The organism is Haladaptatus sp. ZSTT2 (assembly GCF_037081775.1).
Taxonomy (GTDB): Archaea; Halobacteriota; Halobacteria; order Halobacteriales; family Halococcaceae; genus QDMS2.
Genome location: NZ_JBAMHQ010000001.1, coordinates 2,587,536 through 2,697,563, shown reverse-complemented (window position 1 = coordinate 2,697,563; position 110,028 = coordinate 2,587,536). Strand labels below are relative to the sequence as shown.

The following is a 110,028-nucleotide window of genomic DNA, read 5'->3' as shown; positions in this document are numbered from 1 at the left end:
CGCGGATGGTCACGGAGTACCAAGTCGAGAAGCTGCTGTACATGCTGAAACGCGACTTCATCGGCTACGAGCGCATCGACGGCGTCAAACACGACATCAACGTGGAGGACGTGTCGTGTGACGGGTACAACTCGCCCGTCTTCGTCTACCACTCTGACTACGAGCAAATCATCTCGAACATCTTCCACGGCGAGAAAGACCTCGATGATTTCGTCGTCAAACTCGCCCAGCGCTCTGGGAAAGGCATCTCGAAACGCCAGCCACAGGTCGGCGCGACCCTGCCGGACGGTTCGCGTGCCCAGCTCACGCTCGGACGCGAGGTGTCTGACCACGGGACGAACTACACCATCCGACAGTTCAAGGAGGTGCCGTTCACGCCAATCGACCTCATCAACTGGCACACGTTCTCGCTCGATGAGATGGCCTACCTCTGGGTGTGTATCGAAAACAACAAGTCGCTCATCTTCGCTGGTGGGACGGCATCCGGGAAGACGACCAGCCTGAACGCGGTATCGCTGTTCATCCCGTCGAAGTCGAAGATTGTGTCCATCGAAGACACGCGCGAAGTCGAATTGCCACAGCGCAACTGGATTGCCTCCACGACGCGCCCCTCGTTTACGGCTGACGACCAGGGTGACGTAGACGAGTTCGACTTGCTCGCCGCCGCACTCCGTCAACGCCCAGAGTACATCGTCATGGGTGAGATTCGTGGGGAAGAAGGCCGGACGCTGTTCCAGGTCATGTCCACGGGTCACACCACGCTCACCACGTTCCACGCGGACTCGGTGGGTGAGGTCATCAAGCGGTTTACGACCGACCCAATCAACGTCTCGAAGACGATGTTCACGGCGCTCGACTTGGTGAGTATCCAGACCTCAACGCGCGTCCACGGGGACAAAGTGCGCCGCAGCAAGTCCATCACCGAAATCAACCACTACGACCCGGAGAACGACGAAATCAACGTTCAAGACGTGTTCCAGTGGCAAGCAGAGTCCGACGAGTTCCTGCGGATGGGTGAGTCGAACACGCTCGACGAGATTCGCTTCGACCGCGGCTGGTCGTACGACCAGTTGGACGAGGCAATCTACCTGCGGAAAATCGTTCTCGCCTACCTCATCAACAAGGGCTTGAACAGCTACCCACAGGTGGCTGCTGCCTTACAGGGGTTCATGAACGACAACGACACCATCATGTCGCTCATCGCAAACGGCGAGTTAGAAGCACGCCTTGAGGAACTCCGGCAGATGGAGAGCGTCATGATTGACATCGACCCAGAGAAAGAGGCGATGATTCCGCGACCAGATCCGTACGCGGAACTGCGGGCGCAGACGGACGAAATCCTCGCGGAAGCAGAGGAGAATCTCTTTGACCGCTACCTCACCGCTGGGGAGCCAGACCTCGAACCGGCGCTCGCCTCCGGTGCTGACGAGGCGGGAGCCGCCACCGACGGCGGCGACGATACAGATGACGACGATCCGTTCGAGGCGTTCGACTTCGGCGGCTTCGAGCCATTGGAGGACGACGAGTAAATGGCCCCGGAAACGATGAGCGCTAGCAGTAGCTTCGAAGGAAAATCAATCAGCGATTCGTTCTACCCGCTCTACCGTCGGCTGTTCAGCGATGACAGCGGATTCGTCTTAGATGTAGAGGAGAAACTCGGTGCGGCGCGGATGCCCCACACGGTGGAGTTTTTCCTCTCGTGGGCGCTCGCCATCGGGGTCTTACTCGGCCTCATGCTCTGGTTCGCGGGGATTGCCCTCGGGTACCTCATCTTCGTCCTGTTTATCGATGGGACACCGGTGTTACTCGGACTGAACCTCTCGCCCGACGTGCTCGCCATCGTCAACGCCATCAAAATCCCGGCGCTCGTGTTGGTGACGGGCCTCGTCTTTGGTCTGATTGGCTTCGGGATTGGCTTTGGCTCTATCGTCTTTGTGCCCTACTACCGGGCGGGTGAGCGAAAGCGGGAGATAAACATGCTCCTGCCGGACGCCATCTCGTTCATGTACGCGCTCTCGGTCGGCGGGATGAACCAGATAGAGATTCTCCAAGCGATGGCGAAAGCCGAGGACACCTACGGCGAGGTCGCAAAGGAGTTCCAGAGCATCGTCCTCGAGACCGACTACTTCGATACGGACTACCGGTCTGCGATTCGCAATCAGGCGATGCAGTCACCGAGTGACGAACTCGGGCAGTTCCTCACGGACATGCTCTCGATCGTCAACTCCGGTGGTGACATGACGCGCTTCTTGGACGACAAGAAAGAAAAGCACATGCGCACGGCAAAGCAGGAACAGGAACTCACGCTCGAAACCTTAGAGCTGTTCGGTGAGATGTACATGACGCTCTCGCTGTTCCCACTCTTGCTCATCATCATCCTCGTCATCATGAGCATGCTCGGGGAGGCCCAGGACTTCCTGCTGTACGGGACGGTGTACGGCCTCATCCCGATGACGGGCGTTGGCTTCCTCGTGCTCGTCGCGACGGTCAAACAGGACGAACCCGGCGACGGCTTCCTCCGAGATACTGACCCTGACATGCAACAAAACGAGCGTGGCATCTTCAGCCTCGGCATCATCGAGCGCTACACGGGAACGTACGCCATCTTCGACCGCATCAAGAGCAAGGAAGGGACGTTCGTCACGATGGAGCTGCTCAAAAACCCGCACCACTTCTTCCGTGACTACCCGCTGGCAACGCTCGCGCTCACGGTGCCCGCAGCAATCGTGTTGCTCGCGTTCGCCATCCTGTCGGGACTCGCGCCAGCCTCGTTCGAGGGGCTCATCGCGAACCCGATTGGTGGGACGTTCTTCTGGGTGTACATGCCGGTGTACATCACGCTCATTCCGCTCGCGGTGTTCAATGAGTGGAACCTCCGCTCGCGCTGGAAAATCATCAAGAACCTCTCTGATGACCTGCGCAAACTGTCGAGTGCGAACGACACGGGGTTGACCCTGCTCGAATCGCTGAAAGTGGTCTCTGATACGTCACGCGGGAAACTCGCAGAGGAGTTCGAAGCCATCCACGCGAAGGTGAACTACGGCATGAGCCTGAAAGAGGCGCTCGTCGAGTTCAACAACACCTACCACATTCCGCGTCTCGCGCGGACGGTGAAACTCATCAGCAAGGCGCAGGAAACCTCGAGTAACATCACAGCGGTTCTCTCGACGGCCGCACAGGCCTCTGAGAACCAGGACGACATCGACCGCGAGCGGGTTGGCCGCACGCGCATGCAAATCGTCATCATCATCATGACCTACCTGGTGTTGCTCGGCGTCATGGCCATCCTCAAGGTGAAGTTCCTTGACGTGATGGCTGGCCTCTCTGCACAGGCAAGCGGCGACTCTGGAAGCTTCGGTGGCGGTATCGACACGCAGATGCTGTCGATGCTGTTCTTCCACGCCGTGACCTTACAGGCGGTCTTGTCCGGATTCATCGCGGGCTACATGCGCGATGCAAGTCTCATGAGCGGCGTGAAGTACGCAGTCATCCTGCCAACCTTCGCCCTGCTCGTCTTCATGCTAATATGACCGAACGCGCACAAACGTCGATGGACTTTCTGGTGGGGATGAGCATGTTCCTCATCATCGTCATCTTCGTCCTCTCGTTCGTTCCCGGCCTCATCGAGCCGTTCAACGACAGCGTCCAAGAGGACACGGTCACCGTAGACCGCGTGGCCACGCAACTCTCGAAGGGGATGCTTGGGTCGACCGATGAGCCGTTCATTCTGGATGCCCAGTGTACGGAGGCCTTTTTCGGGGATACGGACCCAGGGGACTGTAATTTCGACACGGGAACGCCAGTCGAGGATAGATTCGGGCTTTCGAGCACGCAACAACTGAACGTGACCATCGAGCGTGACACGGATGGTGACGGCGACCGCGAAATCGTCCAGATGGACGGTGCTGGAAACATCGTCGATTCCGGCGGCATCCTCCTCAGAGAGGGGCGGAATCCGCCAACCTCGACGGGGTCTGTGGTCGTTGCCCGACGGGTCGTTTATCTCGACGGACATGACGTGTCACTCATCGTGAGGATGTGGTAATCATGCGAGCACAAGCACACACGCTCGAAGGAATCATCGCATCGTTCTTGCTCATCACTGGACTGGTCTTCGCGCTGCAGGCGACGGCCGTGACGCCGCTGTCTGCGAGTACGTCGAGCCAGCATATCGAGAATCAAGAACGCGCCATCGCAACGGGTGTGTTAGCGAGCGCCCTCGAAAACGAATCGCTCCACGTCACGCCCGTGTACTGGGACACTGCAAACTATCGATTTTACGACACAACGTCGCGCCCGTACTACGTCGATAACGTGCCCTCGGCGTTGACGTTCGGGAATATGCTCGAACGCACGTTCGGGGATTCGGGGATTGCGTATAACGTGAACATCGTCCACCTGACCGCGTCGGGCGACGAGCGCACTCGGCAACTCATCTACCGCGGGGTGCCAAGTGATAATGCCGTCACCGCGACCCGACTCATGACGATTTACGACGACGACGTTCTGTACGATGTAGACGGCAACCCGACCGCCTACACGGTCACACAGGCAGCGAATAACGGTGAGTTCTACATGACCGACGCCGCACCCAACAGCGCGGTGTTCAACGTGGTCAAAATCGAGGTGGTCGTATGGCGGATGTAGGCGACCGTGGCCAGATTATCCTGGTCATCGGCCTCGTCCTTGCCGTGATGTTCGTCGCCCTCTCGCTGGTGTTGAACACGGCCATCTTCACGGAGAACCTCGCAACGCGAAGTAACGACGGCGCGGCAGACGGAGCCATCGAGTTCCACCACGACGCCATCGCAAACACGCAGGACGCGATTGAGTATGCGAACGCGAACGATAACGCGAACTACGGCACGCTCGAAGCGAGCGTCGAAAAGAGCGTCCGCGATTACAATAATCTGAGTTCGATACACAACGCGCGAAACGGGAAAGTGACCGACGCCACGGTCACGTCGCACACCCGTGGCATCCAGGTCGAACAGCGTTCTTCCGCGACGTTCACGAACCGAACGGGAACGCCAAGCTGGACGCTTGCATCGGACGCCGAAGGCGTGCGAAACGTCCGGATGAACGTGGACCCGAACACCTGCACTCAGTTCTCGACGTGCTTTTACGTCGAACTCGAAGACGCAAGCGGTGACACGTGGCGCATGAACGTCGAAGAAGACGCCAGCGGGAACGTCGAAGTCGCCGTCGAAAATGCGACTGGAACGTACACCTGTTCGACCACCAGCGCGACGGCGTGGATTAACGTGACCGCCGGTACGGTTGGTGGCCAGCCGTGTGACGCCTTACAGCCCGGACAGGGGCTCTCCCCGGACTATGATGTCCGATTCGTAAACGGTGACCAGATCGCTGGCACCTACGAACTTGTCATCGGGAGCAGTTCGTTCGATTCGACACAGTACGGCAGTGCCGACGACGGCCCCGATTACGAAGCGGCCATCTACGCGACGACCATCGACATCACCTACAGGCATCCCGATCTCACGTACTCGAACTCGGTCGAAGTAATCCCGGAGGAGTCAGCATGATGGACAACAGAGGGGTTGCCTCGTCGCTCAACTACATCCTCGGGCTTGGAATTGCGACGGTGCTCGTGGTTGGGCTGCTCATCGCTGGTGGCAACCTCATCGAAGACCAGCGAGAGCAGGTCGTCCGCAACGAGTTGTCCGTACTTGGTCAGCAGATGGTGAGCGACATTTCGACGGCAGACCGATTCACCGCAGAGGGAGGGGAGATAACCATCGAACGCGACTTACCGAAGCTGGTCGCTGGTGAGCACTATCGTATCACGGTAGTCCAAGATGCACCAAACGAGTACTCGCTGCTGCTCAGGACTTCTCGCACCGATATTACGGTGCAGATAGCGTTCAGAGCTGAATCGTCCATCACCGAGTCGTCGGTCGATGGCGGGTCGGTGTCCATCGTGGGCGACGGGAGCACCGTGGAGGTGCAAAATGGATAATCGTGCCGTGAGCGACGTGCTCGGGTTTATCCTCATCTTCTCGCTCATCTCGGTCACCATCGGCATCATCTACGTCTCTGGCATCGGTGGCCTCGACGACACGCGCGATGCAGAGCGCGTCAACAACGCAGAGCGCGCCTTTGACGTGATGGCGCACAACATCGGAGACATCACGCAACACGGCGTGCCGAGTCGGGCAACCGAAGTGCGACTGGACGACGCCCAACTCTCCGTAAACAAGGAGGTGTATGTCGAGTACAACTTCATAAACGCGAGTGGCATGAGCGAGTACGCCTACAACGTCTCTATCAAACCGATTGTCTACTCGTCGCACACGGGCACGGACATCGTCTACGAGGGTGGTGCGGTGATTCGCGCGCAACCCGACACCTCGCGGATGGTGAACGAACCGGCGTTCATCTTAGATGGCGACCAGCCGTTGGTGCTGCTCGTTCGGACGTGGACGCCGACCAACGAAGACGTGGGCGGGTCGAAGACGGTGCGCGTGCGAGCGATTCACGACGCGACGACGCTCGACAAGACTGGCGACAAAGACCCCTACCAGATGTGGCTGAACGTCACGAGTCCACGCAGCGAGGCGTGGGAGTCGTACTTCAGCGAGGACGGAAGCTGCGATGAACTCGTGGTCGACGGTAACCACGTCTCGTGTCGGCTGGATGGTGTACAAAAAGGTGCTGTCACGACGGTGCGGACGACAATCGAAATAGAGTAACGCGGCTCAGCGTAGTCGGACCGCAATTTCGTTTTCTGTGATGTGGAGGAAGGTAATGAACCGCGAGTCAGTGGTCACTTCGTAGTCGAGTGTGCCACCGGAGTTGCCGGTGTCGACCCGAGTCGATTGGCTCCCCTTCCCCTTGCCCGGCCCTTCGTGGACGGTGAGTTCGAACTCCGGGCTCATCAGCGAGAAGTAGTGGTTGGTGAGGAAATCGAGTGACTCTTTGCTCACATCCTTCGTGTAGGTTGGGTCGTCCTCGCCTGCCTCGCAGAGGCCGTTGTCGTCGGTGTCACAGTCTGCGATGTGTCCGGTTGCCGTCGCAGAGGCATTCACATTGCGGCTCGTAATCTCGGGGCCGTAGTGCCACTTGTTGTCGCTCCCTTGGGTGTCAATGTCGCCGTAGGTGAGCGAGGTTGTGCTCGTGAAGTTCATCGTGAGCACTTCTGCCGTGCAATCGACGTTGAAGTTCGGGTCGGTTGCCGGGTCAATCGACATGTTTTGCCACTCGTGGTGGACCCCTGAGCTGGCGTTGTAGTAATAGATGCTCACGTCAAGATTGCCCGCACCCCCACCACACAGCGGCTTTTGTGAGCCGACGTGTAACTCATACTCGACGTCGGCCGTGTCTTCGGTGTAAAACGACCAGTGGAGCTGGTTGAAGTCGTTTTTCTCAGACGAGAGGTGAATTGTGAAGTTGTTGATTTTGTGATTCGAGGCCATCGCGGGCACTGAGACGGAGCCATCGCGTTCTGGCATCTGGAAGTCTTGGAGCGCATCGCCGGTCGATTCGAGTTGGAGGGTCACGATATTGTTGTCGTGGTCTGCGTACACCGTCCCCGTCGTGTGCGTGCGGAAATACTCCTCCCAGCCCTCCGAGTAGGGGCCTTTCACGGTGACGTTGATGGTGCCGTTTTTGAGCGGGTTCTGATAGTCGCTTTCCGTGCCGTTGTACGGTGCGCCGATTTCCGTTCCGTCTGCCGCCTGTGCGCGCGCGGTCGTGTTCGGGAAGATGGCGTGTCCGCTCTCGGCCTGGTCGATGGAGATGCTGGTCGCACCGGAGGCAGACCCAGACCCGAGAGTGCGAATCACCGGCAAGGTGAGTGTCGCATCCCGATAGTGGAACTCCGGTGGGGAGATCATGCGTGCGGGACCGCCACCGTCTCTGCGCCAGACGCCGCCGCCTTGGTAGGCAATCTCCGCGTCCCCATTGGTGAAGACGACCGCGCCGAGACTTCGGTTGTAAATCGTCTCTTCTGCTCCCGCCCCGTCGTAATCGTTGTGCGTAATCCGAATCCAACCGAGGTCTTCGCGCACCTCAAACTGCCCGTCGCCGTTCGGGAACTCGATTGTTTGTTGGTTCGACGAGCCAAGTGCGACCAGCGCGGCGCGCGAATCGAACAGCGTCATCGACTGCTCTGCGCGTTCGAGTTCTGATTGTTGGCGGGTGTCCTCGATAACGACTGCGCCTAAGGCAGCGACGGCGGTCGTCCCAAGTAACACTATAATGAGAAGAAGGACAGTGCCGATGGGCGCTGATTGTCCACGAGCGTCACGAGTGAGAGAGCGCGAGATGAATGCTCGCAGCCCGGATGGCCCAGTCATTAGTACAACCATAGTCTATCAGACAATAAAATAATCTGGTAATTGATTAAATAATAACATTTTGATGTGTCAGAATTATAACCAGCAAGAAGGCTATATCGTTCCCACGCGACAGTATCAGTAGCCGAGATGTACGACAAAATTCTGTTTCCAACTGATGGGAGTCTCGGGATGGCGAACGTACTCACCCAATGTCTCTATCAGGCGATACAAAGCGGCGCGACGGTGCACGTCGTCTACATCGTCGATGTACGGTCGTACATCATTCTCCCCGAGGAAACCCAACAACGCATCATCGACCTGCTCATCGAAGAGGGCCAACGCGCGCTGGCCACGGTCGAATCGCGCATCGAAGCGGAGGGCGAGGACGTTCCAACCATCTACGAACTGCTCCAAGGCGTCCCACACGAGGCGATTCTCGAATACGCAGACGAAGAGGATATCGACCTCATCGTGATGGGGACCCACGGGCGGACGGGGGAGCACAAGCGCATCCTTGGCAGTGTCGCAGAAGAAGTCGTCAGAAATGCAGACGCACCCGTCTTGACAGTGCGGATTCGAGAAGACGACGTAGAGCGGATGCGCGAGGAGCGTGCAAACGCAGAGGCGGCCGACGACACGGAAGAATCGCCGCGCTACATCGAGTGAGCAGCCGTTTTCCGCCCCGTCAACTCCGCCACGTCGAGGGCGTACATCGAGAACACGAGTTCGTCGCGTGGCGTGTCGAAGATATCGAGCAGCGGCAGGTCTGCTTGGCGAAGCGCGCGGACGACTTCGAGGTTCAATTCGTCGTCTGAAATCTCGCGCAGCGTTCCGGCCGCAATGACGCTGTTCCACTCCTCGTCTACGTTCTCGTACACGACAAGTCTCGCTGTCTGGGTGTGTTCGACGTAGCCGCGTTTTTCGCTCTCTTTGCCGTAGCCAAGGCGAAAGTAGAATCGAGTCGAACCGGGGTCGAAGCCGTAGGAAATTGGAATCGCGTAGGCATCTCCGTTCCTTGCAAGCGAAAGCACACCCGAGCCACCGTGGTCGAGCAGTTCGTGAATCTCGTCCGCTGTCATCCTCGCAGGGTGCGTGTTGTTCATGTCTAGACAGACGCGCTGACAGTCCAAAAAGCTAGGTTCAATTACAGGTCGCTCACTGTTGGTGGGTGAACAACAGCACGTCGTCGTCGTGCGTCGAGACACAGAGGTCGAGCAACCGACTCAGTTCGAGGCTGTTGTACTCGTCTTCGCAGACGACGAGGTCGTCGAACGGTTTGTCGCAGGCAGGACACGCGATGCGCACCGTGTTCCGGTAGGTCGTCACGCCACCGGCGGCTTCGTGGGGCGTCAGCGACTGAATGAGGTCGTCATAGGTGTCTGAATCCATCGCTAGAGTGCTCATCGCCCTCCGTGATAATTCTAGGTGCGACGGACGCGGTGTTTTCTGTTACCGGTCGGTTCGACTGACGCTCGTGACCATGCCCGTTGTATCTATCGTCGCCGTCAGTGTTTCGGCGTCTATCGTAATTGCAATCGTCACGCCGGAGTCGTCTGTAGTGATTTCCAGTTCGTCTGACCCAAACAATCGCCACGTTGGCGTTTCCTTTGGGCCGATTCCGCGGTCGTAGAGGAAGCCTTGGAGCGCAGGGTGGAAGAACACAGGCGACGACACCTCCGCAATGGCGATGTCACCACACCGTTCACACCGCCACTCGAATCGGGGTGGGTCGTTGGCAGCGTCAAGCGAACCCGAGAGCCGGCCAGCACAGTTCACACAAAATCCCGCAGTAATGTGGTAGAAGAGGACGCGAATCCAGCGGTCGAACGCTGCGGGAAGTTCGGCCCGGTCGTACTGACTGAGCGTCCCTGGTGGAAACGAGTACTGGTTGTGAAACTCGTCACAGGCGGTACAGGTGACGTGGGCATGTTCGTCATTGTAGGTAACGACAACCGAGCGAGTCCCACATTTTGGGCACGGGTCATCGAGTTCGATTGGGTCGAGCGTTGCGGTCGCCGTGTAGGTTCCGGCGATGAGCGCCCCGACGACCTGCATGCCCGCGATGGTGAGTTCATACCCCTCGTCCCCCTGTTTGATGAACGTGCCCGCGAGCTTCTGGAGGTGGTAGTTGAACTGCCCAGAGTCGCGCAGCCCGACTCTGTCGTAGAGTTCAGAGAACGGCAGTGGCCCGTCTGCGGCGGCAAGCACCCGAAGAATTTCGATGCGTGTATCGTTCGAGAGCAGTGCAAAGACGGCCTCTGCAGGCTGGGTTTCGACGGTGAGTCCCTCCTCGCTCATTGGCTACACCACGTTTCGCTGACGTGATGAACGTAGTGGATATCTCGGCCGAATGCAGTGTTACTGTTCAGTTGGTCTTGCGAATATTACTGGGCAAGGGCGCTGGATGAGCCGTCAGCTCAGGCTTCCAGGAGGAAGAATGAGTACGGCCAGTGCACCGATAATGGCGATAAACGCGAGAAGGAACACGACGCCGAACACGAGGCCGAGCACGACCGACTTTCGCGCGAGCGACCCGTTCATCCGGTGGAGCTTCCTGAGTCCCTGTACCTGCAACGAGAGGCCATAGAGGCCAACGACGAGGTTGATGGCGGGAATCCACGCGAACGTTAGCAGCAACACGGTTGGATACGCCATCGCCTCAACGGTCTTGTGAAAGCCGTGTGCGCCGAACACGGCCGCGGCAACGTGCGTCCCGAGCGCATGGCTGAGGAAGGCGAGATAGCCGAGCGCGGCAAACACGAGGATTCGAGCCGGTAGGCTTCGGAGGGTGTCCGTGAGCAATTCCACTTCGAACACGAGGCTCAACCCCCCAAACACAATCCCACCAATCAACGCTGATGCGGCAGCGTAAATCAGGGGGAATCGGTAGCTTCCGGACGGTTCGAGACCCGCATAGAACGTCTCCGGCGACCGGATTACAGATTGGGCGACCTTCACCCCTGCCATTCTCTGCTTCATGACAACCCGACTACGAATAGTCCGGTGTTAGTTATACGATAGATAGCAGACGTGTCACCAGTGTAACTCAAAGCTACTTACTTGGGTGAGATAAACGGCAGTTCGTCGCTGAATATTTCGCAACTCAACTCAAAACCGTACTACGTTAGTCCCGCTCAGCCTCGCGTTATTTTCTGAAACACTGTGCTACTCGGTTTTGCGAAGGTACTAATTTATCAGTTGATGGTCAGAAATGGTGTATAGAACTAGATGAGTTATAGTACAGACTGGTTTGCTTACTGTGCGAGTATGTGGTAGTTATTATCGCCACGTTTGTCAAGTTCTGTAATATCATAGCCGTACTCCTCTAGAAGTGTATAAATTTCGGAAATTTCGGCGGAGTGTGAGCCTGCAAGCGACACATCTGGGCTGTGTAACTCAATAATGAGTGTTGGTTTTGCACGTAGTAGGTTTGGCGCCGTCACGAGTGCTTTGTATTCCCACCCTTCAATATCCATCTTCACTACATCAGGTGTTGGATACTCATCAAGGAGTATCTCAGTTCCAACTGCTCCTGCAGTCGCAGTTACAGAAAGGTCGGATCGCTCCGCAGATTCCTCAATATGTCTAACGCGCTCTTCATCGATTTCAAACGCGTAAACGTCCGTGTCAAGGGTGCTAATTGCAAGTGCGAAATATCCCCACGCAGAACCAACATCAAACACGGTATCACCCGGAGAAATATGGTTGACTAGCAGGTCTAGTACTTCAGGTTCTAACTCCCCCCGCATCCGCTTCCGCTGGAATGCACCGTTTCCAGGTAGCCAAAGTTGAAATTCTTGTATTTTGGGATTGATTGGAGATATCTGATAGTAGCCTTCTGTCCGCAATCGTTTTGCAGTCCAAATATCGAGAATAGGACTGAAGAGATTCTCGTACAAGCGACGCTTCACCGACATTCTATTCATCGTTACAGAACGACTGCTAAAGAAGTCTTGTATTTTTTATAGTGATAAGGCCGGTGAAAAAGGCAATGCCTGATTTTTACCTTGCAAGAGTCGAAATATCCCAAAATATCAGAAGTAGTTGTTGGAAATACAACTAAATAATATTTAATATCCCTGGTGTATTTTGTTGAACAAGAACTTCACGTGGGCGACTTTACAAGAATCATACAAGATCTCAACAAACACTCACACCTCCTTACAGCCATATTAACCGCCAGTCTTGGCAGCTTTCTTGTCCTCTTGATTTGGTATCAAACACTGTTTCTTCCAATTAGAATACCACGCGATACTGGGGCCTTTCTCACAATCGCAAACGGCATCTTACAAGGATCCCTCCCATACGCTAATCTCGTTGATCACAAACCCCCAGGAATTTACTACACGATTGCTGCTGCGTTGGCTATTGAAAAATCAATTTATCCGGCTCGACTCCTCCTATATCTGACAAATGCTGCAACAGCAGTGCTTATTGTGCTGGTAGGCAGACGTCTTTCCTCACTCCACGCCGGATTACTTGCCGGTTCATTATATCTCGCTTGCCTAACCGCATATCAAGGTCTCTGGATACTCACCGAACAATTTGTTGCACTTTGGTCAATGGCAACACTCCTGACAGCCACCTACGCAGACCGTGGTCAGTCACGTATCTATTTCATTATTGGTCTAACCGCTGGGATTGCATGTGCATACAAACAAACCGCACTGTTAACTGTTATTGGAGTTCTCGGATATTTCGTTCTTTGTCAAGAAAAACGTCGAAATTTAGCATATATACTCCTCGGAATCTCTGTCCCGGGACTTCTCATCGCAATTTTTTTCTTAGCTCAAGATGCATTTGACGACTTGCTGTTTTGGACAGTTGTAGTGAATAAATCGTATTCAGGAAACTCTCTTCAGACAGCCTTTGAAATCATCCATTTACAAATTAACCCTGTTTCGCTAGTGTGGATCGGAGCTGTTGGTGGGCTCCTCGTAAGTTATTGGAAACGAGATGGGTTCGGGCGTTCGATCACTGGAATACTCTTCGTACTTTCACTCCTCCCTCTCCTCCTTCGACAGTATGGACATTATTTCATCCAGCCACTCCCATTCGCAGTTCTTCTTACAGCACTGTTCCTGGACGATATTGCACATTTTCTCAACCAAGTTACCAGCTATAAAGTCGCCACACCATGGACGAGAACCTGTGTTATTCTTATATTCTTGATTCTATTCACTCCAACTCTGATTGGGGTAACAAATGCTCACCACCAAGCTACTGGCTTCAGTCTAGATGACCAACAAGCAATTGCATCAGACATTAATAGATTATCTCATGGTAGCGAGAATTTACTCGTTGTGACTGCTGAGCCACAATATTACTTCCTGAGCGGTCGGCAACCATTGGGGGAAAATGTATACTACCTTCCAATAAATCGGAATAATTCATTTACGTCTGGAAGCGTAATCCAGGAGCTTGAGACGGAGCAACCCCCTGTGGTTGTTCTCCGAGGGTGTGATCGCTCTCCAAGAATTTGTGACGCTGTTATGAAGGAATACAAGCAGAAAGCGACGTATAATCGAGGAATCTCAATTTGGGTTAGAACTTAAAACTCGTTTGCAATGAAACGACACAAAAAATGTCAGGTCCTCTTCGATGATCGCTGTTTCTCACAACTCTCATAATATATTGTCCATATGACATCAAGGAGCAATTGACTTGCCGAAAGAGAACACGGTCTTTGGAGGTTCGAACTTCGAAGCGGCAGAGTCGCTTAGAGAAATGAACCCGGAGAAAGACGGTTCCCCTCACTTCGTTCGGAGACTGCGTCTTCCAGGGCTTCAAATCCCGGCTGCGTCGTATAGCTATCGACGGCGCAGCGACTCGCTACGCTCGTCGATTTTGCGCCGTCAGAAAACTATGGACTTGCCGGGATTTGAACCCGGGGCCTCTCCCATGCCAAGGGAGTGATCTACCCCTGATCTACAAGCCCGCGCCAGCAATATTCGCTTTCCGGTGGTTGTTCATAAACCCATCGAACCACCCTCGCGTGCCCGGAAAATCCGCATAGAAACCGTTTAGTGGCTCAGGAGGTGAACTACTCGTGGGAACAACACGGCCGCAAATCTGACATCGCCGTGCCATTGCACGGCTCAGGGATTGCGGTAGTGTCCGGCGCGTCCCGCGCCGAAACATCTAGAGCGGTCTGTGCGGTTCCTATCCTCAACTATGGCACGAATGCACACTCGACGCCGCGGCTCGTCCAAATCGGACCGACCCGTGGCTGACGAACCACCGGAGTGGAGCGACGTCGACGCAGACGCAGTCGAAGAACGCGTCGTCGAACTTGCAGAACAGGGTCACACCCCAGCCGTCATCGGACTCAAACTCCGTGACGAGGGCGTTCAGGGCACGCCTGTCCCGAACGTCAAGCTGGCGACGGGCAAGAAGGTCACCGAAATTCTCGACGAGAATGACGCAACCAGTGACCTCCCCGAAGACCTCCGTAACCTCATGGAGCGCGCCGTGCGCCTCCGTGACCACATGGAGGAGAACCCGAACGACCACCAGAACAAGCGCGCGCTCCAGAACACCGAATCGAAAGTACGCCGACTGGTCTCGTACTACCGCGGCAACAAGCTTGCGGCGGACTTCAAGTACGAGTACGAAGACGCCAAAGAGATTCTCGCGTAATCCATGTCCGCAACCGGTCGCACTGGACCAGACGCCCCCGACGCGAGTGAAATCGCTGCTCTCTGCCGCGACGCCGACTTTGTTCGGTTCGTCGCCCACGCAGACGGTGATGCGCTCGCCGCGACGGGCCTCATCGCCCGCGCGTTGAGCGATGCGGGCGTCCCATTCCAAGCGAGCGTCGCCCGCTCTGGGAACCTCGCGCGACCGGACAACACGGACGACGTCACCACACTCCTCGTCGGCGGGACTCACCCGTCGTACGACGGTGCCATCGCCGCCAGCACGGAGCCAGCAAGCGTTCTTGCAGAGGCCGCGGCCCGCGAACTCGCTGCAGATCCCGACCCGGTACTCGCCCTCGCGGGCGTCGTCGCCGCAGAGGGACATCCAAGCGAGTATGCGGAGGTCCTCGATCGCGCACAGTCGCGCGACCTCGTGACCCAGCGACCCGGCGTCGGAATTCCGACCGCCGACCTCGCAAACGGCCTCGCACACACGACGCTCGCTCACGCCTCGTTCTCCGGGAACGAAGGAGCCGTGACCGCGTCGCTTGCTGACCTTGAGTTACCTGTTGACCTCGACACGCGCGCACAGCGACGCCTCGCCTCGTTGCTCGCCCTCGAAACCGTCTCGGCTGACGGGGCGACGCCACGAGCCGCAGAGGCAGTCGAACGCGCGCTGCACCCCCACGCGACCGATGGCCCGTTTACCACGGTCGAGGGGTTCGCAGACGTCCTCGATGTGGTCGCCCGCGAAGCGCCCGGCACGGCGCTCGCGCTCGCTCTCGGACACGATGTGAAAACGCCCGCCTTGGACGCGTGGCGCGCCCACGCAAAACGGGCGCACACCGCACTTCGCGGGGCGACGACTGGCCGGTACGACGGCTTGTTCGTTGCACGCATCGAATCCGCAGAGGGTGAGCCGGCACCCGTCCGCACGACGGCCCGCCTGCTTCGGGACTTCCGCTCGCCGGAACCCGTGGCGCTGGTCGTCTCGGAAGGGAAAGCCGCCGCGTGCGCGACCGAAGAACAGGGACAGATTGGCGAACAGATGGCAACCGCCGCGACCGCCGTCTCCGGAACCGGCGGCGGCCGCGACAGACAGGGCTACGCCGAGTTCGAAGCCGACGTGTCGGCTTCGGAGTTCGTCACGGCGTTCCGGGAGGCACAATGAAGCGCGCTACCATCCGGACGACGCACGAGCACGCCGCACAGGTTGCGGCGGCGCTCGCGCCGGACAACACGCCAGAGATGCGCATGACGGTCACCGATGATACCATCGAGATGACCGTCGAGCGCGAGACAACCGGCGGCCTGCAGTCGACCGTTGACGACTACGTGGTGAACCTCACGGTGGCAGCACAGCTTACGAACAACCCGAAAACAGAATCCAACAATGAGTGAACGATCCGTTTCTCGACGAAAACAGCAGAAGCGTTGGTACAAGGTGCTCGCACCTGAGCAGTTCGACCGCGCAGAGCTCGGTCAGACGCCTGCTGACGAACCCGAGAAGGTCTACGACCGAACCATCGAAACGACGCTTGGCGAACTTACGAACGACGCCAGCAAGAACAACACCAAACTCACCTTCAAGGTGAACGACGTCGGCAGCGACGCCGCGTACACCGAGTTCGTCAAACACGAACTCACCCGTGACTACCTGCGCAGCCTCGTCCGCCGCGGTGCCTCGAAAATCGACGCGAACATCACGGCCATCACGAAAGATGGCTACCGCGTCGAGATTCAGCCACTCGCGCTCACGACCAAGCGCGCAGACCACAGTCAGGAACACGCAATCCGCAAGCAGATGATCACGATGGTCGAAGAGACCATCGAGGACCACACCTACGAGCAGATTGTCGACAGCATCGTAGACGGTCGCATCTCCTCTGCAATCTACGCAGAGGCGAAGACCATCTACCCACTGCGCCGCGTCGAAATCCAGAAGTTCACCCTCGAAGCCCACCCAGACGAGGTTGAGGCCGAGGAAGAAGCCTCTGTCAGCGTTGACGAAGACGACGTTGCAGAAGAAGTCGCAGCGGACGACGACGAAGAAACCGAAGAGTAAGCCGTACTCTTTCTTTTGTGGACTCGGCGTGCCGACAGTGTTACTCAGTGACGACGAACGTCGCAATCATGCCGCCGGGTTCGTGGGGGACACAGAAGTAGGTGTACTCGCCCGGCACTTCCGGGGTGTACTCGAAGGTTTCGCCCGGTGCAATCGAGCCGCCGAGGTCGCCCATCCACGCGTCGCGAGCTTCCTGCTCTGACTCGAAGGCGCCGGAGGCGAAGTAGGCTGCGCCCTCGGGAATGTCGGCATCGTAGGCCGTCACGGTGTGGGTCCGCCCACCGGTGTTCTTCCACACAATTGGCTCGCCCACGGGCACCTCGTAGGGGTCGTTCGGGTGCTCAAACCGGTTTGCTGACATACCGATGTCGAAGTCAGTGTTCTCGTCTGGCTGGCCCGAACTCGTACAGCCAGCCACAGAAAGGGTCAGTGCGGTTGCGGCGGTTGAGAGGAACGCACGCCGGTGCATACCAGAGGCTCACCGCCGGAACAATATATGCTCGCTGATTGGTCGTGTCCGAACATAAAGAGGTAAGGCCGAACCTCTCTACCGCCAGAGTATGCAGCCCCGTTTCGTCGGGCGGTTGGGTCTCGCAGACGTGGTCACGGTTTCCAACGCGGCGCTCGGCTTTCTCGCCGCGGCCGTGGCGATGGTAGACCCCGCACTCGCCGCGCGACTGATACTGCTCGCCGCCGTTGCCGACGGCTTAGACGGCGTTATCGCCCGCAAGATGGGCGGAACACCTGTCGGTGACTATCTCGACTCGCTCGCGGACGTGGCCTCCTTTGGCGTCGCACCCGCACTGTTCGTCGTGAGCGTCGCCAACGCCCAGTGGGGGCTCGTCCTCGGTGACCTCTCGCCACGAGGTATCGCCGCACTCGCCCTTCCCGCACTGTTCGTCGCCGCCGCGGTCATCCGCCTCGGCCTCTACACCGCCTACGACGTGGCTAAAAACACCACCGAAGGCGTCCAATCGACGCTTGCCGGGACGATTCTCGCAGTCGTGTATCTCGCGGGCTTCCAGCACGCGACGCTGCTCGTCGCGCTCGCGGGGCTGTTCGCCTACCTGATGGTGACGACGATTCAGTATCCGGAACTGTACGCCCGTGACGCGATTGCGATGGGTGTGATTCAGGCACTCGCCATTCTTGCCCCCCTCACACTCGACCGCATTTTCCCGAAAGCCCTGTTGGTGGCCGCGGTGGCCTACCTCGTGTTGGCCCCGCGCTTTTACTGGCGATAAGCCCGAAGGGAAACGCTCTTAGGTTGACCTGCCGGAAGTTCACGTATATGAGCAACGGGGACGAGGAACCAGAGACCCCCGCGGAGGACGCACCCGCCGTAACACCCGAGTCGTTCGAGGAACGCCTCACCGAGGCCGAAGAATCCCTCGACGCGGCCGAAACCGAGTCGGACTTAGACGACGTCGAGGCGACGCTCGACGCCATCGAAGCCGACCTCGAAGCCGCAGACCTCCCAGAACCGGAGGACGACGAGGACGACCCCCGCGAGGAACTGGAATCGACACTGAGCGACCTGCGCGACGCGCTCGAAGACGCTCGCGGCCCGTACGCAGAAGACGTCGTGAGCGACATCGAAGAGGCAAAGACCAAAATCGAAGACGGCGAGTGGACCGAGCAAGGTGAAGACGAAGTCGTCGAAGCCACCGAGTCCTACGCCGACGCGATGGGCGAGATTCTCGACGCCTCCTTTAGCGTCAAAAGCCCCTCGCACTTCGACGTGCTCAGCACGCTCGACGACATCGCGGAAGCCGTTTCGAGCGCTGGCCTCGACGCAGATGAGGACGCAGAGACCATCGCCGCGCTCGTCGAAGCGACCGAGGCGTTCAAACAGGACTTAGCGGACGCCCAAGAGTGGGACGACCTCACCGTCGTCGAAAAGCTCGATGCACAGGGCTTCTACGACGTTCTCACGCCGAAAAACCGCAAAGACTACCCGCCGGAACTCACCGCGGTCCGCATCTACGAGCAGGGGAACAACCCGGAGATGATTCTCCTCGCGCTCGACATGCTCGAATCGAACTTCATGCAGGAACGGTGCATCGAGGCGCTAAAGCGCCTGGGCTCGCCGGAGGCCTACGAGGCCATGCTCGGCCCGGCCCAGAAGCGCAAGAAGCCACAGATTGAGGTGCTCGGGAAGATTGGCAACCCAGACGCCCTCGACACGCTGCTCGAGTACGTCGAAGCCGACAACGACCCGCAGCTCCAGAAGGTCACGATGAAGGCGCTTGGCGAGATTGGCGACGAAGAAGCCACCCAGGTCATCGCCAACAACCTCGTCGCTGAGAACGAAGGCGTCCGCAGTCAGGCCGCCCGCGCGCTCGGCCTGCTCGGAGACACTCGTGCCGTCTCCCCGCTCGGCGACGTGCTCGACGACGACGAATCGGACAACGTCCGCGCGAGTGCCGCGTGGGCGCTCAACCAGATTGGAACGGAAGCCGCCTTAGAGGAAGTCGCCCGCTACAACGAAGACAAGTCCTACATCGTGCAGGTCGAAGCCGAGAAGGCGGACGACGCGCTCGCAGTCCAGAGCGAACCCGCGGCCTAACCAGCCGAACCTTTTTGAACGAAGCCGGGGCCACTCCGGGGCGTGTTCGCCCGCGTGGTTCTCGTATTCGTACTCGTTCTCACAGCCGTCCCAGCCACGGCTGTGGCGAGTAGCGACTCGCCCAGCTTCGTCGCGGTCTACCCGAATCCAGTCGCCGACGACGATGCAGGCGAGTTCGTCGTCATCTCATTTCCCGACCATATCTCCGGCAACTGGACGCTCGCTGACGGCGAAGACACCGTTTCGCTGCCCACCGAGAACCTACACGGAACCGTCGCCCTGACGGCGCATCCCGACCGCGCCTCGAATCTCACCGACCATCGAATTTTCGCGCTCCCTCGCGCGCTCGAACTCGCAAACGGCGGCGAGACGCTCACGCTACGAAAAAACGGAAACCGCGTCGCACAGGTGAGCTACCAAAACGCTCCAGAGAGCGAACGCTGGGTGCGAACCGAACGTGGCTGGACGTGGGAACCGCTCGGAGCAACCGATTTCTCGCCCGTCTCCGTGCAGAACACCGCCGTCACGACGTTCGTGCTGCCGGACGCGCCGAACACCACACTCGACTCCATCCACACAGCAAACCACAGAATTCTCCTCGCGGGGTACACCTTCTCGTCGCCCCGAATCACCGACGCGCTCATCGCCGCGAAACAGCGCGGCGTCACGGTTCGCGTGTTGCTCGACCGCGAACCCGTGGGCGGGATAACGGTCAACCAACGCGACGAACTCGACCGACTCGTCGGTGCAGGTATTCCAGTAAAACTCATCGGCGGCAACCGCGCCCGCTACTCCTTTCACCACGCGAAGTACGCCTTCGTCGATTCGCAGGCGCTCGTTCTCACCGAAAACTGGAAACCGGCGGGCGTTGGTGGCAACGCGAGTCGCGGCTGGGGCGTCGAAGTCAGAAATGCCACGCTCGCAGCGGCGCTTGCAGACACGTTCGCTGCGGACAGTGGGTGGCGGGCCACCACGCCGTGGTCAGCGGTTCGAGACAGCCGCGAGTTCGTCACCGCGCCGCGGGCAAACGGCTCGTACCCCTCTCAGTTTTCACCCGCTGACATGCACGCAGAGCGCGTCGAACTGCTCGTCACGCCTGACAACGCAGAACCGCAATTGGTCGCCCACATCGACAACGCGACGGACTCGCTTCTGGTAGAGCAGGTCACCATCGGGAGTCGTGACCACGCGCTGCTCCGCGCCGCGGTTCGCGCCGCAGAACGCGGTGTCGAGGTTCGTATCCTGCTAAGCTGTGCGTGGTACGTCCATGAGGAGAACCGCGAACTTGTGCGGTGGCTCAACCAGCGCGCCACCAGAGATGGGCTGTCGCTCGAAGCACGGGTCGCAGAACCGCGCGGACGCTTCGAGAAGATTCACGCGAAAGACGTCGTCATCGACGGCGACACCGTCGTCCTCGGAAGTTTGAACTGGAACGACCACGCGCTGCGCGAGAATCGAGAGGTCGTCGTTGTCCTCCACGGAAGCGACGTTGGCGCGTATTACTCGGACGTATTCGACGCAGACTGGCGCGGCGGTTCGTGGCGACTCTCGGGTGGTATGGTTGCAGCGGTTACCCTGTCGGCACTCGGCGCGGGAGCAGCGGGGAGAAAAATCCGCTTCGAGGCTTAGTCGTGGGTAGCGACGGTGCTGCGGAGTTCTTCGTCGATTTCCGCGGCTGCCATCTTCTCGACGAGCGCGTCGAGCACTTCTTCGCGCATGCCTTTGACGAACTTGATCGAACCGACGACGAGGTGGCCGCCACCGCTGACGCCGCCGCCTTTGACCTCCGTTTGGAGTTCTTGGACCATGTTCGGGATGTCGAGACGGACACCGTCAGAGCGGAGCACGGAGAAGTCGGGCCCGTAGCCGATGGTGATGACCGACTCGCCCGTCTCTTTGACCTTGCGGTCGTGGATTTCGCCCGTGGTCTTCCCGGGTGCCGGGTAGGTAAAGCGGTGGGCGTGGCGCTCTAAGTCGATGCGGTAGAGGTGGGCATCGTTGTCGAGCACTTCGTGTTCGACGTGTGGCATCACCGAGTCGAGTTGCTTCTCTACGTCGCGCTCTGCGCGCGAGGAGAGGAACGAGACGAGTTTCCGGTGGCGCTCTTCGTCGTCGCAATCGACGTTGAGGATGTCGTTGATGAGGTCACGACCGTCGTTGTACTTGAGCCAGTAAGCCTCGTAGTCGAGGGCTTCACCGATGTCCCAGAGGTCTTCCTCGGAGTAGCCTTCTGCCTCGGCGAGGGCGATGTACTGGTCCATCACCTCGGCTTTCGAGCGGTCGGTGAGACCGGCGACAGCAGGAACGTGATTGAGTTCGTCTTTGATGCCCGGGTAAATCATCCGGGCGAGTTCGACACACATCATGCCCGTCGTGATGCGGTAGTCCTCGTCGTGCATGTATGGGTTGACGTGCTCCTCGACGAGCGGTTCGACCGCTTCAGGGTCGGGGTGGTGGTGGTCAACGACGACGATTGGGATGTCGTAGTGGGCGAGGTTCTGGTAGGCCGGGATGTCCTCCTCGGTGCTGCCGTTGTCGAGCATGAGCAGGAGGGGGAGCTTCTGACCGTGGCGCGCGCGGTCTTCGAGCGAGAAGTTCAGGTCGCGCACGACGTCTTCCATCTCGTAGAACGGCGCCTTGCTCGGCAGACGCTTGAGCAGGTGGCGGGCGGCCGATGGGTCTTGGTGGGTTTCCTCGATGAACCGTTCGATGGCCAACTGGACGGGCACGCTTGCGCACATGCCGTCGCCGTCTGCGTGGTGGCGCATCTTGATGGGGCGGCCTTCGAGCACCGTCCGGCGGAGCAGCGACGCCACGCGCTTTAAGTCGGGGCGAAGCTTCTCGAATGCGGGCCAGTCGATGAGCGGTTCGACGTCTTCGACCTGCGAGCGCTCGTCGAGCGCGGCGTCGAGACGGGCGGTGACCTCCGCTGCTTCCTCGCCGTCGAGGTGGTCGATGTTGGAGGCTTCAACCTGCACGGCGTCGTCGCGCGAGTCGACGACACCCGTGACGCGAACGACGTCGCCGACTTCGATGTCGGGATAGGCGCGAACGCCGGCTTCCTCGAACGCGGCACACGGCACGACGGCCGTCTCGTCGCGAACCTGGAAGATAGTTGGGCCGCCGGTCTGTTTGATTTGGACGACTTCGCCTTCTAAATGAACCGTGTCGGTCGAAGACGGCGAGAGCGAGTCAGCGTCAGAAATCTCGTAGTCGTGGGCGACGGTGACCGTTTCGTACTCTGGAAGGTCGCCAACGGTGAAACTCAGGTCGCCGTTCTCACGGATTTCGGTGAGGTAGACGACGAGTTCGTCGCCGACCTGGTACGTTGCGTTGAGCTGTGATTCGTGGACGAGGCCGGACACGTCGTCTGAAATATCGACGAAGATGCCGTAATCGACGACCCCGTTTACGGTTGCGTGGTAGTACTCCTCGGCGGTGACGTCTGAAAGCGTACATTCCGCGGCGAGGTCATAGACAACAACCCGGTCAGAAGAACCTGTTCCGGCAGAATCGCCGGCGTCGGGTGGTGATGACATTCTTATTTTCCGTTTGGCTTTGCTCCGTTTAACGCTTTGCAAACGGTCTCTCTCGCACGCGGGGCTAGGCGAGTGGGCTACTACACTGAATCGTACACCGCTGTCGCAAGCGCGTCGCGGTGACCTTCGTTCGGCCCGCCGGCGATTGTGAGGAGTTTTGCGTCCCTGAGATACCGTTCTACGTGACACTCTGTGGTGTAGCCGAGGCCGCCGTGCAGCTGCATCGCTTCGTTCGCGTTTTCGACGGCGGTTTCGGTGGCGTGGATTTTCGCCATGTGCATCGCGCCGTTGAGTGGGTCGCCGCGGTCGGCGCGGGCTGCCGCGCGAAGCGTCAACAGGCGGGCAGTGTCCACGCGGGTGGCCATCTCACCGACGCGCCAGCGGAGTCCTTGGAAGTCGCTGAGCGGGCCGCCAAACTGCTCGCGGCCGCTCGTGTAGGCGACCGTCTTTTCGAGGGCGGCGCGGGCGATTCCAACCCCACGAGCAGGGACGTTGACGCCGGTGTTGACCGTCTTTCGCTGGATGTAGGCCATGCCAACGTCACCAACCCGGCGGCTGTCGGGGACGCGAACCGCGTCGAGCGTGACCTTCGGGGAAGGGACGCTTCGCGCGCCGAGGGTGTCCCAGACGGTTTCGACCTCAAACTCGTCAGTCGGAATCAGGAAGGCACTGATGTTTTCGGGAGCCGCCTCTTCGGGGCCGGTTTTCGCGTAGGTGAGCACGTAGTCGGCTTCGAAGAAGTTCGTCACCCACTGTTTGTGCCCGGAGATGACCCACTCGTCGCCGTCTCGTGTCGCCTCCGTCTCCATCGCCAGTTTGTCGCTTCCGGCGTTCGCTTCGCTGAGGCCGAGCGCGCAGACCGTCTCGAAGCGTGCCATCTTGGGCAGGAGGTCGTCTTTGAGCGCATCGCTCCCGAAGCGTTCGATGACTGTGGCTACCCCGAGGTGGAGGGCAAGCGCGCTCGCAACGGGCATCATCGCCGCGGCGAGTTCTTCGACCACGAGACAGAGTTCGACGAGTCCCTCGCCTCGACCGCCGTACTGCTCTGGGAGCGTCAGGCCAGTCAGTCGTTGGTCACCAAGCGCAGCGAGAATGTCGGCGGGATACTCATCCCGTTGGTCTAACTCACGAGCACGCGGTTCGATTTCCTCTGTGGCGAACGCGCGGACGGTGTCGCGGAGCGAACGTTGGTCTGCAGTGAGTCGAAAGTCCATGTGTGGTACTTTCGCACACGACCCGATAGGTGTACGGCACTCGGCAACGGCCTGCGCACCCCTTCCGGAACGCTTAGAAGGCGCGCTCTCGGAGTGAACGTCATGCGGCTATTCCGTTCGAGTGAGGTTCTCGGTATCGCCGAGGAGACGCTCGAATTCGTGCTCGAAGCGTCGAGAGAGACGCACCCGAACGAGTACATGGGCCTCCTGCGGGGTGAACGCGCGGCCGACCTCGGGCTGGACGACGAAGGCGTCGTCATCACCGACGTACTCGTCATCCCCGGCACCAAATCGAACTCCGTGAGCGCGACTGTTCGGACGAGCATGATTCCGAACGACATGCGATCCATCGGGTCGGTTCACTCACACCCGAACGGCGTCATTAAGCCGAGTGACGCGGACCTCGCAACCTTCGGAAATGGCCAGGCACACATCATCGTCGGCGCGCCATACGGGCGCGACGACTGGAAAGCGTTCGACCGCGAGGGCAACCGCCGCGACCTCCCGGTGTTGGACGTTTCTCTCCCCGACGAATCGTTCTTCGACTTCACACAGGAAGACATCGACAAGGAACTCAAATGACGACGGTAATTGCACAGGGTACGTTCGATATTCTCCACCCCGGCCACCTCCACTACTTGCAGGAAGCGGCGGCCATGGGTGACGAACTCTACGTCATCATCGCCCGCCGGGCGAACGTGACGCACAAACAGAAACCCATTCTCCCCGACGAACAGCGCCGCGACATGATTGCCGCACTCAACTGCGTCGACCACGCCGTCCTCGGGCACTTAGAGGACATCTTCGTCCCAATCGAGGAGATTCAACCGGACATCATCGTCCTCGGCCACGACCAACACCACGACGAGGCGGCGATTGCAGACGCCCTCGCCGGTCGCGGCATCGACTGTGAGGTGCGCCGGGCGACGATTCGAGACACAAAATTCGAGGGCGAGTTGCTCTCAACCGGGCGAATCATCGAGAAAATCTGTAACGAACGGTGCTAGTTCGTCCGAACTTTCTGTTCCTATTCGACCACACCCAAATACGACGTTGCGAATCGCTCGAAGCCAAGATTTTGAGCCAGTGCAACCGACCACGGCCACTCGTCGAGTGTGCGGTACTGTGGGATGAGTCCCGCAGCAAGCGCCTGTTCGGTGGCTCGTGAAACGACTGCGCGCCCATTGCCTGCGTTTCGGTGCTCAGGGTGCGTCACGACTGAAATGTGGGCGATGCAGTCGTCCCACACGTTGTATCCGGCCACAGCGACGAGCGTGTCGTCCTCGAACAGGCCAACAGTGGTTCCGAGAGCGAACGGTGTCCTACCCGCGTCCCACTCGTCTTCTGGAATGCTCGCACGAAACGCCTCGTAGGCGGCTTCGTCAGTCGATTCGAGGAGTCGAGCAGCCGAGTTCACAGTAGCGAAGCCTTCGCTGTCCGTGTAGCCGTAGAATGCGGGAGCGAGGAGTTCTTCGAGGGAGACAAAGCCGTCGAACCAATCGCTGATGGCGTCTCGGGAGTCGAAATAGAGAGCGGCGAGTGCCGACACGTTGTGTTCGACCGCTTCCAGATGAGGCGACGGCGCGGTGACAACCAACGCCTCTCCGTGGCGAAACAGGTGGACTCCGCGTTCTTCAGCGGTTCCAATGGCGAGGCCAGCTTTTTCGAATGCGCTCACCGGGACGCCGAGTCGCTCCGCCCAATATCGACGGAGTGTGTTGCCTGTTTGCGGGGAGAAACCCATGACGAAACTGCCAACAGTTATCCGCGTAACGTGATATAACCAGCCATGGACGAACAGTTCGATTGGCTCACCGTAGACGAGGGCGAGGAGATTCTCTGGGCGGACACGCCCCACCCCTACAGCCTCGTTCCCGCGTTCATCGTCGGCATCCCGCTTATGCTCGTCTTGGTCGGGATTCCAATCGTCATCGGCGCGTATCTCACGCACACAAACACGCACTTCGTGGTGACGAATCGCGCCCTGTACAAGAAAACCGGCGTACTCTCACGGAGCGTCCAGCGCATCGAGTTCGATAAAGTGCAGGACACCTCGTACCGCCAGACGTTCTTCGGGTCGCAGTTCGGCTACGGTGCGGTGGACATTTCGACGGCCGGTGGGGCAGGCGTCGAACTCAGCTTCCAGAACGTCGCAGAACCCCAACAGCTCCAGTCGCTCATCAACGAGCGCATCAACCGACGCGAAGGCCGGGGCGGCGAGGCAGACGACAAAGCCGCCGTGCTCGATGAAATCCTCACAGAGCTTCGGGCCATGCGGCAGGCGATGGAGACGAACTCCCCGCAGAATCGCCCATGAGCGACGACGAGTGGCTCGTGCTCGACGCAGGCGAAGACGTGCTGTGGTCGGGCCACCCCCGCCTGACGACGGTGCTTCCAGCGCTCATTCTCGCGGCGGTGTTCGTCGGTGGCCTCGTCGCCGCTGCGATTGCGTTCGACCAACCGCTCATCGTCGTGCCCTCGCTCCTCGGGGTGGCGCTCGCGGGCACTGCGTACCTCGCGGTCGTGAACACCCGGTACGTCGTGACGAACACCGCGCTGTATCGCAAAACGGGCATTCTCTCGCGGAACGTTCGGCGCGTCTCGATGTCACGGGTGCAAAACAGCGCCTTCTCTCAGGGCGTGTTGGGGTCGCTGTTCGGGTACGGCTCGGTCGGCGTCGAAGCCGCCGGTGGCGGTGCGATTCGGTTCTCGAACATCGAAAATCCGCGCGACGTTCGGGCGCTCGTGGACAAACATGCGACCGTCGATGAGATTCCGGGCAGCCTCTCGCAGTGGCAAGCCGTGCTAGCCGAAGTGAAGGCACTGCGAGCGGCGTTCGAGACGACCCGATAACCGCGGTTTTGCCAGTCAGTATTACTGAGCAGTACTAGTGGAAAGCACACCGCATTTCCGGTGAAAATCAGGAGGCGGAACGAGCGTCGTTAGAGGTAGCCCGCTCCGACGAGGCGGTCTACGGCCTCTTGCAGGCGCTCTTTGCTGTTGGCGTAGGAGATACGCGCGTAGCCCGGTGCGTTGAACGCGCTGCCGGGGACGGTGGCGACGTGCGCCTCTTCGATTGCGCCTTCACACCACGCCGAATCGTCGTCGTCGACGGGGAGCATCATGTAGAACGCGCCGTCAGGGACTGCCACGTCGACGCCGTGGTCTGCGAGCAAGTCCACGAGGAAATCACGGCGCTCTTCGAACGCGGCGCGCATCTCTTCTACGACTTCGTCGGTGTTGGCGAGTGCTTCGACGCCGGCGTACTGGACGAAGTGGGTCGCAGAGGACACCGAGTGGGAGTGGAGTTTGCCAGCCTCGGAAATGAGGGCTTTCGGCGCGGCGAGGTAGCCAAGCCGCCAGCCAGTCATCGAGTAGGCCTTCGAGAAGCCGTTGATGGTGACCGTGCGGTCTGCCATGCCATCAAGGGTGCCGAGACTCGTCTGGGTGACGCCGCCGTAGGTGATTTCGTCGTAAATCTCGTCTGAGATGACCGTAATGTCGTGTTCGACGGCGAGGTCGCGAACGCCTTCGAGGGCGGCGTCGGAGTACACCGCACCGGTCGGGTTGCTCGGGGAGTTGACGATGAGCAGGTCGGTGTCGTCTGTGACGGCTTCCGCGAGGTCAGAGAGGCCCGCCTCAAGCTGGAAGTCGTGTGGGGCGAGGTCGACGCGTTTGAGGTCGCCACCGGCGAGTTTAACCATCGCTTCGTAGCTGACCCACGCTGGGTCTAAGAGGACGACTTCATCGCCGTCTTGAATGAGCGTCTGGACGGTCTCGTAGAGCGCCTGTTTCGCGCCGGGCGTGACGATGATTTCGTCCTCGGCGTAGTCGAGGCCGTCTGCGTCGAGTTTCTGCTTGATTCTGGCTTTGAGCTGGGGAATTCCGTTGCTTGGGGCGTAGCCGGTGTGACCCGCATCCATCGCGTCCTTGCCCGCCTGAATCACGTTTTCGGGGGTTGGGAAGTCGGGTTCACCGACGCTCAGGTTTACGACGTCCACGCCGTCTGCCTCCAACTCGGAAGCGAGGTTGGAGATGGCGAGGGTCGCGCTCGGTTCAACACGTCTTACTCTGTCTGCGAATTTCATTGTAGTTCCTCCACGAGGTCTATGGCACCCGTGACGGCGTGGGCACCCATGTCGGTACGTGCTCGGGCTTGGTCTGCTGACATACCCGGCCCCGCAATGCCGAGGGTGACGGGCGTGTCGCGCGCGATGCTCACGTCGGTGAGCTTTCGGGCGGCGGCGTTGCCAATGACTTCGTCGTGGCTCGTTTCGCCGGTGATGATACACCCGAGAACCGCGACTGCGTCGATGTCGTCGCGGCGGGCGAGGCGGTCTGCGGCGAGGGGCGTGTCGTACGCACCCGGTACCGCGAGGGTGTCTGCGATTTCCGCGCCGCGGTCTGCGGCGGCCTCGCGCGCCAACTCCTCCATCTGCTCGGTGATTGCGCGGTTGAACTGCGCGACCACCAACCCAAGCGTTACCATGTGTTCGCGGTGGAGTAGGGCATTAAAAGAAGTACCGTTCCCGGTATCGCCTGCGAGTCGATAGGTGAAATGCGCGCTTGACAAACAGAAGGATTCTAACCCCTTCGTGCGCTCTGATGGGGCAATGGCAACGGTTGACGACTCTCGCCCTCGATCTGACGGCCGCAGAAGACTCCTCTTTGCGGTCGTCGCCATCGCCGCCGTCGCACTCGTCGCGCGTCTCATCTTCCTCGGTGACCGCGTCGCCCACTGGGACGAAGGCCGCGTCGCTTATTGGACACTCCGCTACGCAGAAACCGGCGTTTGGGAGTATCGCGCCATCGTTCACGGGCCGTTTCTGTTTCACGTGAACAAGTACATGTTTGCGCTGCTCGGCCCGTCTGACTTCTCGATGCGCCTCATCGTCGCGCTCATCGGCGGGATACTCCCGCTTTCGGCGTGGAACTTCCGCGAACACCTCCGCGACCTCGAAGTCGCCGTGTTAGCCGGCATTCTCGCGTTGAACCCACTGCTGCTCTACTACTCGCGGTTCATGCGCAACGACCTCCTCGTCGCCGCGTTCATGCTCATGGCGCTCAGCTTCTTCGTCCGCGCGTACGACACAGGTCGCCACCGCTACTTCTACGTCGGCGTCCTCGCGTTCACCCTCGGCTTTACGGCCAAAGAAAGTGCGATTCTCTACCCTGTCTGCTGGGCTGGGGCGGCCGTCTTGCTCCTCGACCACCGCCTGTTTCGAGCACGTGACCGCCTCCCCCACTCGTGGAAACAGGAACTTGTGGACTACGGCTTCTGGTTCCGTGACGTGCTTCGCGCGTGGGCCATCCCGCTCGCCGTAGGCCTGCTCGAATTCATCGTCATCATCGTCGTGTTCTACGCCCCGCGCGCCGGCGGCACGGGCGTTGGCTTCGACACCATGTTCTCGAATCCGACGCTCCTCCCCGCCGTCGTCGAACAGGCGACGGTCGGCTCGTGGCAGGAGTTCTACGGCCTCTGGGTTGCTGGGGGCCATCAGGACCACGCCTATATCCCGTTCCTCGGTGATTTCGCAGAAACGCTGCTCTACGGCGCGGGGCCGCTCGTTGCGTTCGCCATCATTGGCTTCATCGCAGACCGCTACGCGAAAGACGGTCCCCGAGACCTCGTCGCACTCGGCGCGTACTGGGGGTTCGTTTCCGTCCTCGGCTACCCTATCGTGACCGACATCATGGCACCGTGGGCGACCGTGAACGCGATTGTCCCGCTCGCCATCCCCGCCGCGGTTGGCGTCTCGCTCATCATCCGCTGGGGCCGGGAAGCGTTCGAAGACGAGGACAACGTGAGCGTCGCCATGACCGCCATCATCATCCTCTTTGTCGCCGGATTTAGCGTCGGGACGGCCGTTGACGTGTCCTACATCAACTCGGCAAACGAGGAGAACAAAGAACTCCTCCAGTGGGCCCAACCGCACAACGACCTTCGTGAGAGCCTCGATAAGATTGCGGTCGTCGCAGATACCCACGAAGAGGGCGCTGACGTGCTCTTTTACGGCACGAGACCGTCGGGGAGCACAGAGACGCGCTTCTACGTCGAAAACGAATCGAGTACGCTGTCTCCACCACCGGGCGGTCCGGCGTGGCACACTCGCCTGCCCTTACCGTGGTATCTCGAAGCCGATGGCGCGGAAGTGACGAGCACGAAGCCAGGCACCGATCCCGGTGAAATCGAGGAGATGCCACCCGTCGTCATCGCTTACGAGTGGGATAAAGAGGAGCTCGAACCGCACCTCGACGGCTACACCGCCCACGAACACGAGTTCCGCCTCTGGGCGGACACTATCGTCATCTTCATCGACGACTCGTATCTCAACTAACCACTCGCAGCGCAAGTCGAGCGACCGTCTCCCCACTTGCGACCCAAGGTGACAACGCTTATTCTACCTCCATCGAAAACGCCGGATAACTGATGAAACTCACGTCACCCGGCCCGACGCTCGGCATCGTCGGCGGTGGGCAGCTCGGGCGCATGATTGGCGAGGCGGCGGCTCCACTCGGCATCGAAGTCATCGTCTCCGACCCGACCCCAGACCCCCCGGCGGCCCCAACCGTCCGCGACACGCTCGTTGGTGACTTTGACGATCCCGAAGCGATGCGCGAACTCGCCCGCCGCGCCGACGTGCTCACCTTCGAAATCGAACTCGCAGACCCGGACGTGCTAGACGACGTGCGAGAGGAGTTCGACATTCCGGTGCATCCGACACCGGACACCCTGCGCGTGATTCAGGACAAGTTCGTCCAGAACACCCGGCTCGCAGACCACGGCGTTCCGGTGCCCGATTTCAAAGCCGTCGCGGACGCAGACGAACTCCGCGAGGCGTGCGAGGAGTTCGGGTATCCGGCGATGGTGAAAGCCCGGGAAGGCGGCTACGACGGCCGCGGAAACCTGCCCGTCGAATCGGCCGACCACGCAGCGGAAGTGCTCGACGAAGTCGGCGGCGACGCGCTCGTAGAGGAGATGGTCGAGTTCGTCCGCGAGATCTCCGTGATTGCCGTGAAAGGCACAGACGAAGTGGCGACCTACACCGCCGGAGAGAACGTCCACGAAGAGGAGATTCTCCGCGAAACCGTCGTCCCAGCACGCGCTTCCGACGCCGTATTGGCGCGAGCGCACGACGTGGCCGAATCCGTCCTTGAAATTCTCGAAGGACGTGGCGTCTACGGCATCGAACTGTTCGAGACCGCAGACGGCGAGATTCTCGTAAACGAAATCGCCCCACGCCCGCACAACTCCGGCCACTGGACCATCGAGGGCGCGGTGACCTCACAGTTCGAACAGCACGCCCGCGCTGTGGTCGGCCTGCCGCTTGGCTCTACAGAACTGCGCTGTCCGACCGTCTCTGCGAACATCCTCGGGGATGTTGCAGAACCAGAACGCGCAGCACTCTCAGGGGTCGAAACCGCGCTCGCAGAACCCGGCGTCAGCCTCCACTGGTACGGGAAACGTGAGGTGCGCCCGCTCCGGAAGATGGGACACCTCACCTTGATTGGCAACGAGAACGAAGCTGGCGACGACCTGTTAGCCCACATCAGAACCATCCGCGACCACCTCACCTTCACCCAATGACCGTCGACGCAGTCCAAGACCTCATCGACCAGTTCGAACGCGAAGCACAGCTCGACCAAGCAAACACGCCCGACGTGGGCATCATCATGGGGTCTGACTCGGACCTCGACGTAATGGCTGGCGCACACGAAGCGCTCACTGGCCTCGGCTTTGCCGAAGTCACCGATTACGAGAAGCCGCCGGAGGCGGAGTTCACCTTCGAAACGTATGTGATTTCGGCCCACCGGACGCCCGAGTTGATGTACGCGTACGCCCAGACCGCACGCGAACGCGGGCTCGACGTGATTATCGCCGGGGCAGGCGGGAAATCTGCGGACCTCCCGAACATGACGGCGTCGCTCGCCTACCCGATTCCGGTGATCGGCGTCCCCGTCCAAGAGAAGTCGGTGGACTCGGTGATTGGGATGCCAACGGGCGCGCCCATCGTCGCGGTCGATGCCGGGAAGTCGTTCAACGCTGGGCTGTCTGCGGCCCAACTGCTCGCCCGGTCGTCGCCCGAGTTAGAACAGAAACTTATCGAGTATCACGACAATCTCCAGACCGATGTGGCCGCCGTCTCGCGGAAATTGCACGATCAGGGAACACCGGCGTTCAGGGCGGCTCGCGACACTGAGTAAGCGAACCGGCAATTCCGGTCACTGAGCACTGTTTTTTCGGGGAGAACGGCAAGAATCAACCCTTATATGGGTGCGTTCCCAACCGCCGAACGATAGGAGATAACGGTATGAGCAATCCATGGATAGCGATCGGCGCACTTGCGGTGGTCGGGGTCGGCATCCCTCTCGGTATGATGGCAGTGTCGAGCCTGCTCCGCCCAAGTGTGCCTGAGCAAGGAAAACGCGCCGTCTACGAGAGCGGCGAGATCCCGACGGGGAACACACGCATCCGGTTTAACATTCAGTACTACATGGTTGCGTTGCTGTTCGTCGTTTTCGACATCGAGACTGTCCTCATCTTCCCTTGGACGGTCATCTACCGTGACGCCGTCGCCAACGCCGGGTTGGCAAAGGCGCTCGCGCCGATGCTTGTCTTCATCGGGGTCCTCGTCGTCGGCCTCGCGTGGGCGTGGCGCAAGGGCGCAGTGCAGTGGGTCAAAAGCCCACGGGCTGAACAATCGCGGGTGGACCACTAATGAGTAATCAGCCACAGAACACGGCGACAGGTACAGAGATGCAAACAACCCAGGAGGCCCGTATGGGCGACGGCGTCGACGCTCGCTTCAACTCTACCCTTCGAGAAGCGTTCGGCTCGACCCCGTTCATCCTCACCAAGTTCGACAAGTTCATGAACTGGGTTCGGGGCTCCTCGATGTTCATGCTGCAGTTCGGTATCGCCTGCTGCAGCATCGAGATGATGCACACGTACGCAATCAAGCACGACCTTGACCGCTTCGGTGCGGGTGTGCCGCGTGCGTCGCCGCGTCAGGCGGACGTGATTATCGTCCCCGGTACCATCGTCTCGAAGTTCGCCCCCCGGATGAAGCGCGTCTACGACCAGATGCCAGAACCGAAGTTCGTCGTCGGCATGGGGTCGTGCACCATCTCCGGTGGACCGTTCCAAGAGGGCTACAACGTCATCAAGGGCGCAGAAGAGGTCATCCCGGTGGACATCCACGTCCCCGGCTGCCCACCGCGTCCCGAGGCGCTCATCTACGGCATCGCAAAGCTCCAAGAGCGCATCGCAAACGGCGAAACCAGCCCGGTCACGGTCAAGCCGTACGAACTCGAACAGTTCGGCGACTTAGAGCGTGACGAAATCGTAGACAAGCTTTCAGAACAAATCGACGAAGACCAGCTCGTCATGCGCTACAACTGGGCCGATTCACCATGAGTTTGGAGGAACCAACTCCGGACGTCGGTGAACTGCCCGGTGGCGCTGTCGATTACGACGCGCTCGAAGATCTGCTCGGTGAGAAAGTCCTTCGGCGCGAAGAGCATCTCAACGCAACCGCCTTCGTCGTCCGTCCGGACGCCGTCGAAGAGACGCTTCAGACGCTCCGCGTCGAGGCTGGCTTCGACCACTGCTCGTGTGTCACCGCACAGGAGTACGAAGACCGCTTCGAGAGCATCTACCACCTCCGCAAGTACGACGCCCCGATGCAGGAAGTCGGTGTCGTCGTCCCGACGGCCCGCGACAACCCCGTGAGCCAAACTGGTAGCGCGGCGTATCGCACGGCCGACTGGCACGAGCGCGAGGCGTACGACCTCGTCGGCATCAACTACGAGGGCCACCCGGATATGCGGCGTATTCTGCTGCCTGAGACCTGGCAAGGTCACCCACTTGGGCTCGACTACAACCAGGAAAAACCCCAGATTGTCACCCTCGACAAGCACAAAAATCCACTCGAACCGGACAACGCACAGGGTGAGTCGGACACGATGTTCCTCAACATCGGACCACACCACCCGGCGACCCACGGTGTGCTCCACCTGAAAACCGTCCTCGACGGCGAGCAGGTCGCTGACGTCGAACCAGACATTGGCTATCTCCACCGCTGTGAGGAGCAAATCTGCCAGAACGGCACCTACCGTCACCAGATTATGCCGTACCCAGACCGCTGGGACTACATTTCTGCTGGCCTCTTAAACGAGTGGGCCTACGCGCGCGCTGCAGAGGATTTAGCTGACTTAGACGTGCCAGAGTATGCGCAAGTCATCCGGACGATGGGCGCAGAACTCTGTCGCATCGCCTCGCACATGCTCGCGCTCGGGACGTTCGCACTCGACGTGTACGGCGACTTCACGGCCATCTTCCAATACGCATTCCGCGACCGTGAAATCGTCCAGAACATCTTAGAAGACCTCACCGGTCAGCGGCTGATGTTCAACTACTTCCGCCTCGGCGGCGTCGCGTGGGACCTTCCAGAGCCACGCGAGGAGTTCCTCGACAAGATTCGTGACTTCCTCGATGAACTCCCAGAGAAGGTCGAGGAGTACCACGACCTACTCACCTCGAACGAGATTTTCCAGCTGCGGTGTGTCAACACCGGCATCCTCGAACCTGAGGTTGCAAAGCAGTACGGCGTGACCGGTCCGGTCGCCCGTGGCTCCGGTATCGACTACGACCTGCGTCGTGACGACCCGTACGGCTACTACGACAAACTCGACTGGGACGTCGTGACGATGGACGGCTGTGACAACTACGCTCGCGTCCTTGTCCGCATGGGCGAGGTCGAACAGTCTGCACGCATCATCGACCAGTGTGTCGAACTCTTAGCAGACTGGCCAGAAGACGACCGCGAAATTCAGAGCAACGTGCCACGCACTCTGCGTCCCGACGAAGACGCGGAGATTTACCGCACCGTCGAAGGCGCGAAGGGCGAACTCGGCATCTATATGCGGTCTGACGGCACCGACAAACCAGCCCGGTTCAAGATTCGCAGTCCGTGCTTCTCGAACCTACAGGCGCTGCCCGAGATGTCCAACGGGGAGTACATCCCTGACCTGATTGCGACGCTTGGCAGCCTCGACATCGTGCTTGGCGAGGTGGACCGGTAATGTATCTGCTGCAGACTCTGCCAGATACCGTTGGTCAACTCCTCGGCTTCGGCTCGGAGATGGGTCCCGGACAGGACTTCATCGCCTCGCTGCTCGCCGCGTTCCTCATCGGGAACATCATGCTCGGCATGACGGCACTCGCAGGGCCGTGGGCGAAACGGAAGATTACGGCCGCGTTCACCGACCGCATTGCAGTCAACCGTGTGGGGCCGTTTGGCCTGCTCATCATCGTGGCAGACGCCGTGCGCCTGCTCTCGAAAGAGCTCATCGTCCCCGAGGGCGTAGACCGTCCAGCGTGGGACCTTGCGCCCATCATCATGGCGTCTTCTGCGCTGCTCGGCTTCGCGGTCATCCCAATGGGAAGCGGCATTCAACTCGCAGACCCCGAAACGGGGCTTGCGTACGTGTTTGCGGTTTCCTCGCTCGCGTCGCTCGGCCTCGTCATGGCCGGCTACGCGTCTAACAACAAGTACTCCCTGCTCGGTGGCCTCCGCGCCGTCGCGCAGAACCTCGCCTACGAGATTCCGCTCGTCGTGACGGCAGCCTCCGTCGTTATCTTCGCAGGCACGCTCCAGATGAGCGGCATCGTCGCCGCCCAACAGGAGACGCTCGTCACCATCGGCGGCTTCGCAATTCCCGCGTGGTTCGCCTTCCTCAACCCGTTCGCATTCGTGTTGTTCATCGTGGCGAACCTCGCAGAAGTCGGACGGAACCCGTTCGACACGCCAGAGGCACCGACCGAGATCGTCGCAGGCTACCAGACTGAGTACTCCAGCGTGTACTTCGTGCTGATGTACCTCGGTGAGTTCCTGCACATCTTCCTCGGCGGCGCAATCATCGCGACGCTCTTCCTCGGCGGCCCAGCAGGCCCCGGCCCAGACAGTCTCGGGTTCATCTGGTTCGTCGTGAAGATTTGGGCTGTGTTCTTGCTCACCCAGTGGTTCCGCGCCGCGATTCCGCGTGTCCGTATCGACCAGATGATTGAAATCGGCTGGAAAGGGATGCTCGTGCTTTCGTTCGCGAACCTCGTCCTGACCGCCGTCATTGTGGGTGTGATTGCATGATTGGCTTACTCAAATCGATGGCAGCAACGATGAAACACGCCCTGGACGGCTCGACGTTCACGGTCGAATACCCCGACGTCGAACCCGAAGTGAGCCCACGATTCCGTGGTGTTCACAAGTTCAGCCAGGAGCGCTGTATCTGGTGTCGCCAGTGTGAGAACGTCTGTCCGAACGACACGATTCAGATTGTCACGGACGACAAGCGCAACGGCGAACAGTACAACCTCCACATCGGCCAGTGTATCTACTGCCGACTCTGTGAGGAAGTCTGCCCCGTTGACGCCATCATCCTCACCCAGAACTTCGAGTTCACGGGTGACACGAAAGACGACCTGGCGTACAACATGGAACAGCTGAAAAACGTCCCGTGGTACAAGGACATCGACCCCCTCAAGTCCCGCGAACCAGACCGCGGCGTCTGGATTGGCGAGGGCGAGGGCGAAGTCGACTACCAGTAAACCACACCTCGCGTCCGGGTGGCTAACGGACGCAACACGCACAACAAATCAATGGCAATCTACGAGACACTCGCGTTCGCGCTGTTCGCCCTCATCACCGTGGGCAGCAGCCTCGGCGTTGTCCTCGCGCGGGACGTGTGGCATTCTGCACTCCTGCTCGGGATGGCGCTGTTGAGCGTGGCGGTCCATTACGTGATGCTGCAGGCGGAGTTCCTCGCAGCGATGCAAATCCTCGTCTACGTCGGCGGGGTTCTCATCCTCATCACGTTCGCCGTCATGCTCACGCGCGCACAGCAAACGGAGGTGAGTAACGCATGACAAGCAAACCCCGCTTTAAGCTCGGTTCACACCTTGCTCCGGGGCTGGCTGCCGTCGCGCTCTTTGGCGTGATGGCTGCCGTTTTCTTGACCGCATCCTTCCCAGAGCCAACCGGCTTTGGTGACGGTTCGATTACGGCGTCTATCGGTTACGCCATGTTCGACCTCGTCGACCTCGCATCCCACGACAGTGAGAGCTTCCTCGTGGCGTTCGAGATTATCGACTTGGCGCTCGTGGCGGCGCTCGTTGGCGCGGTCATGCTCGGACGCCGCGACGAAGGTGAGGCCTTCGGACGCGCGTTCAAGCCCGGCGGCAAACAGACAGAACAGGAGGCTGACGACTGATGGTTCCGGCCCAGTACTACCTCCTGCTTTCGGCCGCCGTGTTCTGTATCGGTCTGTTCGGCATCCTCACCCGACGGAACGCACTTGTGTTCCTCATGTCGATCGAGCTGATGCTGAACGCCGCGAACATCAATTTCGTCGCGTTCTCGGCGCAGTGGGGGAACGTTACGGGGCAGGTGTTTAGCCTGTTCACGATCGCCATCGCCGCCGCGGAAGTGGCGGTCGGCATCGGCATCATCCTGGTGCTCTACCGTAACTTCCGCGACGTCGACGTGACCAAAGCGACGACGATGAGGTGGTAATTATGGCAGGTGTATTCGAATTTGCTCCGGCAATTGCGGCACTCCCGTTCGCATCGTTCCTCGTAGCACTGTTCTTTGGCAAGTACATGCCAAAGCGCGGCGCGCTCGCAGGAATCTTTGCGACCGCGGGGTCGCTGCTGCTGTCGCTGTGGGTGTTCCTCACGGTGGCAGGCGGCGAAGCGTTCAACGAAAATCTCTACACGTTCGTCGCGGGACAGGACACCTTTAGCCTGCACCTCGGCTTGCTGCTCGACCCACTGTCTGCGATGATGCTCGTCATCGTGTCGCTGGTGGCGTTCTTGGTCCACATCTTCAGTCTGGGCTACATGAACGACGAGGGCGAGACGGGACTCCCACGCTACTACGCCGGCCTCGGCCTGTTCACGGCGTCCATGCTTGGGTTCGTGTTTGCGAACAACCTGCTCATGGCGTTCATGTTCTTCGAGCTGGTCGGGCTGTGTTCGTACCTGCTCATTGGCTTCTGGTTCCGCGAAGACGGGCCACCATCCGCCGCGAAGAAGGCGTTCCTCGTCACCCGCTTTGGTGACTACTTCTTCCTCATTGGCGTGGTCGCCATCTTCGCGACCTTCGGCACGGCCGCGTTCGCCGGTTCCGAGAGCTTCCCGCACATCGCAGAGCAGGTGCTCCTCGGTGAGGAGACGGTCGAAACGTTCGGCTTCTCGCCTGAGATGTGGTTCACCATCCTCGGCCTGCTCGTCCTCGGTGGCGTGATGGGCAAGTCCGCGCAGTTCCCGTTCCACACGTGGCTGCCGGACGCGATGGAAGGCCCAACGCCCGTTTCCGCACTCATTCACGCGGCGACGATGGTCGCAGCCGGTGTGTACCTCGTTGCCCGGATGTACGGCTTCTACGCGCTCTCGCCAACGGCACTCGCCGTCATCGCGCTCGTCGGTGGCTTCACCGCACTGTTCGCGGCGACGATGGGCGTCGTAAAGCGCGAAATCAAGCAGGTGCTCGCGTACTCCACCATCTCCCAGTACGGCTACATCATGCTCGGACTGGGTGCCGGTGGCTACGTCGCCGGTGTCTTCCACCTGCTCACCCACGCCTTCTTCAAGGCACTGCTGTTCCTCGGCGCTGGTGCGGTCATCATCGCGATGCACCACAACGAGAACATGTGGGACATGGGTGGCCTGAAAGACAAAATGCCAGTCACCTACTGGACGTTCCTTTCAGGGTCGCTCGCCCTCGCGGGCATCGTCCCGTTCGCCGGGTTTTGGTCGAAAGACGAGGTGCTCTACGAGGCGCTCATTCACGGCCTGAACAGCCCGGTGTTGCTCCTCGCGTACGCGATGGGGCTCATCGCGGTGTTCTTCACCGGCTTCTACACCTTCCGCATGGTGTTCCTCACCTTCCACGGTGAGCCGCGGTCTGACCTCGCCCGCGACCCACACGGCATCCACTGGAACGTCAAGTTCCCGCTCGTCGTGCTCGGGATTCTCGCAGCGACCATCGGGCTCGTCAACATGACACCGGTGGCAGACCTCACTGGCCTGCACATCGAGTTCCTCCACAGTTGGCTCGACTTAGAGGAAGGCTTCGCAAGCGGGCTCAGCGCACACCACTACGGTGAGTTGCTCCACGACTTCGCTGGCTACAGCGCGGCGGAGATTCCGTCCATCGCGGCTGGCGCAGTCTCGCTCGCCCTCGCCCTCGCGGGCGCAGGACTGGCATACTCGCTCTACAACGTGCCCGTCCCAGTCGAGCACACCGACAAACTCGGGAGCATCAAGACGCTCCTGTACAACAACTACTACCAGGACGAATACCAGGTCTGGCTCGCAACGGGACTCACCCTCCCGCTCGCTCGCGCCGCCGACAAGTTCGACAACGGCGTCGTCGATGGCGTCGTCAACGGCGTCTCCAGCGTGAGTCTGTTTTCCGGCAACCGCGTCCGCCGGGTGCAGACGGGTGTGGTCAGCAACTACGCGACCTTGCTCACGGTTGGGCTGGTCGCCCTGCTGGTCGTCCTCGGCATCACAGGAGGTTGGTTCTAGATGATGATTGAATTGCTACTCGGCGTAACGCTCGTCGGCGCGCTCCTGACGTTCCTCGCGCCGGATAAGGTCGCAGGAAAGCTGGCGTTCGCCGTCAGTCTGCTCCCTGTGGTCGGCAGTCTCTGGATGTATTTGAACTTCGATGGCTCGGGCAACGCACTGCTCGGCGGGACGCTCGCGTATGAGACGAACGCCCAGTGGGTTTCCCTCGGCCCGTGGGACCTGACGTGGCACGTCGGCTTAGACGGCATCAGTATGCCGCTGTTCGTGCTCACGACAGTGCTCACGACGCTCGCAATCGTGAGCGCGTGGACGCCAATCGACGAACGTCAGTCACAGTTCTACGGCCTGATGTTGCTCATGGAAGCGAGCCTCATCGGCGTGTTCGCGGCACTGGACTTCTTCGTCTGGTTCATCTTCTGGGAAGCCGTCCTCATCCCGATGTACTTCCTCATCGGTGTCTGGGGCGGCCCACGCCGGAAGTACGCCGCAATCAAGTTCTTCGTCTACACCAACGTCGCCTCGCTGGTGATGTTCATCGGCTTCATGGCGCTAGTGTTCGGCCTCGGTGACTCCGTCACCACCCTCGGCCTGCCGGAAGTCGCACAGGCGCTTCGCGCCGGTGAACTCGGCTCGGTCGGTGGCATCGCGCCGGGCACGCTGAAGGCGCTCGCCTTCTTCGCCATGTTCGCTGGCTTCGCGGTGAAGGTGCCGGTCGTCCCGGTCCACACGTGGCTGCCCGACGCTCACGTCGAGGCCCCCACGCCCGTCTCAGTCATGCTGGCTGGCGTCCTCCTGAAGATGGGGACGTACGCCCTGCTCCGATTCAACTTCACCATGCTCGCTGACGTGGCTCGCGGCGCGGCGTCGATTATCGCCGTGTTTGCGGTTGTCAGCGTCATCTACGGCGCGATGCTCGCGCTTGCCCAACAAGACCTGAAGCGCATCGTTGCGTACTCTTCGGTGTCTTCGATGGGCTACGTCATCCTCGGACTCGTTGCCTACACCGTCTACGGTGTCGGCGGCGCGACGTTCCAGATGATTGCACACGGCCTCATCTCGGGGCTGATGTTCATGGCGGTCGGTGTCATCTACAACACCACCCACACCCGGATGGTCGCAGACATGTCCGGGCTCGCAGACCGGATGCCGTGGACGGTTGGCATCCTCGTCGCCGCCGCGTTCGCCTACATGGGCCTGCCGCTGATGGCTGGCTTCGCGGGCGAACTGTTCATCTTCCTCGGCGCGTTCAACGCGTTCCCGGGGTCGCCAATCTTCACCTCGCTTGCGATGTTCGGTATCGTCATCGTCGCAGGCTACCTGCTGTTTGCGATGCAGCGTACCCTGTTCGGGTCGTTCCGGCTCGAAACGGATTATGAGGTCACGCCAGCGCCGTTCCACGACGTTGCGCCGCTCGCCGTGCTCCTCATCCTCATCATCGCACTCGGTGTCGCACCAGACATCTTCATGCAGATGATTCAAGACGCAATTCGTCCGATTCTCGTCGTCGGAGGGGGTGCCTAAATGGCGGTCTCTACCGCACTGGCGCTCTCGCCGGTGGTCATCCTCGGCGTCGCCGCGACGCTGTTGTTCCTGTTCGACAGCCTGACGCCGGACAAAGCTGATGACGGTCGCCTCGCAGGCATCGCGACGGCTGGCGCGCTGTTGTCGCTCGCCGGAACGGGCTACCTGTTCACGGCGACGGACATCGTGACCCAGCCGCTGTCGCTCTACGGTGACCAGCTCGTTATCGACGGGATGAGCCTGTTCTTCGGGTTCATCTTCACGAGCGTCGCCGCGATGGTCTCGCTCGCCAGCTACGACTACCTCCGTGGCCACAAAAATCAGGCCGAGTACTACATCCTCGTCCTGCTGGCCGCGATGGGCATGTCGCTCATGGCGTCTGCGAACAGCCTCGCGACGGCGTTCGTCGCGCTCGAACTCGCCAGCCTGCCATCGTACGCGCTCGTCTCGTTCTTGAAAAAGAACCGTGGCAGCGTCGAAGCAGGCCTCAAGTACTTCCTCATCGGCGCGCTGTCGTCTGCGGTGTTCGCCTACGGTATCAGCCTCGTCTACGCGGCGACCGGCGCACTGCAGTTCGGCGCAATCGCTGAGGCAGCCGCAAACACGGAGTTCGTTGGCATCCTCGGCCTCGGTGTGCTGATGGTGCTCGGCGGCTTCGCGTTCAAGACCGCGAGCGTCCCGTTCCACTTCTGGGCGCCGGAGGCATACGAGGGCGCACCTGCGCCAATCTCGGGCTTCCTCTCGTCGGCCTCGAAGGCCGCCGGGTTCGTGGTCGCCTTCCGCGTGTTCGTCGAAGCCTTCCCGCTGGAAACGGTGCCCGTCGATTGGGTGCTCGCCTTCCAGATTCTCGCTATCGTCACGATGACGCTCGGGAACTTCGCCGCCGCGGTCCAGGAGAACGTCAAACGGATGCTCGCGTACTCCTCGATTGGCCACGCAGGCTACGTCCTCATCGGGCTCGCCGCCCTTACAAGCGGCGGGCAAAACGACCTCGTTCTCGGGGCGTCGATGATGCACTTGCTCGTCTACGGCTTCATGAACACGGGCGCGTTCCTGTTCATCGCCATGACCGAGCACTGGGGCATTGGTCGCAAATTCGAGGACTTCAACGGTCTCGGCAAGCAGGCACCACTCGCCTGCGCCGCGATGACCGTGTTCCTGTTCAGCCTCGCTGGCCTCCCAATCGGCGCAGGCTTCCTCTCTAAGTACGTGCTGTTCGCCGCCGCCGTCGGCGCGGGCTTCTGGTGGCTCGCCGCCTTCGGTGCGATAAACAGCGCGCTGTCGCTCTACTACTATTCGCGCGTCGTCAAGGCGATGTGGATAGAAGAGGCGACTGAAGACCGCGAACTGAGCGGCTACCCGGCAGGCCTCTACGCCGCCGTCGTCGGTGCCGCCATCATCACCATCGTCTTGCTCCCGGCGTTCAACCCGGTTGCAAGCACGGCCGTGGACGCCGCGAGCGTCCTCTTTGGCTGAATCGCCTCCACTTTCTTTCGTTTTTCTGCCGCTGAGCAATAGCGTTCGAGAGAATCACTGTTCAGGCGGAGGGTTTTAGACCAATGAAGGGGAACGGTGGCACATGGTTTTCCGGTTGGTGCTCGGCTGTGGCTCGTTCGGCCATTCGTTAGTCGAAACCATCCGCCGCGACTCCGGGCGCTTGCTCGTGCTCACGAACGAAGAACGGCGCGTCGAAACGCTTCGGAGCGATTCGATTAACGCCAAGCTGGCAGACCCCACGAACGCGACGGCGATCGCCGATGCCGCAGAAGGGGTGGATGTCATCGTGGTTGCGAGCGACATTCCCGGACAAAACCTCGCCAGCGCGAAAGCCGCCCGACGCACGTTTCCAAAAGCACAGCTTACCGTGTTTACGGGCGAAGAACCCCGAGCGGAGACACTAACGGCGCTTGAGGAGGTCGCAGACACCCTCATCGACCCGAGTACGGCCGTGACCGACTACATCATCGAGCGTGTGGGCGATACAGGCCTGCGCCTGAGACGGCTCGTCCGGATGCTCAGAGCCCTCTCCGGCAAACTCGCCGTCGTCACCCACGACAACCCTGACCCGGACGCGCTCGCGAGCGCCGTGGCGCTCCAGAAGATTGCACAGGCGGTTGGCTGTTCGGCGGACGTGGTCTATTTTGGTGACATCACCCACCAAGAAAATCGCGCGTTCGTGAATCTGCTCGACCTCGATTTACGGAATCTCCAGCGCGGCGCCGACCTCTCTGAGTACGCCGGGTTCGCGCTCGTCGACCACTCGCGCCCCGGCGTCAACGACCAGTTACCCCCGGATACGAACGTCGACGTGGTCATCGACCACCACCCACCGCGCGCGCCCATCGACGCCCGCTTTGTTGACGTGCGAAGCGACGTTGGGGCGACGAGCACCCTGCTCACGGACTATCTGATGCAACTTGGCTACAAACTGGACACGGCCGTTGCGACGGGACTGCTCTACGGGATTCGCGTCGATACGAAAGACTTCTCGCGTGACATCTCACCGGCGGATTTCGAGGCGGCCGAGTTCCTCGTGCCTCGTGCAGACAGCAGCCTGCTCGCCCAGTTCGAAACCCCGAGTATGAGCGCAGAGACGCTGTCGATTATCGGGCGGGCCATCCACGAACGTGAGATGCGAGGCGACGTGTTGTTGAGCGGGGTTGGCCCCATCTCAGACCGCGATGCGCTTGCCCAGGCCGCAGACCACCTGCTCAACATGGAGGGCATCACGACGACCCTTGTCTACGGCTTCAAAGAGGGCACCGTCTACGTCTCTGCGCGCGCTCGTGGCACCGATCTCGACCTCGGGGAGACGCTGCGCGATGCGTTCGGGCAGATTGGCTCTGCGGGCGGCCACGCGGATATGGCCGGGGCGCAGATTTCACTTGGCTTACTCGGTGACGTAGAAGAGGGGTCTGCTGACTCGTTGCGCCAGATTCTCACCGACGTCATCACAGACCGCTTTTTCGATACGCTCACCTCGCGGCCCGGCCAGCCAGTGGAGTCGGTGTACTCGATTCCCGAGTTCGGCAAACAGTTTTTCGACGGTGAGGAGTGAGCGAGACACTTTTGCGGCGGGCGGCCGTCAGTCGGGGTAATGGAAGACCCTGACTCGGCTGGAACCAAGCCCCGCGTCAAAGACTATATGACTCGTGACGTGGCTACCGTTTCGCCCGATGATACGGTCGAAGCAGTCGCAGTGCGAATCGCAGAGAGTGACGAGCACAGCGGGTTTCCGGTGTGTAGCGGCCGCCGCGTCGAGGGGTTCGTGAGCGCCCGCGACCTGTTGCTCGCAGACGATGACGAACTCATCTTCAAGGTGATGAGCCAAGAACTCATCGTCGCCCACCCGGAGATGGACCTGACCGACGCTGCCCGCGTCATCCTCCGGTCGGGGATTCAGAAACTCCCAGTCGTAGACGACGCCGGCAACCTTGTGGGCATCATCTCGAACGCCGACGTGATTCGCAGTCAAATCGAACGCGCCACCCCCGAGAAGGTGGGGAAACTCATGCGCACCTTAGAGAACATCCACGGCGTCACGGTGAGCGAGGAACGCCGGAAGGTGAAGCTCGCAGAACTCCGGCCCACGCAGGGGCGTGTGTATGCGGACGAACTGGAAGGCCGAAGCTACGAACTCGAACGCGGGCTTGCAGAGCCTCTCGTCGTCATCGACAACGACGGCGACCTGCTGCTCGCAGACGGTCACCACCGCTCTAAAGCCGCAGACCGCCTCGGTATCCCCGAGATGGACGCCTACGTCATCGTCCTCGACACGCCGGTCGACCTCGGGATGGCGAAGACCGCAGAAAAGGAAGGACTCAACACCATCGACGACATCGACGTGGTCGATTACGCTCGCCATCCGCTCATCGAATCGACCAAACGCTTCCAATAGTTTTCATAATCGGCCCGCTGACCCCGGAATCTTAATGAATTTCCGGACAGACCTACGAGTATGTACGACGATGCCGACCTCGAAAAAATTCGTGAGTCGCGCGACCGCTGGGAGGACGACACCTTAGAACCCGTTCTTTCTGCCTACGGCGAGCGCAAAGACCGCTTTGCGACGGTCTCCAACCTCGAAGTAGACCGCCTCTACACCCCGGACGACGTTGCCGACACCGACTTCGACACCGACCTCGGCATGCCGGGAGAGGAGCCGTTCACCCGCGGCGTCTACCCGACGATGTACCGCGGACGGACGTGGACGATGCGCCAGTTCGCCGGATTCGGCACCGCAGAGGAGACGAACGAACGCTTCCACTACCTCATCAAAGAGGGTCAGACTGGCCTTTCGACGGCGTTCGACATGCCGTCGCTGATGGGCCTCGACTCAGACCACCCGATGAGCGACGGCGAGGTCGGTAAAGAGGGCGTGGCCGTGGACACGCTCCGCGACATGGAGATACTGTTCGACGGCATCCGGGTCGATGAGGTGTCTACGAGTTTCACCATCAACCCAAGCGCCGCCGTCATCTACGCGATGTACATCGCGCTCGCGGACAAGCAAGGCGTCCCGCGCGACCAGGTCCGGGGCACCCTGCAAAACGATATGCTCAAAGAGTTCATCGCGCAAAAAGAGTGGGTCATCCCGCCCGCGCCGTCGCTCGATGTCGTGACCGACACCATCGAGTTCGCGGCCGAAGAGACGCCAAAGTGGAAGCCCGTCTCCATCTCGGGCTACCACATCCGTGAGGCCGGTTCGACCGCGGTTCAAGAACTCGCCTTCACGCTCGCAGACGGCTTCGCCTACGTCGAAGACGCGATGGACCGCGGTTTGGATGTGGACGATTTTGCGCCACAGCTCTCCTTTTTCTTCAACTCGCACAACTCGTTTTTCGAGGAGATTGCGAAGTACCGCGCCGCCCGCCGCATCTACGCCCGCGTCATGAGCGAGTGGTACGGCGCGGAGTTGGATGCGAGCAAACAACTCAAGTTCCACACCCAGACGGCAGGCCAGAGTCTCACCGCCCAACAGCCGCTCAACAACATCATCCGCACGACCATCCAAGCGCTCGCGGGGGTCCTCGGGGGCACCCAGAGCCTGCACACCAACAGCTACGACGAGGCGCTTGCCCTGCCCTCTGAAGAGGCCGTTCGCGTCGCGCTGCGTACCCAACAGATCATCGCCGACGAATCGGGTGCTGCGGACATCATCGACCCACTCGGTGGCAGTTTCGCGGTCGAAGCACTCACCGACGAGATGGAGGAGAAAACGATGGAGTACATCACGCACATCAAGGAGATGGGCGACGGCTCGGTGCGCGACGGTGTCCTCGAAGGCATCGACCAGGGCTACTTCCAGCGCGAGATTCAAGAGGCGTCCTACGAGTACCAAAAGCGCGTGGACAAAGGCGAGGAAATCGTCGTCGGCGTGAACAAGTACAAACTCGACGAGGAAGTCGAACCAGAACTGCTCCACGTCTCCGACGAAGTGCAAGAAAAACAGCTCACCCGGCTCGCAGAAGTCAAAGCAGAGCGCGACGACGAGGAAGTCGAAGCCACGCTCTCCGCGCTCGACGAGGCGATTGAAAACGGCGAGAACGTGATGCCAGCCATCATCGACGCGGTGAAAGCCTACGTCACGATGGGTGAGATTATGGACGTGTTCAAACAGCACTACGGCGCGTACTCAGAGAAAATCGGCCTCGCGTAATTCGGGGACGGTCACCCCCTCGTGTGGGCGCTGGTGTGCCGCTTCTTTTCGCTAAACCATCCAATAGTAAACATATTTCTCGGGCGCGATGTGTGAATCGTGATTCGAACGCCGCATGCGGATATTCACAGACTCCTTGAAATTTTCTTCCCAGTTTACGACCATATGTTGGCCGGACGGTAGAACTATGGCACCGTGTACCCAATTTCGGGTGAACGGTGGCACCATATGACGAAGGATTCTTCACAGGCACTTGAGGCACGACTCCGAGAACAGGACTATTTCCGACCGTCTCCGAAGTTCGTCGGGCAGGCAAACCAGACCGACCCCGGCATCTACGACCGATTTGATGAGGAGTACCCCGAGGCATTTTCCGAGTATGCAGACCTGCTCGACTGGGACGAGCCGTGGGACGAGGTGTTCGACGGCAGCAACCCGCCGTTTTTCAAATGGTTCACCGGTGGGAAGCTGAACGCCTCGTACAACTGCATCGACCGGCACTTAGCCGAACGAAAAAATCAGACCGCACTGCTCTGGGAGGGCGAAGACGGCGAGCAGCGAAACATCTCGTATCAAGACCTCTACCGCGAAGTAAACGAGTTTGCGTCCCTCCTGCGAGACGTCGGCGTCAAGGAAGGCGACATCGTCACCCTCCACATGCCGATGGTGCCCGCTCTGCCGATTACGATGCTCGCGCTCGCCCGGATTGGCGCACCACACAGCGAAGTGTTCGGTGGCTTCTCCGCACAGGCACTCGCAGACCGCGTCGATGACGCGAACTCAGACTACGTCGTCACCATTGACGGCTACTATCGCCGTGGCGAGTTGCTCAACCACAAACAGAAGGCCGACGAGGCGATGGAACTCGCAGACCACGACGTCAAGAACGTGCTCGTTTGGACGCGCGAAGACGAGTTGCATCCCGACGTGGAACTCGAAGACGGCCGTGACCTCCGCGTCGAAGAACTCCTCGAAGATCACCGCGGGGCGCGCGTCGACCCCGTCTCCCGTGACGCAGAAGACCCCCTGTTCCTCATGTACACCTCGGGGACGACGGGCCAGCCAAAGGGCTGTCAGCACCGCACCGGCGGGTATCTCGCCTACGCGGCAGGCACCTCGAAGTACGTCCTCGATATCAAGCCCGAAGACACCTACTGGTGTATGGCCGACATCGGCTGGATTACGGGCCACACGTACATCGTCTACGGCCCGCTCGCACTCGGGACGACTTCGGTGATGTACGAAGGCGCACCCGACTTCCCGCACAAAAGCCGGACGTGGGAGATCGCAGAGAAGTACGACGTGGACATCTTCCACACCTCGCCAACCGCCGTGCGCATGTTCATGAAGTGGGGCGAGCAGTACCTCGACGACTACGACTTCTCCTTTAGGCATATGACGACGGTCGGTGAACCAATTCAGCCAGAAGCATGGCTCTGGTACTACAAGTACGTCGGCAAAGAGGAGGCCGTCATCGTGGATACGTGGTGGCAGACTGAGACCGGTGGCCACCTCATCACCAATCTCCCGGCGCTCAAAGACATGAAACCCGGCAGCGCGGGCGTCGGCTGTCCGGGCATCAAACCCGCGCTCGTAGACGATGAGGGCGACCTCTTAGAGCCGGCGACGGGACAGGCTGGCAACCTCGTCATCACTCGGCCATGGCCCGGCATGCTCCAAACGGTGTACGGCGACGACGAGCGCTTCATCAGCACCTACTGGGCTGATTTCTCCGACACCGACTCAGACGACTGGCGCGACTGGCTGTACAAAGCCGGGGACGGCGCGGTTCACGAGCGCGACGGCTACTTCCGCATCCTTGGGCGGTTGGACGACGTGATGAACGTCGCGGGCCACCGCCTCGGGACGATGGAACTCGAAAGCGCCGTCGCAGAAGTCGAAGACGTGGCAGAAGCCGCCGTCGTCTCGCGCAAGGACGAAGCGAAGGGCGAAGTGCCGGACGTGTACGTCATCCTGAGAGAGGGCGTCGAGGCGGGCGACGACGTGCGAAAGCGAATCGTGGGCGCAGTCGAAGAGGAGATTGGGAAGTTCGCCCGCCCGGCAAACGTCCTCTTCGTGGACGACCTGCCGAAAACGCGCTCGGGGAAAATCATGCGTCGCCTACTCGAAAACATCTCGAACGACGAAGAACTCGGGAACACGACGACGCTTCGTGACCCTTCCGTCCCGGAGAAAATCCGCGACCAACTCAAATCAAACTGAGCGAACGTTCACCCTGTCTTTTTCATTGCGTACTCTCACAGACTGGTGCGACGACCACCTGCCGCAGGCGAAAAACCTATGCTTGGTTTGCCCAATTTTATCATGACATATGGAAAATCCGCTACTCGTCACCGAGTTTTTAGATAGGGCACGAACCTATTACGGAGACAAAGAAGGGGTCGTCGCCACTACGGGAGAGCGACTGACCTACGCTGAGATTGGTGACCGGGCAGACGGCTTCTCCGCCGCACTTCAGGCGCGCGGAGTTGAAAAGGGTGACCGGGTAGCCGTCCTTGACCCGAACACGCACTACCACCTCGAAGCGGCCTACGGCATCATGCAACTTGGCGGGGTGCACACGCCGCTCAACTACCGACTCGTCCCTCGCGAGTTCGAGTACATCCTGAACGATGCGGGCGTGAAAGCCATCTACGCAGACCACGCCTACACGGAGCAAATCGAGCAAATCCGCGACGACATCCCCACCGAGATTTTCATCACCAACGACGCGGACGCCGTCGAAGGCGACTGGGAGCAGTTCGACGACGTCATCGCAGAATCGAGCGAGTACGAGCGCCCGGAGATGGCAGAAGACGAGGTCATCACCATCAACTACACCTCGGGAACGACCGGCGACCCGAAGGGCGTGATGCGCACCCATCGCTGTGAGACACTCCACGCCTACCTCATCAGCCACCACCAGCGCATCTCAGACGAGGACGTGTATCTGTGGACGCTGCCGATGTTCCACGCAAACGGCTGGGGACACATCTTTTCCGTCACCGGCAACGGCGCGCGCCAAATCTGTACCCGCGGCATCGACGCCGAGTGGATTTTCGACACCGTCCGCGAGGAGAACGTCTCCTACATGTGCGCCGCCCCGACGGTGCTCAACTTGCTGATGGAGTACTACGACGAAGCAGAGCCGGAGACGGTAGGTGACAACGACGTACGCGTCGCCACCGCCGGCAGCGCGCCGCCAGAGGCGACGCTCCGGGTCGTCGAAGACGAGTTCGGCTGGTATTTGATGCACGTCTACGGCGCGACCGAGACGGGGCCGCTCATCACCACCTCCGACTTCGGGAGCTTTTTCGACGATGACGATGACGCCCGCTTCCGACTCAAGAAGCGGCAGGGAATCGGCTACCTCGGGACCGAAATCCGTGTCGTGGACGCGGACGGTGAGGACGTGCCGTGGGACGACGAAACGCTCGGCGAGGTCGTCGTCCGCGGCAACCAGATTATGGAGGGCTACTGGAACAAGCCCGAAGCCACCGAAGAGGCGTTCACAGACCGCGTCGAGGGCTACTACCACATGGGTGACCTCGCGGTCGTGGACGAACACGGCATGATTTCGATTCAAGACCGCAAGAAGGACATCATCATCTCCGGCGGGGAGAACATCTCTTCGATCGAACTCGAAGACACGTTGTTCGACCACGACGCCATCGCCAACGTGGCCGTGATTCCCGCACCGAGCGATAAGTGGGGCGAGACGCCAAAGGCGTTCATCGTCCCCGCAAACGGTGACACGGAGAATCCGGGCATCACCCTCGAAGAAATCGAGGCGTTCTGCCGCGAACGGCTCGCGGGCTACAAAGTCGTCCACAACGTCGAGTTTGTTGACGCACTTCCGACCACCGCGACCGGGAAGGTGCAAAAATACGAACTGCGCAAGAAGGAGTGGGACGACCAAGATTCGATGGTCGGGCAGGGGTAAACCCTACTCGACGTAGCGGTCTGAAACGTAGATGACCAACCCAAGGAGAACGCCAAGGACGGTCGCGAGCGTCAACGCACCGTAGGCGGCGAGTCCGAGGGGGGTTGCGGGGAACTCGATGAGGCCGAGATATTTTGGTGCGAGCAGTTTTCCTTCGACGAAGGTGCCGAGAATCAGTCCCGTGAGCGCGGCGACTGCCACGACGACGACGTAGATGGTGAGGACGACGCGCCGACCGCCGGTGAACGTCTGCGTCTTTCCCATATTCCGGTTTAGGAATCACCGACGATTAGCCTTTTGACCTCGCGGTGCCAACGCCGAGTATGTCCGACAAAGAGCTGTTGATGCTCATTCTCGGCGCGATAGCCGCGTTGATGTTCCTTGGCGGGTTCGTCCTCGTGATGTTCTAGTACCGGCGTCCAACTACCCGGCGTTTTCTCCCCCTCGCACGCGCTGCTCAGCGGTGTGAATGCGTGAAAAACAAAAACTGCGACCGATGCTTACTCGTCTGCGACTTCGCCGCCGTCGGTTGCGACTTCTTCTTCACCGCCGTCAGCCGCGACAATAGAGCGGTTGACGCGGTTTTCGTGCCAGTGCCATTCGTGGCCGTGCTGATTCGTGTCCTTGAGACTCCATGGGTCGCCGTCTTCGATGACGGGGCCTTCCATCCAGGACATGACGATGTTCCAGACGAAGATGGCCATGCCGATGGCGATGATGAACGCGCCGACGGTTGCGAGCTGGTGGAGCGCCGTAATCGCCTGCATCGGCGTGATTGCCGGGTTGAAGTCGTAGGTGGCGTAGCGCCGCGGCATGCCGAGGTAGCCGAGGATGAGCATGCCAAAGAACGTCAGGTTCGTCCCGACCATGACGAGCCAAAAGTGCCACTTAGCGAGCGTGCGCTGGTACATCCGCCCGGTGTAGATTGGGAACCAGTAGTACACCGCGGCGAACACGCCGAACGCAATGACGCCCATCACGATGTAGTGGAAGTGACCCACGACGTAGTAGGTGTCGTGGAGCACGAGGTCGACCGGAACCGCCGCGAGGAAGACACCGGTGACGCCGCCGATGATGAAGTTCGAGATGAACCCGATACAGAACAGCATCGGGGCGGTCATCCGGAGTTTCCCGTTCCAGAGCGTGGTTATCCAGTTAAAGGTCTTGACCGCACTCGGGATGGCAATCGCCAGTGAGACGGCCATGAACGACGCACGCAGGCGTGGGTCGATACCCGTCGAGAACATGTGGTGGGCCCACACACCGAACGAGAGTACGCCGATGGCGAGCGTCGAGTAGACGACGAACTTGAACCCGAACAGCTTGCGTCCCGCGAACTTCGGCAAGATATAGCTGACCATCCCCATCGGTGGGAGGACGAGGATGTACACTTCTGGGTGGCCGAAGAACCAGAACAGGTGTTGCCAGAGAATCGGTGACCCGCCGCCGACGGTGAAGAACGTCGTGGCGAAGTTACGGTCTAACAACAGCATGATGAGCGCGCTGCCAAGCAGTGGGAACGCGAACAGGATGAGGCCGGACTGGGTCAGAATCGTCCAGGAGAAGATGTCGAGGTTGGCCCAGTTGACCTTGTCATTGCGTTCGGTGAAGATGGTGACGATGAAGTTAATCGCACCCATGGTCGCAGAGACACCAGAAAGGTGCAGCCCGAGGAGCATCAGGTCAACGCCGGGGTTGGCCTGTTCTGCGGACAGCGGGGTGTACATCGTCCAGCTCGTCTGTGCGGCTTGAATCTGTCCACCCGTGAGTGGGTCCAAGAAGAAGCCAGCCCAGATGAGCAGCGCCGCCGGTGGCAGGAGCCAGAACGCGATGGCGTTGATGCGCGGGAACGCCATGTCGTCTGCGCCAATCAGCAGCGGGATGAAGTAGTTCGAGAACGCCGCGATGATGGGCGTTGCGAACAAAAACAGCATCGTGATTCCGTGACTCGTGAGCAGGCCGTTGTACATCGACAGCTCGATGACGTCCTGTGCCGGCGAGGCAAGTTCCACGCGCATGAGCAGGACCGCGAGACCGCCCCAGATGAAGGCAATCGTCCCGTAGAGTCCGTAGAGAATTCCGATGTCTTTGTGGTCAACCGTGGTCAGCCAGCGGATAAGTCCCGCAGGCTTCTCCTCGTGAGCGGTGCCTGTGTCCCTCCTGTAGCCGCCGCCTCCCGATAGCGGAGCATATGAGCGCCAATCTTCGACGCGAGAGAGCCAGGCAGCGACGGCGATGAGGAACACCCCCATCAGCACCGTCAGTGCTAACTGTCCTGTAGCCATGTCCGACCCTCGGAACCACAGGGTAAAGAATGGTTAGGTTCCGCGTCCGCGGGTGACGATTAACCCGGCAAAATACGTCGTAATTTTCGCGTCTGCCGGGCGCTATGGGAAGGCCCAACACGGTGTGGGTTGTGTGCGCACAGCAAGGCAGGAGATGAACGCAATAAGTAGTCGAAACGAACGGGCCTAGTGCGTTTCGTACGGGTTTTCCATGTTCGCGTCGTTCTCAATTTCCTGTTCGCCAAGCGAGATGGCCTTGCCCGCGTAGTATGTGAGCAGGCCCATCGCGGCGAATGGAACGATGAGGAGGGCGTACTGGAGACTTGACTTTTCTAGGTTGAATCCAAACGGATTGAACACGGCGAACCCAATGATGAAAAAGAGGATAATCCCCATCGGAATCATGTTCACCGTGAGGTCGAGCATCGTGTCACGGTCGAAGATGCGCTCGGTCATTGTGGGTTGCTAGGACCACCGGAATAAATAGATTGTTGGTTTTCGGCTTAGAACTGGGCCGGTTCCGCAACCTTCCCGACCACGCCGAGAACCGCGAGAATCACACCAGAGAGGAGAATCGACAGGCCACGGAAGACGAGACCATTCATCTGCGAGATGGCAGTGAGGATGGCGTCGGGCGTGGATGCAGCTGCCTGTGAGAGCACGAGGCCGCCACCGACGGCGAGCAAGACGACGCCGAACCCAGAAAGCAGTGGCCACGGTGACTCGATATAGTCTGATTCCTGTAGGATTCCGGTTACGCTTCCCGCGAACAGCAAGAGGCCACCAACGGCGAGGGGGAACAGCGCCATGACGATACCGACCTCAGACAAAGCGAGGCCGAGGGCGACGAACACCGGCCACGGGCTGGCACGGCTGTACTGGTCGCTCAATCCCGGTTGTTCGTCCATGGCCGGGCGTACGGAGTGGCGATAGAAAGGGGCATCGGAACTCGCCTCAGGCGAAAAGCGAGTAGGCAAATAGGAACCCAAAGTAGAGGAACACGAGCGCGGCGAGTGCCTTCAGTCGGAATGTCTTGAGGTCTGCAACCTCTTGCTCGCGAGCCGCAGAGACGGCTTCGCGCTCTGCGTCGGTTAACACGTCGTCGTGGTCGAGGCCAAGATGCAACGCCTGCCACTGTTCGCGGGCGAATCGCTGGTCACAGTACGGACACGGGAAGGGTGCGTCGTCGGTCATAGGAATGGAGGGGTGAGGTCTGGTTCTGCGACAATCCAGAGGCTGACCATGGTGTAGAACATCATCACGGCGATGTAGGGGTACTGGCTCCTGATGGCTTGCAGCCGGGAGGGAAACAGGTCGTAGGCAGTCGCGTGAGCCACCCAAATTGCGACAAGATGGCCGAGCAAGACGAAGGTGAGATTGAGGCCGCCAAACCACGATGGAAGCGGAATGACGGGGACGTTCGCCGGTGGGGTAAGTGGCGAGAACGCAACGGTCACGAGCGCGGGCGACAGTGAGATGAAGTAACCAAGGAAGTGCGCGAGGTGGTAGCCAGCGGCGATGGCGAGAAGCGACGGGGCAAATCGCGTGGCGAGGGTTTTTGCCGGGAGGTACGTTTCCGCGAAGCCAATGCTTCGACGCGTGGCCGCACGGTATGCACCGAGGAAGAGGCCGAACCCGGCGAGCAATGCGACGGAGTAGAGCACGAGCGCGGGCACGCCGAGATTCACGAGCCACGTCGCGAGGTCCGTCCACGCGGGCGTGGTGACGAATCCATCGTAGGTCGTGACCCAGAGCAGTGCGATGACGAACGCGACCTCGTCCGGGCCGTCTACGAATCGCGTGTCTTCGAGCGCCGAGCCGGGAAGCCGGAGTTTGAGGCCATCCGCGGTGCGTCTGAGTGGGGCGACTCGGCCGTAGTAGGTGAACACGCGCGAGACGGGGTCAACCGTCGAAAACCACTTGTCCGGCGTGTAGAAAACGGCACCCGCGAGTGTGACGATGGTGTACCCAAGAACGACGGTGGAGAGGAGGTCGGCTTGGTCTGCGAGCGGGCTCACGACTTCGAGCCAGACGAGTGCGAGCAGGCCGCCAACGCTTGGCCACGCACCGAGGCGGTCAGGGTAGGTCGCGCCAACTGTGGGGAGCACCTCTGCAATCGTCCGCCACGGATTGAGCGTCTCCCACGTGTTTCCGATGAGATACACGGAGATGGTGTAGCCCGCCCACCACCCCACCCAGACCGTGAGGATGGCGAGGTTGCCAAGCGGGAACTGTGGCCCGAAAAATCCCACGACGAGTACGGCGAGAAGACCTAGTACGCCAACGAGTTTGAGCGCACCCGCGGCCAAGGCTGCTCGTGGGACTGAGAGCCGTCGGTGCCAGTCGTGAATCGAGCGAATGAACGCGCGGTTCGTGACGAAACTCGCGAGCAAGAACGACGCCCCGATCACGCCGCTCCCGGTCAGCAAGAAGAGCCACGTCGGAATGGCCAGTTGTTCGGGCGTGGCAGCACGGAGGCTCCCACCGTGGGCGAGTGCCCGACCCACGAAGAGCGTGAGGGTGAGGAGGGTTAGGGTACCCGCCCGGAGCCAACTGCGACCTCCGTTCGGGGTGCGGTCGCTCATTTACCGGCGGTAGTCTGGGCACGAACGTGTATGTTCCGAAAACAGTTACCGGCGGATGCGGTTGGGAGGGTTTTTGGTATTCCACTGTAAACGTCCGACCATGAGCGTAGAAGACGCATCGGATGACCATGGTGGTCACCACCACCTCCCCGCGGTCGAGGACTGGCCACGCGGGTTCGGTGAGGCGAGCTGGTGGCCGTTTATCACCGCCCTTGGCGGGGCTGGATTGTACGTTGGCGCGGCCCTGTTCGTGCTCGCCCGGGGCGAGAATGCACTCGTTGACCCGATGGCTGGACCGGGCGTGTTCGTCGCGAGCACGTTCCTCTTCCTTGCCGGACTGTACGGCTGGCTGTATCACGCCTTCGTCGTCAACTTCTGGGACGGCGACGGCCACAGCAAAGGACTGCGTCTCGGGATGGTATCGTTCCTCGGAACAGAAGTCGCAACCTTCGGCGCAGGGTTCGTTTACTACTTCTTTATCCGCGCAGGTGCGTGGCCACCGGAGCACATCCCACACGGATTCCTCGGGTCGCTCGTCATCATCAACACCGCATTGCTGATCGTGAGCAGTGTCACCCTCCACTACGCGCACGTCGCGCTTCGGAAGGGGAACCGCACGCGGTTCATCCAACTGCTCGCCGCAACCCTCCTGCTCGGGGTCGTGTTCCTCGGCGGGCAGGTGTACGAGTACTACGAGTTCATCATCGTCGAAGGGTTCACGCTCACCGAAGGCGTGTTTGCGAGCGCCTTCTTCGGCTTGACTGGCCTCCACGGGCTTCACGTTTCGCTCGGTGCCGTCCTCCTCGGCATCGTGTTCATCCGGTCGCTCAAAGGCCAGTACGACGCAGAGCGACACACCTCCGTGTCGACGGTCTCGATGTACTGGCACTTCGTTGACGCAGTGTGGGTCTTCCTCGTCGTCGTGCTGTACGTCGGCGCGGTGTACTCACTGTAACCTGCGTCTCACCTTTTCACCGCTTCGCCCGCGAGCACTTGCCCTATTCTCGACCCAGCAATCGTTGCATCACACCTTCCACACGGGAGCGCGTGTGTCGCAGCATGTCGCGTCTGGGCATTGTGAATCGTCTCTGAGTCGCTGGGACGGACGACCGAGAACGCGCCGCCACCCACCGACTGAACGCGAAGTAGACTCACTGCCGTGCGGAGCAGGGCCGTCGTCATACGTACACATGAGCGCACAGGAGCGATGGAGAACGGTCACTGAACGCCCACAAGGAGAGACACAATGCAACGGCGACAGCGCTACCATCCACGCCAGTGGCTGTGCCCCCGACCCGGCGAGTCACTCGGAAACCCCCACTCACTGCAGGTACTCACGGGCGCATCACAGCGTCGTGTAGGTACCTTGGCGACAGGAGGGTGAGGGTCCGGTCAATTGCCTAAAAACGGATGAGAGAACCAGTCAGCGCGGCTGGGGCGCGGTACGTCGTGACCGACACGAGATGACGCACAAGAGCGCCGTCGCTCACCAGTGTGATAAACAGAGAAGAACGGAGATTATGCCGCGAGTTTCGCGGTGGTGTTGTTGCTGGCCGTCGCGTTGTTGCCACCAGCGGTGGTGTTGTTGCCACCGGATTCAGATTCGGCGGCCGCCTGCTGGTTCTCAATCCATTGGTCGTAAGTTGCGCCGTCGGTGACGTTGACCTCACCGAGCATTCCGGAGTGGCCAACCCCACAGTACTCTGCACAGTAGAGCTGGTAGGTGCCCTCGCCGGATGGGTTCACCTTCGTTTTGATGGTGTGAGTTTCACCGGGGAAGGCGTCCTGCTTGAGACCGAGTTCTGGCACGTGGAAGGCGTGGAGCCAATCTGTCGAGGTTATCTTGAGATACACCGGCCGGTCGGATGGGATGACCATCGTGTCGGAGGCGTTCACGTCGTGTTGTGGATAGTGGAACGTCCAGAAGTACTTCTGGGCGGTGACCTCAACGACGACGGCGTTCTCTTCTTGAATGTTGTTTACTTGGTCCTCCGGTGTGGTGACGAACTCGTTGCCGAGCACCTGATAGGAGGCGACGCCGACGAACAGGAGGATAATCGCGGTGGCGACGGTCCACGTGATTTCGAGGCGGCGGTTCTCCTGGGTTGGCTTCGGCTCTTCCGTTTTACGGAATTTGTAAACGGTGTAAATGAGGATTCCTTCGGTGAGAATCGTAATCGGAATCGCGACGAACAGGAGTTTGCTGTTCAACCCATCGATAAGCCCCCGTGTGACCGACGTTGCCTCTTGTGCTGCCACTGGTTCGACAGCCAACGCAAGAAGCGCCACGGAGAGCAGGGTCCCGAACCCGATGCGCTTGTAATTCATCCTTGGTTGGGCTTAGAAAGAGGGGCATAAATACCTAACTTTCCCCTCTGCGTGCGCTGAAAGCGCGGGGAATAAATAGGCTCGCATGGAAGAGACGGATAAGAGGTTACGTTATCGTGGCCGACTCCACCGTTCCCAAGTTTACGACGCTGCTCACCGGCGCAGCGATGGGTGTCTACTTGCTGGTGGTCGTCGGCGCGACCGCGTCGCTCACCGATGCGGCCGCCGCGTGCTCCGGTTGGCCTGTCTGTGGCGGCCCGCTCGACTTTTCTGACCCCGCCCTTCTCGTCGCCCTCACCCACCGCCTCGTCGCCGCGCTCGTCGGCCTGCTCGTCTTGCTCGCCGTCGTCCGCGGCCTGCGCGGGGCGGCCTCGCGCCGCGTCAAAGGCGCGCTCGTCGGAGTTCTTGCGCTCTATCCGATACAGGTCGGTATCGGCGCGCTCGTCGCAGACTCCGGTGGCGTCGGAGCACTTCCGACCGCCCACCTCCTCGTCGGCATGGGAATTTTCACCGGCATTGTCGTCGCGCTCGCGTGGACTCTTGAAGAGGAGACCGCCGCGTTCGACAACGAACCACACGACACTGACGAGCCAGAACCAGCGAGGCCACCGGAAGCCGTCACGCCGCTCAAAGACCGTCCGCTCGCCGCCCGCGCGAAGGCGACTATCTGGGCGTACTTCCAACTAATGAAGCCCCGGCTCATGTGGCTGCTCGCGCTCGTCGCCGCTGCGGGCATGGCGCTCGCCTCGGGTCCCGGCCTCAGCATTCAAACGGTCGTGTACACCCTCACCGGTGGCGTGCTCTCGATTGGCGCGAGCGGGACGTTCAACCACGTCTTAGAGCGCGACATCGACCAGAAAATGGAGCGCACCGCAAAACGACCGCTTGCCACCCATCAGGTGCCCGTCCGCAACGCGCTCATCTTTGGCTTCGCACTCACCGGCATCTCGCTGTGGGTGTTCGCACAGGTGAACCTGCTCGTGGCCGCCCTCGGCCTCACGGCAATCCTGTTTTACAGCGTCATCTACACGCTCGTTCTCAAGCCGAACACCGTCCAGAACACGGTACTCGGCGGGGCGGCGGGCGCGCTTCCGGCGCTCATCGGCTGGGCCGCCGTCACCGGCGACATCGGGCTGCCCGGTCTCGCGCTCGCGGGTGTCATCTTCCTCTGGACGCCAGCGCACTTCTACAACCTCGCACTGGCGTACAAGGACGACTACGCGCGCGGCGGCTTCCCGATGATGCCCGTCGTGCGCGGTGACGCACTCACCCGGAAACACATCCTGTGGTACCTCGCGGCCACGCTCATCGGCGCGAGCGTCCTCGGCACCGTGACCACGCTCGGGTGGCTCTACGCGCTCACGACCGTCTCGCTCGGGGGCGTGTTCCTCTGGGCGGTCGTCCGGCTCCACCGCGAGCGCACCACCGGCGCGGCGTTCCGCGCGTTCCACGCCTCGAACGCCTATCTCGGGATGTTGCTGCTCGCCATCATCATAGACGCCCTCGTCCTATGAGTCTCACAAACCGCACCCTCAGCCTGCCGCGCCCGCGCCAATCGACGCTGATGTGGGGCGCGTTGCTCGTCAACACCGAACTGCTCCTCATCGTCGCGTACCTCCAGTTTTCAAACGTTCAGCCAACGCTCGCGTCGGCGAAGTACTACGTCTACCCGTTCGTCTGGATTAACGTCGCGCTCTGGGCGCTCGTCCGCACCAAACCCGCGCCGACGAGTCCCGAGCACAGACGGCTCGCAAAAGCGGTCGCCGTTGGCTACTTCATCGTCCTCGGGGTTGCAGGCGGCATCGTCGGCCCGGCGAGTGGGTTCGAGCCGACTGGCTTGCGCCTCGCCGTCCTGTCGATTCCACCAGGCTGGAGTCCGGCGCTCCTCTACGGCGGCGAAACCCTGCGCTTTGCGCTCATGCCATACAACTTGCTTGGCTACCTCGCGCTCTCCTACCTCGTCTACGCGACGGTCATCGACGCGGCGAGTTCGGCGATTACAGGCCTCCTCGGCCTGCTGTCGTGTGTCTCTTGTTCGTGGCCCATCCTCGCCTCGATTGTGAGCGGCGTTGTGGGCAGTGGCACGGCCATCGCGGGTGCGGTCACGGTGCAGTCCTACGGCCTGTCGACCGTGATTTTCGTGCTCACGGTGGGTCTGCTCTACTGGCGACCGTTCGGGCGGTAAGCCTACCCGTGTGAATCGCAACAGTCGACGTATGACCGACGTTGAAATCGCCTACTGTGTCCCCTGTGGCTATCTCCCGCGCGCAGAGGAGTTGCAACACGCGATACTCACCTCGTTTGAGGGCCATCTCGACAGCCTAACCCTCCGCATGGGCGACCACGGCGTCCTCCGCGTGACGGTTGACGACGAGATTGTCTACGACAAGGCAGACGACGAGTACGACGTGGATGCCATCGTGCGCGCGTGTCGCACGCATATCTTCTGAAACCGAACCCCTTACGACAGGGACGGGAGTGGGTTTACACATGACCGACGTACTCGTCTGCGAGGACGTCCGACGTCGATACGGCGACACGGTCGCTCTCGACGGCGTCTCGCTTTCTGTGGCCGAAGGGGAGGTGTTCGCGCTCATCGGACCGAACGGCGCGGGCAAGACCACCCTCGTACGCGCGCTGACCGGAACCACCGATGCGGAGGGCAGCGTCTCGCTGTTCGGAAGCCCACCCGACGCGGTTGACCGCGCGCGCATCGGCGTGCTCCCCCAGTCGTTCGACCCACCGGAGCGCCTCACGCCGCGTGAACTCCTTGAATACTACGCGGGCCTTTACGACGACGCCAATGACCCCGACGATCTGCTCGCACTGGTCGGCGTTGAGGCCGCGGCCGATACGTGGTACGAAAACCTCTCGGGCGGCCAGCAACGCCGCACCTGCGTCGCCATTTCACTCGTGAACGACCCTGACCTCCTGTTTCTCGACGAGCCGACGACGGGCATCGACCCGGCCGGCCGGCGCGACCTCTGGAGTCTCTTAGAAGACCTCGTCGCCTCGGGAACCACCCTCTTTCTCACGACGCACTACATGGAAGAGGCCCACCGCCTCGCGGACCGGGTCGGCCTGCTTTCGGATGGGAAACTCGTGGAAGTCGGCTCTCCAAGCGCACTCGTCGCAGAACACGGCGGCGAGAGTCGCCTCACCTTCGAAACGAGCGTCGGGTCCTCTGCGCTCTCGGGGTCGGGCTACCGCGTCGAGGCGAGCCAGAACCAACTCACCATCTTCGACGTGCCGCCAGAAGCAATCGGTGACGTGGTGCGCGAACTCGAATCGCGCGGGGTGACCTACGACGCGCTGTCGTGGAGCCAGCCGACGCTCGAAGACGTGTACCTCCGGCTCACCGGCTCTGCGTTCGCGGATGACGACGAAAAAGTGGAGGTGGCCCAATGAGCGCCATTGGCCGCGTCTCGGCCGAGTTCGTCGCGGCGTGGCGCTCGTTTACCCGTCGCCGGACGGCCGTGTTCTTCACGTTCTTCTTCCCCGCGTTGCTCGTGCTCATCTTCGGCGCGCTCGTCCAGACCCAGCCAACCGGCGGCGGCCTGTTCGCAGAGCCAGCGGGCTACTACGTGCCCGCATATCTCGCCGTCGTTGTGCTGTTCACCCCACTCTCGCGGGTCGGCAGCGAAGTCGCCCGCCACCGCGAGGGCAACCGTTTCGAAAAGCTGGCGACGACCCCACTCAGACGCTGGGAGTGGCTTGCTGGCCAGACGCTCGTGAACGTGGTCATCATCGGCATCGCCGCCTTGCTGTTGCTCGGCGTCATCTTGCTCACGACGGGCGCGGACATCGTCCTCTCGCCCATCATCATCCCGTTTCTCGCAGTGGGCGTGGCGCTCTTTTGTGGCCTCGGCGCGATTCTCGGAAGCACTGCCGGCTCCCAAGACGGCGTCATCGCGGCGAGCAACGGGATTGCCCTGCCGCTTCTGTTCCTCTCTGAGACGTTCATCACGCCGGACTTGCTGCCCGCGTGGTTCCGCCCAGTGATGGCCATCTCACCGCTCACGTACTTCGCTCGCGGGGTTCGCGCGGTCACCTACGCACCCGTGAGTGGTGGGCAGACGGCGTGGATAGAACCGTTCGTCATCCTCACCGTGCTCGCCGTCGCCATCTTCGCCGTCGGCGCGGTGCTTATCCCCACCACGGACTGACTCAGGCGACCGAAATCCGACGGGCGGGTTTCGGGCGCGTGCCGAGGGTAATCGACTCGGTGAGGCGTTCGCCGTCTCTGATGATTTCGACGGCGAGCGGTTCGTCCGGGCGCGTTTCGAGAATCAAGTAGCGCATCAACTGCTCGTGTGAGCTAATGGGCTGGCCGTTCACGCCGACGATGATGTCGCCGCCGACGGGCACCTCTTGGCCGCGAATCTCTTTCGTGCCGTGACAGCCGATGAGCGCGCCGCTCGCCGGGCCGAGGCTCACGTCCGCGACGAGGACGCCTTCAGGGTGTGCCAACTCGTTTGCCTCGGCAATTGTCGGTGACACGTCGATGGTGCGAACCTTGAGATACGAATGGCGGTACTCGCCGTTGGTGATGAGTTCGGGGACGACGCGGTTGACGATTTCTGCGGAGATGGCGAAGCCGATGTTGTCGCCGCCGCGCGCCCGGTTCACGCCGACGACTTCGCCCGCGAGCGTGACGAGCGGGCCGCCGCTGTTGCCGGGATTGATGGGGGCGTCGGTCTGGACGGTGTCGGGAATCGAGAAGCCGTCTTGGGTTATCATCGAGCGATTCGCGCCGCTCACGAGCCCGGCGGTAATCGAGCCTTCGAGGCCCATCGGGTTGCCGAGCGCGGCGACAGGCTGGCCAGGGCGTGGGTTTTCATGGGCGATGGGGAGCGGTTTCGCGTACTCAGGCAAGTCCGCGACTTCGACGACGGCAAGGTCGGTGTAGGCGTCTTTGCCGATGACTTTGCCGACGCGCCAGTCGGCATCGCTGAAACGAATATCGACTTCTTCTGCGGTGGTGACGACGTGTTGGTTCGTGACGATGTGGCCAGTGCCGTCGACAACGTCGTAGACGAAGCCGGACCCGGAGCCGTTGTAGCGCCCGCCGTGGAGGACGTACAGCGACACGACGGAGGGAATCGTCTCTCTGTACAGCGTTTCGTAGGTGTGATTCTGCGTCATGGGAGGGACAGCGAGGCGGCGAGCATCGGTGCCTTTACCTGTGGTTAGGGTGGCTGAAAAGATAAGGTGTGCGTGGACGTGTCACGGACGGCGCAGGCCGAGGGTCGGCAGCAAGAACAGCGCGCCGCGGTGGAGCGGTTCCCACGCGTAGATGTGGTTGAGCAGCAGGTATGTGACGATGCCGAGTCCGAGGCTGAGCGTCCACGCCGCGACCGCGATGCGGCCGATTTTCGCGTGGTTCGTCTTTCTGAGTTCGTCTGGGGTGTGAGTCAGCCCGAGCACGACGGCATAGATTACGACGGGCACCGACACCACAGAGAGCAGGATGTGGACGGCGAGCATGATGAGGTAGGCGATTTTCACCAGCTCGGGGCCGACGAAGGCCTTCTCGAACCCGCCGCCGACTTTGAGGAGGTAGACGACGAGAAACAGCAAGATGAGCGCGAACGAGGTGAGCATCGCCGCGCGGTGTTTTCGAATCTCGCCACGTTTGATGAAGCGCCACCCGGCGAGCAACGCGATGAGTGCGGTTGAGTTGATGACGGCAATCATGTCAGAAAGCAGGATGACCGTCTCGTTGCTAATCTGCGGGAAGATGTCGATTGCGCCGGCGAACACGCCGATGACGAGGGCGTAGCCGACGACCGACAGTACGATGGTGAGCGTTCGGGGATTCTCCTTCGCCCAGGAGGTTCCACTGGCGGTGGCCATTGGTCGTGTGTAACGACGGGGAGGCTATGTGTCTTTGCGTTCGCGGCCTCTAGCATGTCATATGCTCGCATTTCGCGTCCTTCGGACCTTTCCGTCCGTGCGATTTTCCCAGCTTCCTGCCACCGGATGTCGGTTCCGGTAGAGTAAAATTGTCCGATAGAGAATGATTGACCATGAGTACAGAGCAATCACAGCGACCGATTCGGTGTCTCGTAGCGAAAGTTGGACTCGACGGTCATGACCGTGGGGCGCACGTCATCGCCCGTGCCTTCCGCGACGCCGGGTTCGAGGTCATCTATTCTGGACTCCACAAAGCGCCCGAAGAAGTCGTCCAGGCAACCGTCCAAGAGGACGTTGACGTCCTCGGCATCTCCATCCTCTCTGGGGCGCACAACACGCTCGTCCCGAAAATCATCGACGGGCTGAAATCGTACGATGCCTTCGATGACACGCTCATTCTCGTTGGCGGCATCATCCCAGACAAGGACAAAAAGGCACTCAAAGAAGCCGGTGTTGACGCCGTCTTCGGCCCGGGTGCAGCGATGGAAGAGACGATTTCGTTCGTCCGCGACAACGTCCCTGCCCGCGACTAACATGAATGCAACAGCGAGTCTCGTAGACGACCTGCTGGCTGGCAAACACCGGGCGCTCGCACGCACCATCACGAAAATCGAGAACCGTTCGCCGGGCTACCGCGAGCTTATCTCGCAACTCCACGCCCACACCGGCGACGCCGAAGTCATCGGCATCACGGGGAGTCCGGGCGCGGGCAAATCGACGCTCGTAGACCAGATGGCGAAGGTCTACCGCGACCAAGGCGACACCGTCGGCGTCATCGCGGTCGACCCCTCCTCGCCCTACACCGGCGGTTCCGTCCTCGGCGACCGCATCCGCATGGCCTCAACGGTCGGCGACATGGACGTGTTCTTCCGGTCGATGAGCGCCCGCGGCAGCCTCGGCGGCCTCTCGACGGCCACCGCAGACGCCGTGAAAGCCTTAGACGCCTTCGGCAAGGACAAAATCATCATCGAGACGGTCGGTGCGGGCCAGAACGAAATCGATATCGTCCGCACCGCGGACACCGTCGCCGTCCTCGTCCCGCCCGCGAGCGGCGACGACATCCAGATGCTGAAAGCCGGGATTCTCGAAATCGGTGACGTGTTCGTCGTGAACAAAGCCGACTTAGACGGCGCAGACCGCACCGTCCAAGAACTCAAAGAGATGATTCACATGCGCGATTCTGACGATGAGTGGGAACCACTCGTCGTCGAAACCGTCGCCAAAACCGGCGAGGGCATCGAGGAGTTCCTGTCGGTGCTCGAAGACCACTACGAACACCTCGAAACCTCCGGCCTCTTGGACGAAAAAGCGCGAACCCGCTACGCAGAGGAAATCCGTGCGCTACTTCGGGCCGACATGGGGACGCTCATCGCTGGAGAGATTGCCGAACAGGGCGGCATCGACAGCCTCGTAGACGAGGTTGTCGCCCGCGAGGCAGACCCCTATACGATCGCAGACCGCATCATGGAACCAATCGAAGACTGCACCGCTCGCCGTCAGTCCTAAACGCCCGCCGACCGTTTTTTCGCGTATGAAACGCCGCCTGCTCGCCGGAGCAACTGCCCTCGCATCGCCCCTCCTCGCAAACCAGTATCTCGCCATGCGCGCCGCCGACCTCGAACCCGCCCTTTCCGGAATCCAGCACACCTACCAGTGGCGCGGGTTCGACGTGGCCTACACCGAAGCGGGCGACGAGTCGAATCCAGACCTCCTCTTGCTCCACGGTATCAACGCCGCTGCCTCCAACGCCGAGTGGAAAGAGCTGTTTGCGACCCTCACCGAGTCCTACCACGTCATCGCCCCCGACCTGCCCGGCTTTGGCATGTCATCTCGCCACCCCGTGAACTACGACGCCGCGTTCTACACCGCCTTCGTTAGCGAGTTCGCGAGAGACACCACTGAAAATGCGACGTGGGTTGCCTCGTCGCTCACGAGTGCCTACGCCGCGGAAGCCGCGAGCGATTCAGATTGCGCAGAACTCGTCCTCATCTGCCCGACTACCACGACGATGGGCGAGCGCCCGTGGGTCAAAACCCTGCTTCGGTCGCCCGTTCTCGGCCAGACGCTGTTCAACCTCGTCGCCTCCAAGCGGTCGATTCGCCATTTCAGCGCAGACCACAGCTACTACGACGAGGCCGAAATCACCGACGAGCGCACCGAGTACGAGTGGCAGACCGCCCACCAGCCGGGCGCACGCTTCGCTCCCGCCTCGTTCGTCTCTGGGGCACTCGACAGCGACATCGACTTGGGCGAAATCCTTGCTGCTCTCGACATTCCCGTGACTATCGTCTGGGGAGCAGACGCCGATATTTCGCCGGTCTCTGAAGGGCGAAAACTCGCAAAGGAAGCAGACGCGACGCTCTACGTGTTCAAACGCGCGAAACTCCTCCCGCACGTCGAACGCGCAGAGAAGGTGCTCGAAAAAGTGTTCGCCTAACGCGGGCGGAACGTGATGAGTCGTTCGCCCATCGTCGCCGTTTGCTCGATGTTCGGGCCGACGACGAGGCCGGTCGAAACGTCGTCGGGGTCGATTCCCCGAACCTGTCCGGTGAGCCGAACCGGGCCGAAATCGACGATTGCTGTGACGTACGGCGTATCTTCTTCGAACTCCGGTGTCGCAACGGTGATGACGGAGTACGTCTCGATTTCACCCGATTCGGGGAGTGGTTCTTGCGTGAGCGCTTGGTCACCACAGTGCGGGCACGCTCGGCGCGGCGGGAGCGACCCGTGGCCGTTCGCACAGCGCAGGTAGAATCCCGCGCCCGCTTCGATGGCGTCGAGCAGGTCGTCGAAGCCGTCGTCGCGCACGTTTTCGGTCATTCGACCACCTCCAAGACGTGGACAACGGCACTGCCAACGGTGCCACCCGCGTTGTGACAGACGCCAACGTCCGCGCCCGGAATCGCATCACTGCGAGCGTGGTCGCCGCGCAGGAGTTTCGTCATCTCCGCGATTTGCGCCGTGCCGGTTGCGCCGACCGGGTGGCCTTTCGCCTTCAATCCACCCGAGAGGTTGACCGGGAGCGAACCGGTTCGCGTCGTCGTCCCTTCGCGGGCGGCGGTGATGCCCTCACCGCGCTCGAAGAAGCCAAGCGACTCGGTGGCGAGCACCTCTGCGATGGTGAAACAGTCGTGTACCTCGGCCACGTCTACGTCTTTTGCAGAAATACCTGCATCCTCGTAGGCCTGCTTTGCGGCTTTGTCCGCGGCCGGTGAGGTGGCGAGGTCGCCACGGTCTTGGAGCGCCATTTTATCGCCGCCTTGCCCAGTGCCGGTGACGGCGACGGTCGCCTCGATGCCGTGTTTCTTCGCGTAGTCCTCACTCACGAGTACCACGGCACTCGCGCCGTCGGTGATCGGACAGGCGTCGAACAGCCCGAGCGGGGAGGCAATCAGGGGTGCCTCAAGGGCCTGTTCGATTGTAATCGCCCTTCTGAACTGGGCGTACTCGTTCGGGAGGGCGTTTTCGTGATTTTTGACTGCGATGTGCGCGAGGTCTTCGCGCGTGCCGCCGAACTCGTCGAAGTAGGCCCGCGCCATGAGCGCGTACGCGCCGGGGAACGTCATTCCCGCGCGGACTTCGTACAGGTCGTCTGCGGCGATGGCGAGAGCTTCGGTCGCGCCCGCCGTCCCGAGGTTGTTCATACGCTCTGCGCCGCCGACGAGGAGCACGTCGGCCTCGCCGTTTCTGAGCGTTCTGACGGCTTGCCGCATGGCGACGCCCGAGGAGGCACAAGCGGCTTCGTAGCGGGTTGCGGGCACATCGAGGCCAACGGCTTCCGCCATCAGCGGGCCTTGGTGACCCTGATGCTCCGCCATCTCGCCCATGAAATTCCCATAAAACAGTGCTTCGATGTCTCCGGAATCGACACCAGAGTCGTCGATTGCAGCGAGACCGGCTTCAGCAAACAGGTCGCGGGCAGTCCGCTCTGGCTGTTCGCCAAACGGCGTCAGGCCCACTCCTGCAACACGAACGGTTGTCATGTGTTGACATAAGTCGTGTTCGAGATAAAGCCCTACCGGACGCCCCAAATTCTGAAAAGAACTCGTGAGCGTTCGCGCTACATCCCCATGTCGGCCGCTGCCTCTGGAATCGGCAGGTCGTGGGGCGACACCGAAAGGAGTTCTGCAGCGTGGTCTAACGCCATGTCGAAGCCGTAGTAGCGTTCGATCTCGTCGCCGTCCGCCGTCGGGCGCACCTTGAGCATGGCGTAGCCTTCTCGGTTCTGGGCAATCGCGGCCGTGACGCCGCCTTTCTCGAAGGTCAGCACGCGCTCGTGGTCGGTTTCGAAATACGTGGCTGTAATCTCGTTTTCGGTGAGCTCCGTCTCGGTCATTGTGAAAGAATTCGGCTGAACCCAGTCGAAGGTATCGGTTCTCTCTCAGTTGAGCAACTGGGCGGCGATGGTGTTGCGAAGCACCTCTGAGGTGCCCTCGTAGATTTCGTTCAGCTTTGCGTCGCGGTAAAAGCGCTCTGCGGGGAAGTCTTTGGTGTAGCCGTAGCCGCCGTGGATTTGAATGCCTTCGTTTGCGACTTCGCGGGAGATTTCGCTGGCGTAGAGTTTCGCCTGCGCGGCCTCTTTGATGAAGTTCTCGCCGCGAATCTTCTTGTCTGCGGCGAGGTGCATGAGCATCCGCGCGGCAGAAATTTTGGTGTCCATATCCGCGAGTTTGTGCTGAATCGCCTGGAACTGCGAGATTGGGCCGCCGAACTGCTCGCGTTCTTGGGCGTAGTCGAGTGCTTCGTCGAGTGCGGCCTGTGCGATGCCAATCGAGCGGGCGGCAATCGTGATGCGCCCACCGTTAAGCGTTTTGAGCGCCTGGACGAAGCCTTCGCCTTCGTTTCCAAGCAGTCGGTCTTCGGGGATGCGCAGGTCGTCAAAGCGGAGTTCCGCGGTCGGACAGCCCTTGTCGCCAAGTTTATCTTCGGTGTTTTCGACGTAGAAGCCATCGTCCTCCTCGGGACGAACGATAAATGAGGAGATGCCTTTGTTTCCGGCGTCCGGGTCGGTCTTTGCGAACAGCGTCACGGTGTCCGCCACCGAGCCGTTCGAAATCCAGAGTTTGCTGCCGTTGATGACATACTCGTCGCCGTCTTTCTCGGCGGTGGTCCCCATCGCGGGCACGTCGCTGCCCGCCTGTGCCTCAGACAGGGCAAACGCGCCCATGTCTTTCCCCTCTGCGAGCGGCGTCAGGTACTCCTGTTTCTGTGCTTCGTTGCCGAACTCGTAGAGCATGTTTCCGGCGAGGGAGATGTGGGCGGCGACGATGGTGCCAACCCCACCGCTTCCGCGGGCGATTTCAGACAGCCCAATCGCGTAGGAGTGGTAGTCGAGGCCTGCACCGCCGTATTTTTCGGGGAACGGCATTCCCATCAGACCGAGTTTCCCCATTTCTGAGACGAGATCTGCGGGGAACTCGTCGTCGTGGTCGATGTCCGCCGCAATCGGCTTGATCTCCTCGTCTGTGAATTCGGAGACCATGTCCTTTATTTGCTGTTGCTCAGCGGAGAGGCTGAAGTCCATGGGGAGAAATTAGGATGGTCGTTCCTTTACTTTTCTGAAAACCCGCCCGCAATGACGAACGAGTTATCGGTCTTCGAGCGCGTCTGCGATGCGGCCGAGTTCGCGGCGGATGTCGACCATCTCGTCGCGGGCTTTGCGCACTTCGCGGATGAGTTCCTCGTTCGCGCGGCTGTTTTCCTGCTCGCGGCCCGGTCGGCCACCGGCTGCCGCACCGGGGCCACCGCCCATCATGCCGCCCATCATCTGCGCGAACGGGTTGCCCCCGCCCATGCCGCCGGGGCCGCCGCCCATGCCGCCACCGCCGAAGGCCTCTTCGAGTCGCTCCTCTCGGCTTCGGTCGCCCTCGCCCTCTTCTCGTTCTTGGGCTCGCTTCTCGCGAATTTCTTCGACGCGCTCGCGGAACGATTTTTCTTCTGCGGCTGACTCGTCTACTTGCTCATCTGCGTGCTCTTGATTCTCGTCTTCCGGCATAGTCGCGGCTTGGAAGTGGCCGCGGAAAAACGTTGTGGGGACGCTGTGAGAGTCTGACATTCAACGCGCGCCGTCGCGGGATTTCAGAACGCCGTCAGACTCGACTGGACATCTTTGGTCGTCGCCCCATCCGCCAGTTCGTAGCCGACCAGTCCCCGCAGGTCGACCGCGTACGTCGACCCGGCGTGGCGAACCACGAGGACGCGCCCCTGCGTGCCAACAACCGTTCCAGTGGCGAGCGTCTCTGCGATGGGTGAGGAGTCTAGGGAAAAGCCATAGTCGAAGTCGAACTGTTCTATCACGTCGAACTCCGTGAGAAGGGCGTCCCACGCGTGCTCGTCAACCCCGCGGTGAAGGCCCGAAATCTTCGTCGGGACGCGCACGCGGTCGACCAGTCGCTTCGCAATCTCGGCCTCTTTGCGTCGCGCGATGCGCCCGTCTGAAACGGTGAGAATGTGGGCCGCGCGGTCTGCGCCCTGTTCGCGCAACCGGGTGTCGAGTCGCCAACTGCGCGTCACGCCGACTTTGAACACGTCGGGCGCAAACGCGGCGAGATAGACGGCGTGTTCTTCGTGGCAGGCGTCGATCGGCATCGAGCAGTTCCCGGTGCAGATAGCACACGGCCACATGTCGGTGTGGAGCCGACAGTAGGGTGCTTTTGCGGTATCGCAGGCGTGGTGGGTGCCGTCTACGGTGACGCCCGCACAGTGGCGCTCACCGAGGGAGTAAGCGAGCTCTGTGCCGGGAGCCAACGGCTCCGTGCGGAGGGTCCCCTCCTCGGCTATCACTAGGGCAGGATCGCGTCCCGGGCCGGTTCGATACCCAACGATTTGCACAGGTCTGCCTACGCCGTCGCCGTCTAAAAACCGTCCGCTAAGCACGTTGAGGTGAGGTCGGAGGCGGGCAGGCGACGTGAACCTGTAACCAATTCAATCAGTGCTAAGGTAGTGACGTTCTATTGCGTTCGTATGGCCCTCGAAACGAGCCTCGAAGCAATCCCTGACGGCGAAGGTGTGCGCTTCGTCCTCGAACTCACGAACACCGGCGACCAACCCGCCACGCTCACCTTCCGCGACGCAGGCAAAGCAGATTTCGTGGTGGTGGACGGCGACACGGAGTGCTGGCGTTGGTCTGACGGAAAACTGTTCGCTCAGATGCTCACGACCGAGGAACTCGCGCCGGGTGAGAGTCTGCAACTCGAAGCTGTATGGGAGCATCCGACGCCCGGCGACTACGACGTAGTCTGCGAACTCAAAACGATGGACGGCGGGGAAGCACGGACGACATTGACAGTGTGACTAGTCAGTAATACGAGCCAGTATTACTGGTCGGGCGAGTCGAGCAGTTCGCTCACGGCTTTCCGCACGGATTCGTGAGATGACAGGGTTGGCTCGTAGCCGAGTGCGGAGAGTTTCTCGATGGAGAGGCGCATCTTCGGCACGTCGCCGGTCCAGCCGCGGTCGCCGCCGGTGTACTCGTACTCGGGGTCGAGTCCCATCTCATCGGAAACGATGTCTGCGATGGTCGTGACCGAGGTGGTCGTGCGCGTCCCGAGATTGTAGGAGTTCATCGGCGCGTCCGCGTTTTCAACCACGTGTGCGATGGCTTCGACGCACTCGGAGACGTGCATATAGGACTTCTCTTGGCGACCGTTGCCGAGGATGACGAGTTTCTCTGGATTCGCTTGCAACTTCTCGACGAAGTCGGGGACGACGCCGTGCCCGAAGCGTGGGCCGACGATGTTTGCAAAGCGGAAGTTCCACACCGTGAAGTCATACGAGTGGGCGAACACCGAGAGCAGGCTTTCTTCAGACAGTTTCGCCGCGCCGTAAATGCTGATGGGTTCGAGTGGGGCGTAGTCTTCGGGCGTTGGCCGGGGAGCCTCGCCGTACACCGTCGAAGACGAGGTGAACACCAGATTCGAGACGCCGACTTCCTGCATCCGTTCTAAGATGTTATAGGTGATTTCGCCGTTCACCTCGAACTGTTTTCGCGGTTCGTCCGAGTTCACGTACTTCTCTGCGGCGGCGAAGTGGAACACGGCATCCAGGTCGTCGGTGATGACCTCGGCGACTGCGGCTTCGTCCGCGAGGTCTACGTTCACGAACTCCGCCTCGTCGGGGACGCTGTCTCGAATCCCGTTCGAGAGGTTGTCGGCGACGACGACCTCGTTTTCGGGGAGCAGTTGGGCGACCATGCGAGAGCCGATGAGCCCTGCGCCACCGGTCACGAGAATCCGCTTGCCTGAGAGCTTCATGGCCCGAAATGTGTGGGACTCATCAAAGGCGTTCTGGGTCATTGTCTAGAACATGCGATTAGATAGCACCGCACAATTATCGAGCTTTTTTGGATGACTGTCCAAGGGCCAGAACAATTATTAGTGAAATTCGACTACAACTGAGTCGATGCCAACAGAGACGTATGGGTTGATTAGTTTGCTGCCTGCGTTGCTGGCAATCGTGCTGACCCTCGTCTCGCGACAGGCGTTGCTCTCCCTGTTCGCGGGAATCTGGCTCGGCGCGACCATCCTCGTCGGGTGGAATCCAATCGCAGGGGGCGCGAAATCGCTCGAACTCGTCGTGACGAACGTCACCTCCGCGTTCAACGCAAAGCTCCTGTTGTTCACCTTCCTCGTCGGTGCATTGCTGGGAATGGTGTTCCTCTCTGGAGGGATGCGCGCGGTGGCAGATGGAATCGTAAAGCGAATCAAAACGCGTAGACAGGCGAAAGCCGGAACCGCGTTCCTCGGGACGCTCATCTTCTTCGACTCCTACGCGAGTACGATGATTTCTGGGTCGGTCATGCGTCCGGTCACCGACCAGTTCAACATCTCACGTGAGAAACTCGCCTACCTCCTCGATTCGACCACCTCACCGATGGCCTCCCTCGCCGTCGTCTCGACGTGGCTCGGCTTCGAAGTCGGCCTCATCCAACAACAGTTCGACGCACTCGGGATTCAACGAAACGCCTTCCTCGTGTTCGTCCAGTCCATCCCCTTCCGTTTCTACAGCGTGTTCGCGCTCATCCTCGTCTATATCGTCGTCTTCACCGACTGGAACTTCGGTCCGATGAAGAAGGCAGAAGAGCGCGCACAGAACGAAGGCAAACTCATGCGCGACGACGCCTCACCGCTCATGGAGACGCAAGCGAGCGACATCGAAACGCCGGATCACGTGACTCCGCGCTGGTGGTACTTCGCCGCACCAATCCTCGCACTGGTTGCCGTCACCCTCGTCGGCCTCTGGTGGACCGGTGGTGGCCCAGCAAAAACGAACGCCGCACTCGCCGGCACGAGCGGTCTCGCCGCAGTGTCTGCGTTCTTCGGCTCCTACGCCGACGCACTGAAGGAAGCCGGAACCGCGGACGCCATCCTCTGGGCGTCGTTCGCCGGGTGTGCGACGATGCTCACCATCCTCGTCGGGCACGCCCGCATCGGCCTCGACAAGGTCAGCGATGCCATCTTCGAGGGCTTCAAGATGGTCATGTTCCCCGTGGCGATTCTCTCGCTCGCGTGGACGATTGGCAACGTGAGCCAGTTGCTCGGCGTCGGCCCGTACGTCGTGCGCGTCGCAGAGGGAATCATCACCGCACCGCTGCTCCCTGCGGTCATCTTCCTCACCGCAGCGCTCATCAGCTTCGCCATCGGAACCTCCTGGGGGACGATGGGGATTCTGTTCCCCGTCGCCGTCCCGCTCGCCGTCGAACTCGATGCAACCCTCACGCTGGCCATCGCGGCCATCCTCACCGGGTCGCTGTTCGGTGACCACTGTTCGCCAATCAGCGACACGACGGTGATGAGTTCGATGTTCGCCGCGAGCGACCACGTAGACCACGTCGCAACCCAGATGCCGTACGCGATTCTCGCCGCCGTGGTGGGGACGCTAGGCTTCCTCGTAAGCGGCTACACCGCACTGTCACCGTGGGTCACACTCGCTGTGGGGACGACTCTCATGGCTCTGAGCGCCTACCTCCTCTCAGAGTACGTCGGCAAAACCGACCGCGTCGGCGTCGGCGCGATGTTCGACTGAACCGGAGATGTGAACTGTTCACAGCCAGCGTGGCGTGACTGAGGGATTTTTCTCATCCGGCTTGCTTGTCTCGGTATGCGCCTTCCCTACGAGTGGGCTACTGCGAATCTTTCGGTGAACGGGACCGACATCCAGTGTTACCGAACCGGCGACGGCCCCCCGCTCGTCATGGCACACGGCTTTTTCGAAAACGGCCCGTGCATGGAACGGTTGGCAAACGACCTTGCTGACGAGTACGAGGTCATCCTCTACGACGCGCGCGGCCACGGCCTGTCTGCTGCGCCCGACACAGGCTACGCCATTGAAGACCGGGTCACGGACCTCGTGGGAGTGATAGACGCCCTCTCGCTCGAAAATCCGATTCTGTTCGGCCACTCGATGGGCGGGTCGACGGCGGCGTGGACGGCCGCGACACACCCCGACCTGCCGCGCGCGCTCATCATCGAAGACCCGGCGAACCTGCGCGGTCAGCACGCACGACCCGCAGACGAGCGCGTGAATCTCGTTCGTGACCAACTGGCCGCGTGGGAAGACCGGTCGGTCGAAGACATTGCAAGCGAGTACGAACAGTACGGCCCGAAGTTGGCGCGCCACCTCGCCATCGCCAATTCGGAGTGTCGTCCGAACATTATCAACCTCGCGCGTGAGGGCTACCCGGAGACCGCAGACGCCTTCCCGGCGATAACGTGCCCGACGCTCATCATCAAATCTGACGGCGACCCGGCCTCGCGGGCGGCCGACCTCACCGCCGCAGAGGCGTTGGCGTCTGGCCGTCTCGTCCACATTCCCAACGCGGGCCATGCGGTGTTTCGCGACCAGTACGAGACCGCCTACACCGAACTCAGAACGTTTCTCCACCGCGTCGAGACGCGAACGACCGAATCCGAAACCCCCTAACCGTCGCCGCCGCTTTGCACGCCTATGCAGGGAGAACCCGAAGTCGTCATCCTCCGCCTTGGCCACCGCCCGGGCCGAGACGAGCGCATGACGACTCACGTCGGCCTCACGGGCCGGGCACTCGGCGCAGACCGCGTCATCCTCGTCGATACGGAGAGTTCGAAAGACACCATCGAAGATATCACCGACCGCTTTGGCGGCCCCTACAAGGTCGATGTCGTCTCCTCACACCGCCCGGTCATTCGAGACTGGGAAGGGAAGATCGTCCACCTCACGATGTACGGCGAGCGCGTCCAAGACGTGGAAGCCGACATTCGCGCCGCCCACCACGAAGACCCACTGCTCATCGTCGTCGGTGCAGAGAAGGTGCCCTTCGAGGTGTACGACGCCGCAGACTGGAACGTCGGCGTCACCAATCAGCCACACTCGGAGGTCGCCGGGCTGGCCGTGTTCTTAGACCGGTTGTTCGAAGGGCGGGAGCTCGACCGCGAGTGGGTCGGGGCGAAAAAGCGCGTCATCCCACAGAAAACGGGCAAGCGCGTAGAGCCCGTAGAGGAGTAAGCGCGCACCCGATGGTTTTAAACTCCTGAGCGCATCACTTTCTGGTAATGGCTTTTGAGGAGCTTCTCGAGGACCCTGTCATCCAAAAATATCTCCACGAGTTAGTTGGACCGACGGGAATGCCGGTCGCCGCCGCGCCGCCTGACGGCGAAGTGACCGACGAAGAATTGGCGGAGGATTTGGGACTCGAACTCAACGACGTGCGTCGCGCCCTGTTTATCCTCTACGAAAATGACCTCGCCACGTACCGGCGGCTTCGTGACGAAGACTCCGGCTGGCTCACGTACCTCTGGACGTTCGAATACGACGCCATCCCCGAAAATCTGGCAAGCGAGATGGAACGCCTCCTCGGCGCGTTAGAAGAGCGCCGAGAGTATGAACAAAACAACGAATTTTTCCTCTGTGAAGTCTGCTCGATTCGCTTCGAATTCGGTGAAGCAATGGACTTTGGCTTCCAGTGTCCCGAGTGCGGTTCCCCGCTCGATGCGATGGACAACGCACGGCTCGTCGAAGCAATGGACGACCGTATCGACGCGCTCCGGGACGAACTCAACGTAGACATCTGAATGGTAGTACTCGCAACAAAACTGTACGTAAAAGGAGACGCCCGCGAGCGCTCGCTCGACGGGCTTCGGTCACTTATCAACAACGACATCGGCGACCTCGATGTCAGCTTCACCATCGGGATTCTCGACAACGACTTCCCGTCGGTGACGCTCGATGGGCCAGACGCCACCATCGCGCGCAACACGCTCCGCGAAACCTGGGGTGAAATAACGAACTCGTTCAAAGACGGCGAAACCTACGTCGGCACCTTCGAACACTGGGACGACGACGGCTTCATCTTGGACGCCGGACGCGAGATTCGCATCCCCGCAGAAGAACTCGGCCTCGGTGCGGGGACGCCCGAACAGATTCGCAAACGCTACGGCCTCGTCCAGCACACGCCGTTAAAGTTCGTGTACGGAGAACCGTGCACGCTGGCCGACGAACAGCGCGACGAACTCTACGAGTGGACGCGTGGCCTCGGCCGCGTAAACGTCAACAACGCCACCCGCGGCGAGGTGCGCGCGACGGTCAACCGCGCGGGCCACGCCCAGGACATCGTGACGGTCGAACGCCTCGGCTTGCTCGAACAGAGCATCGTCTGTAAAGAAAGCACGGACCCACCCGGACTGCTCGCCAGCATCGGTGAGTACGTGCCTGCTGAACTCCTCTGTGTCATTCCATGAGACGACGGCTGCTCGCCCTTGCCCTACTCGCCCTGCTCACGATGTCAGCAGGCTGTACCGCGATTTTCGGGCCCGGTGAGGTCGACCAGCAACGTCTCAACGAGAGTGCAACGTACGACTGGGACAACGCGCACGCAAACGCCACCATCGACATCCGCAGTGGCGAGTATCAGGCAGTGTACATCGTCGACCAATCGACAATCGAACTTTACGACCGCGACGGCTTTGGCACGGAGCGGCCGCTCGAAATCTCGGCGCTCAAGTTCCAGTTCGAAAACGGAACGGTCGTAAACGCCTCCGCCCTCGATGTGTCTCAGACGCGAAACCGTCTCATCGTCGAACTCCCAGCAGAGCACGGGAAAGTCGCCTACACCGCCCCTGCACGGGGCAAGAGCTTTGGCACGCCAACGTTCGTCACCGGCTCATACGAGGTCATCCTCCCGCCGGGGATGCGCGTCGATTACGTCCCGCTCGCGCAGGTGCAACCCGGCGGGTACGAGACGCGCCTTGAGGATAACCGCGTCCACATCACGTGGGCTGACGTCCAAAGTCGCGCCGTCATCCTTCGGTGGTATCTCGACCGCGACTTGACCATCTTCGCAACCGTGGCCGCTGGCCTCGCCATCGCCGGAGTCGTCGGCGCGTTCTACTACCTCAAGCAGATTCGTGTGCTCCGCGAACGCCGCGAGGAACTCGGCTTGAGCGTCGATATGGATGACGACCGCCGCGGGCCGCCGCCGGGAATGCGCTAGGTTTCTAGCTGGTCGTGGTTCACTTCGTAAATCGTCACGTCGCCGCCTTCGTAGGCGACCGTCACCCCAGCTAACTGTGAGAAGTCACCGGGGTCGTACGCGTCGCGCTCGTGTGGGCCGACGTAGATATAGCGCACGTCATATTTTTCGAGCATGGCGACCTGTTCGTCCGGCGTACCTGTGTAGAACTTCGTCACGTCCGTGATTCGGTCTTTGTAGGCATCTTCGCCGTGATAGATGCGTTCGTGTGGCCACCCGACAACCGATGGAATCCCGGTGAGCGCAGAGGGGGCGTTCGCCCAGCGATACGCGCCGCCGGGTGCTTCGATGAGGTGTGGTCTGCCCTCTCTGTCGTCGAGCCAGTGAATCGCTCCGGCTTCGCCCCCGTGGTAGTTAGAGACGTACTGCAACCCGTCGAGCGTCATGTCGTCTGTTGCACCGTCGTTGAAGTGACCGGCGAGGGCGAACACGCTGTAAAACGATGTGGAGACGACGAGGAGCGCGGCGAGAACCCGTGCGCCGGTGCGCCAGTTCGTCGGGATTGCCTGCCCAGCGTTGAGCAAGCGTGCGAGCATCACCGACGCCGCTATCGACCAGAGCACCCAGACCTGCATGTACACCTTGAACACGGTGTTTAAGCGACCGGGTGCGGCGTTTTCTCTGACGAAGGCGAACTCAACGATGAGCGCGAGACCGAGGCCAGCGAGCATCAACACGGTTTCGTAGCCGAGGTCGTCACGGAGTCTGAGCAACAACCAGCCAGCAGCGAGCAGCGGGCAGAAGAGGGCCACGCCTGCGAGGCCGCCGAGCCACGCCGTCGGGATGAACAGTGCGAGGACGACGCCCGTCTGTGCGGCGTGTTTCTTGAGTTCCGGGCGCGCGTGGGCGACCAGATAGGGCACGAACACCGCGAGGAACGCGCCGTGCACCACGAGCAGTGGGACGAGCGCGGTTCGTTCAGGAAACAGCCCGATGCTCCGCCTGCTGGCGGTTCCGAGCCAGAACGGGAGCGTCCAGAGCAGGCCCCCAGCGAGAATGACGATGGCACAGGCGAGCGCGCTTGCGAGTCGCAGTAGTTCCGTGGTGAGCCACGACTCGGCGCGGCGTGCCCGCGTCGCTAGCTGTCGGGGGAACAGCGTTGTGGGGGAAGCAGGCGCAAACGCGAGCGTGAGCCACGCGAGTCCCAACACGGCTGGGAACGACCACGTGTTGACAAACGCGATGAATCCGGCGAGCGGTGGCAGCGCGCCGAACACGAGCAGGCGACGGCGCGTCACCTCGCGCTCTGGCGTCCGGAAGTAGACGAACAACAGCCCAGCGGCGAGCAGGAGAAACGGCGTGCTCATCATGTGCGCGTGGAGGTCGCCGTTCAGCCACGAGAAGAAGGGAAACTCGTTGATGGTGCCCGGAATCACGCGGCTTGGATGCCAGTAGGAAAACTCACGCGGCGGGGCGACCACCTTCTCTGCGGCGAGGTCGTTCAGATTCGCCGCAATCGCCCGCCCGAGGGGAACACCAATCGCGTCAGGAAGCGCCCAGATAAACACCTGCAAACCGGTGAGCAGGTTGCTCGCAAAGCCGATGAAGAATGCCGCAAAGAGTCCGGCTTTCCGCCGAGAGACAGCGAAACCCGCGGCAATCGCGCCGGCAAGACTGTAGCCTGCGGAGATGAGCATGCCAAAAAATCCCGCGAGTGCGAGGTTGTAGGCGAATCGTGCTTCTGTGCCCGTGAGAATCGTGAGCAGCGCGGTGAGGAGGTGGCCACCGAAGTAGTAGCGCACCGGCGCATCCGCAAACCAGAAGTCTTCAGGGGGGAGCGTTGGCGAGCGAAGGAGGACTTTGAGAATGCCGAAATCGAGGAACTTCTCGCCGCCGCCGGGGATGATGCCAGGGTCTGCGCCGCGAATCAAGATGATAAACAAAAATGCACCCACGAACACGAGCGGCACGTCGATTCGGTCGCGCCAGCGAATCTCAATGTCTCGGGTGAGCGCGAGCGCCGTTGCGCCGCCGAGGACGAGGAGCCCGGCGAGCACCGCAACCCAGCCAAAGGCGAGGTGGCCAACCCAGTAGGCGACGAGCGTGAGAAGTCCGAGTCCGAGCGGGAGGGCGAAGCCTGCGCCTTGGTCGTCGAACCCGGCAAAGAGCAGCGCAGCGAGGGGCATCGAAAGCGCCCAGAATGCGAGATACACCGCCAACCACAGCGCAACGAGACCGAATTCCATTACGCGAAAAAACGGACAGGAGCGATTAAACCTCTTGTGGATGGGAAAAATCGGTTGCAGATGGCCGTGTGTCCGTGGTTCGGAGTGCGGATTCAACAGTGGTTCACAGTTGTTTGAACAGCACCGTTTTCGCGGGTCGATTTTTTCTGGTGAGCAGCTAATACGTCCACGGCTCCGGGTAGGGGCGGTGTGGGAGTGGTCTGGGTGTCACGGCAGTGAAAATGTCGCACACGGCGCTCGAATCACAACCCTTAATTGGGGTCCTCGAATACAATGTAGTAGCGGGATGGGATAGCCAGGAGATTCCGCCGGGCTCATAACCCGGAGATCGGTAGTTCAAATCTACCTCCCGCTATGTTTCTGCCGAATGAGGAAAATCTACGGGCAGCTCGTGGGCTGCACGCCGGTCATCGACAGCAAAAGAAGCGGCCGGGTTACTGCGTGATGCTAAGTTCGTCGAGCAACGTCTCTGCGGCGGCGCTAGAGGAGCCGGGACCGCGGGCGGTGATGAGGTCGCCGTCTACGGTCACGCTTTCCTCGGCTTCGAGTTCGGCGTCCCAGTTACCGCCTGCGGCGATGACTTCGTCTTCGACCCAGTAGGGGAGCTTCTCGCCGTCAGGGAGGACGTCGTTTTCGTCGACGATGTCTGCTTCCCACTCGTTCGGGAATCCAGTCACGTCGCGGTCTGCGACGAGGAACGAGCCGTCACTGGTGCGCGCGAAGGCGAGGATGCCCACGGCGTGGCAGATGACGAGTGCCTTGCTGGAGCCTTCCACCGCGTCGCGCAGGAGGGTGCGGGCGTGGACGTCTTGGTTGATGTCCCAGACCGTGCCGTGGCCGCCGGGGAAGACGACGGTGTCGTAGTCGCTCGCGTCGGCCTGTGCGACGGGAATCGGATTGTTCAGTCGCTCGTCTGTCTCGTGGACGGTTCGGATGTGTTCTGCTGTGTCCTCACCAATCGAGTCCGGGTCGACCGACCGCTCGTCGAGGACTGGTGGGTTGCCGGATGGTGTGGCCACCGTAATGTCGACGCCAGCGGCACTCAGCTGGGTGAGTGGTTCTACGCATTCTTCGCCCCAATAGCCGGATTCACTAACGACGAACAGTGCAGAAGGCATTGTGGGCCTGAATATAGGTTGGTGACGCATAAACGCCACGCCCACAGAGAAAGTGTCCGGTTATCCGTCGCCGTGTTCGTCGATGATGACGACTTCGCCATCCTGTACGTCAACGTTGATGAGCGTCTTGACGTCGTAGCCCGTCCCCTCGATTTTGTTCTCGCCGCCGACTTTCTTGATGACAGCGACCACGTCGGCGACATCTGCGCCGATTTCTTCGAGTGCTCCCGTGAGCGCCTTGAGCGTGCCGCCGGTCGAGAGCACGTCGTCGAGCAGGAGAACACGGTCGCCCTCGTCTACGTCGTTGATGTACATCTCGTTTTCAGAGTAGCCAGTAACCTGCGAGAGCGCCATCTCGCCCTCGAGGCCGTACTGGCGCTTGCGGACGACGACGAGTGGGATGTCCGTCATGAGCGAGACGGCCGTCGAGATGTGGATACCCATCGCCGCGGGGGTGACGATTTTGTCCACGTCCTCTAAGCTCACTTTGCGGATGATTTTGATGACGATTTCGCGGAGCAGCCCCGGTTCCAGCATCGGGACGCCGTCGCTGATGGGATGTACGAAGTACTGATACCCGTTTTTCTCGATGATAGGGGCTTCGAGCAGGGACTTCTTCAACTGGTCCATGTCGTGGGTAGAGCAACACCCCGGTAAAAACTGACGATTATCCGGCCAGCAACGGGAGCAGGCGTGAGAGCCACTGACTCAGTGGCAGGGCGAACTCGCCCGCGTAGGCGAAGTACTCGATACCGGAAAGCAGCAAGAACAGGGTTCCCGTCCCGGCGACGACGCCGAGCAACGAGGCCCCTAGAATGTCTGCGCGCGGCCATCGCAGACTCGCAAGCGACCAGAGGCCGAAGGCGACGCCCACGCCGATGCCGAGCAGGGCGTGAAGTTGGACTGCCTCACCGAGCGCCGGACGCTGGACTAACAGCGCGAGAAGCAGTCCTTGACCGCCGATGAGTACCGTTCCCGCATACGCCCACGCGAGTGGCTGCGGGTGTGTCGTGACTGCGCGGCGAACCGATGGGAGACGAAACACCGCGTAGAGTAAGAAGGGGAACACGGGAAGGAGATAGCGGACGGTAATCGTGGCGTAGAGCGGGAGTCGTGGCAGGTAGACAGCGGTCAGGAGCACACAGTAGACGAAGGCAAAGATATCAGTCGCACCAGCCGGAGTCGAAAGCCACGCCCGAACGCGATTTTCGGTGCGGAATTGCTGGACGGCATATACCGGAAACGCGGTGAGTGCGCCGAGGATGGGAGCCGACTCGAGGATGGAGAGGTTGATTGCTTCGTTGCCGTCGTTGGCTATGCCCCGCACGTAGTAGCCCTGGCGAATGTAGGTCTGGAACAGGCGCTCTGGTGACTGGAAGGCAACGGCGACGCCGTCTGTGAACAGCGAGGTGAAAATGGCGATTTTTCCGAGTGCTGCAGAACCAAGTGTGGCGAACGTTCCGACCACAGAGGCGATGACTGAGGGAGGCGGACTCCCACTGCCCCCACTGCCTGTACCCACTCCACCACCATCGGGGATGGGTGCGTCGGGGATGGGCCCGCCGTTGTATTGCGGCAGGAGTCTCGGTGGTTGGATCGGATTGCCGGAGATGAGTGCGTTCGTGAGGAAAAACGGCAGGAGTGAGACGGCGAAGGCGACGCCGAGCATGGCGAGCGTTCGCAGGTCGTTCGATTTCGCAGTGGGGAGGTCAACGACGGCGAGGGCAACGATGAGGACGAACGCCTCGGGCGCGTGCACCCACGCGGTGAGGCCGACGAACACGTAGGCGAGCGCGCGCAGTTTGAGATCCCCTTCACGACTCGTGTAGAAACAATAGAGGGTACAGACGGCAAACAGCGTCGTCAGTGCGTGGCGCTTTGGAATCGACGCCCAGAATCCAACGGGCGTTGCGAGCACGACGAACAGGCCCGCGAGCAGCCCCACACGAGGACCGTGCATCGCCGCGAGCAGGCGGTAGAGCACGACGCCGACGAACGCGGCGGCGACCATCGAGGCGAGTTGTAACGCGGCTTGATGTATCCAAAACGGGTCGAGCGGCGGTGAGACCGCGAGATTCACGGCGAACAGGAGCAACGCGAGGGCGCTTCCCGCGAGGGTGAACTCGGTGGTTCGGTCGGTCAGTCGACCTGCAACGACCCACCCGGCGAGGGTCAGGCCGCTCCACCCAGCGACAAGGGCGACGCGCGGGTCAGCGACGACAGAAACCGCTTGCATCGCCCACAAGAAGGGGAGCGCGAGGAATATCTGGCCATAATTTCGCCCGTACAGCTTTCCATCGACGAGCACCATACCGGGCGTGTTCGGGCCTTGGCCGTACGGGAAGTGGTCGAGCCAGAGGTGTCCCTCAGAGACGGCGACGAACGCATTCGCGACGGTGAACGTGTCGCTGATGAAGATGCCGATTCGCCAGTAGAGGACGAAAAACCAGAGTGCGACGATGAACACGAGTAGGCCGCGCAAGTCACCGAACACGAGTCTGCCGAGTCGCAGTGCCCGCTGTCGAGTGGCCGAATCGGGCGCGGCGGTCATCGGACAACCGCCACCGTGACGGGCTGTCGAACCAGCTCGTGTTCCTCATCGCCCGCGCGGACGAGGACGATGAGTTCAGCCTCGTAGGACTCCTGTGTAATGCGTTCGGGCGCGAACGCTTTCTGGCCGAGCGAGAGCGAGTGCGTGCCGACATCGTCAGCCCCCAAAAAGCGTGTCGTCCCAAAGGTGGCTCCGAGTTCGGGAATCCGAATCTTGTAGACCACCATCGGCTGCCCGGAGACTGCATCGACACGGACGCGCGCGTTGGGTGCGTGGAGATAGAACGACTCAGAACCGTACTGACCGCGTTCGAGGGTGACTCCCGCAGAGGGAACCGAGAGGATGGCTACGTCCGCAGCCCCGGAGCCAATCGGCGCATCGTCCGCCTGCGGCTCGGGCGTGAGGTCAACCGCCCCGACAAGCGGGCCGGAGACGATGGTCACCGTCAACAGAATGAGAAGCGTCGCGGACGCGACGGCTCGTACCGGCTGCATTATATCCGAAAACTGATGCAAACACCTTAAATCCCGACGCTCTCAGGCAGAAACAGCCGGGCCGTCCCACTCGTCGAGGACGATGTCAACATCTCGCTTTTCTGAGTACCAGACCACCTGTACGGTCGCATCCGCGGGCACGTTCAGCAGCGTGATTGAATCCCCCGCGTCGATGGGACCCTGCCACACCCCGAGGTGCCGACCATCCGTCGTCTCGAAACGAATCGAGTCGCCCGCGAGCCGCGACCCCGATTCGTGAACCACGGTTAGCTCGTGGCCCCCTTCGTTGTAACTGAAGCTGAACGACACCGTCGGCGCCGGTTCTGGACTATGCGTGAGGTCGGCCAGCCCAATGAATCCCGTAGCGAATGGGACGATGAGCAAAAGCGCCGTGGCTACGATGAGCGCATTGCGACCCTGTTTACTGTAAATTAACTCCTTTGTGCGGACTCCCCAAACCATGTATTCCCCGGCAGACGCGCTGGTAGTACCCCACTACCCGACTAGTTGCCTATCCTGATAGTCGCGCTACTAGAAGATAAAAGAGATGGCTCATGTTACTATTTTTCGCCCGCAGAGAGATGAATACAGGGGGTGCAGAAAGGTGTCGTAGGATGGAGAGTACGAGCTGGATTTCAGTGGTGTGGCAGGTTGAAGAGTGTCGTCACTCGTGGACGTTGAAAAATAACCGAAAGAGAAGTTAGTTGATTATGCTTCTGGCCCATCCCACGTCTGGATGGTTGCCGTGTCGCCGGAGCCGTCGTCGTAGATGAGGCGGACAGTCTCGGTTGGCCCAATGCCAGTAAAGGTTTGTGACGTACCTGCGGTGACGAAACTGCCAGACGCCCCCCAGGTGACATCAACCGATCCAGCAGAGCTTTTTACGACTAAATCATCCGCTGCGATTTTGTCACCAGATTCGTGCGTAATTGTCAAATCAGATGAACCGTCGTAGTCGAAACTAAACTTTGCTTGCGGAGCTGCGTCCCCCACCTGGTCGCCCAGATTGAGTACGAACGTGCCGATGACCGCGGCCAGAATGACCGTGATGGCGACCATCAAGATGACGCCAATCACGGGCGATACCGCGTCTTCCTCTGTGAAGAGTTGTTTGAGTTGCATGGTTTGTTCCCATGCACGCTCTGTCGGGTACGGAAGAAAGCCGACAATTCCAGTGGGCGCGAGTTTCCATCCCGTCAGAGCGTGCTAATTATTGATATTAGCTATACCCTAATAAATCTACGCAGAAAATTTAATCTGAAATAAAGGTAAACATTGATAACATATCTCTCTCTGGGCGAACCCACAGGTCGGGAAATTTTACGTCAGAAAAAGTGAATGTTGGCGATGTTTTCCCGATTATGCCTGTGGTCCAGACCACTTCTGGATGGTTGCCGTGTCACCAGAGCCGTCGTCATAGATGAGGCGGACGGTGTCACCAGAGGCGACAGTGCCGGACAACGTGATCGAGTCACCAGCGGTTGCGAACGTAGAGCCACCGAGGCCGTCCCAGGTGTCGTCAACGCCACCGCTCGACTTCACGTGCAGGTTTGCTGCCTTGACCTTGTCACCGGACTCGTGGGTAATCACGAGCGTGTCGGTTGATTCGGTGTAGTCGAAGCTGAACTTTGCCTGCGGAGCTGCGTCCCCCACTTGATCCCCAAGGTTGAGAACGAACGTCCCGATGACTGCGGCGAGAATGACCGTGATGGCGACCATCAAGATAACCCCAATCACTGGCGAGACTGCGTCCTCTTCTGTAAAGAGTTGTTTTAACTGCATTGTGTTTTCCTCAGACACCCCGACCGTGTTCCCAACAGAGCAGTGCCCTGTTTACTTAGCTGAAGCTGGTAGAAGATTAGCTGTTAATCCCCTTCCCCCCTCTCCAGTGTTGACCAGAGTGTTCAGCCTATATGAAGTGTCCAAGTATATTAAATGTTTCCGTGGGAGATAATTGTTTATTAACAACAGGAAATATGCGCTTTCCCCGTTGTATCACCTGTTGGACGTGTTCCCGGGTGTGTTTCCGGCAAGGATTGTTACGGACTTGGAGCATCACGGAAAATCACCACGAGACAGGTTCGCGCAGTCATTGAGAACGGTTAAGTTGATTTGCTTGTGAACAACAGTTGTGCTACCACAGACGCTGTCATCCCTGCAGGCGTCTGGCGTTCCCGACCTCGGCTCGCTCGCCAGCCAAGGTGTCGTGACCTCGACTGTCGCGGCTACGTCAGCCCCTGCCCCGGACACCCTAGCGTTGCTCGCGGTGCTCGCGCTCCCGTTTCTCGGCGCGGCACTCGTCCCGGTGGTGTACCGTGCCCTCGGAGAGCGCACGGCCTACTTCGCGGCGGCAATCGCGCTCGCGTGTTTCGCGCTCGTTGCCTCGCAGTACGGCCGCGTCGGCGCGGTCACCATCCCGTGGATACCTGAACTCGGCGTCTCACTGACGCTGTACGTAGACGGCCTCTCGCTGCTCATTGGCTTCCTCGCCAGCGGCGTGGGCGTGCTCATCCTCACCTACTCCGGTGGCTACATGCACGGCGAGCCGGGGCAAGCGAAGTACTACGCCTCGCTGCTCGCGTTCATGGGGTCGATGCTCGGCGTCGCCTTCGCCGCAGACCTCATCGCGCTGTTCGTGTTCTGGGAGCTGACGAGCCTGTCGTCGTTCATGCTCATCGGCCACTACCAGCGCAAACGCAGCTCGCAGTACGCCGCCCGCAAATCCATGATTATCACCGTCGCGGGCGGGCTGTTCATGCTCGTTGGCTTCCTGTTGCTCCACCACGTCTCCGCGCAAGTGCTTGGTGAGGCAACCTACACCCTCGTCGGCTCGCAAAACGGCCTCATCGAGAACGCAGACGCCATCAACGAGGCGCTTCGCTCTTCGGGCCTCCTCATCCCGGTCATCGCGCTCATCGGCGTCGGCGCGGCGGCCAAATCCGCGCAGGTTCCCCTGCACATCTGGCTGCCAAACGCGATGGAAGCGCCAACGCCCGTTTCGGCGTTCCTCCACTCCGCGACGATGGTCAAAGCCGGCGTCTACCTCGTCGGCCGCTTCCGGCCGCTGCTCGTCGGCGACGAATGGATGCTCATCTTCGCCACGCTTGGCTTGCTCACGATGACGGTGACCGCCATCCTCGCCGTCGGCGCGACGGACATCAAAGAACTGCTGGCCTATTCGACGGCCTCGCACCTCGGACTCATCATCGCTGGCTTCGGCTTTGCGAACGAACTCGGCGGCGAAACGGGCGCGTTCCACATCCTGAACCACGCCGTGTTCAAGGCCGCGCTCTTCCTCGTCGCTGGTATCATCGCGCACGAGGCAGGGACGCGGCTCATCTCGGAACTCGGGGGGTTGCGCAAGGACTTACCAATCGCCGCCGGCATCACGTTCGTCGCGGCCCTCGGTATGGCGGGCGTGCCGCCGTTCAACGGTTTCTACTCGAAAGAACTGCTCTTCGAGGCAGCCTACGAAGCGGCCGTGCACGCGGGCGGCATCTGGTGGCTGTACCCCGCCGTCGCCGTCTTCGGCAGCGTGTTCACCTTCCTCTACTCCATCAAGTTCCTCTCGCTGTTCTTCGGCGACAAGCCAGAGGGGCTCGGACACGTCCACCGACCTCCGCTCACGATGGTTGCGCCGCCGCTCCTGCTCGCCGGCCTCGCGCTGGTCATCTCGATTAGCCCGCAGACGGCCATCGACACCATCGTCCAATCGGTGTTCGAGGGCGTCATTCCGGCCCACGGACCGGGCGAAGAAGTCCACCACATGACGATTGGTCTGCCGACCGAACTCAAGCCAGCCGTCATCATGAGCGCCATCACCATCGGCCTCGGCGCGGTGGCGTGGCCGTTCTACGACCGCCTCCACGCGGGCATCAACGCGATTACGGCCGTGAAATACCTTCGCGCGAACTGGTACTACGACAACACGATCTACGGGCTGACCACGCTCTCACAGTTCTCGATGCCGCAGGTCCAGACCGGCCTCGTGCGCACCTACATCACGTGGTCGCTCGCCGCGGTGAGCGCGCTCGCCCTCGGCGGCTACCTCGCCGCGAGCGTGTCGCTCCCGGCGTTCTCGGGCGTCGCAATCGGTATCCCAATCGCGCTCGTGTTGCTCCTCGCGGTGGTCGGCGCGATTGCCGTGAGCATCGCACCGTCACACATCGCGGGCGTGCTCACACTCTCGATTCTCGGCTTCATGGTCGCGGTGTTCTTCGTGCTCGCAAACGCACCCGACCTCGCCCTGACCCAACTCGTCATCGAGACGCTCGTGTTGGTCATCTTCCTGCTGGTACTCGACAAGCTGCCAGCCTACTACGGCACGGCAAAGCGCGCCATCGCGGCGCGAGACGCCGTCCTCTCTGCGGTGGTGGGCGTCACGGTGTTCCTGACCGTCTTGCTCACGACGGCCGCGACGCCGGACGACCCCATCTACACCTACTTCATCGAACGGGCGGGCATCCCCGCAGAACACGGCAACCTCCTCGTCAATTACGGCGGCGGAGGCAACATCGTTAACGTCATCCTCGTGGACTTCAGAGCGTTCGACACCTTGGGTGAAATCTCGGTCGTCGCAATGGCCGCGCTGTCGGTGCTGACTCTGATTGCCATGCGTGGGCGAGGTGAGCGCGGATGACAGAAAAGGACACGACCGTCATCTCGCGGACGGTCACCCGCATCGTCGTCCCACTCATCCTCCTCGTAGCCATCGCGCTACTCTTACAGGGCCACAACCTGCCCGGTGGTGGGTTCATCGCGGGCGTCCTCACGGTCGCCTCGTTCGCCCTCATCTACATCATCTTCGGGCTCGACTACCTCGAAGAAGAACTCCTCCATCGCAGACCGGAGAGTTCGCTCGATGTCATCCAGCCGAGCATCGTCGAAGACTACCGCGGCCTGTTCGCCGCCGGTCTCATCCTCGCGGCGGGAAGCGGCGTCGTCGCCATGCTGTTTGGCGTCCCCTTCCTCACACAGGCCGTCCTGTTCGTCGAACACGTACCAATCTACCATGAAATCGAACTCGCCTCGGCGCTCGCGTTCGACTTCGGCGTCTATCTCGTCGTGGTCGGCGCGCTGCTCACGATTCTCGCGGTGGTGGGGGCAGAATGACGCAGTTTGCCCTCGCCGCCGTCCTCGGCTTGCTGTTCGCCCTCGGGACGTTCCTCGTCCTTCGACGCGACATCGTCCGCGTCGTCTGGGGTGTGACCATCATCAGCCAGTCTGCAAACGTCTATCTCGTCACTATGGGTGGACTCTCTGGGAGTGTCCCAATACTCTCACACGGCGCTCACGGCGAGGTCGGCGCAGTCACCGACCCGCTCGTCCAGGCGCTCGTCCTCACGGCCATCGTCATCGGCTTCGGGACGACGGCGTTCGCGCTCGTGCTCACCTACCGAGTCCACCAAGAGCACGGGACAATCGACCTGTTCGAACTCGAACGCGGAGGTGACACCTGATGGAGCCTGCACACCTCGTCATCGCGCCCTTACTGACGGCGCTCGTGACGGCCATCCTGACGCTCGCCACGCGCAACTACCTGAACGTCCAGCGCGCCGTGAGCGCACTTGGCGGCCTCGGCTACCTCGTGGGCGTCGGCGTCCTCTATCAGGCGATTCAGGCGGACGCAGACGGCGTCATCGTCTACCAGCTGTCTGACTGGGGTGCGCCGTTTGGCATCACGCTCGTCGCGGACGCCCTCGCCGTGTTCATGCTCGGCCTCGCCGCGCTCGTGAGCCTCGCCGCGCTCGCCTACTCGGTGCGCTTCATCAGCGACTACGGCCAGCGCGTCTCGTATCACCCGCTCTACCACCTCATGATGGTGGGCGTGACCGGGTCGTTCCTTACGGGCGACATCTTCAACCTGTTCGTCTGGTTCGAAGTGATGCTCATGTCGAGTTACGTCCTCGTCGCGTTCTACAGCGGGAAAGAACACACCCGCGCGGCGCTCACCTACGTCGTGCTCAACCTGCTCGGGAGCGCCGTCATGTTGCTCGCCATCGGTGGCCTCTACGCCACGACCGGCACGCTCAACATGGCCGACATGGCCCAGCGACTCGCAGACCCAGCGGCCTTTGGCATCGACCCGGCCCCGGTGCTCGGCCTCTCTGCAATCCTCTTTACCGTCTTCGCGCTGAAGGCGGGGATTGCGCCGTTCCAGTTCTGGGTGCCACCCGCCTACCGCGCGGCCCCTGCACCGGTCGCCGCGATGCTCGCGGGCGTGGTGAAGAAGGTCGGCGTGTACGCGATTATCCGCCTCTACTTCACCATCTTCGCCGCCGCGACCCTGCCCGCTGGACTCTCACTGCCCGGCCTGTCGGGAACCTCGTTCCTCGACTTCTTCGGGCCGGTGTTATTCATCATGGCCACTGCGAGCATCCTGCTCGGCGGTTTCGGCGCAGTCGGGAGAAAAACCGTAGACGGGATGCTCGCCTACTCCTCTATCGGACAGGTTGGCTTCATCCTGCTCCCACTCGCCGTCGCCGCGACGGTGCCTGAAGTGCGCACGCTCGGCATCGCCGCCGCGCTCATCTACTCGCTGAACCACGGCTTTGCGAAGGCGCTGCTGTTCCTCGCAAGCGGTATCATCGAGCGGATGACCGGGACGCTCGAATTTGCGAACCTCGGCGGCCTCACCGAACGCGCGCCCGTGCTCTCAGGTGGCTTCTTCCTCGGTGCGCTCGCGCTCATCGGAATCCCACCACTGTCTGGCTTCTTCGGCAAACTGCTTGTGTTCGACACGGCCGCCCGCGCGGGGGCTGACGCCGCGCTCGCCGTCGCGCTCGTCGGAGCCATCCTGACGATTGCGTACTTCTCGCGAGCGTGGAATCGTGGCTTCTGGGGCGAGCCGGTCGAGATTCTCGAACGGCCCTCGACCACGCTGACCGTCGCCGTCGTGGCACTCGCCCTCGGCGTCGTCGTCCTCGGTATCGGGTTCGACCCCGTCATGGAGGCGGCGAACGCCGCCGCGAACGCCGCACTCGACCGAGCGGGCTACATCGATGCCGTCGCCCCGGAGGTGGTGGCATGAAACGCTGGCCCGTGCTCGGCGTCTCGCTCGCCGTACTCTGGCTGTTCGTCCGCGGCGCGCCGCTGTTCGAGCCGGTCGCCCTGTTCGGGGAGTTCCTGCTCGGGCTCGCCCTCGGCATTCCCATCGCGTTTGCCTTCCGCCGGTTCTACGCGGACGACGTGAAACTCGGCCGGGCAGTTGGAGCCGTGCCGTACGCGCTGCTCTACGTGCTCGTGTTCCTCCGAGAACTCGCCACCGCAAACGTGGACGTCGCCTACCGGGTGCTCTCGCCGTCGATGCCCATCCACCCGGGCGTCATCGAGGTACCCCTGCGCGTCAAGTCCGACCTCGGCATCACGACCATCGCAAACAGCATCACCCTGACTCCAGGGACACTCACCATGGATTACAACGAGGAGACGAACACCCTCTACGTCCACGCCATCGACGCCCGCGACCCCGCGGCCATCATGGCCCCGATTCGGACGTGGGAAGACTACGCACTGGTCATCTTCGACGAAGAACTGAATCCCGACGACCCCGTCCCCGTCCACGGGGGTGAGCCAGATGGCAACTGAGGCCGCCGCGCCAGAGTTCGTCACGCTCGCCTTGCAGGCGGGCCTCATCGTCGCAAGCACTGTCACGCTGCTCGCGGGCTACCGGGTCATCACGGGGCCAACGACGCCAGACCGCGTCGTCGCCCTCGATACCATCGGGACAAACGTCGTCGCAATCGCCGTGTTGTTCGCCCTGCTCACCGACGAAGGGCTGTTCATCGACGTGGCGCTGGTGCTCGCCATCATCGGGTTCATCAGTACAATTGCCGTGGCACGCTACGTCACGGAGGGGGACATCATCGAATGACCGCCGCAATCTCCACCCTGCAGGGCATCATCGTCGTCGCCCTCGTCGCCGTCGGTGCGTTCTTCCTCACCGTCGGCACCGTGGGCCTGCTTCGCCTCCCGACCGTCTACAACCGGATGCACTCGACGAGTAAGGCGACCACGCTCGGCGTGGCCTCCATGTTCCTCGCTGCGTTCGTCTACTTCGGCCCGCGGGCAGAAGGGCTGACCTCGCTCGTCGGCATTGGGTTCCTGTTCCTGACCGCACCCACGGGTGCGCACATGATTTCGCGGGCGGCCCAGAAGATGGGCATCCCGTTCATGAACGACATCGCGTGGCCGGGCGACGAAGACGACTAAAGTTCGGTTTCCAACTCTTCTGCAACGCAAACGCCGAGGGCAGTTTTTTCGCCTTCGAACACTCGCGCACTATGCTCTCGAACGATGAGCGCGCGCGTTTCGTCTTGTCCCATCACGCTCGCGTCGTTTGCGACGACAAAGGAGAGGTCGGCGCGCGTGAGAATCTCACGAGCTTTCTCGATGAGCGCGTCGTCTGTGCCGTCTGATTCGGCTTTGAAGCCAACGATGGTGAGGTCAGGATGGGCCTTTCGCACGCTGTCGATGAGCTTTGGCGTCGGGACGAGCGAGAGCGAGAGGTCGTCCTGTTTCGAGCGAATCTTCTCGTCGCTCGTCTCGACGGTGTAGTCGCTGATTGCGGCGACGGAGATGAGCGCGTCCGCCGTTTCTGCTGCATCCATGACCGCATCGAGCATCTCTGCCGCGGTTTCGACGCGTACGATGTCTGCGTAGGGCACGTCGGGGCCGTCATGGACGAGCGTCACGTCCGCACCCTTGGTGTAGAGCGCACGGGCGACTGAGCGGCCGGTCTTTCCCGACGAGCGGTTTGCGATGACGCGCACGGGGTCAACTGCCTCCGACGTGCCGCCACTGGTGACAACAACGCGCTTGCCCGAGAGCGGACTCGGAGTGACGTGGCGCGCGAGCGCGAGGGCGATTGTGTCCTTGGTCGCGATTTTCGCCTTGCCCTCCTCGATGCGCGGGGAGACGAAGTGGACGCCCCACGACTCGACTTTCTCGATGGCTTCCAAAACGCCCGGATGGTCGTACATCGGTTCGTGCATGGCCGGGGCGATGACGACGGGAATTCCCGACCCCAGCGCCGTCGTCGCGCACGTCGTGACCGGCGTGTCATCGACCGCGTTTGCGATTTTCCCCACCGAATTTGCGGTTCCCGGCGCGATGAGGAGCACGTCAGCCCAGCCGTCGTAGCCACACAGTTCGACGTGTTCGACCTTGCCCGTGATTTCGGTGACGACGGGCTGTTGGGTGGCGTATTCGAGCGACCACGGGTGGATGATTCCCTGTGCGCTCTGGGTCATCACCGCCCGGACGGACGCCCCGTGTCGTCGCAGTTCGTGGGCGAGTTCCACGGTTTTGACCGCCGCGATGCTCCCGGTCACGCCCAGCGCAACGTTCACTCCCTCTAGCATTCTTGTCGTATCTCTGTCGCGCGAGGGTAAAAGTATAGGACAGTCGCGGGTGGCTACTCGTCTTCTTCGGCACGCGCAGCGAGCACGCTCGGGTGCATCGTCGGCCCGTCCGGGTGCGGTTCTTCGAAGTACGACTGCATCAACTCGCGCGACTGGCTCTCGCGGCGTCTGCGCTCGGCCTCTGAGATCTCCTCACAGCCCGGTGGCACCTCGCGGCCGCGCTCGGTGAAGTAGCCCTCGGGGGCGACCCAGTCGTTGTAGAAAGGTACGTCAGAGTCGTGAATGAGGGTGAGTGCGACCTGCGCGCCGTGGCCCGCCGCGACGACTGTCTGGTGGTACTGGGCGGCGAGTCGGCCCGCGGCGTAGAGGCCGGATTCGTCGGTGCGCCCGTTGTCGTCCGTGCCGATGTACTGCTTGCTCCCGCGCTTGTCGAGTTCCACGTCGAGGTTCTCGAGATAGGTGCTGTCAGCCCACGACGCGGCGATGACGCGGTCGGCTTTGAGGATGCCTTCGTCGGTGTTCACGACGAACCCCTCGTCGTCTCGTTCGATGGCGATGACGCGCTCGTCGGTGAAGATGCAGCCATTTCGCGCCGCCTGCGCGCGGGTCATGTCGAGAAACAGCCGCGAGTTCACGCCCGCCGGGAAGCCGGGGACGTTCTCCAAGTGGGCGTTGCGCTTGAGAATCGATTCGCCGTGGGTGACGACGAGCGTGTCAAGGTTCGCGCGGGCAGTGAAGATGCCAGCGGTCAGCCCGGAGACGCCGCCACCTACGATGAGGACGTCGTGTCGGTTTTCGTCGGTCATTGGCCGAATTTCGTGGCTTGGGGTTACAAACCAATTGGTTCGGGCACACCTTCTTGCTTGCACGCGCCTATTGCTGTCCCGTGGACGAAATCGAAGTCAGCACCGTCATTTATCTGCCCCCCGAGGAGGTGTACGAGTTTCTCGTCGATTTCCCGCGCTACACCCGCTACTCGAAACACCTGCAGGAGGTGCGCCGCTACGGCGACGGCAGCCCCGGCACGGAGTACGACCTGCGCTTTACGTGGTGGAAGCTCTCGTATACAGCGCGCTCGCGGGTCACCGACCTCTCGCCACCGAACGAAATCGAGTGGGCCGTCGTAAAAGATATCGAGGCGACGGGCTACTGGCGCGTAGACGAGATAGACCCACCCGAAGACGAATCTCACGCCTGTCGCGTCTGGCTCTACATCGAGTACGACCCGCACTCAGCACACGTTGGCGCGCTCAATCTCCCGCGATTCGTCTCGCTCGACTGGGTCGTCAGAAAGGTCAAACCGCTCATTCTCGAAGAAGCACAGCGCGTGGTCGAACGAATCGTCGCCGACATCGAAGGACGGCGCAGAACCGTCGAGTTGACGATTCACCAACCGCCAGACCTCGCCTGATTACTCGTCGATTTCGTAGTCGCCGCCGTACTTCATGAAGAAGTAGGCGAAGCCGAGCACCGTAGACAGGCCGATGGTCGTTGCGATACCGATGACCTTCGCGCTGTCTGGAATCGGGGACGTTGCGCCACCGCCAGCGGGCGCGGCACCGGATTCGTTGATGACGATTTCACCGGTCATCCCCGAGGAGGCGTGGGGCTGGCAGTGATACTCGTAGGTGCCGAGCGTATCGAACGTGTGTTCGTAGGTGAACCCCTCGTTTTCGAGGGATTCTGAGCCTTCCCAGCCTGCGCCGTCGGGTTGGCTGTCGACCACGATGTTGTGGTTGTCAGACCCCCACGTGAACGTCACCGTGGTTCCAGGGGACGCATACAGTGGTTCTTCGGTACCGGGGGTGAACACGAGGTCACCGCCAGGGCCGACTTCGACCGTTTTGGAGCCGCCACCGCCGCCTCCGCCGCCATCAGAGCTGTTGTTGCCACCTTCTTCCTGCGCGCTTGCGTTGCCCGCAGCGCCGGCGACCGCTGCAGTTCCTGCGGCGGCCCGGAGGAAGCCCCGACGGCTCACCGCCTTCTCGGAATTGTCATCGCTCATGCGCGGGGCTAAGACCCACCCGGTACTCAATACTTTGGTTCGCGTTCGCGCCCCTTTATAAAGAATCGGCTTGGCGGGCGGAACGTCAGCTTACAACGAGTAGTCGTGCTGGCCAGTTTCCGACGTGAGGAACTGCGTGAGGAGGTCGATGGTCGCCTCGATGTCGGCGTAGTGGGCGCTCTCTGCGACGGTGTGAAGGTAGCGCGTCGGCACCGAGATTGCGCCGACGGGCTTTGCGCCCGAGGAGTTCTGTAACCCGCCGGTGTCCGTCCCGCCCGCGGGCAGGATTTCTGGTTGGCGGGGGATGTCGTGCTCCGCTGCGACCGCGCGCAGGCGCTTGTTCACCTTCGGATTCGTGATGACGCTCCCGTCTTTGAGTTTGATTCCCGCGCCCTCACCAAGCGTCGTGACGTAGTCGCCGGGCTTGAACCCGGGCACGTCGTTCGCCACGGTCACGTCGAGCGCGAGCGCGAGGTCGGGGTCTAAGTCCACGCCGAGCGCCTCCGCCCCGCGCAATCCAACCTCCTCTTGGACGGTCGCAGCAAAGTGGATAGTCACCGCGGGGTTCTCGATGCGCTTTGCGGCTTCGAGCATCGCAAACAGACAGACGCGGTCGTCTAGGGACTTGCCCGTGACGGTGTTGCCGACGACGGTCGTCGTCTGCTCCATCGAGACGAGGTCGCCAACGGTGACGCGCTCGTTCGCCTCCTCGCCGGGAAGTCCGAGGTCGACGAACACGTCTTCGACCTTCGGCTCTTTCTTTTTCTGTTCCTCGGCGAGCGTGTGGGGCGGCACAGAGCCGATGACGCCGGTCAGGTCGCCATCGTCGGTGTGGACCACCACGCGTTGGGCTTTGAGTACTGCCGGGTCCCAGCCGCCGAGTGCGTCCAGTTGGAGAAAGCCGTCGTCGGTGACGTGGCGGACGATGAACCCAATCTCGTCCATGTGCGCGGCGATGACGACTTCGTAGTCCGATGCGCCGTCGATGGTTCCGACGACGTTGCCCATCGCGTCAGACTGAACGTGGTCGACGTGGCCGTCGAACTCGCGGCGGACGAGCTCGCGGATGCGGTCTTCGTAGCCCGGCACACCGTGGGCTTCGGTGAGTTCTTTCAACAGTGGGTAGTCGAACGCAAAATCCGGCTGGGCGGTCATGGCTGTTCGGAAGTGGCCGCCGCGTATAAGCGCTATCGAAATCAAGGAAAGAGTCCCTGCCCTTTCGCGTGGACGCCACTCTGACAATAGGGTCACAACCCACGTTCGACGCTCACTCCGGGGTTTCCTCCCTGACCTTCTTCTCCCCTTCGAGAAGCAACCCCTTCCACGTCAATCCACGGTGCTTCTTCAGTTCCTTCAATCGTTCGTACTGTTCGTCGTCATCGAACTCGATGCGGATTTCAACCATACAATATCACACAAAACCCACACTTATGTGTGTTCGGGCGCAACCAGTAATTGATGAAGCGAACCAACACGTTCGATGTGGTTCCACAATCCGACGAGGACGGGGAGTTACTTCGACGCGTGTTGGACGCTTCTGCCGCTCTCTGGAACGAGATCACCTACGAGCGCCGCGAGAACTATGCTGACCCAGACAGCGACGTGTGGGAAATCAGCGAGTATCGCGGTCGCTACGGCGGTGTTCTTGGCGCGTCCACAGTTCAGCAAATCGAACGCAAGAACCGCGAAGCGTGGCGGTCGTTCTTCGCGCTCCAAAAGAAGGGTGAAGCCAACGGCAAACCCGGCTTCTGGGGCAACGCAGACGATGGCCGAGAACTCCGCACGTACATCCGCAACACCTCATACTCCGTCGAGTGGGGAAAGCAATCTCGTCTCGAACTCCTTGTTGGTCAAGACCTGAAAGACGAGTACGGACGGGGATATTACGAACGTCTCCGACTCGAAGTTAGGGGTGAACCAAACTGGAAGGAGTACGACAAACAAGGTCGGTTGGAGTTGTTCTACGACGAGCAAGCACAGAAATTCAGGGCCTTTCAACCAGTCACCGTAGACACTTCTCGGCTGACACACCCACTGGCTTCGGAAGAAGCCGCGCTGGACATCGGTGCGAACAACCTCGTCGCCTGCACAACCACAACCGGCCAACAACTCTTGTACGAAGGACGCACCCTATTCAATCGATTCCGTGAGACGACGCGAGAAATCGCCCGACTCCAATCGCTGTTAGAGGACGGTCAGCACAGTAGTCACCGTATCCGACGCCTGTACGACCGGAGAACAAAACGACGTGACCACGCTCAAGACGCGCTCGCCCGTGACCTCATCGAACGCCTCTACGATGAGGGCGTTTCGACGGTGTACGTGGGCGACTTGACCGACGTGTTGGAAACACACTGGTCGGTGGAGGCGAACGCGAAAACGCACAATTTCTGGGCGTTCCGAGCGTTCGTGAACCGACTGGCGTGTACCGCTGAGGAATACGGTATGTCGGTCGAGGGTCGGTCTGAGGCGTGGACGAGTCAAGAGTGTCCGAATTGTGGTTCGACAGCGGATACGACGCGCCACCAAGACACGCTGACGTGTTCGTGTGGGTTCGAGGGGCACGCAGACCTCGTGGCAAGTGAATCATTCCTGAGACGTCATCAGAAATCAGAGATTTCTGATTGGCGAACGAGACACGACGTGTCTCGTCAACGGCAGACAACGGTAACACGGTCGATGGCACGGCCTGTATGCCTCAAGTGGGACGACCATAACTGGTCAGAGTCATCACGCTCAGTTCCCAACGTGGCACATACGAACCCGCAAGTTGCCTCCGTGGGTCGGTAATCGATACCCCCAGCGCGAGGAAACCTCGTCCTCAGAACGGTTACGCCGTTCACGGCGAGGCGGATGTCATACGTTGCGCTCGACGACGAAGCGCGTGAACGCAGCGAGTTTCTCTGCGGCCGCAGGCTCCAACTCGACGTTCGACAGTTCCTCGCGCGCGCCAGCAGAGAGGGAGAGTGCCTGCTTGCGGGCGTATTCGACGCTCCCAGTTTCGACGAAGATGTCGAGGACTTCTTCGATTTCGTCGTCCGTGTTTTCCTCGGCCCAGAGAATCTCCTCTAAGCGCGCGACGGTTTCAGGAGGCGCGGTCTCTGCGGCGTGAATGACCATCAGCGTCTTTTTGCCTTCGCGGATGTCGTTGCCGAACTCCTTGCCGAACGCGCCGCCGTCTTCGAGGGCGGTCTCGACGTCGAGGATGTCGTCGCCAATCTGGAAGGAGATGCTCATGAGTTCGGCGTAGCGTGCGACGTGGCGTTCGACCTCGGCCGATTGGCCGGTCACGATAGCCGCGAGGCGTGCGACGATTCGCCCGAGGCAGCCGGTTTTACACGCACACATTTCGAGGTATTCGGGTTCCCCAACGCGAATCTCTTTTTCGTTGTGCCAGAGGATGTCCATGCCCTGGCCGAGATGCGTCCGATTCAGTTCGTACATGAGCATCTCGTAGGCCGCAAGCCGTGCTTCGGCATCGAGGTTGCCGGGGTTGTGCGTCAAGATTTTCAGCGGTAGGAAGTACATCGCGTTGCCCGCGTTCAGGGCAACGTCTTCGCCGTAAACGTGGTGGAGCGCCGGGCCGCCACGGCGGAGGGTCGCCCCGTCTTCAACGTCGTCTACGATGATGGTGCCGTTGTGGAGGATTTCTGGAATCACCGCGTAAGCGAGATAGGATTCCGGGTCTTCGCCAAACGCCTGCGTGAGCAAGACAAAGATGACCGCCCGCCAGCGTTTGCCGCCGCGGTCTAGCAACTCCCAGAGCGGCGTCGAAAGCGCCTTGTGGAGGGCGACGGCGTCGTACTTGTACGTTGGTTCACCGAAAAACTCCGCAAGGTAGGAGTCGTCTACATCGCGGGGGAGGTGTCGGGCAATCTCCTCGTCGATAATCGGCCGCCACTCGTCGAGTACATCCCGCATACTGTGGTAGGTTAGAGTCGCGGAATAAAGTTCTATCCACAATCCGGACACCGGACAGTATTTTGCCCTGTGCAGTGAGGTTCGAATATGACCGACTGGATTGGCCAAACCTTCACCAGTACCGTTGGGTGGGACCATCTGGAGACGCTCGTAGACATCGGTGACCGACAAGCCGGAAACGCAGGCGAGCGCGACGCCGCAGAAGCCACGCGCGACGCCTTGGAAGCGGTCGGCGCGCGCAACGTCCACTTAGACGAGTTCCCGATTCAAGGCTGGACGCGCGGGACGAGCGCAATCCACGCAGGCGACGACGAAGAGCGGTGTATCGCCCTGCCGCGCAGTCCAAGCGGCGAGGAAACCGCAGAACTCGTTGACCTCGGCTACGGCCTCCCTGAGGACTTCGAGGACGCGGACGTCGAGGGGAACGTCGTCATGGTCTCGACCAACGTCCCAAACTGGTACGAGCGCTTCCCCCACCGCCGCGAAAAGTACTACCACGCCGTCGAAGGCGGCGCAGTGGCCTTCATCTTCCGCAACCACGTCGAAGGCGGTCTCGCACCCACGGGCAGCGTCGGAATGGACGACGCCCCAATTGGTGAGATTCCCGCCGTCGGCGTCTCGAAAGAGGTCGGTGCGCGACTCTCTCGCCGGTACGAGGGCGACGACGTGACCGTCTCCGTCGAAGCCAACATCCACGACGCGACGAGCCAGAACATCCACGCAGACCTCGGGCCGGACACCGAGCAAGCCGTCCTCATCACGAGTCACGTGGACGCCCACGACATCTGCGAGGGCGCGATGGATAACGGCGCGGGCACGGCGATGGCCGTCGAACTCGCGCGCGCACTCAAAACCCGTGAGGACGAACTCGACACGCGCGTCCACTTCCTCATCTTCGGCGCAGAAGAAGTCGGTCTCGTCGGCGCGAGTCACGCCGCCAAAACGATGGACCACGACGCCATCAAAGCCATCCTGAACAACGACGGCGTCGTCCAGGGGCGCGACCTCAAGTTCTACACCCACGGCTTCGACGAACTCAAAGCCGCCGTCAACACGATTTCAAAGCAGTTCGACCACCCGATGACGGCGACCCCGCGCCTCGGCCCGCACTCAGACCACTGGGAGTTCGTTCAGTGGGGCGTCCCCGGCTACCACGTCACCGCAGAGACCGGCGAATCGGGCCGCGGCTGGGGTCACACCCGCGCGGACACCCTCGACAAACTCGAAGTGCGCAACTTCCGTGAGAGTGCGATTCTCCTCACGGAACTCGCCGTCCACCTCGCCAGTGACGAATTCGAGGTGGCCCACAAGCAACCAGAGGAGATAGCAAACGCACTCGAAGCCGAAAATCTCGATACAGCGCTCAAACTCACGGGCGACTGGCCGTACTGAGACCGCTCGCCTGTTGTCGAATCCCGCAGTCTTTTGGCAGCCCGGTACGTGATTCAGGCTAATGACTGGTCGCAGGCTCACCTGCCGGGAGGTGTCGATGTGAAAATTGGCGTGTTCGCCCCCTCACCGGCCACCGCCATCATCGACGCCATCACCGACGCAGGCGGCGAGGCTGTCACGGCTCCCGCTGAGACCGACGGCGTCGACGCGCTCGTCACGGTGGGCGAGGAGGCGCTTTTGGCACTCGTTTCCGACGGCGTTTCTGTGCCAGTTCTCCCAATCGACGCAGCGGCTGGCATCCCGTCAGTGACAGCGGACGATGCACTCGACGCCGTGACCGCGCTCGTTGTTGGCGACTTCGACACCGAAACCGTCCCCCTCCTTTCTGCGACCGTGGATGAACGAACCGTCCGCGCACTGCGCGACGTGATGCTCGTCACGACCGAACCGGCGCGCATCTCGGAGTACGCCATCTCGTCTGCGGGCGAGCGTGTCGCAGAGTTCCGCGCCGATGGCGTCGTCGTCGCAACCCCCGCGGGCAGTCACGGCTACGCGCGCGCGGCGGGCGGGTCGGTCGTCGCACCGGGTGAGTTGGCAAGTATCGTCCCTATCTCGCCGTTCGCCATCGACCGGAGCCACTGGGTGCTCCCGATGGCCGACCTCTCGATTGCGGTGGTGCGCGACGAGGCGGAAGTCGAGTTATTGGCCGATACACGCCGTGAGCTTATCGTTCCAGCTGGCTCGTCCGTCGATATTTCGGTTACAGAGACGGTTTCGATTGCGGTGGTTGCCGAAACTACCCCCGTCCTCCCGGGGTCGGGCGTCCGGTAGATTGGAAAAGTTCTAATGGGTTACGGACTGAGAAACGCCTATGCAAACGCTTGCGATGTTCGGCCCGCTTGACACCATCGTCGGCCCCTACATCGAGTTCATCGTTCTCGGACTCCTGGTGGCCAACATGGTGACGCGAATCGTCGCCCACCGGTCTCATGTGAACCAGAACAACGACGGGGGCGCAGACGCGATGAGCCGCTCGATGCTCCACAACGTGACGACGGCGCTGCTCGTCCTCGCAACCCTCTACTACCTCACCTGGGACTCCTATGCGGGGCTCGTCTCCGGCATCCTCATCCTCGGGATGGTCATCACCGACTTCTTCGAATTCGAGGCCCGCCTCGTCGAAGCCCGGCGCGACGTGCCACTCGACACACCGAAAGGCGCAATCGCCGCCTCCGTGCTGGCGCTGCTCTACGTTGCCTTCCAGACGCTGTTCTTCATCGTCGAACCGGTCTGGACCGCCATCGTCGGGTAGTCACGCTCCGTTTCTTCTCTGCACTACCACGCCCGAGCGCCCGCAGTCGGGCGCTCACAGATATCGCCTGACTGTCGCGCGGTACTCGTGATATTCCGCGCCGAACGTCCGCGCCAGTGTCGCTTCCTCACGTCGCACTACGAGGTGCGTCCAGCCTGCGACAGCCGGGAGGAACACGAACGGCCACACACTATTCCAGAGTAGTCCACTGCCAACGTACAGTCCCGTCCACGCTACGTACATCGGATTGCGGCTGTGGCTATAGGGAAACGCGGTACGAAGCGACTTGGGATTCTCGATGGTCTCAGTACCGGCTGCACGAACGGCAGCCACAATACCGGACACGCTGAGGGCGATAAGCACCCAGCCAAACCGACGAACGCGATGGGGTTGCCGAACGAGCTGAATGGGACGGAACGCGTGGAGAACGACACTGAGAACGAGTGCGGTCACGTGCGGCTCTGGAATCGGGACGTTTTGCCACCGTATGGATGGCTGTACGTGCGTCCACCGCCGCCTCTGCTGTGACGATGCCATACGGCTACTACGGGCCGATATCGAAAATCGATTGCGTGGAAAAGCGCCGGGCTCTGTGGGAGGAGAAAACGAAGAAAGACCGCAGTCGATTACTCGGATTTCGCGCGCTCTGCACGGGCCGCGCGCAGCTGGTTCACGGCGGGGATGATGACCCAGAACGTGAGCGCGCCGAGGATGGCGAACCAGAACAGTGCGTCGCGGAGGTAAACCGCCATCGTCCCGTACAGGTCGAGCCCTTCGGGTGTTGCGCCGATAAGTTGCTCACCCTCGAAGCTGGGCGTGTTGTACCACCCTGCGAGAACCATCCAGAGCAGGCCAGCACCCGTGAAGATACCAAGCCCTTTTGCGAATTCGTCAGCCATTATCCTGAGGTTCGTCGGCGTCGTCTTTAGACTTTCCCATTCCCTGAGCGCGAAAGCGCGTCGAGAAGGCGTACACGATGGCACCGAGTGCAATCAGGCCAATGCCAACCAAGGCAATGGGGAGGTTCACCTCATCCGCAGCAAGCGACGACTGTTGGGTGGCGGCGTCGATGACGAGAAAGCCGCCAACGACGGCGACCACGGCGAACAGCGTCGAGAACACGGTGATGGTTTTGTACAGACGAATCGGGACTTCGACGTCACGAGCGCCACGCTCAGACGGGGTTGCGTCCGGCGAGCGCTCATCGGTTGGTGCCATTGACGAAAAGTGGTGGAAATCCGGTTACTGCGGTGGCCGCAGGCGGTAGTACCGGCGGTTGAGTTCGAACATGTAGCCTTCGCGCATCGCCTTCAACACCGCGTAGCTGATGAAGCCACAGACGAACGGCACGAGGAACGTCAGGTCGAACAGCAGGTCTGCGTTCATCGGGACGAGGTTCTTGACTGCGAGTGCGCTGATGGTGAGGGCGAACACGACGCCAAACACACCAACGGACGCCCAGAACGGTTCCTCGACCGGTCTGCGCGCGCTCCCTTTGTTCAGGAAGGGGACGACCGCAATCGCGCCCACGACGATGAGGTTCGCAATCACGCCGTACGTCGCGTCCGCCATCAGTTTCTGTCCGCCGATGATGGCGAGGTCGGGGTTGAGCGGCCCCATCTTCAGCAGGCCGAACGACCAGTACAGATACCAGTCAGGCAGGATGATCGCCGGAGTCGTACTCGGATTTGCTGGCGGGCCGATGTGCGGTGGCAGCGTCGCAGACAGGAACAGCAACATTCCGGTGAAGAATGCGACGAGCGAGAGGTTCCGAATCATCTCGTGGGGCCACGCAGGGAATCCGAGTACGTCGCGTTCGACGTAGCTAGAGGACATGCGGAGGTCCTGGTCTTCGCGCCGTGAGCGCTCGAAGTACTCGTAGGTCAGCCGGGAGAGCCCTTCGGTGCGCTGTTTGCGCTCCAGCCACGTGGGCGTCTCATCGTCCGGCGGGACGATGCCAGTGCCGTCGGTTCTGACTTCTGTGTCGTTGTTTTCGCTCATGATTCTCTAGTGTGGTTCTGCGATGCCCTGCATCCAGACGATGCCGATGTGGAGTGCGATGACCGCCGTCACCACGAACGGCAACAGGAAGACGTGCAGGATGTACATTCGTTGGAGCGTTGCTTGTCCAAGCGTGAACCCGCCGAACAGGAGCTGGGCAGCCCACTCTCCGACGATTGGGATAGACAACGCCATTTCGACGCCGATCTGCCCGGCCCAGAACGCAAGCTGGTCCCACGGCAGCAGGTACCCCGTGTACCCGAACACCAGCGTGAGGCTGATGAGGATGATGCCGATGATCCAGTTGAGTTCCCGCGGCTCCTTGTACGCGCCCGTGAAGTACACACGAAGCATGTGCAAGAATACGGCGGCCACCATGATCTGTGCCGACCACCGGTGGATCGACCGGAGCATGAACCCGAAGTTCAGGTCCTGCATAATGAACACGATGGAGTTGTACGCCGTAGATGGGTCGCCCGTCGTCGCCGGCGCGTAGTAAAACCCAAGAAGTGCGCCACTGATTGCGGCGGCCACGTACGCCAACGTCGAGAAACTGCCGAGGGCGTAGAGTGGATACCAGTACCAGAACTTGTTGTCCAAGTTGTACTGTTCGGTGTGGCTCTTTGGCATCTGCAGGTTGACTTTGTAGTAGAGATTCTCAAGGAGTTCGAGGTAGTCCACGAGGCGGAGCCGCTGGTCGAGCCAGATGAGCACCGTCAGGTACGTCTGTTCGACCGCCGTCAAATTCTTCTCTTTCATCCACGCGCCGTGGTCCATCTCGTCTTTCCGTTCGAGGCTCATTATTCACCCTCCGGGCGTGGCAGTGCCACGAACGATTTCTTGATCGTGCTGAATGGATCGTACACCGACTGGTGGCATGGGCAGTACACGTCGTTCTCCGCGTTGAACTTATCACTGCCAGAGATTGATTTGAATCCGGGCACACAGCAGAAGTGTGTACACTTGTTGAGCCAGCCAATGCAGCCGTCTACGGTGCTCGCTCGAATCCACTCTGCGAACTCGTCTTCGCCGCTCTCTGCACGTTCGAGGATTTTCGAGCTGCGGACGACCTGCACCGGAATCTGTTCCTGTGGCGTCACGTCGACCGAGCGCCACGTCCCCATCGCGGGCTTCCCGAGGCCGCTTTGACCGATACCGTTACCCCAGCTTTCGTAGTCAGCGAAATCGTCAATGTGGAGTTTGTCGCCGGCTGAGTACGTGTCCGCCTGCCAGCTGTACGGTGGGTCACCGGAAGACCGGAAGAAGTTGTCTTGGTCTGCGTCGGGCTGGATGCCCGGCAGCGTCTGTGCACCGCAGTACTGGAACCACTCAGTGGAGTACGTCTCGCCGCCGAGTTCCATCTCTGCGACCGTAATCTCTTGTCCCTGAACCGTTTGCGTCTCCGGTTCTGGCCAGACACCCTTGATAAACCCTTCCGAGTCGAGTTCGAGAGGGATCTGTGGCATGCCGCGTGGCGCGGGCCCTCCGGTGTTTTCGATGCCAAGATACTGTGTGATACCACCACCGGCACCACTCGGCGAGGTGGCCGAATTGAGTGCCGCGACCCCGCCAGTGCCGACACTGGCGAGCGTCGCACTCCCGACGACGCCCTTTACGAAGCGCCGGCGGCCTGATTCAGTTGGATATTTGTCGTCGTCTAATGGCATAATTATCTCTTATAGTAGGGATAGACTGCGCGTTTGATGCTCTCCCACGGTCCCTCGCTGGACGCACCGGAGCCATACATATCCTCTTCTTTGATGTAGAGGTCTTCCCATTTTCGCCGACGCTTTTTGACGATCATGACGTCTGGGAGGAACTCCTTGCGGTAGAGCATGAGGATGAACGCGAGGTCGATGAAAATGACCGACAACACGCCACCGAGGAACATGCTCCCAAGCCCGGTCTGGTCGCCGTTCGACCAACCCGTGAGCAGCCCAAACACGAACAGGCCAACGAACGCGATCTCGATGACCGTGAGCAGGACAATCGCGATTGCCGCGGCCGTACTCTCGCGGGCTGGTTCGTAGCGGTGAATGTCACCGTAACTGCTGTCTGAAGAACTCATTAGTTGTTCCCTCCTTTTGCGTGGGGTGACTCGCCGTATTTGAGCAGGAAGAACGTGTAGATGAGCGAAACGACGAGCATGAGAATCGTCGCGATGCCCACGAAGTGCGCCTGAATCGGCACACCCATCTCCTCTGCGTCAATCTCGACTTCCGCGCTCTGTGGCGGCGCACCGGACTCGTTGATGATGATTTCACCGGTCATCCCCGAGGAGGCGTGGGGCTGGCAGTGGTATTCGTACGTGCCAGTCGTATCGAACGTGTGTTCGTAGGTGAACCCCGTGTTTTCGAGTGGTTGATGGCCTTCCCAGCCCGCGCCGTCTGGCTGGCTGTCGACCACGATGTTGTGGTTATCAGATTCCCAGTTGAACGTCACGGTCGTCCCGGGCGATGCGTAGAGCGGTTCTTCGGTACCGGGGGTGAAGATGAGGTCACCGCCGGGCCCGACGGCCACGGTTTTCGAGCCGCCACCGCCGCCACCGCCGCCACTGCCATCCGTGCTGTTGTTACCCGCCCCTGGCGTCGTCGTGCCCTCGCCAGAGGAACTATTGTTGGAGGCTGTAGGCTCCTCCTGGGCCACAGCGGGGGCAGCGCCGACGACGGCGGTACCGCCTGCAACACCGCTGGCGGTCAGTAGAAAGTCCCGTCGCTTCATGTACAGTTGGGAAGTCAGTACCCGGTTTGTATAAACCCACCGAATACGGGCGTGGGCGCGTGTACTGTCGGCTGTCACGAAGAACCGGCTGGCAGGCAAAATTCTCGCCTCAAGTCACCACTCGGGCGCTATTCCTGAGGGAACGATGTACCAGTCTCATCGCGCTCGGTTGGGGTGTCTAGCTGGCGGGCTCTGCGGGCCGCATCGAGGCGGTCGCGCCATTCTTCGGGGAGTGCCGCCGGGTAGGAGCCCGATTCGAGGTCGAGCGCCCGCAGTCGGTCGCGGTACTCCTCTGCGCGAAACCGGTCTGAAAGCCGAGCGTTTGCGACGATGACCGAGAGAAACAGACCGAAGGCGAGAAAGCCAAGCCCGACGATAATCGTGAGCAAAATCGCTCTGCCGACAGGGAACAGCGTCACCTCACCGAGCGGAGTACCACAGACGAATCCGCCCCCGCTCGCTGCAGGCGTACAGAGCGTCGGCAAGAGTGGGTCGTAGATGAACGGCCCAAACAGGAGGATGAGTCCAGCGAACACGTTGAGCGAGCCAACGGTGAGCAAGACGGTGTTGCCGAGTTTGCCCGTCCCTTCGCGCACGTCGTCGGGGCGCGGCAGCACTCTCCCCGCGGGAGCGTCGTGTGGCTCGTAGTCGTCCATCGAACAAAGGGCGACCGTGGGCTTTACGTCGCGGAGAATCGTCCCGCTGCCTTCGACGCTCCCGTCCGCGTAGATGACGGCGTACCCCTCGTCTGAGTAGGCAAGCAGGCATTCCTCGCCGTTTTCTTCGACTCGTTCGACGCGTGCGAACACTTCGCGGGTGGCGACCTGCCAGCGCAGGTCTGCCTCGACGCGGGCTAACAGCTCGTCGCCCGTAATCCACGAGTCGGGGTCGAACGCGACGTCCCACTCTTCGGGCGTCATCTTCGCCATGTCCGCCGGGCCGAAGTTGTCGAAGTCGTACTTCTCTTCGACGCGCTTTCTGAGTTCCTCTACGGAGGGTGACCCCTCGCCCGACGAGCCGTCTGCTTGCTCGTCGAGTTCGTCTGGGCCCGTGGAACGAGCATCTCCCATTTCCGGGAACGTTAGCGTTCGACCGGTAAACGCTTTCCGAACCCCCTCGCTGACGCTGTTTTCGCCATGTTTTAGCGCCTCGCGTCGCAACTCCAGATAATGCTCGGCCTGCCGGACGCCACGACTGCGGCCGTGGCTGCCCTCCTCGTGACGCTCAGTTTTCCGTTCTACCTCTACGGCGCGTGGATAATGATAGACGCAGACGAGGTGACGTGGGGCGTGCTCACCTACCACCTCAAATTCATCTTCGTCGGCCTCACCCTCAACACCGTCCCCGTCGTGTTCTGGATGGTTCCCCGGCTCACCGACCAGCTAAACGGCTTCGCCGCGTTCCACGCCTTCCTCGGATTGCAGGCCTACGCCATGCTCGTGTTCGCGTTTACGGGCATCGTCCGCATCTTCCAAGCGAAGTGGAAACACAACCTCTACCACGACTACGACGAGGACGTGTTGCTCTCCGAAATCGGCTCTGAGAAGATGGACTTCTGGCGCCGCCGCCTCCGTATCGGCGTGTTCGGCTACGTGCTGTTCTGGATTTTCGCGTGGATCGTCGGGATGGCGCGCTTTCTCACGAAATACCAGTTTTTCTGAGGAAATCGGGTCACGTCCCGAACTTCCGCTCCCACGACACGTCGGCGAGGGTCAATCCGAGATAACCACCGACAACAATAATCACGAACTGTTCTGCGGCCTCAACAAGCGTTTCGACGCCAAAAATCTCGAACGCGGTGACGTCTACGACCAACGCCAGAACCCCAACCACACAGATGAAACCAAGCCGCTGTGGGTTCACGAACCGTGAGGCCAACACCCGATCTGTCACTGGCATAGTGAATTGATTTTCAGTTGTCACAAATCGAGAAAACAGTTTGGGTGCCTACCAGGCTTCGTTTTTCGCCAAGTCCACGTCGTGGTCGAGTTTCGACGACGGACAGATGTCTTCTAAGACGCAGTCGTCGCAATCGGGGTTGATGGCGGTACACGTCGCCCGACCGTGACTAATCAGGAGGTGGGTGAGGTTCTGCCAGTCCTCACGCGGGATGAGTGGCATGAGGGCTTGTTCGATGTTTTTTGGGCTTTTCTCCTCAGTCAACCCAAGCCGCCGAGAGATGCGCTGGACGTGCGTGTCCACCACGATTCCCTCGACGATGTCGTGGCCGTGTTGGAGGACGACGTTCGCCGTCTTGCGGCCGACACCCGCGAGGTCGGTCAACTCCGACATCGTATCTGGCACTTCACCGTCGTGTTTCTCGATGATATCCGCACACGCACTCCGGATGTACTTCGCCTTGTTGTTGTAGTAGGTAATCGAGGAGATGTCCTCGGCCAGTTCCTCTTGCTCCGTGTTCGCGTAGTCTTCGGCCGAATCGTACTTTGCGAACAGCTCCTTCGTGACCTTGTTCACGCGCTTGTCGGTACACTGCGCAGAGAGCATCACGGCAATCAAAAGTTCGAGACGGTTCGCGTAACGAAGTGAAATCGTCGTGTCGGGAAACTCCTCGTAGAGGCGGTCTAAGACCTCTTCGGCTTGTTCCGCGCGCGACGAAAGCGGCGTTCCCATACCGGAAAAAACGCCGTCGCCCAATTGAGTGGTTCGGTTTACCAGAGCAGTGCGGGCCAGACGAACATGAACAGGAGCATGATGAGGCCCGTGAGCACCGCCGTCATCACGACGTTGAGGACGATTCCGGCTTTCATCATGTGTTTTTGTTTCATGTGCCCCGACCCGAACACGATGGCGTTTGGCGGCGTCGCCACGGGCAAGGCGAACGCGAAGGAGGCCGCAATCGCGCCGCTCACCGCGAGGAAGATAGCGGCTTCGGGTTCTGCGACGCCGAGCGTGCCAGCGAACACGCCACCGAGTGCGATGAGGATGGGGACGATAATCGCAGAGGTCGCGGTGTTGCTCGTCATCTCGGTGAGGAAGATGACCAACAGGACGATTGCGCCGACGACGAACAGGATGTTCGTCCCAACGAGACCATCGAAGATGCTCGAAACGAGCCATTCAGTCGCGCCGGTATCAGCGAACGCGCCAGCGAGCGAGATGCCGCCACCGAACAGAAGGATGGTCCCCCAGTCGATGTCAACGATGTCGTCCCACTCGACCGTGTCCGCGAGGACGAGCGCCGGGATGGCGTAGAGACCGACCATCACGTAGTAGAGCAGCCCTTGGTGGCCTTCGACGCCGAAGATGGTCAGGCCCTCACCGCCGAACAGCGTGGTGAACACGGTAG

121 protein-coding genes, 2 tRNA genes and 1 pseudogene (2 of these 124 running past the window's edge) are annotated in these 110,028 nt (G+C 60.9%); 68 read left to right on the top strand and 56 right to left on the bottom strand.

The annotated features are described in order from the left end of the window. The 7 genes in view from V5N13_RS14750 to V5N13_RS14720 are tightly spaced (at most 2 nt apart) and all read left to right on the top strand, a layout consistent with a single transcriptional unit that may run on beyond the window. On the top strand, positions 1-1,529 hold the 3' portion of the coding sequence (locus V5N13_RS14750; protein WP_336361367.1) for a type II/IV secretion system ATPase subunit. 1,060 nt of this gene lie to the left of the window's left edge; 1,529 of the gene's 2,589 nt are visible here — the last part of the coding sequence; its start codon lies beyond the left edge, outside the window; the stop codon is at positions 1,527-1,529. Further along, complete coding sequence (locus V5N13_RS14745) at positions 1,530-3,530, top strand: type II secretion system F family protein (protein ID WP_336361366.1); 2,001 nt, start codon at positions 1,530-1,532, stop codon at positions 3,528-3,530. Further along, positions 3,527-4,045: a DUF7287 family protein gene (locus V5N13_RS14740; RefSeq protein ID WP_336361365.1), complete on the top strand. Its 519-nt coding sequence runs from the start codon at positions 3,527-3,529 to the stop codon at positions 4,043-4,045. Before V5N13_RS14745 ends, V5N13_RS14740 begins: the two co-directional genes overlap by 4 nt. Positions 4,046-4,047: 2 nt before the next feature. Next, positions 4,048-4,647 carry a DUF7288 family protein gene (locus tag V5N13_RS14735; protein ID WP_336361364.1) on the top strand — a complete coding sequence of 200 codons (600 nt, stop codon included), beginning with the start codon at positions 4,048-4,050 and terminating at the stop codon, positions 4,645-4,647. Further along, positions 4,635-5,546 (top strand): hypothetical protein, encoded by a 912-nt coding sequence (locus V5N13_RS14730; RefSeq protein WP_336361363.1) that lies wholly within the window; start codon positions 4,635-4,637, stop codon positions 5,544-5,546. The genes V5N13_RS14735 and V5N13_RS14730 overlap by 13 nt, the downstream gene beginning before the upstream one ends. Further along, a complete protein-coding gene (locus V5N13_RS14725) occupies positions 5,543-5,980 on the top strand; it encodes a DUF7266 family protein (protein ID WP_336361362.1) in 438 nt (145 codons plus the stop codon). The genes V5N13_RS14730 and V5N13_RS14725 overlap by 4 nt, the downstream gene beginning before the upstream one ends. Next, positions 5,973-6,713, top strand: coding sequence for a DUF7289 family protein (locus V5N13_RS14720; RefSeq protein ID WP_336361361.1), 741 nt, complete (start codon positions 5,973-5,975; stop codon positions 6,711-6,713). The genes V5N13_RS14725 and V5N13_RS14720 overlap by 8 nt, the downstream gene beginning before the upstream one ends. A gap of 6 nt (positions 6,714-6,719) precedes the next feature. Here V5N13_RS14720 and V5N13_RS14715 read toward each other — a convergent pair whose 3' ends face one another. After that, the gene (locus V5N13_RS14715; RefSeq protein ID WP_442905082.1) at positions 6,720-8,318 is read right to left on the bottom strand and encodes a DUF7289 family protein; all 1,599 of its coding nucleotides are present in this window, start codon (positions 8,316-8,318) and stop codon (positions 6,720-6,722) included. Positions 8,319-8,447: 129 nt separating this feature from the next. On the opposite strand from V5N13_RS14715, the gene V5N13_RS14710 reads away from it, so the two are divergent. Then, positions 8,448-8,966, top strand: a complete 519-nt coding sequence (locus tag V5N13_RS14710; RefSeq protein WP_336361359.1) for a universal stress protein — start codon at positions 8,448-8,450, stop codon at positions 8,964-8,966. On the opposite strand, the gene V5N13_RS14705 is transcribed toward V5N13_RS14710, so the two are convergent. From V5N13_RS14705 to V5N13_RS14685, 5 genes are all read right to left on the bottom strand, one after another. Further along, the gene (locus V5N13_RS14705) at positions 8,954-9,403 is read right to left on the bottom strand and encodes a pyridoxamine 5'-phosphate oxidase family protein (RefSeq protein ID WP_336361358.1); all 450 of its coding nucleotides are present in this window, start codon (positions 9,401-9,403) and stop codon (positions 8,954-8,956) included. The two genes, V5N13_RS14710 and V5N13_RS14705, sit on opposite strands and share 13 nt — an antisense overlap. A 52-nt stretch (positions 9,404-9,455) precedes the next feature. Continuing rightward, the gene (locus tag V5N13_RS14700; RefSeq protein ID WP_336361357.1) at positions 9,456-9,689 is read right to left on the bottom strand and encodes a DUF7385 family protein; all 234 of its coding nucleotides are present in this window, start codon (positions 9,687-9,689) and stop codon (positions 9,456-9,458) included. A 60-nt stretch (positions 9,690-9,749) separates the two neighbouring features. After that, entirely contained in the window at positions 9,750-10,598 is an 849-nt protein-coding gene (locus V5N13_RS14695) for a DUF7351 domain-containing protein (protein ID WP_336361356.1), read from the bottom strand. 114 nt (positions 10,599-10,712) lie between these two features. Beyond that, positions 10,713-11,279 carry a hypothetical protein gene (locus V5N13_RS14690; RefSeq protein WP_336361355.1) on the bottom strand — a complete coding sequence of 189 codons (567 nt, stop codon included), beginning with the start codon at positions 11,277-11,279 and terminating at the stop codon, positions 10,713-10,715. 275 nt (positions 11,280-11,554) lie between these two features. Continuing rightward, positions 11,555-12,199 carry an FkbM family methyltransferase gene (locus tag V5N13_RS14685; RefSeq protein WP_336361354.1) on the bottom strand — a complete coding sequence of 215 codons (645 nt, stop codon included), beginning with the start codon at positions 12,197-12,199 and terminating at the stop codon, positions 11,555-11,557. Between the two features lie 183 nt (positions 12,200-12,382). Between V5N13_RS14685 and V5N13_RS14680 the strand changes: the two genes are divergently transcribed. Next, positions 12,383-13,855 carry an ArnT family glycosyltransferase gene (locus V5N13_RS14680; protein WP_336361353.1) on the top strand — a complete coding sequence of 491 codons (1,473 nt, stop codon included), beginning with the start codon at positions 12,383-12,385 and terminating at the stop codon, positions 13,853-13,855. Between the two features lie 311 nt (positions 13,856-14,166). On the opposite strand, the gene V5N13_RS14675 is transcribed toward V5N13_RS14680, so the two are convergent. Beyond that, positions 14,167-14,238 (bottom strand) — tRNA-Ala (locus V5N13_RS14675). A 236-nt stretch (positions 14,239-14,474) separates the two neighbouring features. On the opposite strand from V5N13_RS14675, the gene V5N13_RS14670 reads away from it, so the two are divergent. The 4 genes from V5N13_RS14670 to V5N13_RS14655 are packed head-to-tail and all read left to right on the top strand — an operon-like array spanning position 14,475 to position 17,003. Further along, on the top strand, positions 14,475-14,939 hold the full coding sequence (locus V5N13_RS14670) for a 30S ribosomal protein S15 (protein ID WP_336361352.1): 465 nt from the start codon (positions 14,475-14,477) through the stop codon (positions 14,937-14,939). A 3-nt stretch (positions 14,940-14,942) separates the two neighbouring features. After that, positions 14,943-16,109 (top strand): exonuclease RecJ, encoded by a 1,167-nt coding sequence (locus V5N13_RS14665; protein ID WP_336361351.1) that lies wholly within the window; start codon positions 14,943-14,945, stop codon positions 16,107-16,109. Continuing rightward, entirely contained in the window at positions 16,106-16,339 is a 234-nt protein-coding gene (locus V5N13_RS14660; protein WP_332898673.1) for a KEOPS complex subunit Pcc1, read from the top strand. Before V5N13_RS14665 ends, V5N13_RS14660 begins: the two co-directional genes overlap by 4 nt. Continuing rightward, complete coding sequence (locus V5N13_RS14655; RefSeq protein ID WP_336361350.1) at positions 16,332-17,003, top strand: 30S ribosomal protein S3ae; 672 nt, start codon at positions 16,332-16,334, stop codon at positions 17,001-17,003. The genes V5N13_RS14660 and V5N13_RS14655 overlap by 8 nt, the downstream gene beginning before the upstream one ends. Positions 17,004-17,043: 40 nt before the next feature. Here V5N13_RS14655 and V5N13_RS14650 read toward each other — a convergent pair whose 3' ends face one another. Beyond that, positions 17,044-17,472: a cupredoxin domain-containing protein gene (locus V5N13_RS14650; RefSeq protein WP_336361349.1), complete on the bottom strand. Its 429-nt coding sequence runs from the start codon at positions 17,470-17,472 to the stop codon at positions 17,044-17,046. 91 nt (positions 17,473-17,563) lie between these two features. Between V5N13_RS14650 and V5N13_RS14645 the strand changes: the two genes are divergently transcribed. From V5N13_RS14645 to V5N13_RS14635, 3 genes are read left to right on the top strand one after another with little or no spacing between them, the layout of a single operon-like run. After that, positions 17,564-18,247 (top strand): protein sorting system archaetidylserine synthase, encoded by a 684-nt coding sequence (locus V5N13_RS14645; RefSeq protein WP_336361348.1) that lies wholly within the window; start codon positions 17,564-17,566, stop codon positions 18,245-18,247. A gap of 47 nt (positions 18,248-18,294) precedes the next feature. Further along, positions 18,295-19,572: a HEAT repeat domain-containing protein gene (locus V5N13_RS14640; RefSeq protein ID WP_336361347.1), complete on the top strand. Its 1,278-nt coding sequence runs from the start codon at positions 18,295-18,297 to the stop codon at positions 19,570-19,572. Between the two features lie 42 nt (positions 19,573-19,614). Further along, positions 19,615-21,201 (top strand): phospholipase D-like domain-containing protein, encoded by a 1,587-nt coding sequence (locus tag V5N13_RS14635; RefSeq protein ID WP_336361346.1) that lies wholly within the window; start codon positions 19,615-19,617, stop codon positions 21,199-21,201. Here V5N13_RS14635 and V5N13_RS14630 read toward each other — a convergent pair. Together V5N13_RS14630 and V5N13_RS14625 are read right to left on the bottom strand one after the other, a co-directional pair. After that, positions 21,198-23,111 (bottom strand): DHH family phosphoesterase, encoded by a 1,914-nt coding sequence (locus V5N13_RS14630; protein WP_332898667.1) that lies wholly within the window; start codon positions 23,109-23,111, stop codon positions 21,198-21,200. The two genes, V5N13_RS14635 and V5N13_RS14630, sit on opposite strands and share 4 nt — an antisense overlap. 80 nt (positions 23,112-23,191) lie before the next feature. After that, the gene (locus V5N13_RS14625) at positions 23,192-24,325 is read right to left on the bottom strand and encodes an acyl-CoA dehydrogenase family protein (RefSeq protein ID WP_336361345.1); all 1,134 of its coding nucleotides are present in this window, start codon (positions 24,323-24,325) and stop codon (positions 23,192-23,194) included. 102 nt (positions 24,326-24,427) lie between these two features. Here V5N13_RS14625 and V5N13_RS14620 point away from each other — a divergent pair, with 102 nt between their 5' ends. After that, positions 24,428-24,907, top strand: coding sequence for a Mov34/MPN/PAD-1 family protein (locus V5N13_RS14620; protein WP_336361344.1), 480 nt, complete (start codon positions 24,428-24,430; stop codon positions 24,905-24,907). After that, positions 24,904-25,332 carry an adenylyltransferase/cytidyltransferase family protein gene (locus V5N13_RS14615; protein WP_336361343.1) on the top strand — a complete coding sequence of 143 codons (429 nt, stop codon included), beginning with the start codon at positions 24,904-24,906 and terminating at the stop codon, positions 25,330-25,332. The genes V5N13_RS14620 and V5N13_RS14615 overlap by 4 nt, the downstream gene beginning before the upstream one ends. Before the next feature lie 20 nt (positions 25,333-25,352). Here V5N13_RS14615 and V5N13_RS14610 read toward each other — a convergent pair whose 3' ends face one another. Continuing rightward, a complete protein-coding gene (locus V5N13_RS14610) occupies positions 25,353-26,003 on the bottom strand; it encodes a GNAT family N-acetyltransferase (protein WP_336361342.1) in 651 nt (216 codons plus the stop codon). 111 nt (positions 26,004-26,114) lie between these two features. Here V5N13_RS14610 and V5N13_RS14605 point away from each other — a divergent pair. Both V5N13_RS14605 and V5N13_RS14600 read left to right on the top strand, forming a co-directional pair. Then, positions 26,115-26,615, top strand: a pseudogene (locus tag V5N13_RS14605) (PH domain-containing protein); the annotation flags it as partial. Between the two features lie 23 nt (positions 26,616-26,638). After that, the gene (locus V5N13_RS14600) at positions 26,639-27,178 is read left to right on the top strand and encodes a PH domain-containing protein (protein ID WP_336361340.1); all 540 of its coding nucleotides are present in this window, start codon (positions 26,639-26,641) and stop codon (positions 27,176-27,178) included. 89 nt (positions 27,179-27,267) lie between these two features. Here the strand turns inward: V5N13_RS14600 and V5N13_RS14595 are convergent, their stop codons facing one another. Next, on the bottom strand, positions 27,268-28,413 hold the full coding sequence (locus V5N13_RS14595; RefSeq protein WP_336361339.1) for a pyridoxal phosphate-dependent aminotransferase: 1,146 nt from the start codon (positions 28,411-28,413) through the stop codon (positions 27,268-27,270). Continuing rightward, positions 28,410-28,814 (bottom strand): 6,7-dimethyl-8-ribityllumazine synthase, encoded by a 405-nt coding sequence (ribH, locus tag V5N13_RS14590; protein ID WP_336361338.1) that lies wholly within the window; start codon positions 28,812-28,814, stop codon positions 28,410-28,412. Before ribH ends, V5N13_RS14595 begins: the two co-directional genes overlap by 4 nt. Positions 28,815-28,938: 124 nt before the next feature. On the opposite strand from ribH, the gene V5N13_RS14585 reads away from it, so the two are divergent. From V5N13_RS14585 to V5N13_RS14545, 9 genes are all read left to right on the top strand, one after another. After that, a complete protein-coding gene (locus V5N13_RS14585; RefSeq protein WP_336361337.1) occupies positions 28,939-30,663 on the top strand; it encodes a flippase activity-associated protein Agl23 in 1,725 nt (574 codons plus the stop codon). 92 nt (positions 30,664-30,755) lie between these two features. Then, positions 30,756-31,913, top strand: coding sequence for a 5-(carboxyamino)imidazole ribonucleotide synthase (locus V5N13_RS14580; protein WP_336361336.1), 1,158 nt, complete (start codon positions 30,756-30,758; stop codon positions 31,911-31,913). Next, positions 31,910-32,530, top strand: coding sequence for a 5-(carboxyamino)imidazole ribonucleotide mutase (gene purE / locus V5N13_RS14575; protein WP_336361335.1), 621 nt, complete (start codon positions 31,910-31,912; stop codon positions 32,528-32,530). Before V5N13_RS14580 ends, purE begins: the two co-directional genes overlap by 4 nt. A gap of 107 nt (positions 32,531-32,637) precedes the next feature. Then, positions 32,638-33,045: an NADH-quinone oxidoreductase subunit A gene (locus V5N13_RS14570; protein ID WP_332898655.1), complete on the top strand. Its 408-nt coding sequence runs from the start codon at positions 32,638-32,640 to the stop codon at positions 33,043-33,045. A 38-nt stretch (positions 33,046-33,083) separates the two neighbouring features. Next, complete coding sequence (locus tag V5N13_RS14565; protein ID WP_442904967.1) at positions 33,084-33,743, top strand: NADH-quinone oxidoreductase subunit B; 660 nt, start codon at positions 33,084-33,086, stop codon at positions 33,741-33,743. Continuing rightward, a complete protein-coding gene (locus tag V5N13_RS14560) occupies positions 33,740-35,410 on the top strand; it encodes an NADH-quinone oxidoreductase subunit D (protein WP_336361334.1) in 1,671 nt (556 codons plus the stop codon). Before V5N13_RS14565 ends, V5N13_RS14560 begins: the two co-directional genes overlap by 4 nt. Then, positions 35,410-36,474 carry a complex I subunit 1/NuoH family protein gene (locus V5N13_RS14555; protein WP_332898652.1) on the top strand — a complete coding sequence of 355 codons (1,065 nt, stop codon included), beginning with the start codon at positions 35,410-35,412 and terminating at the stop codon, positions 36,472-36,474. Before V5N13_RS14560 ends, V5N13_RS14555 begins: the two co-directional genes overlap by 1 nt. Then, positions 36,471-36,932 carry a NuoI/complex I 23 kDa subunit family protein gene (locus V5N13_RS14550; RefSeq protein WP_332898651.1) on the top strand — a complete coding sequence of 154 codons (462 nt, stop codon included), beginning with the start codon at positions 36,471-36,473 and terminating at the stop codon, positions 36,930-36,932. Before V5N13_RS14555 ends, V5N13_RS14550 begins: the two co-directional genes overlap by 4 nt. Before the next feature lie 51 nt (positions 36,933-36,983). Next, on the top strand, positions 36,984-37,250 hold the full coding sequence (locus V5N13_RS14545) for an NADH-quinone oxidoreductase subunit J (RefSeq protein ID WP_332898650.1): 267 nt from the start codon (positions 36,984-36,986) through the stop codon (positions 37,248-37,250). A 26-nt stretch (positions 37,251-37,276) separates the two neighbouring features. Here the strand turns inward: V5N13_RS14545 and V5N13_RS17190 are convergent, their stop codons facing one another. Next, positions 37,277-37,570 carry a DUF2563 family protein gene (locus tag V5N13_RS17190; protein WP_442905103.1) on the bottom strand — a complete coding sequence of 98 codons (294 nt, stop codon included), beginning with the start codon at positions 37,568-37,570 and terminating at the stop codon, positions 37,277-37,279. Positions 37,571-37,593: 23 nt separating this feature from the next. Between V5N13_RS17190 and nuoK the strand changes: the two genes are divergently transcribed. The 9 genes from nuoK to V5N13_RS14495 all read left to right on the top strand — a co-directional run bounded on the left by nuoK (position 37,594) and on the right by V5N13_RS14495 (position 51,040). Then, entirely contained in the window at positions 37,594-37,896 is a 303-nt protein-coding gene (gene nuoK, locus V5N13_RS14535; protein WP_336361333.1) for an NADH-quinone oxidoreductase subunit NuoK, read from the top strand. Positions 37,897-37,898: 2 nt separating this feature from the next. Beyond that, positions 37,899-39,914: an NADH-quinone oxidoreductase subunit L gene (nuoL, locus tag V5N13_RS14530; RefSeq protein ID WP_336361332.1), complete on the top strand. Its 2,016-nt coding sequence runs from the start codon at positions 37,899-37,901 to the stop codon at positions 39,912-39,914. Further along, on the top strand, positions 39,915-41,438 hold the full coding sequence (locus tag V5N13_RS14525; protein ID WP_336361331.1) for a complex I subunit 4 family protein: 1,524 nt from the start codon (positions 39,915-39,917) through the stop codon (positions 41,436-41,438). Then, a complete protein-coding gene (locus tag V5N13_RS14520; RefSeq protein ID WP_332898645.1) occupies positions 41,439-42,914 on the top strand; it encodes an NADH-quinone oxidoreductase subunit N in 1,476 nt (491 codons plus the stop codon). A 103-nt stretch (positions 42,915-43,017) separates the two neighbouring features. Then, positions 43,018-44,496, top strand: a complete 1,479-nt coding sequence (locus tag V5N13_RS14515; RefSeq protein WP_336361330.1) for a DHH family phosphoesterase — start codon at positions 43,018-43,020, stop codon at positions 44,494-44,496. A gap of 39 nt (positions 44,497-44,535) precedes the next feature. After that, positions 44,536-45,336, top strand: coding sequence for a CBS pair associated ParBc domain-containing protein (locus V5N13_RS14510; protein ID WP_336361329.1), 801 nt, complete (start codon positions 44,536-44,538; stop codon positions 45,334-45,336). Positions 45,337-45,396: 60 nt separating this feature from the next. After that, entirely contained in the window at positions 45,397-47,097 is a 1,701-nt protein-coding gene (locus V5N13_RS14505; RefSeq protein WP_336361328.1) for a methylmalonyl-CoA mutase family protein, read from the top strand. A gap of 228 nt (positions 47,098-47,325) precedes the next feature. Next, the gene (gene acs, locus V5N13_RS14500; protein WP_336361327.1) at positions 47,326-49,320 is read left to right on the top strand and encodes an acetate--CoA ligase; all 1,995 of its coding nucleotides are present in this window, start codon (positions 47,326-47,328) and stop codon (positions 49,318-49,320) included. Between the two features lie 109 nt (positions 49,321-49,429). Continuing rightward, positions 49,430-51,040, top strand: coding sequence for a long-chain-fatty-acid--CoA ligase (locus V5N13_RS14495; RefSeq protein WP_336361326.1), 1,611 nt, complete (start codon positions 49,430-49,432; stop codon positions 51,038-51,040). Between the two features lie 3 nt (positions 51,041-51,043). On the opposite strand, the gene V5N13_RS14490 is transcribed toward V5N13_RS14495, so the two are convergent. The 6 genes from V5N13_RS14490 to V5N13_RS14465 form a co-directional block, all read right to left on the bottom strand. After that, positions 51,044-51,304 (bottom strand): DUF7520 family protein, encoded by a 261-nt coding sequence (locus V5N13_RS14490; RefSeq protein ID WP_332898639.1) that lies wholly within the window; start codon positions 51,302-51,304, stop codon positions 51,044-51,046. A gap of 236 nt (positions 51,305-51,540) precedes the next feature. Then, entirely contained in the window at positions 51,541-53,325 is a 1,785-nt protein-coding gene (gene ctaD / locus V5N13_RS14485; RefSeq protein ID WP_336361325.1) for a cytochrome c oxidase subunit I, read from the bottom strand. Positions 53,326-53,511: 186 nt separating this feature from the next. Then, a complete protein-coding gene (locus V5N13_RS14480) occupies positions 53,512-53,781 on the bottom strand; it encodes a DUF6684 family protein (protein WP_332898637.1) in 270 nt (89 codons plus the stop codon). A 47-nt stretch (positions 53,782-53,828) separates the two neighbouring features. Then, complete coding sequence (locus tag V5N13_RS14475; RefSeq protein ID WP_332898636.1) at positions 53,829-54,233, bottom strand: DUF7541 family protein; 405 nt, start codon at positions 54,231-54,233, stop codon at positions 53,829-53,831. 46 nt (positions 54,234-54,279) lie between these two features. Beyond that, a complete protein-coding gene (locus tag V5N13_RS14470) occupies positions 54,280-54,519 on the bottom strand; it encodes a DUF7410 domain-containing protein (protein WP_336361324.1) in 240 nt (79 codons plus the stop codon). After that, a complete protein-coding gene (locus V5N13_RS14465; protein WP_336361323.1) occupies positions 54,516-55,910 on the bottom strand; it encodes a hypothetical protein in 1,395 nt (464 codons plus the stop codon). Before V5N13_RS14465 ends, V5N13_RS14470 begins: the two co-directional genes overlap by 4 nt. Before the next feature lie 100 nt (positions 55,911-56,010). Here V5N13_RS14465 and V5N13_RS14460 point away from each other — a divergent pair, with 100 nt between their 5' ends. Further along, positions 56,011-56,865 (top strand): cytochrome c oxidase subunit 3, encoded by an 855-nt coding sequence (locus V5N13_RS14460; RefSeq protein WP_336361322.1) that lies wholly within the window; start codon positions 56,011-56,013, stop codon positions 56,863-56,865. 563 nt (positions 56,866-57,428) lie between these two features. On the opposite strand, the gene coxB is transcribed toward V5N13_RS14460, so the two are convergent. Next, entirely contained in the window at positions 57,429-58,238 is an 810-nt protein-coding gene (gene coxB, locus V5N13_RS14455; RefSeq protein ID WP_332898632.1) for a cytochrome c oxidase subunit II, read from the bottom strand. A 116-nt stretch (positions 58,239-58,354) separates the two neighbouring features. Here coxB and V5N13_RS14450 point away from each other — a divergent pair, with 116 nt between their 5' ends. The 5 genes from V5N13_RS14450 to V5N13_RS14430 are packed head-to-tail and all read left to right on the top strand — an operon-like array spanning position 58,355 to position 62,404. Then, on the top strand, positions 58,355-59,752 hold the full coding sequence (locus tag V5N13_RS14450) for a heme o synthase (protein ID WP_336361321.1): 1,398 nt from the start codon (positions 58,355-58,357) through the stop codon (positions 59,750-59,752). Then, complete coding sequence (locus V5N13_RS14445; protein WP_336361320.1) at positions 59,749-60,423, top strand: DUF7546 family protein; 675 nt, start codon at positions 59,749-59,751, stop codon at positions 60,421-60,423. The genes V5N13_RS14450 and V5N13_RS14445 overlap by 4 nt, the downstream gene beginning before the upstream one ends. A 31-nt stretch (positions 60,424-60,454) precedes the next feature. Then, positions 60,455-60,688 carry an Rdx family protein gene (locus tag V5N13_RS14440; RefSeq protein WP_336361319.1) on the top strand — a complete coding sequence of 78 codons (234 nt, stop codon included), beginning with the start codon at positions 60,455-60,457 and terminating at the stop codon, positions 60,686-60,688. A 40-nt stretch (positions 60,689-60,728) separates the two neighbouring features. Beyond that, positions 60,729-61,646 carry an ABC transporter ATP-binding protein gene (locus tag V5N13_RS14435; RefSeq protein ID WP_336361318.1) on the top strand — a complete coding sequence of 306 codons (918 nt, stop codon included), beginning with the start codon at positions 60,729-60,731 and terminating at the stop codon, positions 61,644-61,646. Next, positions 61,643-62,404 carry an ABC transporter permease gene (locus tag V5N13_RS14430; protein WP_336361317.1) on the top strand — a complete coding sequence of 254 codons (762 nt, stop codon included), beginning with the start codon at positions 61,643-61,645 and terminating at the stop codon, positions 62,402-62,404. Before V5N13_RS14435 ends, V5N13_RS14430 begins: the two co-directional genes overlap by 4 nt. A 1-nt stretch (position 62,405) precedes the next feature. On the opposite strand, the gene V5N13_RS14425 is transcribed toward V5N13_RS14430, so the two are convergent. Both V5N13_RS14425 and V5N13_RS14420 read right to left on the bottom strand, forming a co-directional pair. Then, positions 62,406-63,383, bottom strand: a complete 978-nt coding sequence (locus V5N13_RS14425) for a S1C family serine protease (RefSeq protein WP_336361316.1) — start codon at positions 63,381-63,383, stop codon at positions 62,406-62,408. Between the two features lie 81 nt (positions 63,384-63,464). Further along, complete coding sequence (locus V5N13_RS14420) at positions 63,465-64,094, bottom strand: DUF420 domain-containing protein (protein WP_336361315.1); 630 nt, start codon at positions 64,092-64,094, stop codon at positions 63,465-63,467. 173 nt (positions 64,095-64,267) lie between these two features. Between V5N13_RS14420 and V5N13_RS14415 the strand changes: the two genes are divergently transcribed. From V5N13_RS14415 to V5N13_RS14405, 3 genes are read left to right on the top strand one after another with little or no spacing between them, the layout of a single operon-like run. Then, complete coding sequence (locus V5N13_RS14415) at positions 64,268-64,687, top strand: cobalamin B12-binding domain-containing protein (protein WP_332898624.1); 420 nt, start codon at positions 64,268-64,270, stop codon at positions 64,685-64,687. Between the two features lies 1 nt (position 64,688). Next, positions 64,689-65,660 (top strand): methylmalonyl Co-A mutase-associated GTPase MeaB, encoded by a 972-nt coding sequence (gene meaB, locus V5N13_RS14410; RefSeq protein ID WP_336361314.1) that lies wholly within the window; start codon positions 64,689-64,691, stop codon positions 65,658-65,660. A 25-nt stretch (positions 65,661-65,685) separates the two neighbouring features. Continuing rightward, a complete protein-coding gene (locus V5N13_RS14405) occupies positions 65,686-66,591 on the top strand; it encodes an alpha/beta fold hydrolase (protein ID WP_336361313.1) in 906 nt (301 codons plus the stop codon). Here V5N13_RS14405 and V5N13_RS14400 read toward each other — a convergent pair. The 6 genes from V5N13_RS14400 to V5N13_RS14375 form a co-directional block, all read right to left on the bottom strand. Next, positions 66,588-66,974, bottom strand: coding sequence for a Zn-ribbon domain-containing OB-fold protein (locus V5N13_RS14400; protein WP_336361312.1), 387 nt, complete (start codon positions 66,972-66,974; stop codon positions 66,588-66,590). The two genes, V5N13_RS14405 and V5N13_RS14400, sit on opposite strands and share 4 nt — an antisense overlap. Beyond that, positions 66,971-68,137 (bottom strand): thiolase domain-containing protein, encoded by a 1,167-nt coding sequence (locus tag V5N13_RS14395; protein WP_336361311.1) that lies wholly within the window; start codon positions 68,135-68,137, stop codon positions 66,971-66,973. Before V5N13_RS14395 ends, V5N13_RS14400 begins: the two co-directional genes overlap by 4 nt. Positions 68,138-68,214: 77 nt before the next feature. Beyond that, positions 68,215-68,490: a DUF7111 family protein gene (locus V5N13_RS14390; RefSeq protein ID WP_336361310.1), complete on the bottom strand. Its 276-nt coding sequence runs from the start codon at positions 68,488-68,490 to the stop codon at positions 68,215-68,217. Between the two features lie 45 nt (positions 68,491-68,535). Next, positions 68,536-69,678, bottom strand: coding sequence for an acyl-CoA dehydrogenase (locus tag V5N13_RS14385; protein ID WP_336361309.1), 1,143 nt, complete (start codon positions 69,676-69,678; stop codon positions 68,536-68,538). A gap of 63 nt (positions 69,679-69,741) precedes the next feature. Beyond that, a complete protein-coding gene (locus tag V5N13_RS14380; RefSeq protein ID WP_332898617.1) occupies positions 69,742-70,149 on the bottom strand; it encodes a hypothetical protein in 408 nt (135 codons plus the stop codon). 83 nt (positions 70,150-70,232) lie between these two features. Next, positions 70,233-70,985, bottom strand: coding sequence for a DUF2797 domain-containing protein (locus tag V5N13_RS14375; RefSeq protein ID WP_336361308.1), 753 nt, complete (start codon positions 70,983-70,985; stop codon positions 70,233-70,235). Between the two features lie 132 nt (positions 70,986-71,117). Here V5N13_RS14375 and V5N13_RS14370 point away from each other — a divergent pair, with 132 nt between their 5' ends. Beyond that, positions 71,118-71,447, top strand: a complete 330-nt coding sequence (locus V5N13_RS14370) for a BsuPI-related putative proteinase inhibitor (RefSeq protein WP_336361307.1) — start codon at positions 71,118-71,120, stop codon at positions 71,445-71,447. 23 nt (positions 71,448-71,470) lie between these two features. On the opposite strand, the gene V5N13_RS14365 is transcribed toward V5N13_RS14370, so the two are convergent. Continuing rightward, complete coding sequence (locus tag V5N13_RS14365) at positions 71,471-72,406, bottom strand: NAD-dependent epimerase/dehydratase family protein (protein ID WP_336361306.1); 936 nt, start codon at positions 72,404-72,406, stop codon at positions 71,471-71,473. Between the two features lie 148 nt (positions 72,407-72,554). On the opposite strand from V5N13_RS14365, the gene V5N13_RS14360 reads away from it, so the two are divergent. The 6 genes from V5N13_RS14360 to V5N13_RS14335 all read left to right on the top strand — a co-directional run bounded on the left by V5N13_RS14360 (position 72,555) and on the right by V5N13_RS14335 (position 77,619). Next, entirely contained in the window at positions 72,555-74,177 is a 1,623-nt protein-coding gene (locus V5N13_RS14360; RefSeq protein WP_332898612.1) for a Na+/H+ antiporter NhaC family protein, read from the top strand. A 75-nt stretch (positions 74,178-74,252) separates the two neighbouring features. Continuing rightward, complete coding sequence (locus V5N13_RS14355; protein WP_336361305.1) at positions 74,253-75,074, top strand: alpha/beta fold hydrolase; 822 nt, start codon at positions 74,253-74,255, stop codon at positions 75,072-75,074. A gap of 24 nt (positions 75,075-75,098) precedes the next feature. Continuing rightward, a complete protein-coding gene (locus V5N13_RS14350; protein ID WP_332898610.1) occupies positions 75,099-75,635 on the top strand; it encodes a tRNA (cytidine(56)-2'-O)-methyltransferase in 537 nt (178 codons plus the stop codon). 47 nt (positions 75,636-75,682) lie between these two features. Next, positions 75,683-76,201 (top strand): transcription factor E, encoded by a 519-nt coding sequence (tfe, locus tag V5N13_RS14345; RefSeq protein WP_332898609.1) that lies wholly within the window; start codon positions 75,683-75,685, stop codon positions 76,199-76,201. Continuing rightward, complete coding sequence (locus V5N13_RS14340) at positions 76,202-76,867, top strand: DUF2110 family protein (protein ID WP_332898608.1); 666 nt, start codon at positions 76,202-76,204, stop codon at positions 76,865-76,867. Continuing rightward, on the top strand, positions 76,864-77,619 hold the full coding sequence (locus V5N13_RS14335; protein WP_336361304.1) for a DUF5803 family protein: 756 nt from the start codon (positions 76,864-76,866) through the stop codon (positions 77,617-77,619). The genes V5N13_RS14340 and V5N13_RS14335 overlap by 4 nt, the downstream gene beginning before the upstream one ends. Here the strand turns inward: V5N13_RS14335 and V5N13_RS14330 are convergent. Then, complete coding sequence (locus tag V5N13_RS14330) at positions 77,616-79,844, bottom strand: DUF2298 domain-containing protein (RefSeq protein ID WP_336361303.1); 2,229 nt, start codon at positions 79,842-79,844, stop codon at positions 77,616-77,618. The genes V5N13_RS14335 and V5N13_RS14330 overlap by 4 nt on opposite strands. A 280-nt stretch (positions 79,845-80,124) precedes the next feature. On the opposite strand from V5N13_RS14330, the gene V5N13_RS14325 reads away from it, so the two are divergent. Beyond that, a tRNA-Met gene (locus tag V5N13_RS14325) sits at positions 80,125-80,199 on the top strand. 79 nt (positions 80,200-80,278) lie between these two features. Here V5N13_RS14325 and V5N13_RS14320 read toward each other — a convergent pair. The 7 genes from V5N13_RS14320 to V5N13_RS14290 all read right to left on the bottom strand — a co-directional run bounded on the left by V5N13_RS14320 (position 80,279) and on the right by V5N13_RS14290 (position 85,789). Next, a complete protein-coding gene (locus tag V5N13_RS14320) occupies positions 80,279-80,962 on the bottom strand; it encodes a type 1 glutamine amidotransferase domain-containing protein (protein ID WP_336361302.1) in 684 nt (227 codons plus the stop codon). Positions 80,963-81,022: 60 nt separating this feature from the next. Then, positions 81,023-81,592, bottom strand: a complete 570-nt coding sequence (hpt, locus tag V5N13_RS14315) for a hypoxanthine/guanine phosphoribosyltransferase (RefSeq protein ID WP_332898604.1) — start codon at positions 81,590-81,592, stop codon at positions 81,023-81,025. A 37-nt stretch (positions 81,593-81,629) separates the two neighbouring features. Then, positions 81,630-83,513, bottom strand: a complete 1,884-nt coding sequence (locus V5N13_RS14310) for a hypothetical protein (RefSeq protein WP_336361301.1) — start codon at positions 83,511-83,513, stop codon at positions 81,630-81,632. Then, entirely contained in the window at positions 83,510-84,007 is a 498-nt protein-coding gene (locus tag V5N13_RS14305) for a hypothetical protein (protein ID WP_336361300.1), read from the bottom strand. Before V5N13_RS14305 ends, V5N13_RS14310 begins: the two co-directional genes overlap by 4 nt. 42 nt (positions 84,008-84,049) lie before the next feature. Beyond that, positions 84,050-84,469 (bottom strand): hypothetical protein, encoded by a 420-nt coding sequence (locus tag V5N13_RS14300; RefSeq protein WP_336361299.1) that lies wholly within the window; start codon positions 84,467-84,469, stop codon positions 84,050-84,052. Positions 84,470-84,715: 246 nt separating this feature from the next. Next, a complete protein-coding gene (locus V5N13_RS14295; RefSeq protein WP_336361298.1) occupies positions 84,716-85,129 on the bottom strand; it encodes a type IV pilin N-terminal domain-containing protein in 414 nt (137 codons plus the stop codon). 237 nt (positions 85,130-85,366) lie between these two features. Continuing rightward, entirely contained in the window at positions 85,367-85,789 is a 423-nt protein-coding gene (locus tag V5N13_RS14290; protein WP_336361297.1) for a type IV pilin N-terminal domain-containing protein, read from the bottom strand. Between the two features lie 424 nt (positions 85,790-86,213). Here V5N13_RS14290 and mbhE point away from each other — a divergent pair, with 424 nt between their 5' ends. Genes mbhE through mnhG form a run of 7 tightly spaced genes read left to right on the top strand, consistent with a single transcriptional unit; the run spans position 86,214 to position 92,218 of the window. Further along, positions 86,214-88,646 (top strand): hydrogen gas-evolving membrane-bound hydrogenase subunit E, encoded by a 2,433-nt coding sequence (mbhE, locus tag V5N13_RS14285; protein WP_442904964.1) that lies wholly within the window; start codon positions 86,214-86,216, stop codon positions 88,644-88,646. Further along, positions 88,643-89,119 (top strand): MnhB domain-containing protein, encoded by a 477-nt coding sequence (locus V5N13_RS14280; protein WP_336361296.1) that lies wholly within the window; start codon positions 88,643-88,645, stop codon positions 89,117-89,119. The genes mbhE and V5N13_RS14280 overlap by 4 nt, the downstream gene beginning before the upstream one ends. Continuing rightward, positions 89,116-89,466, top strand: a complete 351-nt coding sequence (locus tag V5N13_RS14275; protein WP_332898597.1) for a sodium:proton antiporter — start codon at positions 89,116-89,118, stop codon at positions 89,464-89,466. Before V5N13_RS14280 ends, V5N13_RS14275 begins: the two co-directional genes overlap by 4 nt. Then, on the top strand, positions 89,466-91,037 hold the full coding sequence (locus V5N13_RS14270) for a complex I subunit 5 family protein (protein ID WP_336361295.1): 1,572 nt from the start codon (positions 89,466-89,468) through the stop codon (positions 91,035-91,037). The genes V5N13_RS14275 and V5N13_RS14270 overlap by 1 nt, the downstream gene beginning before the upstream one ends. Next, entirely contained in the window at positions 91,034-91,594 is a 561-nt protein-coding gene (locus V5N13_RS14265) for a Na+/H+ antiporter subunit E (RefSeq protein ID WP_332898595.1), read from the top strand. Before V5N13_RS14270 ends, V5N13_RS14265 begins: the two co-directional genes overlap by 4 nt. Beyond that, positions 91,584-91,880, top strand: coding sequence for a monovalent cation/H+ antiporter complex subunit F (locus V5N13_RS14260; RefSeq protein ID WP_332898594.1), 297 nt, complete (start codon positions 91,584-91,586; stop codon positions 91,878-91,880). Before V5N13_RS14265 ends, V5N13_RS14260 begins: the two co-directional genes overlap by 11 nt. Next, the gene (gene mnhG / locus V5N13_RS14255; RefSeq protein WP_332898593.1) at positions 91,877-92,218 is read left to right on the top strand and encodes a monovalent cation/H(+) antiporter subunit G; all 342 of its coding nucleotides are present in this window, start codon (positions 91,877-91,879) and stop codon (positions 92,216-92,218) included. Before V5N13_RS14260 ends, mnhG begins: the two co-directional genes overlap by 4 nt. Here the strand turns inward: mnhG and coaBC are convergent. Both coaBC and V5N13_RS14245 read right to left on the bottom strand, forming a co-directional pair. Beyond that, positions 92,215-93,369 (bottom strand): bifunctional phosphopantothenoylcysteine decarboxylase/phosphopantothenate--cysteine ligase CoaBC, encoded by a 1,155-nt coding sequence (gene coaBC, locus V5N13_RS14250; RefSeq protein WP_336361294.1) that lies wholly within the window; start codon positions 93,367-93,369, stop codon positions 92,215-92,217. The genes mnhG and coaBC overlap by 4 nt on opposite strands. Positions 93,370-93,422: 53 nt before the next feature. Then, the gene (locus V5N13_RS14245; RefSeq protein WP_336361293.1) at positions 93,423-94,175 is read right to left on the bottom strand and encodes an NAD(P)/FAD-dependent oxidoreductase; all 753 of its coding nucleotides are present in this window, start codon (positions 94,173-94,175) and stop codon (positions 93,423-93,425) included. An 80-nt stretch (positions 94,176-94,255) separates the two neighbouring features. Between V5N13_RS14245 and V5N13_RS14240 the strand changes: the two genes are divergently transcribed. Then, on the top strand, positions 94,256-94,780 hold the full coding sequence (locus V5N13_RS14240) for an SRPBCC family protein (RefSeq protein ID WP_336361292.1): 525 nt from the start codon (positions 94,256-94,258) through the stop codon (positions 94,778-94,780). Here the strand turns inward: V5N13_RS14240 and V5N13_RS14235 are convergent, their stop codons facing one another. From V5N13_RS14235 to V5N13_RS14225, 3 genes are all read right to left on the bottom strand, one after another. Next, on the bottom strand, positions 94,781-95,374 hold the full coding sequence (locus V5N13_RS14235) for a plastocyanin/azurin family copper-binding protein (RefSeq protein ID WP_332898589.1): 594 nt from the start codon (positions 95,372-95,374) through the stop codon (positions 94,781-94,783). It lies immediately after the preceding gene. A 90-nt stretch (positions 95,375-95,464) separates the two neighbouring features. Further along, entirely contained in the window at positions 95,465-96,529 is a 1,065-nt protein-coding gene (locus V5N13_RS14230; protein WP_336361291.1) for a M42 family metallopeptidase, read from the bottom strand. 112 nt (positions 96,530-96,641) lie between these two features. Then, positions 96,642-96,779 (bottom strand): hypothetical protein, encoded by a 138-nt coding sequence (locus tag V5N13_RS14225; RefSeq protein ID WP_336361290.1) that lies wholly within the window; start codon positions 96,777-96,779, stop codon positions 96,642-96,644. A gap of 53 nt (positions 96,780-96,832) precedes the next feature. On the opposite strand from V5N13_RS14225, the gene V5N13_RS14220 reads away from it, so the two are divergent. Then, the gene (locus V5N13_RS14220; protein ID WP_336361289.1) at positions 96,833-98,164 is read left to right on the top strand and encodes an RNA-guided endonuclease InsQ/TnpB family protein; all 1,332 of its coding nucleotides are present in this window, start codon (positions 96,833-96,835) and stop codon (positions 98,162-98,164) included. Between the two features lie 66 nt (positions 98,165-98,230). On the opposite strand, the gene V5N13_RS14215 is transcribed toward V5N13_RS14220, so the two are convergent. Beyond that, positions 98,231-99,295, bottom strand: a complete 1,065-nt coding sequence (locus V5N13_RS14215; protein ID WP_336361288.1) for a polyprenyl synthetase family protein — start codon at positions 99,293-99,295, stop codon at positions 98,231-98,233. Positions 99,296-99,382: 87 nt separating this feature from the next. Between V5N13_RS14215 and V5N13_RS14210 the strand changes: the two genes are divergently transcribed. The 3 genes from V5N13_RS14210 (at position 99,383) to V5N13_RS14200 (ending at position 101,999) form a co-directional block, all read left to right on the top strand. Then, positions 99,383-100,687 carry a M28 family peptidase gene (locus V5N13_RS14210; RefSeq protein WP_336361287.1) on the top strand — a complete coding sequence of 435 codons (1,305 nt, stop codon included), beginning with the start codon at positions 99,383-99,385 and terminating at the stop codon, positions 100,685-100,687. A gap of 99 nt (positions 100,688-100,786) precedes the next feature. Continuing rightward, positions 100,787-101,518 (top strand): ATP-NAD kinase, encoded by a 732-nt coding sequence (locus V5N13_RS14205; RefSeq protein ID WP_336361286.1) that lies wholly within the window; start codon positions 100,787-100,789, stop codon positions 101,516-101,518. Between the two features lie 40 nt (positions 101,519-101,558). Continuing rightward, positions 101,559-101,999, top strand: coding sequence for a DUF7313 family protein (locus V5N13_RS14200; protein ID WP_336361285.1), 441 nt, complete (start codon positions 101,559-101,561; stop codon positions 101,997-101,999). Between the two features lie 54 nt (positions 102,000-102,053). On the opposite strand, the gene V5N13_RS17185 is transcribed toward V5N13_RS14200, so the two are convergent. From V5N13_RS17185 to V5N13_RS14160, 9 genes are all read right to left on the bottom strand, one after another. Beyond that, positions 102,054-102,536 (bottom strand): methyltransferase family protein, encoded by a 483-nt coding sequence (locus tag V5N13_RS17185; protein ID WP_442905081.1) that lies wholly within the window; start codon positions 102,534-102,536, stop codon positions 102,054-102,056. A gap of 89 nt (positions 102,537-102,625) precedes the next feature. After that, positions 102,626-102,898: a DUF7314 family protein gene (locus tag V5N13_RS14195; RefSeq protein WP_332898582.1), complete on the bottom strand. Its 273-nt coding sequence runs from the start codon at positions 102,896-102,898 to the stop codon at positions 102,626-102,628. After that, the gene (locus V5N13_RS14190; RefSeq protein WP_332898581.1) at positions 102,891-103,217 is read right to left on the bottom strand and encodes a DUF7315 family membrane protein; all 327 of its coding nucleotides are present in this window, start codon (positions 103,215-103,217) and stop codon (positions 102,891-102,893) included. The genes V5N13_RS14195 and V5N13_RS14190 overlap by 8 nt, the downstream gene beginning before the upstream one ends. Positions 103,218-103,241: 24 nt before the next feature. After that, the gene (locus tag V5N13_RS14185) at positions 103,242-104,000 is read right to left on the bottom strand and encodes a cytochrome bc complex cytochrome b subunit (protein WP_332898580.1); all 759 of its coding nucleotides are present in this window, start codon (positions 103,998-104,000) and stop codon (positions 103,242-103,244) included. 6 nt (positions 104,001-104,006) lie between these two features. Continuing rightward, positions 104,007-104,801, bottom strand: a complete 795-nt coding sequence (locus V5N13_RS14180; protein ID WP_332898579.1) for a cytochrome b — start codon at positions 104,799-104,801, stop codon at positions 104,007-104,009. Further along, complete coding sequence (locus V5N13_RS14175) at positions 104,801-105,667, bottom strand: ubiquinol-cytochrome c reductase iron-sulfur subunit (protein ID WP_332898578.1); 867 nt, start codon at positions 105,665-105,667, stop codon at positions 104,801-104,803. The genes V5N13_RS14180 and V5N13_RS14175 overlap by 1 nt, the downstream gene beginning before the upstream one ends. 2 nt (positions 105,668-105,669) lie before the next feature. Continuing rightward, the gene (locus tag V5N13_RS14170; RefSeq protein ID WP_332898577.1) at positions 105,670-106,068 is read right to left on the bottom strand and encodes a DUF7318 family protein; all 399 of its coding nucleotides are present in this window, start codon (positions 106,066-106,068) and stop codon (positions 105,670-105,672) included. Then, positions 106,068-106,721: a plastocyanin/azurin family copper-binding protein gene (locus V5N13_RS14165; RefSeq protein ID WP_336361284.1), complete on the bottom strand. Its 654-nt coding sequence runs from the start codon at positions 106,719-106,721 to the stop codon at positions 106,068-106,070. The genes V5N13_RS14170 and V5N13_RS14165 overlap by 1 nt, the downstream gene beginning before the upstream one ends. A gap of 128 nt (positions 106,722-106,849) precedes the next feature. Then, positions 106,850-107,791 carry a DUF7319 domain-containing protein gene (locus tag V5N13_RS14160; RefSeq protein WP_336361283.1) on the bottom strand — a complete coding sequence of 314 codons (942 nt, stop codon included), beginning with the start codon at positions 107,789-107,791 and terminating at the stop codon, positions 106,850-106,852. A 99-nt stretch (positions 107,792-107,890) separates the two neighbouring features. Here V5N13_RS14160 and V5N13_RS14155 point away from each other — a divergent pair, with 99 nt between their 5' ends. Further along, positions 107,891-108,382, top strand: a complete 492-nt coding sequence (locus V5N13_RS14155; protein WP_332898574.1) for a DUF7321 family protein — start codon at positions 107,891-107,893, stop codon at positions 108,380-108,382. 10 nt (positions 108,383-108,392) lie between these two features. Here V5N13_RS14155 and V5N13_RS14150 read toward each other — a convergent pair whose 3' ends face one another. The 3 genes in view from V5N13_RS14150 to V5N13_RS14140 are tightly spaced (at most 48 nt apart) and all read right to left on the bottom strand, a layout consistent with a single transcriptional unit that may run on beyond the window. After that, entirely contained in the window at positions 108,393-108,620 is a 228-nt protein-coding gene (locus tag V5N13_RS14150) for a hypothetical protein (protein WP_336361282.1), read from the bottom strand. 48 nt (positions 108,621-108,668) lie between these two features. Next, positions 108,669-109,352, bottom strand: coding sequence for an endonuclease III (gene nth / locus V5N13_RS14145; protein WP_336361281.1), 684 nt, complete (start codon positions 109,350-109,352; stop codon positions 108,669-108,671). 38 nt (positions 109,353-109,390) lie between these two features. Then, on the bottom strand, positions 109,391-110,028 hold the 3' end of the coding sequence (locus tag V5N13_RS14140) for an SLC13 family permease (RefSeq protein WP_442904963.1). 889 nt of this gene lie beyond the right edge of the window; 638 of the gene's 1,527 nt are visible here — the last part of the coding sequence; its start codon lies beyond the right edge, outside the window; it ends in the stop codon at positions 109,391-109,393.

Excerpts from the sequence above, each read along its gene's own strand:
- V5N13_RS14745 (WP_336361366.1), top strand. The coding sequence starts at position 1,530 with ATGGCCCCGGAAACGATGAGCGCTAGCAGTAGCTTCGAAGGAAAATCA.
- V5N13_RS14740 (WP_336361365.1), top strand. The coding sequence starts at position 3,527 with ATGACCGAACGCGCACAAACGTCGATGGACTTTCTGGTGGGGATGAGC.
- V5N13_RS14735 (WP_336361364.1), top strand. The coding sequence starts at position 4,048 with ATGCGAGCACAAGCACACACGCTCGAAGGAATCATCGCATCGTTCTTG.
- V5N13_RS14730 (WP_336361363.1), top strand. The coding sequence starts at position 4,635 with ATGGCGGATGTAGGCGACCGTGGCCAGATTATCCTGGTCATCGGCCTC.
- V5N13_RS14725 (WP_336361362.1), top strand. The coding sequence starts at position 5,543 with ATGATGGACAACAGAGGGGTTGCCTCGTCGCTCAACTACATCCTCGGG.
- V5N13_RS14720 (WP_336361361.1), top strand. The coding sequence starts at position 5,973 with ATGGATAATCGTGCCGTGAGCGACGTGCTCGGGTTTATCCTCATCTTC.
- V5N13_RS14715 (WP_442905082.1), bottom strand. The coding sequence starts at position 8,318 with ATGACTGGGCCATCCGGGCTGCGAGCATTCATCTCGCGCTCTCTCACT.
- V5N13_RS14710 (WP_336361359.1), top strand. The coding sequence starts at position 8,448 with ATGTACGACAAAATTCTGTTTCCAACTGATGGGAGTCTCGGGATGGCG.
- V5N13_RS14705 (WP_336361358.1), bottom strand. The coding sequence starts at position 9,403 with ATGAACAACACGCACCCTGCGAGGATGACAGCGGACGAGATTCACGAA.
- V5N13_RS14700 (WP_336361357.1), bottom strand. The coding sequence starts at position 9,689 with ATGGATTCAGACACCTATGACGACCTCATTCAGTCGCTGACGCCCCAC.
- V5N13_RS14695 (WP_336361356.1), bottom strand. The coding sequence starts at position 10,598 with ATGAGCGAGGAGGGACTCACCGTCGAAACCCAGCCTGCAGAGGCCGTC.
- V5N13_RS14690 (WP_336361355.1), bottom strand. The coding sequence starts at position 11,279 with ATGAAGCAGAGAATGGCAGGGGTGAAGGTCGCCCAATCTGTAATCCGG.
- V5N13_RS14670 (WP_336361352.1), top strand. The coding sequence starts at position 14,475 with ATGGCACGAATGCACACTCGACGCCGCGGCTCGTCCAAATCGGACCGA.
- V5N13_RS14665 (WP_336361351.1), top strand. The coding sequence starts at position 14,943 with ATGTCCGCAACCGGTCGCACTGGACCAGACGCCCCCGACGCGAGTGAA.
- V5N13_RS14660 (WP_332898673.1), top strand. The coding sequence starts at position 16,106 with ATGAAGCGCGCTACCATCCGGACGACGCACGAGCACGCCGCACAGGTT.
- V5N13_RS14655 (WP_336361350.1), top strand. The coding sequence starts at position 16,332 with ATGAGTGAACGATCCGTTTCTCGACGAAAACAGCAGAAGCGTTGGTAC.
- V5N13_RS14650 (WP_336361349.1), bottom strand. The coding sequence starts at position 17,472 with ATGCACCGGCGTGCGTTCCTCTCAACCGCCGCAACCGCACTGACCCTT.
- V5N13_RS14645 (WP_336361348.1), top strand. The coding sequence starts at position 17,564 with ATGCAGCCCCGTTTCGTCGGGCGGTTGGGTCTCGCAGACGTGGTCACG.
- V5N13_RS14640 (WP_336361347.1), top strand. The coding sequence starts at position 18,295 with ATGAGCAACGGGGACGAGGAACCAGAGACCCCCGCGGAGGACGCACCC.
- V5N13_RS14630 (WP_332898667.1), bottom strand. The coding sequence starts at position 23,111 with ATGTCATCACCACCCGACGCCGGCGATTCTGCCGGAACAGGTTCTTCT.
- V5N13_RS14625 (WP_336361345.1), bottom strand. The coding sequence starts at position 24,325 with ATGGACTTTCGACTCACTGCAGACCAACGTTCGCTCCGCGACACCGTC.
- V5N13_RS14620 (WP_336361344.1), top strand. The coding sequence starts at position 24,428 with ATGCGGCTATTCCGTTCGAGTGAGGTTCTCGGTATCGCCGAGGAGACG.
- V5N13_RS14615 (WP_336361343.1), top strand. The coding sequence starts at position 24,904 with ATGACGACGGTAATTGCACAGGGTACGTTCGATATTCTCCACCCCGGC.
- V5N13_RS14600 (WP_336361340.1), top strand. The coding sequence starts at position 26,639 with ATGAGCGACGACGAGTGGCTCGTGCTCGACGCAGGCGAAGACGTGCTG.
- V5N13_RS14595 (WP_336361339.1), bottom strand. The coding sequence starts at position 28,413 with ATGAAATTCGCAGACAGAGTAAGACGTGTTGAACCGAGCGCGACCCTC.
- ribH (WP_336361338.1), bottom strand. The coding sequence starts at position 28,814 with ATGGTAACGCTTGGGTTGGTGGTCGCGCAGTTCAACCGCGCAATCACC.
- V5N13_RS14585 (WP_336361337.1), top strand. The coding sequence starts at position 28,939 with ATGGCAACGGTTGACGACTCTCGCCCTCGATCTGACGGCCGCAGAAGA.
- V5N13_RS14580 (WP_336361336.1), top strand. The coding sequence starts at position 30,756 with ATGAAACTCACGTCACCCGGCCCGACGCTCGGCATCGTCGGCGGTGGG.
- purE (WP_336361335.1), top strand. The coding sequence starts at position 31,910 with ATGACCGTCGACGCAGTCCAAGACCTCATCGACCAGTTCGAACGCGAA.
- V5N13_RS14570 (WP_332898655.1), top strand. The coding sequence starts at position 32,638 with ATGAGCAATCCATGGATAGCGATCGGCGCACTTGCGGTGGTCGGGGTC.
- V5N13_RS14565 (WP_442904967.1), top strand. The coding sequence starts at position 33,084 with ATGCAAACAACCCAGGAGGCCCGTATGGGCGACGGCGTCGACGCTCGC.
- V5N13_RS14560 (WP_336361334.1), top strand. The coding sequence starts at position 33,740 with ATGAGTTTGGAGGAACCAACTCCGGACGTCGGTGAACTGCCCGGTGGC.
- V5N13_RS14555 (WP_332898652.1), top strand. The coding sequence starts at position 35,410 with ATGTATCTGCTGCAGACTCTGCCAGATACCGTTGGTCAACTCCTCGGC.
- V5N13_RS14550 (WP_332898651.1), top strand. The coding sequence starts at position 36,471 with ATGATTGGCTTACTCAAATCGATGGCAGCAACGATGAAACACGCCCTG.
- V5N13_RS14545 (WP_332898650.1), top strand. The coding sequence starts at position 36,984 with ATGGCAATCTACGAGACACTCGCGTTCGCGCTGTTCGCCCTCATCACC.
- nuoK (WP_336361333.1), top strand. The coding sequence starts at position 37,594 with ATGGTTCCGGCCCAGTACTACCTCCTGCTTTCGGCCGCCGTGTTCTGT.
- nuoL (WP_336361332.1), top strand. The coding sequence starts at position 37,899 with ATGGCAGGTGTATTCGAATTTGCTCCGGCAATTGCGGCACTCCCGTTC.
- V5N13_RS14525 (WP_336361331.1), top strand. The coding sequence starts at position 39,915 with ATGATGATTGAATTGCTACTCGGCGTAACGCTCGTCGGCGCGCTCCTG.
- V5N13_RS14520 (WP_332898645.1), top strand. The coding sequence starts at position 41,439 with ATGGCGGTCTCTACCGCACTGGCGCTCTCGCCGGTGGTCATCCTCGGC.
- V5N13_RS14515 (WP_336361330.1), top strand. The coding sequence starts at position 43,018 with ATGGTTTTCCGGTTGGTGCTCGGCTGTGGCTCGTTCGGCCATTCGTTA.
- V5N13_RS14510 (WP_336361329.1), top strand. The coding sequence starts at position 44,536 with ATGGAAGACCCTGACTCGGCTGGAACCAAGCCCCGCGTCAAAGACTAT.
- V5N13_RS14505 (WP_336361328.1), top strand. The coding sequence starts at position 45,397 with ATGTACGACGATGCCGACCTCGAAAAAATTCGTGAGTCGCGCGACCGC.
- acs (WP_336361327.1), top strand. The coding sequence starts at position 47,326 with ATGACGAAGGATTCTTCACAGGCACTTGAGGCACGACTCCGAGAACAG.
- V5N13_RS14495 (WP_336361326.1), top strand. The coding sequence starts at position 49,430 with ATGGAAAATCCGCTACTCGTCACCGAGTTTTTAGATAGGGCACGAACC.
- V5N13_RS14490 (WP_332898639.1), bottom strand. The coding sequence starts at position 51,304 with ATGGGAAAGACGCAGACGTTCACCGGCGGTCGGCGCGTCGTCCTCACC.
- ctaD (WP_336361325.1), bottom strand. The coding sequence starts at position 53,325 with ATGGCTACAGGACAGTTAGCACTGACGGTGCTGATGGGGGTGTTCCTC.
- V5N13_RS14480 (WP_332898637.1), bottom strand. The coding sequence starts at position 53,781 with ATGACCGAGCGCATCTTCGACCGTGACACGATGCTCGACCTCACGGTG.
- V5N13_RS14475 (WP_332898636.1), bottom strand. The coding sequence starts at position 54,233 with ATGGACGAACAACCGGGATTGAGCGACCAGTACAGCCGTGCCAGCCCG.
- V5N13_RS14470 (WP_336361324.1), bottom strand. The coding sequence starts at position 54,519 with ATGACCGACGACGCACCCTTCCCGTGTCCGTACTGTGACCAGCGATTC.
- V5N13_RS14465 (WP_336361323.1), bottom strand. The coding sequence starts at position 55,910 with ATGAGCGACCGCACCCCGAACGGAGGTCGCAGTTGGCTCCGGGCGGGT.
- V5N13_RS14460 (WP_336361322.1), top strand. The coding sequence starts at position 56,011 with ATGAGCGTAGAAGACGCATCGGATGACCATGGTGGTCACCACCACCTC.
- coxB (WP_332898632.1), bottom strand. The coding sequence starts at position 58,238 with ATGAATTACAAGCGCATCGGGTTCGGGACCCTGCTCTCCGTGGCGCTT.
- V5N13_RS14445 (WP_336361320.1), top strand. The coding sequence starts at position 59,749 with ATGAGTCTCACAAACCGCACCCTCAGCCTGCCGCGCCCGCGCCAATCG.
- V5N13_RS14440 (WP_336361319.1), top strand. The coding sequence starts at position 60,455 with ATGACCGACGTTGAAATCGCCTACTGTGTCCCCTGTGGCTATCTCCCG.
- V5N13_RS14435 (WP_336361318.1), top strand. The coding sequence starts at position 60,729 with ATGACCGACGTACTCGTCTGCGAGGACGTCCGACGTCGATACGGCGAC.
- V5N13_RS14430 (WP_336361317.1), top strand. The coding sequence starts at position 61,643 with ATGAGCGCCATTGGCCGCGTCTCGGCCGAGTTCGTCGCGGCGTGGCGC.
- V5N13_RS14425 (WP_336361316.1), bottom strand. The coding sequence starts at position 63,383 with ATGACGCAGAATCACACCTACGAAACGCTGTACAGAGAGACGATTCCC.
- V5N13_RS14420 (WP_336361315.1), bottom strand. The coding sequence starts at position 64,094 with ATGGCCACCGCCAGTGGAACCTCCTGGGCGAAGGAGAATCCCCGAACG.
- V5N13_RS14415 (WP_332898624.1), top strand. The coding sequence starts at position 64,268 with ATGAGTACAGAGCAATCACAGCGACCGATTCGGTGTCTCGTAGCGAAA.
- meaB (WP_336361314.1), top strand. The coding sequence starts at position 64,689 with ATGAATGCAACAGCGAGTCTCGTAGACGACCTGCTGGCTGGCAAACAC.
- V5N13_RS14405 (WP_336361313.1), top strand. The coding sequence starts at position 65,686 with ATGAAACGCCGCCTGCTCGCCGGAGCAACTGCCCTCGCATCGCCCCTC.
- V5N13_RS14400 (WP_336361312.1), bottom strand. The coding sequence starts at position 66,974 with ATGACCGAAAACGTGCGCGACGACGGCTTCGACGACCTGCTCGACGCC.
- V5N13_RS14395 (WP_336361311.1), bottom strand. The coding sequence starts at position 68,137 with ATGACAACCGTTCGTGTTGCAGGAGTGGGCCTGACGCCGTTTGGCGAA.
- V5N13_RS14390 (WP_336361310.1), bottom strand. The coding sequence starts at position 68,490 with ATGACCGAGACGGAGCTCACCGAAAACGAGATTACAGCCACGTATTTC.
- V5N13_RS14385 (WP_336361309.1), bottom strand. The coding sequence starts at position 69,678 with ATGGACTTCAGCCTCTCCGCTGAGCAACAGCAAATAAAGGACATGGTC.
- V5N13_RS14380 (WP_332898617.1), bottom strand. The coding sequence starts at position 70,149 with ATGCCGGAAGACGAGAATCAAGAGCACGCAGATGAGCAAGTAGACGAG.
- V5N13_RS14370 (WP_336361307.1), top strand. The coding sequence starts at position 71,118 with ATGGCCCTCGAAACGAGCCTCGAAGCAATCCCTGACGGCGAAGGTGTG.
- V5N13_RS14365 (WP_336361306.1), bottom strand. The coding sequence starts at position 72,406 with ATGAAGCTCTCAGGCAAGCGGATTCTCGTGACCGGTGGCGCAGGGCTC.
- V5N13_RS14360 (WP_332898612.1), top strand. The coding sequence starts at position 72,555 with ATGCCAACAGAGACGTATGGGTTGATTAGTTTGCTGCCTGCGTTGCTG.
- V5N13_RS14355 (WP_336361305.1), top strand. The coding sequence starts at position 74,253 with ATGCGCCTTCCCTACGAGTGGGCTACTGCGAATCTTTCGGTGAACGGG.
- V5N13_RS14350 (WP_332898610.1), top strand. The coding sequence starts at position 75,099 with ATGCAGGGAGAACCCGAAGTCGTCATCCTCCGCCTTGGCCACCGCCCG.
- tfe (WP_332898609.1), top strand. The coding sequence starts at position 75,683 with ATGGCTTTTGAGGAGCTTCTCGAGGACCCTGTCATCCAAAAATATCTC.
- V5N13_RS14340 (WP_332898608.1), top strand. The coding sequence starts at position 76,202 with ATGGTAGTACTCGCAACAAAACTGTACGTAAAAGGAGACGCCCGCGAG.
- V5N13_RS14335 (WP_336361304.1), top strand. The coding sequence starts at position 76,864 with ATGAGACGACGGCTGCTCGCCCTTGCCCTACTCGCCCTGCTCACGATG.
- V5N13_RS14330 (WP_336361303.1), bottom strand. The coding sequence starts at position 79,844 with ATGGAATTCGGTCTCGTTGCGCTGTGGTTGGCGGTGTATCTCGCATTC.
- V5N13_RS14320 (WP_336361302.1), bottom strand. The coding sequence starts at position 80,962 with ATGCCTTCTGCACTGTTCGTCGTTAGTGAATCCGGCTATTGGGGCGAA.
- hpt (WP_332898604.1), bottom strand. The coding sequence starts at position 81,592 with ATGGACCAGTTGAAGAAGTCCCTGCTCGAAGCCCCTATCATCGAGAAA.
- V5N13_RS14310 (WP_336361301.1), bottom strand. The coding sequence starts at position 83,513 with ATGACCGCCGCGCCCGATTCGGCCACTCGACAGCGGGCACTGCGACTC.
- V5N13_RS14305 (WP_336361300.1), bottom strand. The coding sequence starts at position 84,007 with ATGCAGCCGGTACGAGCCGTCGCGTCCGCGACGCTTCTCATTCTGTTG.
- V5N13_RS14300 (WP_336361299.1), bottom strand. The coding sequence starts at position 84,469 with ATGGTTTGGGGAGTCCGCACAAAGGAGTTAATTTACAGTAAACAGGGT.
- V5N13_RS14295 (WP_336361298.1), bottom strand. The coding sequence starts at position 85,129 with ATGCAACTCAAACAACTCTTCACAGAGGAAGACGCGGTATCGCCCGTG.
- V5N13_RS14290 (WP_336361297.1), bottom strand. The coding sequence starts at position 85,789 with ATGCAGTTAAAACAACTCTTTACAGAAGAGGACGCAGTCTCGCCAGTG.
- V5N13_RS14280 (WP_336361296.1), top strand. The coding sequence starts at position 88,643 with ATGACAGAAAAGGACACGACCGTCATCTCGCGGACGGTCACCCGCATC.
- V5N13_RS14275 (WP_332898597.1), top strand. The coding sequence starts at position 89,116 with ATGACGCAGTTTGCCCTCGCCGCCGTCCTCGGCTTGCTGTTCGCCCTC.
- V5N13_RS14270 (WP_336361295.1), top strand. The coding sequence starts at position 89,466 with ATGGAGCCTGCACACCTCGTCATCGCGCCCTTACTGACGGCGCTCGTG.
- V5N13_RS14265 (WP_332898595.1), top strand. The coding sequence starts at position 91,034 with ATGAAACGCTGGCCCGTGCTCGGCGTCTCGCTCGCCGTACTCTGGCTG.
- V5N13_RS14260 (WP_332898594.1), top strand. The coding sequence starts at position 91,584 with ATGGCAACTGAGGCCGCCGCGCCAGAGTTCGTCACGCTCGCCTTGCAG.
- mnhG (WP_332898593.1), top strand. The coding sequence starts at position 91,877 with ATGACCGCCGCAATCTCCACCCTGCAGGGCATCATCGTCGTCGCCCTC.
- coaBC (WP_336361294.1), bottom strand. The coding sequence starts at position 93,369 with ATGCTAGAGGGAGTGAACGTTGCGCTGGGCGTGACCGGGAGCATCGCG.
- V5N13_RS14245 (WP_336361293.1), bottom strand. The coding sequence starts at position 94,175 with ATGACCGACGAAAACCGACACGACGTCCTCATCGTAGGTGGCGGCGTC.
- V5N13_RS14235 (WP_332898589.1), bottom strand. The coding sequence starts at position 95,374 with ATGAGCGATGACAATTCCGAGAAGGCGGTGAGCCGTCGGGGCTTCCTC.
- V5N13_RS14230 (WP_336361291.1), bottom strand. The coding sequence starts at position 96,529 with ATGACCGCCCAGCCGGATTTTGCGTTCGACTACCCACTGTTGAAAGAA.
- V5N13_RS14225 (WP_336361290.1), bottom strand. The coding sequence starts at position 96,779 with ATGGTTGAAATCCGCATCGAGTTCGATGACGACGAACAGTACGAACGA.
- V5N13_RS14220 (WP_336361289.1), top strand. The coding sequence starts at position 96,833 with ATGAAGCGAACCAACACGTTCGATGTGGTTCCACAATCCGACGAGGAC.
- V5N13_RS14215 (WP_336361288.1), bottom strand. The coding sequence starts at position 99,295 with ATGCGGGATGTACTCGACGAGTGGCGGCCGATTATCGACGAGGAGATT.
- V5N13_RS14210 (WP_336361287.1), top strand. The coding sequence starts at position 99,383 with ATGACCGACTGGATTGGCCAAACCTTCACCAGTACCGTTGGGTGGGAC.
- V5N13_RS14200 (WP_336361285.1), top strand. The coding sequence starts at position 101,559 with ATGCAAACGCTTGCGATGTTCGGCCCGCTTGACACCATCGTCGGCCCC.
- V5N13_RS17185 (WP_442905081.1), bottom strand. The coding sequence starts at position 102,536 with ATGGCATCGTCACAGCAGAGGCGGCGGTGGACGCACGTACAGCCATCC.
- V5N13_RS14195 (WP_332898582.1), bottom strand. The coding sequence starts at position 102,898 with ATGGCTGACGAATTCGCAAAAGGGCTTGGTATCTTCACGGGTGCTGGC.
- V5N13_RS14190 (WP_332898581.1), bottom strand. The coding sequence starts at position 103,217 with ATGGCACCAACCGATGAGCGCTCGCCGGACGCAACCCCGTCTGAGCGT.
- V5N13_RS14185 (WP_332898580.1), bottom strand. The coding sequence starts at position 104,000 with ATGAGCGAAAACAACGACACAGAAGTCAGAACCGACGGCACTGGCATC.
- V5N13_RS14180 (WP_332898579.1), bottom strand. The coding sequence starts at position 104,801 with ATGAGCCTCGAACGGAAAGACGAGATGGACCACGGCGCGTGGATGAAA.
- V5N13_RS14175 (WP_332898578.1), bottom strand. The coding sequence starts at position 105,667 with ATGCCATTAGACGACGACAAATATCCAACTGAATCAGGCCGCCGGCGC.
- V5N13_RS14170 (WP_332898577.1), bottom strand. The coding sequence starts at position 106,068 with ATGAGTTCTTCAGACAGCAGTTACGGTGACATTCACCGCTACGAACCA.
- V5N13_RS14165 (WP_336361284.1), bottom strand. The coding sequence starts at position 106,721 with ATGAAGCGACGGGACTTTCTACTGACCGCCAGCGGTGTTGCAGGCGGT.
- V5N13_RS14160 (WP_336361283.1), bottom strand. The coding sequence starts at position 107,791 with ATGGGAGATGCTCGTTCCACGGGCCCAGACGAACTCGACGAGCAAGCA.
- V5N13_RS14155 (WP_332898574.1), top strand. The coding sequence starts at position 107,891 with ATGCTCGGCCTGCCGGACGCCACGACTGCGGCCGTGGCTGCCCTCCTC.
- V5N13_RS14150 (WP_336361282.1), bottom strand. The coding sequence starts at position 108,620 with ATGCCAGTGACAGATCGGGTGTTGGCCTCACGGTTCGTGAACCCACAG.
- nth (WP_336361281.1), bottom strand. The coding sequence starts at position 109,352 with ATGGGAACGCCGCTTTCGTCGCGCGCGGAACAAGCCGAAGAGGTCTTA.